Source organism: Kordiimonas lacus (assembly GCF_001550055.1).
GTDB classification, from domain to species: Bacteria; Pseudomonadota; Alphaproteobacteria; order Sphingomonadales; family Kordiimonadaceae; genus Kordiimonas; species Kordiimonas lacus.
Genome location: NZ_LRUA01000003.1, coordinates 403,700 through 515,994, shown reverse-complemented (window position 1 = coordinate 515,994; position 112,295 = coordinate 403,700). Strand labels below are relative to the sequence as shown.

Here is a 112,295-nt window from a genome sequence, read left to right as displayed (position 1 = left end):
CCGAAAGACATATTGGGCTTCACGGACGAAGCAGTGGATGCTGAGTTTATTCCCGATGTGACGCTGGCGTGTGGCGGCGTGGTGGGAGACGACGACTGGCAGATCATGGCCATTCACACGCCGGGACATTTCCCCAATCACCTGTGTTATGCGCTGCCGCACAAAGGCATGCTGTTTTCAGGCGATCACGTGATGGGTTGGTCCACGACTGTGGTGGTGCCGCCCCTGGGGAACCTTTCGGAATATATGGAAAGCCTGGACAAGCTTGAGGCTGGTGGTGCCCGCCTGATGTTGCCAAGCCATGGCCCTGTGGTGGAGGACGCGCCGGCGCGCATTCGGGAAATCCGCGAACACAGGATTGAGCGCCACGAGCAGGTGGCGGCCTGCCTCAGCCGGGGTATCCGCTCTCCTGCCGCAATTGTGGGTGAGATTTATGAAGGCCTGACGCCGGGCCTGATGGACGCAGCGGAAGGCTGTGTGCGCGCACACCTGGAACTGATGGTGCGTGACGGCGAAAAGCTGCTTTCCGAAGCGCGAGAGGGTACGGCTTATCAGGCAATTCACCCGGCCTGATCGGGGCTGGTTATTTCGTGAATTTGAAGATGAAGCGGTTGGTCCGCCCATAGCGCGCCGGGTCATAGGGTGAGCTGAGCGGGTTGTCTTCAGGGTTCGCCAGCAGGTCGCTTTCTGCCGCAAAAATGAAGCCCGCCGCTTCAAGTTGCCCGCGCACCATTTGGGGGTCGACGCGGTGGTATTGGTTGATGTCTTCAGCCGTACTGCGCGGCTTGCCAACATGATCGATAACCAGGAGCGTGCCGCCGGGCTTCAGAGCCTTGTGGAAGGACGCCAGGATCGCGGGAATGTCTTCAGCTTCCTTGCGCGCAGCATGCTTGAACCAATAGTCATGGTAGGCAAGGGCGATCATCACCATGTCAACGCTGGCTTCCGGCAGGTCTACTTCCTCGCGGCCATTATGGATTGGGGTGATGTTCAGAAGCGGGCCACGATAGCGACGCTCTGCCGCGTCCTTGACGAAGCTCCAGTTCACAGCGCCATTATGAGCGTAAACTCGGCCGTCCGGGCCTACCACGCGCGCCATAATTTCGGTGTAGTATCCGCTACCGGAGTTCACATCCAGCACATGCATGCCCGGCTCCAGCCCCGCGAACAACAGAACGTCCAGGGGGCGCCGGAAGGGATCGACGGCCTTGTCGTCTTCCGGGCGTGCGGGATGAACCAGCGCGCGCCGGATGGTGTAGCCCGAATGGTCGGATTGCGCTGAAAGAGGTATGGGGACTGTGATCAGGACCGCACCGCCAACTAGCATCAGGGCAAGCTTTTTCAACATACTTAAACACCCACATCTTTCTCGCCCCACGGGCAGCAGCCTACACGGGCTGCCGCCGTTTGTGCAACAGATACGGCGTCCCCTAGAATGTCAGGGTGAAGCGGGCGCCGCCGCCCTCGCGCTCGTCCAGGCTGACGGACCCGCCGTGGGCGATCATTACCTGGCGCGTCAGCGCAAGCCCAACCCCACTGCCTTCCCGCTTGGTGGTGAAGAATGGCACGAAGATCTTCTTGGCGATATCCGCGGGTACCCCCGGGCCATTATCTGACAGTTCAATCACAATATGACCGCGCCTGTTCAGCCGGGCTGACATCCACACCGTAGCGTCTTCCAAGCCTGTCAGCGCCTGCTCGGCATTCTGCAGCATGTTGATCAGAATCTGTTCGATCATGTCGCGGTCGGCGGTGACATCCAGCTGGGAGGGTTCGACCTCCGTGATGATTTTCAGGCCTTTTTCCTCCCAGGCCTGGGTCGATAGGCTGCAGACGTCCCTGAACAGCGCATCGATGCGGATCAGTGATTTTTCGGGCGGGGGCAGGCGTGTCAAACGCCGGTAGGAGGAAACGAATTGCATCAGCGCGTCTGATCTGCGCGCAACGGTATTGACCGCATCGCGTACGTCGCCCAGTTCATCCACCACATCCGGGTTGTCGGTTACCTTACCGGCCGCGTCCTCCACCAGGTCCACGGCGGTTTTGGCAAGGCTGGCGACCGGAGTGATGGAGTTCATGATCTCGTGCGTCAGCACCCGCACCAAGTCTTGCCAGGCCTGCAGTTGGGCCGTGTCCAGTTCGCTCTGAATGTCCTGCAGGCTGACAAGTTTTTCTGCCCGTCCGCGCACGATGATCTGGGTGGCGGCGACCGCCAGCTTCTGTTCGGTGCCGTCTGCCTTGAAGGAGGTCAGGCGGCGCTGCCCCGCGCCCAGCTCGACGATTTCCTTCTCGAATTCGTCGCCAAATTGCCGGAGGTCTGCGATTTTGCTTACGTGGGTGCTGCCCAAAAGGCGCCTGGCGGCATTGTTCCAGATGGTCACCACCCCGTCGCCATGCAATGACAGCAGCGGTACCGGTACGTGTTCCACCAGCGCCTTCAGGTGCCTCAGCTCCTCTTCCTGGCCTGCCCGCACCGCCTGAAAGCGGCCCAGGATGTCGGTGAAGGTATCCCCCAGTTCGCCGAAGCCTGCGCCAAGGCCGTGCAGGTTGAAGCGCTGGCTGAAGTCAGCATAGCGGGCGGCTTCCAGAAATCGGCTGATTTCAGCGTTCGTTTTGGAAACGAAACGGAAAACTTCATAGGTGAGGAAGGCGACAATCAGCGCCGCCAAAAGGGTGGCAGCATGAAAACCGGGCATGGTGATCAGGTACGTGAGCAGGATCAGCATCAGCATGATCAGGACCAGCCGGCCTGCCAGCAGCAGGCTGAATTTCTTAAAGCCCATGCTTTTCCATCCTTCTGTAGAGCGCCGCGCGGGTCAGGCCCAGGTCCTTGGCTGCGTGGCTGATGTTATAGCGGTGGATTTTCAGGGCTTGCGCAATGGCGTTGCGCTCAAGCCGCTCCAGGTTCAGGTCGTCTGCTGATTCCGCAGGTTCTGCGCTTGGCGCTGGGGCTGTACTGCGTTCCGCCACTGCCCCCGGTTGGTTGGGCTGGGCTTCAAACTGGAAGTCAATACCGGTAAAGGCATCTGCTTCGCTCAGGATCACAGCGCGCTCAAGCGCGTGCCTGAGCGCCCGCACGTTGCCGGGCCAGCTGTAGGCCTTGATGGCTGCCATGGCGTCATCGGTGAATGTTTTTTCCGCCCTTCCGTATTTGCGGCAGTAAAGCCCGGCGTAATATTGGGCTATTTCCGGGATGTCCTCCGGCCGGTCTCTAAGCGGCGGCAGGTGGATTTCCACCGTGTTCAGGCGAAAGAGCAAATCCTGCCGGAACACCTCTTCACTGCGCAACTTATCAGGGGCCACATTGGTCGCGGCAATGACCCGTACGTTGATCGGCACCCGTTTGTCCGACCCCACTGGCGTGACATAGCGCTGCTCCAAGACCGTCAGCAGTTTGGCCTGAAGGTGAAGGGGCAGGTTGCCGATTTCGTCCAGGAACAGGGTTCCCCCTTCGGCGGCCTGCAGCCGTCCGATACGGTCATCGCGGGCGTCCGTGAAGGCGCCTTTCTTGTGGCCGAACAGCTCGCTTTCAAACAAGCTTTCCGTTACCGCACCCAAATCTACAGACATGAAAACCTGGTCTGCCCTGTTTGACTGGCGGTGCAGCTCGCGCGCCACCAGTTCCTTACCGGTTCCATTTTCGCCTAGGATCAACACGTTGGCATCCGTGGGTGCGGCGCGTTCAATCATGGACAGAACATCGCGCATGGGTTTGCTGTCACCCAGGATGGGCTGTTTGGGTTCGCTGACGGCTTTGGCCAGCGTGCGGTTGGTTTTCTTGAGCGCGTCAGCTTCCGAGCGGCTTTGCCTGAGCTTGACGCTGGCCGACAGGGTGGCGACCATCTTTTCATTCTGCCAGGGCTTGGCGACAAAATCGGTGGCGCCCTGTTTCATGGCTTCAACGGCCACACCGACACCGCCATGGGCTGTGATCATCACCACCACGGCCTGTGGGTCAATCTCCAGGATTTTCTTGAGCCAGACAAATCCCTGCGCGCCTGACGATTCCCCCGGCCCGAAATTCATATCCAGCAGAATGGCATCGAAACTGTCGCTTGCCAGCAAATCCGGGATGCACTCAGGGTTATTACAGGTCTCCACCGAAGCATAGTGGCGCTTCAGCAACAATTTGCCTGCAACCAGAATGTCTTCGTCGTCATCGACGATCAGGATTTTCCCTTGTTTTTCACTCATATAACCTCGCCTTGCTCTCTCCGGTCTTTGTTCGGAACCGTACACATAGTGTTCGAATTCGTACAGTCAAAAGTGTTCGAAAGTGAACAGTTTCATTCTGCTTTGGCAGAAAACGGCGGCTTTCCGCGTCTGGCACAATGCTTGCGCATAAGTCATGCCAGAAAGGCGCGAGGCCTTCGAACCGGGCACGACAGCCAACGGGTAGATGGAATAAAAAAATGGGTACAGTGACAGACATGGAACAAAAAAAAGAAACCGCTAAAACCATCTCCATGCAGGGGGGATCAACATCAGGAACACGGGGAGCATCCGGCGCTGTATCTGGTTCCGGCATGGACCGCCGCGTTGAAAAGAAGAAAACACCCTGGAAAACGGTGGGCATCGCCGCTGGCGCGCTTGCCGTTATTGCCATTCTGGGCTCCATGGTGATGGACGCTTCGGGCGGTCGCAGCTTCCGGGTGGATCAGGACCGCATTGTGGTCTCCACCGTCAGCACCGGCACCTTTGAGGATTTCATTCCCGTGCGTGGCCGTGTGACACCGCTCAAGACCGTCTTCCTGGATGCCATCGAAGGCGGCCGGGTTGAGCGCGTTCTGGTGGAAGACGGGGCGATGCTGAAGGCAGGCGATATGATTGTTGAGCTGTCAAACACAGGCCTGCAGCTGGACGTGACGCGCAATGAAGCACTGGTGACAGAGCAGCTCAACAACATGCGGACAATCGAATTGCAGCTCGAGCAGAATCGGCTGGATCATAAGCGCAATATCGTTGAAATGAATTACCAGATCAAACGGCTTGAGCGCCAGGTTGAGCGTGAGCGGGAGTTGATCAAGACCAACGCCATTTCCCAGGCCCAACTGGACCAGACGGAAGATGAGCTTGAATACTATAGGAACCGCCTTGCGATCACGCTTGAGAGCCAGAAGACGGACGCCCAGATGCAGGAAACCCAGTTGGCCTTCCTGAAGGAAAGCGGCGAGCAGCTTGAGGTGAGCCTGAAGCTTGCGCGCAAGAACCTGGACGCCCTGAATGTGCGCGCGCCGGTTGACGGCAAGCTTTCCGGCTTCAACGTTGAGATTGGCCAGAGCATCAACCGTGGTGGCCGTCTGGGCCAGATCGACGACCCGAACCGCTACAAGCTGACCGCCTACATCGATGAGTTCTACCTGGGCCGCGTGGACCTGGGGCAGGAAGCGACGTATGAGCGCGGCAGTGACAGTCACAAAATGACCATCGCCAAGATTTACCCGCAGGTTCAGAACGGCCAGTTCGAGGTGGATTTTGTATTCGAGGGCGAAGAACAGCCTGACGGCATCCGCCGCGGCCAGACCCTGCAGACCAAACTGACATTGGGTGACGCAACCGACGCCATCCTGATCCCGAACGGTGCCTTCTTCCAGGACACGGGCGGCAACTGGGTGTTCGTGGTGTCGCCGGACGGCAGCCAGGCGATCAAACGCACTGTGCGTTTGGGGCGCCGCAACAGCCGCTTCATCGAGGTTCTCGAGGGCCTTGAGGTTGGCGAAAGGGTTGTCACCTCACCTTATACCAGCTTTGTGGATATGGACCGCCTGAAGCTGTCTGGCGAATAAGCCAAAAAAGAACCTGGTCCGAGTTACGACAGTTGAGGAAACGCCCACACATAAGCCTGAAAACAGGCAGGGCGGAAGCAAACGAGGAAAGGATATATAATGCTCAAGCTTCACAATCTTTCTAAGGTTTACCGTACAGACGAGGTGGAAACCGTGGCGCTGAACAGCGTCAATGTGGAAATCGCGTCCGGCGAGTTTGTCGCCATCATGGGCCCGTCGGGCTGCGGTAAATCTACGCTTCTGAACATCATCGGCATGCTCGATAGCCCGTCTTCAGGCGACTATATTTTCATGGAAGAAAATGTGGCCGGCTATAACGAAGCCAAGCTTTCGAACATCCGCAAGCAGAACATCGGCTTCATCTTCCAGAGCTTCAACCTGATCGACGAACTGACAGTTGAAGAGAATATCGAACTTGCGCTTCTGTATCACAACATCCCGGCCTCCGAACGCCGCGAGCGCGTGGCCCATGTAATGGACAAGGTGGGTATCGCACACCGCGCCAAACATATGCCAAGCCAGCTTTCCGGCGGTCAGCAACAGCGTGTTGCTGTGGCCCGTGCGGTTGTGGGTGACCAGGCGATGATCCTCGCGGATGAGCCGACGGGTAACCTTGATAGCGCCCACGGCCAGGAAGTCATGGAAATGCTGCAGCAGCTGAATGAAGAAGGCACCACGATTGTGATGGTAACGCACAGCCCGGCCCATGCCGACTATGCCCGCCGTACCATCAACCTGTTTGACGGTCATGTGGTTACTGAGAACCTGCGCGCTGCTGAATAATAACAATAAGAAAAACAAAAAACGACAGCGGGAGAAAAACAATGTTTCAGAACTATATCAGTGTCGCGCTCAGGAACCTGATCAAACACAAGCTATATAGCGCCATCAACATCGTCGGCCTTGCCGTCGGGTTGGCGGCTTGCGTGCTGATCACCCTTTTTGTACGCGACGAGATGTCCTTCGATACATTTTGGAAGGACGCAGACAAGCTCTACCGGATGAACACGACCTTTAATGTGCCCGGACGTGAGCCATTTGTAACGGTAATGGCCATGGGGCCGGCAAAAGGTGCGATAGAGCGATATTTTGCTGGTGAAGTAGAAGCGGTAACCCGGTTTAACAACGAGTGGCCGGTAATTGAGTATGACAACAAGGTTTTCAGTGAAGAAGTCTATTTCACCGATCCTGAAACGGTGGACATGTTCTCACTGGATGTTGTTGCGGGCGACATCAAGCAGTCGCTTAACGACAACTCTACACTGGTGGTGAACGAAAGCTTTGCCAAGAAGCATTTCGGTGACAAGGACCCGATCGGTGAGGTCATGACATTGACCTATTATGCCACTACGCGGGATTATCGCATCGGAGCCGTATACAAGGACCTGCCGCACAATAGTGTTATGGACTTCCGGGCCTTGATCATGATTGACGAAGCGGATTTCGAAAACTTCCCATGGGAATATGGACACTGGTTTTCGGTCAACAACAACATATTCTTCAAGCTGAAGGATGGTGTTTCGATTGATGCGCTGAATGCTCGCTGGAAGGACTTCACTGATACGATGATGGATGTCCGTGACCAGATTGAACCTGGCACAAACCCATCAGATTTTGTCACATTCTCCAGCCAGCCATTGTTGGATATTCAGCTTTATCCAGCTGGCGATGGTGAAATGAAGCCAACGGGCGACATCAAGACCGTCATGATTTTTTCCGCCATTGCCGGATTGATCCTGTTGATTGCCTGCATCAACTTTATGAACCTGGCGACGGCCAAGTCCACCCAGCGGGCGCGCGAAGTAGCAATCCGGAAAGTGATGGGCGCTCGTCGTGGCCAGTTGATTACCCAATTCCTTGGGGAATCAATCCTGCTGGCGCTGATTGGTCTGGTGCTGGGTATTGTGCTGGTTGAAATGGCACTGCCGGTATACAGCGACTTTCTGGGACGTGAACTTACCTTTGAATATAGCGACGGCACCACCCTTGCGATCCTTCTAGGGCTGATCGCCTTTGTGGGGACACTGGGAGGGTTCTATCCTGCTATCGCTCTGTCCGGGTTCCAGCCATCCAGGGTTCTGAAAGCAAACAAGTCTGCAGAAACTTCTGGCTCAATCATGCTGCGGAACGCTCTTGTCGTGCTGCAGTTTACGATTTCCATTGGGCTGATTGTCTCAACGGCCGTGGTTTATGGCCAGATGGTTTATGGCCAGAATATGGATCCTGGTTATCAGAAGGACAATATGCTGGTGATCCGCAATGTTGGCCGCAGCGGGATGCTGGAACAGCAGGAGGCTTTCAAACAGGAAGTGCTTCGCATGCAAGGTGTCAACAATGCTTCCCTGACCTCGGGGCGCCCGGCTGACGGAAATGAAAGCAATAGCAGTGTTGAAATCCCGGGCAATCCAGAAGCTGGCAGCATCCTTCTTGGCCGCCAAGGCGTCGACCATGACTTTTTCGAAACCTATCAGATTCCCTTCGTGGCTGGTCGGGCATACGACTTGAGCCGAGGCACTGATGGTACGCCTTCAAGCGAGGGGGCCAAAGAAGGTGAGGTGCTGCAAGGAACAGTGGTGGTGAATGAGCGCACTATTCGTCGACTGGGCTTTGGTACACCTGAAGAAGCCATTGGCAAAGTCGTCCGGATGGGGGTTGGTGATGATGTTCAGGCGGATCTGTCCATCATCGGTGTTGTGCCTGACATCAATTTTCAATCGTTGCGCCAGATCATTCGCCCCGAAATGTATGTCATGTCGGACAGCTGGAAAGGGAACCTGACCATTAACTTTAATGGTGATGCACAGGCTCTGCTTTCACAGGTGGAGAATGTATGGAAACGGATGGCACCAACGGTTCCGTTTTCATACGAATATGTAGACCAGGCGCTGGCAGAAGAGTTCGAGGCAGAACAGGCTCTAGCAACCATGCTGGGTGGCTTTTCAATGCTTGCCATCGCGGTCGCATGTCTGGGGCTTTATGGGCTGGCGTCCTTTACTGCGGAGCGACGCACGAAGGAAATTGGTATCCGCAAAGTGTTGGGCGCCAGTGTTATCGACATCGTCCGTCTGCTGATCTGGCAGTTTTCCAAACCGGTGCTTGTTGCCAACCTGATTGCCTGGCCGCTGGCGGTCTGGGGCATGATGAGCTGGCTGGAGACCTTCCCGTACCGGATCGATACATGGCTTCTGATACCGCTGTGCCTATTCGCCGGCTTCATCGCGCTGATGATTGCCTGGGGCACCGTGGGCGGCAATGCAGCCAAAGTGGCGCGCTCCAACCCGATCAAGGCGCTTCGCTACGAGTAGAGCATACGATCAAGACAAGGGGGCGGGCCTGCGCCTATTGGGCCCGCCACCCCAAAAATATAAAGACCGCGAGAGACGGCTTTAACGACAGCATATCGAGGAAACGATGTTTAAGAATTATATGACGACAGCGATCAGGAACCTGCTCAGGTACAAGCAATATACGCTGATCAATGTATTTGGCCTGGCCGTTGGATTGGCCGCCTGCATGATGATCCTGTTGTATGTGAATTTCGAGCTGTCGTACGACCGCTGGATACCGGAAAATGACCGTGTGATGCGGGTTGAAGTTTACACTTATGACCGGGACGGTAACTTCAGCTACAATGACGAATCCATCCCGCCTGTGACGGCGCCCCTGTTCGCGGAGCAGGTTGATGGCATTGAACAGTTTTCACGCCTCCTGGGCGACGGGGTTGCGCTGTCGGTTGACGGCCAAGCCTTTGAACAGGAAATCTCAATCGCGGATCCCGGTATCTTCGACCTGATGGGCATCACGCTCATCGAAGGGGACGTGGCAACCGCGCTGGGTAGCCCCGACGCTATTGTGCTCAGTCAAAGCGATGCCCGGCGGATCTTCGGTGACCAACCGGCGCTTGGGCGCGTGGTCAAGATTGACGGCGAACATACCCTGAAGGTTACCGGCGTGATGCCGGATTGGCCGAAGGCATCCGACATGGAGGTGCATGCCTTCCTGCCCGCCACGACCCAAGTGTTTGACCACATGCCCTGGCGGCTCACAAGCTGGGGGTCGTTCTCGGGCCCCACATATATGCGCCTCAGGGAGGGCGTGAACCCGGATGATGTTGCGAAGGCCATGAACGAGCTGGCGCTGCGCATCGGCCCAGCCAACAGGTTCAAGGACCGGGTGGAAAAGGGTATGAAGCCCCAGTATGAATTTCACCTGACCTACGCAGTGGACGCGCACCTCAAAAGTGATGTGCGTGGAGGCAATGGACGCAGCAGTGTTTCTGCGCTGATCACCGCCGGCGTCATTGCCTTCCTGATCCTGGCGATCGCCGTGATCAATGTGGCAAACCTTGGCACCATGCTGGCGATGAAGCGGGTGCGTGAGATCGCCATTCGCAAGGCGCTGGGCGCCGAGGCGCGACACCTGACAGTTCAAGTTCTGGTGGAATCCGTGGCGCTGACATTCCTGTCGATGCTGATCGGGATTGTTCTGGCGGAAGCCCTGTTGCCCATCTTCAGCGGCCTGATGAATCGCCCGCTTTCCAGTGGTTTGATCTACGAGCCCGGCACGCTTGCAATCCTGCTGGTTGGCACAGTTTTCGTGGGCATTGTCTGTGGCCTGTATCCTGCCATGGTCGCGATCCGCTTTCGTCCGGTTGATTATCTTTCCGGCATCAAGCCAAAGCTTGGCAGCCGCTTCCGGAATGGCCTGATCGTTGCACAGTTCGCGGCCACCATCGGCCTTCTTGCCACCTGCCTCGTGGTGTTCATGCAGGCGGAATTTGCAAAAAGCAAAGACACGGGGTTCGACAGCGCACAGCTCCTGGAGATCAGCGGGATTTCCCGGCCTGTGGTGCTGCAACGTCAGGAGGCGTTCAGGGAAGCGTTGGCACGGCTTGACGGTGTCGAAGGCGTTGCCGCTTCTCATGGCATGCCCGGCCACGACTATAATAACTGGAACGGTGTGCATCTGGCCAACGGCGTGTCGAAGGACATGCGCCGCTTTGCCATGTCTGAGGAATTGTTGCCACTGCTTGGCGTCGAGCCAATCGCGGGTCGTTTGTTCGACAAAAACCGTCCTTCTGATTCCCGTACGAGCACCGACCAGGGCGCTTCGGGGGCCATCATCCTCAATGACATTGCCGCCCGTGAATTGGGTTTCACCAACCCTGAGGACGCGATCGGCAAGGATGTGAGCACTTGGGACGATTTCCACTCCACCATCATCGGGGTGGTTGAAAATCTGCGCACACGGTCTGCCCGGTCCGAACCCAGCGCGACCTATTATTGGATCGGCCCGCACGAATTCCGTCATGTGGTGGTCAAGGTGAAGCGCGAGGGCATGGCTGACACGCTTGCGGCGATCGACCGCGTCTGGCGCGAGTTCTTCCCGGATCTGCCGATCCGGCGGCAGTTTGTCGATGATGCTTTCGCCGAATATTACGACACCGAACGGCGCCAGGGGTGGCTTCTGCTCTTCAGCGCGGGCGTGATGACCGTGATCGCCGTGATGGGTCTCTATGGCCTGGCGGCACTGGCAACCGAGCGCCGCGCCAAGGAGATCGGAATCCGCAAGGTGCTGGGTGCCCGCAGCCGCAATATTGTGAAGCTTCTGGTGTGGCAGTTCTCGCTGCCGGTGCTGGTTGCCAACCTGATTGCCTGGCCGCTGGCATGGTGGGGGCTTAGCCGCTGGTTGGAGAATTTCATCGACCGGATCGGCCTCACGCCTTGGCCGTTCCTGGCAGCGGGCCTGTTGGTGTTGGGTGTCGCCTGGGTGACAATCATTGGCCATACCCTGCGTGTGGCCCGTGGCAGCCCGATCAAGGCGCTGCGGTACGAATAGAGCCATACAGATCAGACCCCGGGCGGGCACAGCAAGATGCCTCCCAAATGGAAAAGACAGCAAGGACAGCGGAGACATTCATGTTTTTCAACTATTTCAAAACGGCGCTCAGAAGTTTGATGCGGCACAAGCTGTTTTCCAGCATCAATATCCTGGGGCTGGCCATGGGATTAGCTGCCTTTATTCTGATTATCCTGTTCGTGCGTAATGAATTCAGCTGGGATAGTCATTGGGACCGAGCCGAAGATATCTACCGGCTGGAAAACACCTATGTTCGGGTAGGGCAACCAGATAGGCCTACGCCAAACGCTGTCGAGCCGCTGAAACAGGTCTTCTTCGACACCTTCCAGGAAGTTGAGGCCATCGCGCGCTATATAGATGGCGGTGTGACGCTGAGGCATGATGGTGAGTTGTTCTCGCAGCAGGTTCATTTCGCAGAACCGGGCTATCTGGATTTTTTCGGGGTCGATGTCCTGAAAGGCGGTTTTGATGCCGCATCTGTAAAACTGTCGGACCTTGCGATCAGTGAACGCACGGCCGAGAAATATTTTGGTGACGCACCGGTACTTGGGCAAAAGCTGACACTGCGGATCGGCGGTGAGTTCCGCGACTTCTATGTCAGTGCCATTATCGCTGACCCCGAGGTGCATTCGGTGGTGCAGCATGACTTTGTCGTTCCGTTCAATCGTGAATATTTTGCTGGAGCCCGCTGGTTCTCTGAAGACTGGCGCTTTGCTTACTGGCAAACCTATGCCCGTTTTGCACCGGGCACCGACATGGCCCTGATACGGGCTGAGCTGCCCGCGATCGTAGACCGCTTTCTGCCCAAGAACCAGCAAGGTCAGGAAAACGGCCGCAACTGGTCAATGACACTTGGGCTGGTGAACATCGGTGATGTGCACCTTTATGGTAATGGCACTAACGCAAAGCCTGATGTGCTCTATGGTTTCACTGGGGTGGCGTTTTTGATCCTGTTGATTGCTGTGGTGAATTTCCTGAATCTTTCGATGGCACGGACGGCCCACCGGGCGCGGGAAGTGGCCGTGCGCAAGGTTTTGGGGGCAAGCCGCCGCCAGGTTGTGCAGCAGTTCCTGGGCGAAAGCATTTTGCTCGCCTTCGGGGCGCTTCTGCTGGCGCTGACGATGGTCGAGATTGCCCTTCCTTATTATAACGAGTTTCTGTCTTCGATCATTGAGATGAATCTCTTGGGCGAGCCAGCCATGCTCGGCGCGCTTGTGCTTCTGGGGGTGGGTGTTGGTGTCAGTGCCGGCAGTTTCCAGGCCACTTATTTCGCCATGCTGAAGCCGCACGATGTGCTGTATAGCAACACGGCATCCGACAATGGCACCTCGAAGCTTCGGCAGGGGCTTGTGGTGGCGCAGTTCAGTATTTCTGTGGCGCTGATGATCATTGCTTTCTTTGTCCATAAGCAGACGGAGTTTGCCCGCCAATTGGATCTGGGCTTTACCGCGGACAATCTGATCGTGCTGTCGGGTACCAATAACGAGCGCTCGAATGAGATCAAACAACGCCTTCTCGAGAGCCCATTCATCGAAGCTGTTGGCCGCTCCTCTGATGTGCCAACGGAAGGCAGCGAAGACAGGCTGCATATTCGCCCGGTCACGGGTGGTGATCCGGTGATGCTGGACGGGCTGCCCACAGGGCCGGACTTCTTCAAGGTATATGAAATTCCGCTGCTGGCTGGCCGGTATCTGACCGACGCAGGCGCTGATGTGCTTCGCGACCGCGTCGAGGATGCTGAATATGCAAGTGCTGCCAATATCGTAGTCAACGAAATGGGTGCGAAGCTTCTTGGCTTTGAGACACCTGACGCGGCCATTGGCCAACAGGTGTCGGCGGACCTTTCCAGCAGCCTGCGGGTGGACGCAACGATTGTTGGCGTGGTGGAAGACTTCCATTTCGACAGCGCCCGCGACGTGATCCGGCCGGGTATCTATTATATCGATTTCATCCGCAATTCCGACATGAGCGTGCGCATCGACGGCAACAACCGCGATGCGGCCATTGCGGCCATCGAACAGGCCTGGCACGCCACCTATCCAGACAGCATACTGCGGTACCGCACCATGGATGAGATGGTTGAACGACAGTATCAAACCGATGACCAGTTGAGCAATATTCTGGCGGCCTTCACCCTGCTGGCTGTCCTGATTTCCTGTATGGGGCTCTATGGCCTGGCGTCCTTCACGGCGGAACGCCGGACGAAGGAAATCGGCATCCGCAAGGTGCTGGGTGCGCGGCTTGCGGATATTGTCGGCCTGATGCTGTGGCAGTTTTCCAAGCCCATCCTGATCGCCAATCTGATTGCCTGGCCTGTTGCCTTCTATTTCCTGAACGATTGGCTGAACGGGTTCGCCTACCGTGTTGAATTGGGTGTTTTGCCGTTTCTGGTGATGGGTGCCGGGGCCCTGTTGATTGGGTGGCTGACTGTGGCAGGTCACGCACTTGCTGTGGCGCGGTCGAACCCGATCAATGCCCTGAAGCACGACTAGGATCATAAAGCCCCACGGGCACGGACCTGTGGGGCGCATGCGAAAGCGAGGAGACGAACATGTTTAGAAATTATCTGCTGACTGCTTGGCGGCATATCATGAAGAACAGGCTGTTTTCGGCCATCAACGTGTTCGGTCTGGCCATCGGTATGATGAGCTGCATTCTCATCCTCCTGTTTGTGCGGGACGAGCTGACCTACGATCAGTGGGTACCTGAAGCGGACAAGGTTGTGCGCATCCATTCGGCTTTCTACCCGCAGGAGCGTCCTCCGTTCCTGACAGTCAGGTCTGCGGGCCGCATCATGGGGGCCTTGAAGGCCTACGCCAGCGCAGAGGTGGCAGAAGGTGTTCGCCTGGTCAACAACACGACCACGATCATCAAGGACAATAATGCCTTTACTGAGCAGGTAACGTTTGCAGATGGCACCTTCTTCGACGTGCTTGACCTGCCGTTTGTCCATGGTGATGCGTCCTCAAGCTTCAGTCGTCCGCTTGACATGCTGCTGACCGAAGAACTGGCGATCAAATATTTCGGGCGTACGGATGTGGTGGGGGAAACCCTGACGGCCTGCTGCCTGCGGGGACAGCCAATGACGTTGCCGATTGCCGGTGTGCTGAAGGACATTCCTGGCAATTCGCACCTGCAGCTTGGCTTCCTGGTGCGCATGGAGCCTTCCATGTTCGATTTCGCGCCCAACATCTTGAACACCTGGACCAGCGTGAATGTCTATACCTATTTCAAGCTGAAGGACGGCGCGACAGCGGCAGACCTGCAGGCGCGCTACGACACATGGCTGGATAATGAAAGCCCTTTCAGCGAGCGTACGGACATGCCGGGCAAAGTGACAGATTTCGTCAAGCCGAATGTCATGCCGCTGCTGGATTTGCACCTGCACGCCCGCCGTGACGCTGGCAACATGGGAGACCTGTCGCCCATGGGTGACATCAATATGGTCTATACCTTCTCGGGCGTGGCGCTTCTGATCCTGTTGATCGCGTCGATCAACTTCATGAACCTGTCGACCGCCAAGGCGTCCAAGCGGGCGCGGGAAGTGGCGCTCAGGAAAGTCATGGGGGCAACCCGGCGCCAGGTGGCGCTGCAGTTCCTGGGTGAAGCCGTGGCGATCGCGACCCTCGGGCTTCTGTTCGCCTTTGTCGGCGTTGAACTGGCCCTGCCACTTTATAATGACGCCATCGACAAGAATCTGGTGTTTGATGTGCTTCAGGACCTGCCGCTTCTGCTCTCCCTCGCGGGTGTTGCCATTGTGGTGGGGCTGCTGTCCGGCAGCTATCCGGCAGCGTTCCTGTCCCGCTTCCTGCCAGCGCGTATCCTGAAAGCCAACAAATCGTCTGATGTGGGGGGTGCTTCCACCTTCCGTTCGGCGCTCGTTGTGTTTCAGTTTGCAATTTCCATTGGCCTTGTGATGTGCACCGCCGTCATCTATGGCCAGACCACCTACGCCAAAAGCATGGACGTGGGCTATGTGCACAGCGGCAAGCTTGCAATTACCAACCTGGGGAACGCCGCGGGTACGCCGCAGGCTGAGACCATTCGTCAGGCTCTCGAGCAGTTGCCCGGTGTCTCGAAGGCGGTGCTGTCATCCGAAGTGCCAAGCCAGGACAATGAAAACAACACCGGCTTCACCGTGCTGGATAACACTGGCGCTGACATGCAAGGTGACCAGGTAGTCGTCAACTATCATTCTGTGGGCTATGACTTCTTCGAAGCTTTCGGCATTAGCCCAATTGCCGGTCGCACCTTCGATGAAGCTTTCGGCACAGATGCCATCAACCCCATCCCCGACGGCGAAGATCGTATCGGGACGGCTTCAGTTGTGCTGAACGAAGCGGCGGTTCGGTCGCTTGGCTTCGCTTCGCCTGCTCAGGCCCTCGGCAAAACATTGCGGGCTGAAGTGTTCCAGTCGGGCCGTCATGATTTCACTATCGTAGGCGTGGTGCCGGATATCTATTTCCGATCGCTCAAGTTCGGTGTGCGGTCGACCGCCTACTGGATCAACCCGCCAGCCCTTGATTCCATCACCCTCACGCTGAATACCGATAATATCCAATCGGTTACAACCGGTATTGCAGGCATCTGGCGTGATCACCTGCCGATGACGCCACTTGGCCATCAGTTTGTGTCGGATATGCTGGCTGCCCAGTATGCCAGTGAGGAAGCGCAGGCAAAACTGTTTGCTGCCTTCTCAGGCCTGGCCATCATCGTGGCGTGCCTGGGGCTCTATGGCCTTGCGGCTTTTTCTGCCGAGCAACGCACCAAGGAAATCGGCATCCGCAAGGTACTTGGCGCCCGGGTTGTGGACATTGTCAAACTGCTCGTGTGGCAGTTCTCGCGCCCTGTGCTGATCGCGAATGTCATTGCCTGGCCCGTGGGCTGGTATGTGATGTCTGGCTGGCTGGAAAGCTTCCAGTACCGGCTGGATAGTACCTTCGTCATCGCCATGGCGTTGGCGGCAGGTACGGTGGCCTTGTTGATTGCCTGGCTCACGGTTGCGGGGCGCGCAGCCCATGTGGCGCAAGCCAACCCGATCCAGGCGCTCAGATACGAATAAAAAGCCGGAAAGTCGGCAGCGAGGAAAAAGATGATTGTAAACTATTTTTTGGTGGCGCTCAGGCGGTTGCTCCGTAACAGGATGCTGTCCGTGATCAACATCGGCGGGTTGGCCATCGGGTTCGCCGCGGTGACGCTGATCGGGCTCTATGTAAATTATGAACTGAGCTACAACCGGTGGCTGCCGAACGTGGATGCGCTCTATAAGGTTGAGTTTACCGAGACCGAGCCGGGGCACGCACCCATCCCGTCTGCCATGACACCAGCCCCCCTTGCGGCGGCTCTCGTGAAGGATTTCTCCGGCATTGAGGATGCGACGCGTCTGAAGACACGGAAATTCACAGTTCGCAGCGGGGCAAACCAGTTCACTGAGGAGCTCTATTTCGCGGACCCGAATTTCTTCGCTCTATTTGATTTGCCTGTGGTTCTGGGCCAGCGGGCCGATATTCTGAAAAACACCGGCAATATCGCGCTGTCCGAGACCGCGGCGAAAAGATTTTTCGGTGACAGAAACCCCATCGGGCAAATCCTGAATATCGGAGGTCGGGAAGACAGAACGGTCGTTGCTGTGCTGAAGGATCTGCCAGCCAATACACATCTGGATATCCAGCTCCTGACGCGCATTTCCGCCGACGAAAACGGATTGCTTGGTTTTCGTGATACTTGGGGGTCGGATCAGGCTCATACCTATATCAAGGTGAATGAAGGCTTTGATCCAATTGTCCTTGAGCAGAACGGGCGGGCATTTGCCGAGCGCAACATCACCCTGACATGGACCAAACTCCCCCCCGCAGACCTGCACCACTATAACGCTGTGCCGGTTGCTGACCTGCACCTTTATTCAGACAAGGATAACCATGAAGGCTCGGTGGGCGATATTGACACGGTCGTCACCTTTGCCCTGATTGCCTCTCTGGTGCTGGCGTTGGCGGTGGTTAACTTCGCCAATCTCTCAACCGCAAACGCGCTTCGGCATGCACGCGAGGTGGCACTCAGGAAAGTACTGGGTGCCTCATCGCGGCAGATCATGGTTCAGTTTTTGGGGGAGGCGGTGCTCACGGCCTTTCTGGCGCTGCTCCTCGGGCTTGTCCTGGCAGAGTTCACCTTGTTCAGCTTCGGTAATTTCCTGGGCAAAGACATCAGCCTTGCGCCGCTTTACAGTATTCCTGCGGCTTCCCTGTTGGGCGGTACGGCGGTGCTTGCCGGGGTATGTGGAGGGTTTTATCCGTCCTTCTTTCTGTCCCGCTTCAGGCCGACAAGCGTGCTTTCGGCAAACAAGTCGACAAGCGATGGCGTTCCCTGGCTTCGCAACAGCCTTGTGGTGCTGCAGTTTTCTGTGTCTGTCGCCCTGATCGCGTCTACCGCTATCATTTACCGGCAGACGGATTATGTCAGAACTGCTGATCTGGGCTTCGACCCCGCCGGCAAGGTTATCGTGCCGATCAGCGAAAGCGAAGTGCGGCCCGTTGCCTTGGCGCTCAAGAACAGCTTTTCCCAGCTTTCGGGTGTGCGCTCCGTTGCCATGACAACCGCGCCCCTGCCTGAGGCGCCGCACGGTCTGGGCGTTTTTGTACCTCAGCATGCCAGCCGAGATGAAGCCCGCAGCATCACACAGGTGTGGGTTGATGCAGACTTCTTCCCCTTGATGGGCCAAAGCCCACTGGCAGGACGGCTGTTTGCGGCTGACCGACAGGCCGACCTGACACACACACCAACAGACCCGGCCTTGCCTCGAACCCGCGGGATCGTCCTGAACCAGTCGGCGGCAACGCTGTTGGGATATGGCAGTGCCGACCAGGCCATCAACCAGCAGATCATCACGCCGACGGGCCGGCAAACTGTTTCCACGGTTGTTGGGGTGGTGCCGGATATTCACCTTGGCAGTCTCTACAAGGAAATCGAACCGATGGCCTTCTTCGTCTCTGATCGGCCGCTCTATTATATGATTGTGGAGCTGCAACAGGGAGCAGAGCGCCAAACCCTGGCTGAACTTGAATCCATTTGGAACAATCTGGTGCCGGGCGTGCCGATGAGTCCAACCTTCCTGGAGCAGGCCTACAGGGGCCTTTACCAGGATGCCGAAAGGCAGGCCCAGCTGTTTGGCGGCTTCAGCGTGTTTGCTGTGCTGGTCGCCTGCCTAGGCCTCTATGGGCTGGCTTCATACGCTGCGGTGCGCCGTATCAAAGAGGTTGGCATTCGCAAGGTGCTGGGGGCCCGGGTTCTGGATATCGTGTTGCTTCTAACATGGCAGTTCAGCCGCTTGGTAGCACTTGCCATTCCGATAGGTGTCCTTGTGTCTGCGTCGGGCATGAGTGCCTGGCTTGACGGATTTGCCTACAGGATATCCCTGTTGGGCAACAGCTGGGTATTCCTGTTGGCTGCCTTGGCTGCTTTCATGATTGCCTGGCTCACCGTTGGCGGGCAGGCGGCTTCCGTCGCGCGGCGTAATCCGATCCAGGCACTCAGGTACGAGTAACGAAATCTCTCGCGTCTCGAAAGCCGCTGGCTTTCGTTCGCAATTTAACTGGGGAGCCGTCTGGCTCCCCTTTTTTTTGACGATATGTGGGCTATGGGGCGCGCAAGGACAGGAGACGAATCGGTATGCGGGATGTCATGGTGGTAGGGCGAAAGCAGCCTCAACCCCGTTAAACGTTGGTGCGAAAGGGCAAAAAATCTTCATCATCAATTGCTTGGGAAGCTTTTGCTTTATTGCCATGTGGATGCTGTTTCAGCCGCAGTAACTGGGTGGTCTTGTGGCCGCACACACATTGTGCCGACCGATGACGACCATACTGGTTTGCCATGGTTGCTTGACTGCCCCGTTGCGGGTTTTGCTGCAGGTTGCATCAAAAACATTATGATTTACAAAGGCTTATGCATTGAAGGCATCAGTCGTTAAAGCATGATGCCCGGTATGGTGTGTCCGGTTCGTGGTCGGTCGCTCACGTGCCAGCACTGGTGCAGAGGTATAGGAAAATCTGACCGGGGAGTTTTCCGGATGAAATCCGCCAAAGCCCTGAAAAATCGATACAATTTTAGCTAACCTTTCCCCATTCGTTGACGAAATTCTCACCCCCATATGACATTGTGACAGGCATCAGGCGTGTGTTGATACCGGTTTTAATCAGGCCCGGTTAACGGATCAGGCAGGATTGGAGCCTCAAGAATGGACTTTAATACCGTGACATTAGTGGATGCAGTGCAGCTCGAGAAAATCGTTCTCGCCAAGCGCGTTGGCCAGTTTCTGGTCAAGGAGCAGGCTGAGGAAGAGCGCGCGACTGTTGAAAATGTGGCGCGTGTGTTGGCTCAGGACGTCTCCCCGCAGGTTCGGGAGGTTTTGGCGTTTGAGCTCAGGAAATGTAAGGTCCTCGCGCACGATCTGGCGGACAAAATTGCCCGCGATGTGGAAATGGTATCCGGCCCGTTTCTGGGCGAAACCAACGTATTTACCGACAAGGAATGGATGCGGCTGATCCCGGCGCTTGAAGAACATGCGCTGATCACGCTGGCCCGCCGGTCGGACCTCTCGGAAACAGTTTCAACAGCCGTTGCGACCTACGGCAAGGAGCGTAGCGTGACCACGCTTGTGCGCAATGACCGGTCGGAAATGCCCGAAAAGGCGTCCGGCAAGGTGGTTGACCGCTTCAGTGACAATGTTCGGATGATGGACCATTTGAGTGCCCGTCACGATCTGCCGCTGAGTGTGGTTGAGCGTATTGTGAATAAGGTGTCGGCCCATTGCCGCGACACGCTGGTGTCCCAATATGCCATTGATTCCGATGTAGCAGGGCAGATTGCGGAAGACAATAAAATCGAGGCCCTGTGGGACCAGCTCAAGACCGCGAGCCCGGCCCAGATACATGCCTTTGTTACAGATCTGAGGAACGACCGCCGCCTGACACACCTGCTGGTGGTGGAAATCGCCGACCGTGGCTGCGCACCCTTCATGGAAAGCTCGCTGGCGCTTGAAGCCGGCCTGCCGGTGGGGCGCATTCGCGAAATTCTGACGCTTGAAGATCCGTCCGCCTTTGTGCGGCTGATGCAGATGGCCAATGTCAGCAAGACCATGGCACCCCGTTTCCTCAAACTGGCGAAACGGTTCAACAGCCAGGCAGCTGAAGATCTTGAAGACGATAGTAATGTCGTTGCCCTTGCAGAAAAGGCAGGCGGCGCGGCAGCATAACCCTGTTCCTGGCAGGGTGGGTAGGCCGTCTGGCTTGCCTGAAATCAGGCAGTGTTTTGAGTGCGTCGAGCCAACAATGGCCGGCGTTAATATAATGTTTACAGGCATCAGGCTAAACTATAGGCGGGTGCCAAACTGGAAGAGCTGAGAAGCAGCGATTCCCAGATGGAGCCGATGTGATGAGTTTGGACCCTGAAAATCTGGCAAAAGCCGATCCTGTCGCGAAGGTGGTTCTCGCCAAGCGCGCATCTCGATTCCTGAATTCCGATAACCGTCCGGACGAAGAGCTGGCAACGGTTGAAAATGTTGCTCGTGCCCTTGCGCAGGACATTTGCCTTGAAGTGCGCGAAACGCTGGCGTTTGAGCTGCGCTACTGCAGCCGACTGCCGTATGATCTGGCAGCGCGCATCGCCACAGATGTGGAAAGCGTATCTGGCCCGTTCGTTGAGGTCACCACCGCTTTCACCGACGCACAGTGGGCCAGCCTGATCCCGCACCTTGAAGAACACGCCCTGATGCGGATTGCGGGCCGTGACGATTTGGGGGATCACGCGACCTATGCACTGGTCAGCTCTGCGCCTATTCGGCCGGCGACTGTCGCCGTCAAGAACGCAGCCATTCGTTTTTCCGAGCGCAGCTGCAACCGAACTGTCGACCGTTTCGCAGACCATCAGTCGGTTATCGATGCACTTGGGCGCCGCAGCGACCTGCCGCTTGGCGTGGTTGAGCGGATCGTGGATATGGTTTCCGAAGAATGCCGCAAGGTGCTGATGAACAAATATGCGGTTTCAGGCGAACAGGCGACCGCGCTAACACAGCAAAGCCAGGAACAGGTGCTGTGGAAGAAGATTTCAAAGGCCGGCCCGGCCCAGGTGCATGGCTATGTCATTGACCTGCGGGCTGAAGGGCGCCTGGATGAAAACCTGGTCATGAAAATGGCCGAAATGGGTAGCTTCCAGTTCCTTGGTAGCGCCCTTGCAGTTGAAGCGGGCGTGACGCTCGGCGAAGTGCGCCGCATTTTCGAATCCGGCGAACTGCGCCAGATGCTGACGCTGGTGCACGCCGCAGGCTTCAGTCAGGAAGCTGCCCAGCGCATTTATCGTTATCTGAAGCGGAATGACCTGAAGTTTGTCCGGACAGGCGAAGAGCGGGCTGTCGTTCACTGATCAAACCCGGTTAAAGCCGTGGTGCGGCGAGGGAGGAAGAACATGGGTGTGTTCTGCCTCCCTTGTTTTTTTTGCGCTAGCCGCTTTTCCGGCCCAGAAGCGCCAGAAGCTCATCCTTGCGTTGGAACATCAGCCACAGCGCGCTCAGGAAGGCGACGACCGCCAGATAGAACAGGGACCCATCTTCCTGCATTTCACCGTTCTCCATCCACTGTACAGTCACGCCCAGCGGACTGAACAGGTGGAAGGTGATCGCACCCGCCATGGTGCCGGCGGTCAGCACGGCGCCGTATGCGCGCATCTTGGGTGTCAGCAGCAGGATGCAGGCAATGGCCTCTACCGTGCCGATGATATAGCCGCCTGTGGTGCGGAAGAACTCAAGTCCCAAAAACTGGCCCACGACGTCGAAGATGTGAGCTGTCTCCGCAGAGCCGCCAAATTTGTATGGCAGGCTGCCCCCCAGGATGATGACAACGACCAGCGCTGGCAGCCATTCGATATGTTTCTTGATAAAGTCCATGTGCAGCTCCTTAACTGGTCGTATCGTCTGAAGATGTCCCACTTTTCCCCAGAATGGCTAGAAGGGTATCTTTGTGACGCAGGACCAGCCATAGTGCGGACGCAAATGCAATTATTGCCATGATGAACAGATCGGGCATCTCCTGCATTTCGCCGTTTTCTTGCCAGCGCACGACCACACCGAGAGGGCTGGCAAGGTGAAAGAAGATCGCACCAGCCATCAGGCCACTGGCAAGCAGGGCTCCGAACGCCCTCAGCTTGGGCACGAGCAGCAAAATGACAGACAGCAGCTCCAGGCTGCCAATGATCTTTGCACCACTCGTCTCGAAAAATCCCAAGCCCAGGAACTGGCCTACTGTCATGAAAATATGATCCGTGACCGGGGCGCCGCCAAACTTCATTGGAAGGGTGGGTAGAAAGATTCCTGCAATAATCAAAACAGGAATCCACTCGATATGCTTCTTGATAAAGTCCATCTGTATCTCCTGTGGTTCAATGCGTGATGGGGTAGTGTTTGGTCAGGCGCTTCTCGCGCCACCAGGCCTTGATGATGTCCCTGAGCCGCGTGGGCTTGTGCCCGAGGCGCCGATTTTTCGCGCCAATGGCGTATAGGTGCCCGAACTGGCGCATCAGTGTGCCGTAGGCCTCAAGGAGCGTGGTGCGTGAATCCCAGATGTGCGTGGCCTCTCCGCCCGCGCCGTTGATCTCGATAATGCGGAAGCCTTCGCCTGCCTGAAAGGCTTCGAAGTCATCAAAACGCACGTCAAACCGGCCCACAAAGAAGCCGTCCATTGTTTGGGCGATGGCGTCGAACCGGTCGGTCATGGCCTCGGTTATTTCATCATTGCCGTTCCGGAAAATGGTACCGCGGCAGTGGTTGCCCGCAAACGCCAGCCGGATGCTTTCGCCTTCTGGGATCACTTCATGCAGGCGTTCTCTGTGGCGCTCCAGATACAGGTGTGCCAGCTTGCCGGCGCGTGCGTCGGCCAGGATCAGCTGCCTGAGTGTTGACTGGCCGTCGCCGGTGACCCGGGGGAAATATTTGAGTGTCAGGCTGATAATGCGGCCCTTCTGTTCGTCCGGGTGACGCACATAAAAGACACCCGCTTCGCCTTCCATATCCACCAGCGCCTGCAAGAGCAGGTTGGCCCCCGCCGGGAACCGCTCGATGTAGGCCTTGAGCTCAGCTTTCGTGTGCACCAGCTGCACGCCGGCGCCGCGCATGCCAATGTCCGGTTTGGCGACAAAGGGGTAGGTGATGCCTGCCTTATGAAGGCCGGTTTCTGCGTCCTCCAGGGTCCGCTCAATGGCGTTCTCACCGCTCCAGCGCAGCACGCGCACGTAGGGTGAGATCCAGTCCTGGGCGGTGTCCCATGCGTGGTTCAATACTTCATATTTGCTTTCGCCCACCAGGCCTGAGTAGGGCAGGGCCGGGTTGCTACCGGTGGGCAACGTGAGGCCAAAGTGCCTCAGCGACAGCCAGCCGCAATAAAGGGCGATGGGCGTGTAGAAGAGATGCGCAGGGGCAAATTCGAACCAGCTGACCTCACCAGCGCTGGCATCCAGCGGCGGCATGCCGGCGTGGGGCTTGTCCTGCATCTTCTGTATCTGTTCAGCTTGCATTCTCTACTCCGGACTGTGTGGCTTGCAGCTGGCCAGCGTAGCGGCTTTTGCGCACAAGGCGGTGGGACAGCATGATCAGACCGACGGCAACAAGCACGCCCGCAGTGATGCCTGCCCAGCCGCCCAGGTGCGCGACGGCCTTCTGGACGTGGCTGACAAACAGGACCATCAGCGTGACCCACACCAGCGAGGCCACGGCCATCACCAGCGTGAAATGCATAAGCGGTAGGCGCAGGAAGCCGAAGGTCAGGTATGTGGGTAGGCGGGTGCCGGGCAGGAAGCGGGAAGCAAACAGCACGGGGGTGCTTTTCCCCTCAAGCCAGCGCCTGAAATCGCGGGTTTTGCGAAGCGGCAGTCGGCGCTTCAACCAGCGGCTTTTCTGGGCCGCTGCGCCAAGGCCATACAGCCCCACATCGCCTGCCGCGATACCAAAGGCGACAGCGGCGATCACAAACGGCGCTGACGCCAGCCCCGCACCGACCATCAGACTGCCGGCAATCAAAGTGCCGTCTTCCGTGACAAGGGTGGCAAGGGCCAGCACGCACGCCAGCATCAGGGGCTGGTTTGCCAGTCCCTCCGCCATGGCCAAAAGTGTGTCTGGCGTGATTGTCATCCTCTCCCCTTACCCCGAATTAGGCAGCTTTGCCGGGCGCGCTGTCAAGCTGGTTTGCGCGTGGGCGCATTTCGCCATTGTCATTAAAATGCCATCCGGCATAGTGTATCAGCCGAAAATAGGGGCAAGGCGCGCGGGCGAGAAGCCCTTACACGCGACTATGACGTAAACGTTAAACGGCTTGAGGGTTTGGTGATGGTGAATGTTCTGGTGTTGTGCACGGGGAATTCTGCGCGGTCAGTGTTAAGTGAAGCGATCATTAACGAGCGAGGCAAGGGCCGCTTCCAGGCCTTCAGTGCAGGCAGCAAGCCAACCGGCAAGGTGAACCCTTTTGCCATCAAGCTCCTTGATGCCAAGGGCTATGACACCAGTGGGTTCCGCTCCAAAAGCTGGGACGAGTTCGCGCGCCCGGATGCCCCAGAGATGGATATCGTCATCACCGTGTGTGACAGCGCGGCGGGGGAGACGTGCCCGATCTGGCCGGGGGCGCCGGTGCAGGTGCATTGGGGCTTTCCTGATCCCGCCTATGTGGAAGGTACAGACGACGAAAAACTTCAGGCATTTTCCGACGTCTATGACATGATCGACCCCTTCATCGAGCAATTGGTGGCCTTGGATGTTGAAAAGAAGGATGCAGGCACGCTAAAAGCAGCGCTGCGCGCGATCGCGGATCGCACTGGCTAGGGCTTAAGGGAAACCGAACATGACCATGACACAGAAACTGGTGGCCGAATTTGTCGGCACGCTGATGCTGCTCGCAACCGTTGTTGGCTCCGGCATCATGGGGGAGACCCTGGCGGCCGGGAATGATGCGGTGGCCCTTTGGGGCAACACGGCGGCCACAGGCGCCATTCTTGTTGTGCTGATCATGATCTTCGGGCCGTTCTCCGGCGCGCATTTCAACCCGGCAGTGACGCTGGTGTTCTTTGCCAAAGGCCAGCTGACACGTACGGAGGCCACAGCCTATATCCTGACCCAGATCGTGGCCGGCGTGGCTGGGGTGATGCTGGCGCACGCCATGTTTGACCAGGCTATCGTGCAGACATCGCTGAATGTGCGGACTGGTACGGGCCAGTGGATCAGTGAAGGCGTGGCCACCTTCGGCCTTCTGGCGGCCATTCTGGGCACGGTGCGCTACCGTCCTGAAATTGTTCCCTATGCCGTTGGGCTTTATATCACAGCGGGCTACTGGTTTACGGCTTCCACCAGCTTCGCCAATCCAGCCGTGACCATCGCGCGGTCTTTCACCAACACATTTTCAGGCATTGCACCCGCCGATGTGCTGGCTTTCATTGCCGCGCAGATTGTTGGCGCCTTTATCGCTCTTTTCTTGTTCAAGATACTGGAAACGAATAAAGTGGACGCCTAATCCACTTTGATACGAGGCTCTTATGAAGGACTTGAAGTCCTATATCCGGACCATTCCGGATTTCCCTTCCGAAGGGATCATGTTTCGGGATATCACCACTCTCCTTGGTAATCCGGCGGCGCTCAAGCACACCATTGATCTTCTGTTCGGTCATTTCAGGAATGACCGTGTGCAGATGGTCGCGGGCGTGGAAGCGCGCGGTTTTGTGCTCGCAGGCGCACTTGCATGCAGGCTGGGGGCCGGTTTCGTGCCGATCCGCAAGGCTGGCAAACTACCGCACCAGACCATCGAGGAAAAATACCAGCTCGAGTACGGCGAGGCCGCGCTTGAAATGCATCTGGATGCTTTCGGTGCCGGTGATCGTGTACTGCTGATCGACGATCTGATCGCCACAGGCGGGACTGCAGGCGCAGCCATGAACCTGATCGACCACCTGGGTGGCGACGTGGTAGGAGCCGGTTTTGTAGTTGAATTGCCCGGCCTGGGCGGTGCTGACAAGCTCCGCGCCCGATGCGACAAGGTGGTCAGCCTTGTATCGTTCGACGGCGATTGACGCAAATTGCAACGACTATCTGACGTAATTTGCAAAAACTTTATCGCAAAATACAACAAATTTGATAGGGCTCGACCATGTGTCGGGCCCTTTCCGCTACGGGAACTGCGGGTTTTTGACAATTACATAAAATTTTATCTATTGGCATGGTTGATGCGGGTGTTGGCTCAATAGCCATCGGATCTTATTTTCCGCATCGTGACCAGGCACATGCTCAAACACATGAAGCGACTGCAGAAACAGGCACCTCTGGATGGCACACAAGATCATTTGGAGATGCATGATGCGGACACTGACTTTTACCCTTGATACCCAAACCGGTGATGACGGTATGGCGCCTGTCACCCTCACGATTGTTGAAGGCGGGGACGGTACGCTTCTGTTCACCCTGTCGAATGATCAGGACACTGATGGTCTGATCGCTGACCTCCGCGGCCTTTTCTTTGATGTGACGGATGACAGCCTGCTGGGCAATCTGACCTTCACAGGCAGCGAAATTACCCAGGTCGTGCAGGACGGCAGCGTGTCAAACCTTGGTGGCGGTGTTTCCACGAACGGTGTTCCGGACAGCCCCTATGAAGTGGGAGTGGAATTCGGCACCCCCGGCATGAGCACCGATGATTATCAAAGCGTGAGCTTCGTGCTAAGCGCTGGCCGCCCGCTGACGCTGGATGATATCGCGCTGGAGCATTTCGCCGTGCGCCAGACATCTGTTTCGTCCGCCGATGGTGGTCGCGAAGACTCTGACAAACTCTATGGCGACGCGCCCTATCCGGTGAATGCCCTTGATGACGCGGCAGAAACATTTGAGGACGAAACCGTCAGCGGCAACCTGTTCGCGAACGACATTGATCTGGATGCAGGCGATGCAGACGGCGACGGCATCCCTGACGGCCTGACGGTGACTGGCATAGACGGCGACGCAGGCAGCGTGGGGACGCCCCTTGAGCTTGCGCCGGGCATTGTCCTGACCGTTGGTGCGGACGGCAGCTACGGCGTTGACGCAACCGATGCGGACTGGATGGCCGAAGGCGAAACCTTCACGGCTGACGTGACATACGGTGTCGATGACGGCAATGGCGGCTTCGACAGCGCGACGCTGACTGTAACGGTCACAGGCGTGAACGACACCCCTGATGCGCTCGACGACAGCGGCAGCACCGACGAAGCTACTGCTGTGGGCGGCAACGTGCTGGCGAACGACAGCGACCCGGACCTGAGCGACGTACTGACAGTGTCTGCTGTGAACGGCGACAGCGCAGCGGTGGGGCAGGAAGTCCTCCTGGACTCCGGCGCGCTTCTCACCTTGGGTGCCGATGGCACTTATAGCTATGACCCGAACGGTGCATTCGATGCTCTGAATGACGGCGAAACCGCGACCGACAGCTTCACCTATCAGGTGTCTGATGGCCATGGCGGGTTTGACACGGCAACGGTGACTCTGACCATCGACGGCATCGGCGGTGACACGGGCCCTGAAGAGGGCGCAGATCATTTCGGTACCTTCTCCAACAAGAAAGGCACGGCAGATCATGATATCTCGAACGTGGTGCTGTATCTGGATGACGGCAGTGGCGACATCCTCAAGGTGAAGATCGACGGCTGGTCAGGCGAGACGGACCTCGACAATGTCGACCTGGACAGCTTCATGGATAATTACGGCTATGACGACTATGAGCTGCTGGCGGTAAGCATCAAGGCTGGCAACAACCACAACAAAGACCTGGGGCCGGGCGAAGGCCAGTTCTTCCTGCTGGACGGCGATGAAGACATTGATTATGTCGCCGGCGGCGATGTGCCGGACGGCTTCACGCTTGCGGTCCTTGGTGCAAAGGCAGGCGAAACCTATCAATATTCCACCGATCTGTTCGAATAGGCCGGTGGCTTTCCCGGAAAGGGCCTTGCCATGTGGCAGGACCCTTTTCTGCTGTCTGTGACCTACTCGTCCTCGGGGCCCCGGCGGCGGATGTCGGTATATTCCGTGCCGTCCTTGCGCGTGTAGGCGAAGCTTTCGCCCTTGCTGACAGCCACAAGGTCGGCCTCTGGATAGTGCGCAATATCGTCGTCCGTGCGCGTGCCCACTTCCAGCACCAGTACGTCGCTCGTGGATTTGTTCACCAGATGGTGGCCGTCTGCGTCGCCCGCCTTGAAACCGGCGGCATCGCCTGCGCACAAGACCTCTTCGCCCGCGTCGGTGATCAGTGTCACCTCGCCCTCAAGCACATAGATGAACTCGTCTTCGCGTGTGTGCCAGTGCCGGAGCGCAGACCAGACACCGGGTTCAAGCCTCAGCAGGTTCACACCGAACTGCGTAAGGCCCGCTGCGTCGCCCAGCTTCTTCTTCGCTCGTGCCTTTACCGGCCCGTAATAGGGGGCTGGATATAGGGTGCCCACAAGTTCAGGCAGTGTGCTGACGTCGATTTTCTTGCTCATTCTCTCATCCTATGTCGCTGTTATTTGGCCAGCATTTCTTTAAAGCGCGCACTGGCTTCCGGACCTGCAACCTCGCTGACGGTTGTCAGAAGCTGCGGCGTTGTCTTGACCGGTTGGGCGAAAAAGCGCTGCACGATCCGCAGGAAACTGTCGCGCCCGATCTGTTTCTCGAATTCAGCGAGCACAAGCGGTGCTTTTCTATAATTGACAAGATAGGGACTGCGTTCGGTGGCGCCTTCTGTCCAGATAGGCGGCAGGTCCTTGCCTTCGATCTGATTGGCGAAGCGTTCCAATTGGCCTTTGAAGGCTTCTTCGCCCAAGATGGTGCGCACACCCACAAAGCCCGTATATTCCGCGAAGGCTTCATTCAGCCAGTTTTCAACGGTTTTGAAGGCAGCGCCCCGTGCCCAATAGTGCCCAAATTCATGGCAGATGAACTGTGTGAGGCGGTCAGGCGGCGTATCACCAATATCTGTCAGCACAATATAGTTTTCGCGCGCATAGCCGCCCGCATTGCGGGACGTGACAACCAGTTTGGCAACCGGCAGCGGCTGGGTTTGGCCGAAGCGGGCATTCAGTTCGGTCATGCAGGCGGCTGCGGTTTTGCCCAGGGCCTCGATGCCCGCGTCGGTCGCGCGCAGGTCAAAGATCTCAAAGCCGCTCGCCTGTGTCAGGCGTGGGGCCTTTGCCAGGGTGAAGGCGATGTCAAGGCGGGGGTCGGTGTTGATGACGCGTATCTTACCCTCTTCAGTCTGGACCTCCCCCGTGGAGAGACCATGCCATGTGCCAGGTACGTCAATCGTCACGTCGGCACTGAGCACTTTTGAAAAACGCTTGTCTATCGGGAACCAGAAGCTATCCACATTCAACTCGATAATCTCGCTTGAGATGGTGTTGATATTGTGGGGCAGGGGTTTACTGATCAGCTCGCCGTCATAGGAAATCTCGATCTGGCGCGCTGCGCCGCCTGACGGCTTGAGGCCGACTTTGATGGCAGTGAAGTCCTCCATGCCTTCAACCTTGCCCAAGCTGGTGGTGGCCACATCATCACCCTGTACCGACACGTTACCCAGGGTGTCGCGAATGAAGAAGGTGATATGGTTGTCTGCCCGGTCGCGGACCTCAATCACCCATGAGGCTTTCAGGAAGCCGCTTTCAGGCGTGATGGCTACATGCCCGCGATAATGATAGTCGGCGTCGCTGGCGGCGGCAGGTGCTGCGGGTAGCAGGCAAGCGAACAGAATCAGGATGAACAAAATCGGATTGCGCATAGATATCTCCCCTCTTGCCAGATGATAGCCGTGGGGGGCGCGCCGTCCAGTTCAAACACACGCGGGCAAAAGAAAAGGGCGGGAACCTGTCCCGCCCTTCCTCAGTGAAATCTTTGCTGCCTAAAGCTCGTCAATCATCCGGTGCAGCGTGTCCATGCAGGCGCGTGCCAGGTGGCGGCAGCGCTCTGGTGACCAGCCATAGTCCGGGTCAGGCAGGTCCGCGTTGTCCTTGAACGGCATCTCAAGCGTCATTGCCAGGCAGCCATGGGCTTCCGCCACATAATTGGTGCACATGGAAAGGTCGGCTTCGCCAGGCTTGTCTTCGTCATAGCCGTGTTCCTGCTGGAAGTCGGGCGACAGCTTCTCAAGGATATTCTGGAACATTTCGATCAATTCCATCTGCCTGTCCTTCAGGCTTGGGATGCCTTCGAAGCCCGCGATAAAGTTATAAGGCAGGCCCTCGTCGCCGTGCACATCCATGTGGAAGTCACAGCCGGTCTCGGCCATCTTTTCGCGCACCAGATAAACCTCGGGGCTGCGGTCCATGGTCGCGATGTTCCATTCGCGGTTCAGGTTGGCGCCGGCGGCGTTGGTGCGCAGGTGGCCGCGCGCTGATCCGTCCGGATTCATGTTGGGCACAATATAGAAATGAGCCTTTTCCAGAAGCTTGCGAGCCACCGGATTGTCCAAATCCAGCAGGTAATCAAGCGCCCCTTCCATCCACCATTCGGCCATGGTTTCGCCCGGGTGCTGGCGGGCCTGAAGCCAGATTTTCTTGCGCCCTTCAGGTCCGTAGCCAAGCTCGATCAGGTCCATGTCCTGGCCGTCAAGCGTGTGGCCAAGCACACTGGTGCGCACCAGGGGTGACTGGGCCGCGTCGGCAACCAGGTCTGCGTGGCGCTCCTGTGAGTAGGGCGCGAAATAGGAGAAATAGATAAAGTCCTGATCGGGCGTGCATTCCCACGACAGGGTCTCGCCGTCGAAGGCGGTGTCGACCCGGAACCAGCTTTCGCGGTCATAGGACGCGCAGACTTTATAGTCCTTCCAGCCGTCAGTATATGCCGCGCCACCCGCATTTTCGATGGTGAGCTTACACGGCGTGTCTTCAACGCCCGATACGCGGAAATGGAACCACTGATAAAAATCAGACTGGTTGTCCTTACGGATTTTGAGGCGGATATCAGACGCCTCAATGGCTTTGACGACTTCGATATTGCCGCTATCAAACTGGCTGGAAATCAGCATGGGGGATGCTCCCTTATTTTTCTATGGAATGCCCTTCTGTGGATTGCCTACAGGGTCGGCGTTGGGCGGTCAATGCTGATTCCTGTCCGCCCATAAGGAAGGGCAGGGCTGCTGCCCTTGATTTTCCATGACAAGATGGTCCCGTTTTGGTATTATCCTTCCACTGACGCACAGGCGTGAGCGGACTATCCCTGATTACTATTAGGGAAAATTTGGAGGCGTCCCACCGGGCATGGGGGGCGCCTCTATTTTTTGTGCGCTGGCCCCGCGGTCCCGATTGGCAAAAAAGCCAGTCAAACCGGAGTCTAAGCTATTGACAGGGGGGGGTCTCATCATTATGTTCCGCCGCCAATGGATTAGCGGAGTGACGGATTCGTCGTTCCCGCCCTGTGTGCCAAGCGCCGGCTGGCCAGGCAGGGAACAAGTTTTTGCCGGTTTGTAGTGAGACGAACGATGAAAATTCGTAATAGCTTGAAATCTTTGAAGAGCCGTCACCGCGATTGCCGCGTGATTCGCCGCAAAGGCCGCATCTACGTGATCAACAAGACTCAGCGTCGCTTCAAAGCGCGTCAGGGCTAAGCCTCTCGCTCAGCCCAGTCTGGTTTGATCCAGTCTGATTGATTTAGCCGTGCGCTCTGATAGAGTCGCGCGGCTTTCTCATTTGGGGGTAACTATCCGTGTCTTCTAAAGCTGTTCTTTTTGATATTGGTAATGTGTTTGTCCACTGGGACCCGCGCCTTCTGTACCAGAAGCTGATCCCCGAATCGGACGCACTTGAAGCGTTTCTGCGCGATGTGGTGACGCTGGAGTGGCATACTGAGCATGATCGTGGCCGCCCGTTCGCCGAAGGCGTGCGAATTCTGAGCGAACAGCACCCCGAGCATGCAGACCTGATCCGCGCGTTCGATGAGCGCTGGGAAGAAACCATCGGTGACCTGATCCATGGCACCATTGATATTCTCGAACGCCTGACGGACGCGGGCGTCCCCTGCTATGGCCTGACCAATTTCTCGCACGAGAAATGGCCGCCTTTCTGTGCGCAGAATGATTTCACGAAGCACTTTAAAGGCGTGGTGGTCTCAGGCGAAGAGAAGCTGGTGAAGCCCGACCCGCGTATCTTCGAGGTGGCCATCAGCCGCTATGGCCTTCAGCCGGACGCCACAGTCTATATCGATGACCGGATCGACAACGTGCGGGCCGCTGAAGACCAGGGCATGCTGGGGCATCATTTCACCGCGCCCGGGCATCTGGAAGCCGACCTCAAGGCCCGCGGGTACCTCTAAATAAAAAAGCCGGGAACTTGCCCCGGCTTTTTTCGTTCTCATGCTCTTTGATCGTCTTCGCTGTTTGCGAAGCTGGCGGTACGCCACCTGACCGGCGAATCCATTCCTAACGCGAAGGCTAGACTCGCCGATCCAGTCGGCGAGTGACGATTTTCAATTAGCCCAGCTCATTCCCGCTGATCCATGCGATATGCAGCACGTTGGTGGCGCCCGGTGTGCCGAAGGGCACGCCTGCGGTCACCACGATGCGGTCACCAGGGACTACGAGCCCAGCCCTGAGCGCCATGCGCTTGGCTTTGCCGACCATTTCCTCGAACGCGCCCACATCCTTGGTTTTCACCGTATGCAGGCCCCACACGATGGCAAGGCGGCGGGCAACCGCCAGCTTAGGTGTCAGTGTCAGGATCGGGGCGTCCGGGCGCTCCCGCGCGGCCCTGAGCGCCGTGGCGCCGGATGACGTGAAGGTCACGATGGCTTTGGCGTTCACTGTGCGCGCAACCTGCCGGGCAGCTGCCGTGATGGCGTCTTCCGTGGTGGCGTTCGGGTTGGTGCGTTCTTCTGACCCGCTGAGGAAATAGGTGGGTTCATGCTCCACGCGCGATGCCACGCGGTCCATCACCTGTACGGCCTCAATTGGGAAGTCACCCACGGCAGATTCGGCCGACAGCATCACAGCGTCAGCGCCATCGAGTACAGCCGTGGCCACGTCTGACACTTCTGCACGCGTCGGCACCGGGGATTTGATCATGCTCTCCAGCATCTGGGTCGCGACCACCACCGGCTTGCCGGCGTGGCGTGCCTTGCGCACGATCTGCTTCTGGATGCCCGGTACGTTCTCAACTGGTTCTTCAACGCCCAAGTCGCCGCGCGCAACCATCACACCGTCCGCCAGCTCGATAATCTCGTCCAGCGCCTCAACGGCGGCAGGTTTTTCGATCTTGGCCATCACGGCCGCCTTCTTGCCCACCAGCTTCTTGGCTTCGGCCACGTCCGCGGCGCGCTGCACGAAGGAAAGCGCGACCCAGTCCACACCGCACTGCAGCGCAAAGGTGAGGTCCTTGCGGTCCTTGGCCGTGAGCGCCGCCAGTGGCAGCACCGCGTTCGGCACATTCACGCCTTTGCGGTCAGACAGTACACCCCCCACGATCACGCGGGTGCGGGCGCGGCTTTCTTCCACGGCTTCCACTTCAAGGCGGATCTTGCCGTCATCCAGAAGGATATTGGTGCCAACATCAAGGGCGGCGAAAATTTCTTTGTGCGGCAGGTATACACGCTCGCTGGTGCCGGGCTGGTCCAGAAGGTCCAGCTTGAAGGGTTGGCCTTCCTTCAGCGTGATCTTGCCGTCCTCAAACAGGCCGATGCGAAGTTTCGGGCCCTGCAGGTCAGCGAGAATAGCGATGGGGTGATTGAGCTCACGCTCAACCGCGCGAATGGTGTGCACCAGCGCTTCTTTGTCTTTGTGTTCGCCGTGGCTCATGTTCAGGCGGAACACGTCAACGCCAGCCAGGAACAGCTGCTTGATGCGTTCATGACTGCTGCTGGCGGGCCCCAGGGTTGCGACAATACGGGTTTTGCGTTGTCGGCGGATGGAGATTTGTTCGGAACTCATTTTGCCTCCCGGGCAGGAGCATCGGGCGTGAAGCTTGGGGCGGCAGCTTGCCGTGCTCGGTGTTTATTGACTTGTATGTTCAGATCGTTACTTTTCGGCGCACATGCTGCTTGATCGCAAGGTCAAGGTCCAGCCTTTTGTCGGGCTGTCCCCGAAAATTCATATGCGAACGTTGGTGTATCTCATGACTGCTTTCCCTGTCCAGCCAGAAATCCTAAACCCCGAGGCCCGGACAGGCCTTATCATTCTGTGTGACCATGCCAGCAATCATGTACCCGAAGGTTTCGACAACCTGGGGCTGGAAGACGAGGTGTTCAGCCAGCATGTGGCTTATGATTTGGGCGCTGCGGTCGTGACCCGCAAGATGTGCGAGCTGATGGGCGGGGCCGCTGTGCTGGCACCTGTTTCGCGCCTGCTGATTGACTGCAACCGCGAGCCCGACAGCGAGACGTTGGTGCCGCGTGTCAGCGACGGTATTATGGTGCCGGCGAACCAGGACGTGACGCCAAGTGCTGTTGAGGCCCGCAAGCGGGACTATTATACGCCGTTCCATGACGCCTGCGCACAGCTTGTTGAGGCGCACCTGGATGCCGGCATTGTGCCGTTGATCGCGGGCATGCACAGCTTCACGCCTGAGATGAACGGCGAGAAACGGCCCTGGCATGCGGGCTTTCTGTGGAACAAGGACCCGCGCCTCGCACAGGCCATGATCGGCCTGATGGAGCGGGAGACTGATCTGGTGGTGGGCGATAACCAGCCTTATTCCGGACAGCATCTTTATTACACTATGCAGCGTCACGGTGCAGACCACGGCCTGCCGCAAACCACCATCGAGATCCGGCAGGATCTGTTGGAAAAACCAAGCATGGTGGACGAATGGGCGGCGCTGATGGCGGACCTTCTAGACGAATGCATGGGCCGGGAAGACCTGACAACACGACAATTCTATCCGTAAGGAGAACAACCATGACAGACGAGAAAACTACCGAGATTGAAGCCGCCGTATTTCGCCGCCTGATCCAGCATTTCCAGGAGCGCACAGATGTGCAGAACATCGACCTGATGGGCTACAGCGGCTTCTGCCGCAACTGCCTGTATAAATGGTACGCTGAAGAAGCGGGCGAGCTGGGTGTGGAGGTTTCCAAGGAAGAAGCGCAGGAACGCATCTACGGCATGCCCTACGCTGACTATAAAGAAAAATATCAGACACCGGCGACGGACGAGCAGCTGCGCCGCATGGAAATCAGCGTTGCCAAAAACAAGCTGGCGAAGGCGAAAGACTAAAACGCAGCCACGCGTAGAAACACGATTGAACGGCAGCACGGCTAAGGCTAAAGTGCGCGCCGAATCCAAGGCCCCGGAAAACGGGCCAGAACAACATTCAGGGAGTTGAGCCACATGGTACAGGCTGGCGGAGTAGCAGGCGAACAATTGCGGTCTTTCATTGAGCGTATCGAACGTCTGGAAGAAGAGAAAAAAGGCATCGCGGAAGACATCAAGGAAGTTTACGCAGGCGCCAAGGCTGTTGGGTTCGACACCAAGGTGATGCGCAAGGTGATCGCGATCCGCAAGATGGACCAGGCCGACCGGCAGGAGCAGGAAGCACTTCTGGACGTTTACCTGCACGCCATCGAAGGCGGGCAGATGCCTGAGGCCGCCCCAGCTGCACCGGGCGACGCCGACGACGAATAGGCCAAGACGGCCGTAGCCGACATTGACCAAAATATAGAAAAGGGCGCTGGTTTCAGCGCCTTTTGTTTTGGGGGTACGCTATTCGGCTGGCGTGGCGGCGACCAGTTCAGCATGCCTTGCCATCACCTTTTGCCAGATGGGGCCAAGGTCCCTGATCTCAAGGCCGAATGTGGTTTCAAGGATGGTGCGATACTCATCCAGGCTATCGATCATGCGTTTACTGCTGCCACCTGCGCGAATGGTCTTGAGGACACGCCCACGCAAGACTTCCAGTCTGTCAGGGAAGTGGCGCTGGCATACGGCGTTTTGTACAAAGACCGACTCTGGCGCACTTTGCAGATAGCGGCATTTTTCGGCCAGCAAGTGCGGGTCTGCCTCTTCTTCCGTGAAATCAAAAGAGGCAGCTGCGCCATCCGGGTGATTGTGCAGCCGCCACCAGCGTTGATCGATCTTCTCAAGCCTGAACCGCCAGTGACGCTGTTGGAACGTGCCTTCCTTTAGCATCGTTGGTTCCACCATGCCGTCCCCGAAGCCCACGTCGGCCAGATAGCGCTCACCTTCAAGGTCCACGAGAAGCGCCAGATGGTTGCCGACCATCTGGTCTCCCATTTCGGCACGCCGGACACCGGCTGCCACGCGTTTCACGGAAAAGCCGATTTCACCCAGCGCCCAGCCCATGAGGCCATTCATTTCATAGCACCAGCCGCCGCGGCGCCCGCCCACAATCTTGTCATAGGCATCTTTCACCTCAATCCCTGTGGGCGTGCCCGCCTGGACATCGAGATTTTCGTAGGCGAGGGTGTCGCTATGCAGGCGGTGGACCGCACGCAGCGTCTCAAGGGTAACGTTGGGTGTTCCGGTAAAGCCGATGCGCTTCAGATAGGCTTCCAGCTGCATTCCAATCGCCCTGTATTGTTGGTCCTTAGGAAAAACTACATAGACAAGGCCTGAAATGAAAGGCAATCTGAAACTCTATTGGGGGGCCAGTTTGAAAGGCGGGTTTCAGTTCCGTGTCTATTCCTCCGTTCCACCAAGATTTCCTGACCTATTATCGTGGCCTGATGGCAGAGGCCGGGGGACAGGTGCCGAAACGGTCAGATGTTCGCCCCAGTGACATGAAAACCATGCTACCTTGGGTGGTGATGGGGGAACGCTCAGGACCTAGGCAGATGATACCGACAGTGATTGGCAGCGCGATAGACGAAGTGCTGCACGCCAGCTTCACCGGCATTAACCTGTTTGACTTCCTGCCGGAAGAGATCGCCGTAAGGCTGGATGCCTATTATTCCAATATCACGGATACGCCCTGTGGCGGCTATGTGGAACGCACGCTGGCAAGCGACAGCGGCCTGCTCAAGGGCTATCAGACGACCCTGTTTCCGCTTGTGGGGGCAGAAGGCAAGGTTGATCGCTTGATCGGCATTGTATCGGTGATGAAAACAGACCCCTTGATGGATCACTTCGGCAAACCGCGGGACGTCCAGACGGTTGCCATCACCAAGGAAGAATATATCGACATTGGTTTCGGGATACCCGCAAGCGTTTGAACGCGGCGGCCTGTCGCGGTAAAATAGCCCATGTTCAATGACCGGACAGAAGCTGGTAGGCAGTTGGCTGAGCGCCTGCAAGCGTTTGCGGGCCAAGACGCCCTTGTGATTGCACTGCCGCGCGGCGGTGTGCCGGTTGCGGTGGAAGTTGCAAAAGCCCTTGAGGCACCGCTCGATATCCTGCAGGTACGAAAGATTGGCGCGCCCGGCCAGCCCGAGCTGGCGGCCGCCGCCATCGCGGAAGGCAACCCGCCCCATATGGTAAGAAACCGCGAGATCATTACTTTTTTCGATGTTTCAGAAGCTTATCTGGAAACCACGGCTGCCGATATGCTCGCCGCTATGGCGGGTCGGCGCGCTGAGATGGGGGCGGGTGATGGCCCCGTGGACCTGCATGGCCGACCAGTGATCCTGGTGGATGACGGAATTGCCACAGGTGCCACGGCCAAAGCAGCAATCACAGCGATCCGAGCAGGCGGCGCGATGCGGATCTGCCTGGCTGTTCCGGTGGCGCCGCCAGAGACCATAATTGACATGCGCCGTCTGGTGGACGATGTCGTATGCTTGGAAACGCCAGAGTATTTCCGTGCGGTAGGGGCCCATTACTGTAACTTCGGTCAGGTCAGCACGGCAGAAGTCGCGGCGATACTGCAGAAAAATAGGGTATCGCCCTCGTCCGGGCGGTAAAGAAAAGGCTAGACACAGCGCGTGGCCCTTGCCATCTTTCGGTTGCTGGGGAAATTTCAACGTGTGGTCGGGTTATGAATTTGAGTGAGCTTTCTCCGGTCCATCAAACCTTGATGGCTTACTACCGCCTGCTGATGGCGGATGAAGGCGGCATCCCATACCGCAGGAAATTCAATCCCATTGAGATCAAGACAATTTTGCCCAAGATGGTGTTGATCGAGCATTCGGCTCCGCGCAAGGCTGTGCCCCGTATTGTTGGCAGCGCCGTCGACGAATTTCTGCAGGCCAGCTACACGGGCCATAACCTATATGATTTGTGGGATGACGCGCACGGTGATGTGATGGAGGCTTTCTATGGCACCATCATGAAACATCCTTGCGGTGGCTGGACCCAGCGGACGGTGAAGACCCATTATGGCATTGTCCATTCCTATGACATTCTGCTGTTACCGTTTCGGAACAGGGATGGAGACATAACCCTGACCATGGGTACTTTCGCCATGCAGGGGGCGGTTAAGACAGAACTTCGCTTTGGCCAGCCCGAGAATGTCGAGCTGCTCACGGTCAATGACCAGAAATATCTTGATATCGGGTTCGGTGTGCCCGAACCGTCAGCCGAAAGGGCCGAAGGCGCGGCTGGTCAAGCGCGGGTGTGATCTTCAAAGTGCCTGAGCTTTTCAGGCAGGTAGGCGTCGGCCATGGTGACATCTTGAGGACGCCCGGTGGTTAACAGCCGGATATGGCCAGAACCACTTTCTTGAAATTCCGCATGCCGCGCCAGATAATCCTTGAGCGATTTTGCAACGATTTCTGGTTGGGACAGAAGTTCGGTTGTGGCCGGTAGCGCCCTGCGGAAATAGTCCCGCACCAGCGGAAAGTGGGTGCAACCCAGAACCGCGGCGTCGGGCGCGGGTACATCCGCCAGCACTTCACCCACAAATCCGTCGATCAGGCCGCGCATGGGCGCGTCGCCCGCACCGCCTTCAATGGCGTCTACAAGGCCGGGGCAGGCTTTCTGCACCAGGGCTACGTGCGGGGCGCGTTTGTTCACTTCATCAAGGTATGAGCCGCTTTCCACCGTCTTCCTTGTGGCAAACAGCAGGATAGACCGGTCCTTGGGCTTGCCGCCGTTCGGGTGTTCCTGGCTCCAGGGTACGCCAGTGAGGGCCTCGACCATGGGCACAAGCACGCCAAGGACACGTTTGTTCGGGTAGGCTTTCGGCAGCCAGTCCTGCTGCAGGGTCCTGAGGGCGATGGCGGCGGCTGTGTTGCAGGCCAGAACCACCAGGTCGCATCCCGCGCCGAACAGGGTTTCAACGCACTGGCGGGTCATATCCACGATCTGTTCGTTTGACCGGTGGCCATAGGGCGCGTTGGCATGGTCACCCAGATACAGGAAATCCTGTTCCGGCATGGCTTCGTGCAATGCTTCCAGGATGGTAAGCCCGCCGGAGCCAGAATCAAAAACGCCAATCATCAGTGCGTGCGCCCTTTACTTAAGTGTCGAGACCATATTCCGCTACTTTTCGATACAGCGTTGACCGGCCAATGCCAAGCCTTCGTGCAACTTCCGCCATCTTGCCGTCGTATCGTTCCAGCGCCTTGCGGATGATGTCGGCTTCCAGTTCGTTAAACTGCCTGATGTGGCCGTCGCTGCTTTCGAGCGCCAACAGCATGCTGTCGCCTAATGGCGTTTGTATGGCGGCAGGGGGGGCTGCGTGAACCGTTGGCTGAACGGGCAGGGTGCCAGCCACAGGCTGCAGGTGCGGGAAGTCTGAGGGCGTCAGCATATCGCCGTCCGACAGGATCACGGCACGGAACAGGGCGTTTTGCAGCTGCCGGATGTTGCCCGGCCAGTCGTAGTTCTCGAGAAGCCTGAGGGCGTCCATCGATACCTGCTTGCGCGCCATGTCTTCCATGGCGGCAATCTGGTCAAGGAAGTGTTCTGTCAGGGCCGGGATGTCGGTTTTGCGGTCCCTCAGCGGCGGCAGGTGAATGGGATAGACATTCAGACGGTAAAACAGGTCTTCCCGGAAGGCACCCGCGGCGACACGTTCCGCCAGGTTTCGATTCGTTGCCGAAATAATCCTGATATCAACCTTGATGGACTGCCGTCCACCGACCGGATCGATCTCCTTTTCCTGAATGGCGCGCAACAGTTTCACCTGTACATCCAGTGGCAGCTCGCCCACTTCATCCAGAAACAGGGTGCCGCCATCGGCCTCCTGAAATTTACCGATGCGTTTCTCGGTCGCACCGGTGAAGGCGCCCTTCTCGTGGCCGAACAGGATGCTTTCCACCAGATTTTCCGGGATGGCGCCACAGTTGACGGCCACGAAGGGCGTGCCAGAGCGGTCGCTGGCGTCATGGATGGCGTTGGCGAAGACTTCCTTGCCCACACCACTTTCGCCTTCGATCAGTACCGGGATAATGGCCTTGGCGGCCTTCTTCGCCAGATCCGTCGCCCGCTGCATGCTTTCGGATGTCCCGACAAGGGACTGGAAGCCGACACCAGTGGCGTGGCCGGCCATCTGGTCGCGCATGGGGCCAATCTCGCCCACCAGCGAGCTGGTCTTCAGTGCCGCCTCGATTGCCGTGCGGATGCGTTCGGCGCTGGCGGGCTTGACGATAAAATCGTTGGCGCCCGCGCGCATGGCGTCCACCACGGTGGTGATGGAACTGTGGGCTGTCAGCATCACAACGGGCAGTGCCGGGAATTTGGGGCGGATGGCATTCAGGACCTCAATGCCGTCCATGCCGGGCATGACAAGGTCGAGGAGCACAACATCTATTTTGGGGGCGGCGCGGTTCATCAGTCGGTCAATGGCTTCCTGGCCGCTCATACATTTTTCGGCGATGAAATCCGCACGCGTCACGATGCCTTCCAGCAAAGTGATCTGGGTGATTTCATCTTCAACAATGAGAACGCGTTCGCTTGCCACTTTATGCCCCTGCCGCCGAATCAAACTGTATCATTTCAGGACACTTGTTAACAAAGTGGTAAACATAAAATTTTAGCGATCCACCGGAAAAGAAGAAATAATGTTGCTCAAAGATGCATTTGCGCTACCCTTCCGTTTCAAGGCTCTGGCAGCTCATAGGGGCAAACCAGAATAATAAGTTGGGGCCGTAAACACATGAACAGCATCAAGCGGCGCCGGACGAGAGCCTGACGCCAGCTAGGAGAAGGTGATGAGAAATAGTGGGCTATTTGAAGAGGCTTCGACGCAGTCTGGCGTCAGGCTCTCGCTGGCCCATAGGGTTGGGCCGAAAAGGCAGGTTTCTGTGGCCAAATTGCTCGCCGATGCTTCTGCATCGACTGTGCTTTTGGCCTTCGAACCCTGTGCTTTTCGTTCCCAACGACGCTGATGCTTTTCATGTGTTTACGGCCTGAGTGCCGAAGTGCCTGTTTTGTTGTCTTTAAAAAGTTCAGGGAGAACTGCTTATGAAACTGGCGGTCCTTCGGGAGCGGCGAGACGCGGAGAAGCGCGTTGCGGCCAGCCCGGAAACAGTCAAGAAACTGATGGGCCTCGGGTTCGAGGTCATCATCGAGGCAGGTGCCGGGGAAGGCGCCTCCATTCCAGATAAACAGTTTGAGGAAGCCGGTGCGACCATCGCCACGGACCTGAAGGCTGCGGTGAAGGATGCCGATATCATCTTTTCCGTGCAGGGGCTTGAAGCGGCAGATGCCAAGCACGCCAAAAAGGGTGCGGCCCAGCTTGCGGTGCTGAACCCCTTCGTTGAGCGTGACCGGATCGACGCATACGCCAGCGCGGGCCTGATGGCCTTCGCCATGGAGTTCGTGCCGCGGATCACGCGGGCGCAGTCGATGGACGTCTTGTCTTCCCAGTCGAACCTCGCGGGCTACAAGGCAGTGCTGGACGGCGCTGCTGAATTTGGCCGGGCCTTTCCCATGATGATGACCGCAGCCGGTACTGTGCCGCCTGCGCGCGTCATGGTGATGGGTGCAGGTGTTGCAGGCCTTCAGGCCATCGCAACGGCCAAGCGCCTTGGTGCGATTGTCAGCGCCACAGACGTACGCCCTGCCGCCAAGGAACAGGTTGAAAGCCTGGGCGGCAAGTTCGTGATGGTGGAAGACGAAGAAACCGCAGCGGCTGAAACCTCAGGCGGCTACGCCAAGGAAATGTCTGACGAATATAAGGCCAAGCAGGCGGCGCTGATTGCCGAAACGCTGGCCAAGCAGGACATGGCCATCACCACAGCCCTGATCCCGGGACGCCCGGCGCCGAAGCTGATCACCGAAGACATGGTGAAAAGCATGAAGCCCGGCAGCGTGATTGTGGATCTGGCTGTCGAGATGGGCGGCAACTGCGAGCTTTCCAAGCCCGGCGAGGTGGTTGAGGTGCATGGCGTCAAGATCGTCGGACACAGGAATGTGCCGTCACGCCTGGCGGCGGATGCCTCCGCGCTTTATGCCCGTAACCTGGTTCATTTCATTACACCCATGGTGAAAGAAGGCGAACTTGCCTTCGACTTCGAGGATGAAGTTATCCGCGAGTCACTCGTCACCAAAGACGGCGCTGTTGTCAACGAGCGCCTCAAGGGGGAGAAATAAGATGCATGACATCATTGTAAATCCGTTTATCCAGCAATTCTCCGTTTTCCTGCTGGCGATCTTCATTGGCTATTATGTGGTGTGGTCGGTGACACCTGCCCTCCATACGCCGCTGATGAGCGTGACCAACGCCATCTCAAGCGTGATCATCGTGGGCGCGCTGATTGCCGCCGGGCCTGAGGGCATGTCCATGTCCAAGATTTTGGGCGCGATCGCCATCGGGCTGGCTGCTGTCAATATCTTTGGCGGTTTCGCGGTCACGGCGCGTATGCTGTCCATGTACAAGAAAAAGAAATAGGGGGCCGGGCATATGACGCAAATGCATGCGGACCTCACAGCCGTTGCCTACCTGGTGGCTGCTGTTCTTTTCATCCTTTCCCTTCGCGGGCTCTCGTCACCTGAGACCAGCCGCAAGGGCAATATTTTCGGTATCATCGGCATGATCATCGCGGTGGTCACCACGGTGATGAACCCGGAGATTGTCTCCTATGACTGGATCATTGGTGCGATTGTTGTGGGCGGGGCCATTGGCTTCGTGATTGCCCGCAAGATCGCCATGACCCAGATGCCGCAGCTTGTGGCGGCGTTCCACAGCCTTGTGGGCCTCGCCGCCGTCTTGGTTGCGGCCAGCGCCTTCCTGCACCCGACATCCTTCGGGATCGCGGACGCCATGGGCCACATCCACACCGCTTCGAAGATTGAGATGAGCCTCGGCATCGCCATTGGCGCCATCACCTTCTCGGGCTCCGTGATCGCGTTTGCGAAGCTGAACGGGAATATGTCCGGTGCGCCGATCATGCTGCCGGCACGGCACGTCATCAACATCCTTCTGGGTGTCGGCATTGTGGGCGGCATCGCCATGTTCGTGGTGGACCAGGACTTTGAGATCGCGGGCGTGCACATCTTCTGGATACTCACGGCCCTCAGCTTCATCATCGGCTTCCTCTTGATCATCCCGATCGGCGGCGCGGACATGCCCGTGGTCGTTTCCATGCTGAACAGCTACTCGGGCTGGGCAGCAGCAGGCATCGGTTTCACACTGGCCAATACGGCGCTGATCGTGACCGGCGCGCTGGTGGGCTCCTCCGGTGCGATCCTTTCCTACATCATGTGTAAAGGCATGAACCGGTCGTTCATCAGTGTGATCCTGGGCGGTTTCGGTGGCGACGGCGGCCCAGCTGCTGTGGGGGCTGCTGAAACGCGGCCTGTCAAACAGGGCAGTGCAGATGATGCAGCCTTCATCATGAAGAATGCCTCCAAGGTGATTATCGTGCCGGGCTACGGCATGGCGGTGGCCCAGGCCCAGCATGCGCTGAAGGAAATGGGCGACATGCTGAAGAAAGAGGGCGTCGAGGTGAAATACGCCATTCACCCGGTCGCGGGCAGGATGCCGGGGCATATGAATGTGCTGCTGGCTGAAGCAAACGTGCCGTATGACGAGGTATTCGAGCTTGAAGACATCAACAGCGAATTCTCGCAGGCTGACGTGGCCTTCGTGATCGGCGCAAACGATGTCACCAACCCGGCCGCCAAGACGGACCCACAAAGCCCGATCTTCGGCATGCCGATCCTGGACGTTGAGAAGGCAGGCACTGTGCTGTTCATCAAACGCTCCATGGGCAGTGGCTACGCCGGCGTGGAAAACGAGCTGTTCTTCCGCGACAACACCATGATGCTCTTCTCGGACGCCAAGAAGATGGTGGAAGAAATCGTCAAGGGCTTCCATTAGACGCCTATGGCAGGTTAAAACAGAAGCCGTCCCCTCAACAGGGGGCGGCTTTTGTCGTTCAGGCGGGGTTCAGTGACGGCACCCTATGATGCACCTGAGGTTGAGAAGAAAGGGTTTAGCATGAGACATCTGATACTTGCGGCAGCATTGGGTGCGGCATTGATGGTGCCAGCGGCAGCAGCACAGGCCGACGTGACGGTCAGTTTCACCGATCGGCTTGAGGCCAAGATGGACCGCATCAACGCCATTGACGGCAGGCGCGAAGAGGCCTTCCGTGAATTCCGTACCGAGGGCACCCGTGGTGGCCTGCCACCGAATGCGCGCCTGAACGCCAGCCTTTTCGCGGGCACAGAATGGGCCAACGAACGCCTGTTCCCCGACATCAAGGATTATAATGTCCCGGCGCTGTTTCAAGCGATGATGGAGCGCGGCATCAAGGCCGCCGACCCGGATTTTGACGGTACGGTGACGGTGAAAATCAAGAAGCTGCAGATTGAGGCCTTCTCGCTTGCCGGGCTTCGGGGCCGGAACACCCAGGCAGCAGGGGATGTGACTGTGCTGGACGCAGATGGCAACATGGTGGCCCAGCATTATATCTGGGCATCCATTGTACCGGCCTATACCGCCAGCCGCAGCTATACAGGGCCGGACTATGCCTATCGCAAGGCCGCAACCACCACGCGGGTAGGGCCCATTGCGGCCGAGTTCACCCAGAAGGCGCTGGGGAAGCTGTACCCGGATTATGACGCGCCGGGCCTGGTGATTGTGGACCGCTAGGCCGACAGAAAACCGACAAGACAAAAAAAGAAAGCCGCTCCGGTTCGGGGCGGCTTTTTTGGCTCGGCCAAAAGGAAATTCAGGAAAGTTAGGGGCGGGCAGCCACAGGAGAAGTTAGGGCCAATCATGGGGCCGCCCGCCAAGGGAATGCGCCGCTGTCAGGGCCGACGCAAAAGGGACGGGGCATCCGGGTCCGTCCCTGTGGGAACCTTATCCCATACATGCAATTAATAATCAATCGCAAAATAACAATTCTTCAAATTATGGAAAATGTTTTGGGTGCTGATGGCGCGAAAGGCTTGTAAATCGTGGAATTCCAGGCTTCGCAAGGGACGGAAGAATCTTTGCAACAGGTCTGAAAATACCACTGACTGGTCGGACGGGCACCCCAATGGGTTGTGTAATGCAAACCTAAACGTTGATATCCATGGCGCGGCTTGTGCGTTATCCTTGCATCCGGGGGCAGAAGGGAAACACCCATGGACGTCCGGCGTTTTGTACGGCCGATCTTTATCGCCATGTTCTTGTGCATGGTGGGGTATTTCGCGCTTGCCGGCTTCCTTGCGTACCAGCAGGACAAAACCTCCATCGCGGCGGAACGCCAGAAAATCCAGTCTATCATGCAGCAGTATCTGCGCCGGCTTGAATTGCTGGCGGAAGACAATGCCTGGTGGGACGCAGCCGTTCAGAATGTGGTGCAGGACTATGACGAGCGCTGGGTGAAGGAATCCATCGCGGACACTACCTATACCTATAGTTTCGTGGTGGGTGTCCTGGTTATGCGGCCCGACGGCACGGCGATTTATAGCCGGGTGACCGAAGGCCTTCCGGGCGCGCCTGCGCTGTTGGATGCGGGGCTCGCGGATGCCATCCGGTCGATGAAGCTGCCGGGCATTGACGAGCCAGAGAGCGTCAGCGGTTATATGGTGGTCGATGGGCGGCTGTTTGCTTATGGCGCCAGCATGGTGACCACGGCGCTTGGCTTGGAATCGGCAGTGACACCAGCCTTTTTTGATGAGCCCCGTCCATCCCTGGTTTTCGTGTCCGAGATCACCCCCGCGATCATCAGCGAGATGGAGAGAGAATATTCCCTGGCTGGTATTGTGTTTCAAACCATACCGCCGGATGGGCAGGAATATATAAGCCTTGAAGCTGTGTCTGGTGGGGCGCCCGCCGGGTATCTGTCGTGGGACGTAACGCGTGCGGGCCGTGATATGCTGATGACCCTGGTGTGGCCGACCCTTCTAATGCTGGTGATCATTGCCTTCTTCATCCGCAGTTTCCTGAAGCGCGTGCGTGTGGTGGTGGAAAAGGTGGAAGCCGCGGACAAGGCCAAGTCAGACTTCCTGGCATCCACCAGCCACGAAATCCGTACGCCCCTGAATGCCATCCTTGGCTTTTCCGAAATGCTGCAGATGGAGATCTTCGGCAAGATCGAAGGTGAAAAGAACAAGCAATATATCCAGTTGATCCGCGACAGCGGTACGCACCTTTTGTCTGTTATCAACGACATATTGGATATGTCGAAGCTGGAGGCTGGCCATTTCGATATCCATCTTGAGAAGCTGGATATCCATGAGCTGGTTGAATCCAGCTGCGAACTCGTTCAGTCACTGGCGCAGGAAAAGCATATCGCCGTCACCTGTGAAGTGCCGGAAACCCCGGTTTATACAGACAGGCGGGTGGCACGGCAGGTGATGCTGAATGTGCTGTCAAATGCGGTGAAATTCTCGCCGGAGGGCAGCGCGGTCGAGCTTTCCGGCAAACCGAATGGCCGCTGGTATGCCGTGACCGTGAAGGATAACGGCGTCGGCATGACCGAAGAGCATCTTGAAAAGGCGCTTGAGCTGTTTGGCCAGGTAAGGGGCGGCGTGCACACTAGGCACGCAGGGACGGGGCTTGGCCTGCCGCTTGTGGTGCGCTTCATGGCGCTGATTGGTGGCGGTTTCGATATCCAGTCCGAAAAGGGCGTGGGTACAGAAATCACGCTAACCTTCCCGATGCAGGATCCTGCGGCTAACGCCTGAGCAAAAAGGCGGCCAAAAGTTTCCTGATTTATAAACCTTTTGGAAAGAGACTGCGCCTAGACTGCCTGCGGGGTGGTTCAGGGCGATCGTGCCTGGACCTATGACGTGACTGGGGAATCTGTGGGCATATTTGGGTCGTTTGCCAGAGCATTTGTGCTGCTTGTAACTGTGTTGCAGGCCCCTTCTGCCGTGGCAGAAGGTGGCAAGCTGACGCTTCTCTATAGTGATCTGGCGCCCTATGTCACGGCATCGTCAAAAGGTGCGCAAGGCTTTCTTGCTGATCACCTGGAAGCCGCAGCGGGTGCCGCAGGTGTTCAATTGGACTGGAGCTATATGCCCTGGGAAAACCAGATGCCACTGCTGAGGCGCGCGCCTGGAAACGTTTGTGCGGCAGCCTTGTTCGATACGCCGGCGAGGCGCGAATTCCTGGTGTTTACCGAAGCCATCGGCAAAGACTATGGTATGGCCGTCGTGGTGCGGAAAACAGATGACAGGATTTCCGGCCACACCTCCCTTGCAAGCTTGCTGGATGACCCGCGCCTGAAGGGTGTGGTGCAGGTGGAAACCTCCTATGGGCCATTTGTGGATCCCCTTCTGGAAGGGCGTGATTTGCTGGTGTCTTCGGGGTCTACCCCGCGCGTGCTCCGTGACCTGGCTGAAGGCACAGGCGACTATCTCGTGGTTTCCGGCCCGACGGTTGAGTTCCTGATTCCACAATATGGGCTTGAGGGCCAGCTTGAGATTCTGACAGACCTTACAGACATGCAGGATGACATTTTCTTCTACATCGGCTGCACCATAACAACGGACGCCAAGGTCCTGACCCGCCTGAATCGTGAACTGCGCCGCATGGGCCCTGTCTGCCCAGACGGGCCTTGCCGGTAAACACCCCGGAAGCCTGTCCCCTGGCGAGCATCAATGAAGCCACACCACCGGGGAACAATCCACAATAGGACAAGGCTGGCGGCGAGGACGCCTCCGCCGGTGATATCGATATTGGTCATCGCTGCTCCCTTAGGATAATTGGACAATGTTGGAAAAACCTTACTGAATCGACCAAAATCTGGAAGATTGTTGGCGCGGGCCGCTGCAACCTGTATAGGAAAACGGGTCAGGGTAAGGATCAGACGTGACAGAACAGGCAACCATTATCGATTTTCTGGGTGCCAGCCTTCGGGGGCTGGAAGCTTCAGGTCGCGCTATTTTGAGCCCCAATGAGCAAAAGCTGGCCGATGAGATCGCCGACGCGCTGGACCGCGAACTTGAAGACATGGTCAGCCAGCTTGAATCTGTCGCTTCCTGCCAGCAGGAAGAAGACCTTGAGGATGATACGCCCGAGGAGGAGCTGCCACCTTTCGCAGCCTTCTGCGCCGGCTTGCGCCGTATTGGCACCACGCTTTTGCCGCACCTTGTGCGCGAATTTGTGAGGTTGTGCGAGGATCGGGATGTCCCAACAGGGCCTTTCCGCTGGATTATCCAGGCGCGGGCGGATGCGTTCGTGGCCTACCTGCTGCAACTGGCACAGGTGCACGGCCTGGCGTTCGACGACAGCCTGACAAAGGTGGGCCGGACAGAACAGATTGCGCTTGCAAACCTGGGGGCGGACCTCCGTGTGGCCATGCAACGCGAACTTGAGGACCTTGACTAAAGTCGTATAAAGCGTTCAGCAATTGTTCAGACACGCCCTGATAGGGTAGCCGTGAAATGAGACGAAAGGTGAGACAGAAAATGAAACAAAAATCCCTGTTCTCAGCGGCAATGGTAGCAGTACTCGCGTTTTCTTTTGGCATGACATCCGCGGATGACGATAGCGGCGACGAAAAAGAAATGACGCGTGGTGAGAAGCGCCTTGAGCGCATTATGGAAAAATATGAGCCCACGGGCGAAACACGTCACTGTGTGCCGCTCCGCTATCTGAGGGATTCGCAGATCATCGATGACCAGACCATCTTTTTCAGCGGTTTGGGCAAGCGGGCCTATATGAACAGGATGCCGCACCGCTGTGGCAGTCTGGCGCGGGAAGAGCGCTTCATGTACAGCACATCGATCTCCCAGCTTTGCAAGTCGGAGATCATCACGGTGCTCGATAGCTTCGGCCGTCAATGGGGCAGCTGTGGCCTTGGCGAATTCGAGGAATGGCAGAAGAAGCCGAAAGACGATAAAGCCGAAAAAGGCGATAATTGATCGAGTCGTAAAACGCATGCTTTAAGCGAAAGTTTAGGAATTCCGGGGGCTCCAGGCCCCCGTTTTTGCGTTTTGTCGCATGCTCATGGCGTCCCGTCGCATTCAAATTCCGCATTATAATATAACGGGTCATACCGTGTCGTAACGAAATAAATGGATACGACGCGAGGAAACCCGATCCATGAAACTCACAGAGAAAAGCCTGAAGAATCCGGCGGCGGTTATTGTAATTGCCGCCATGGCGCTTGTGCTTGGCGCCGTCATGCTGACCAAGCTGCCAGTGCAGCTGTTCCCAGCGATAGAACGCCCCCAATTGGCCGTGCAGGTCTTCTGGCGCGGCGCCAGCCCGTCTGAAATCGAATCGGAAATCATCGAGCCCGTTGAGGAAGTCATGCAGGGCATCCCTGGGCTTGAGGAAATGCGTACATTCTCGAACAATAGCTTCGGTTTTGTGTCGCTGGAGTTCGCGCTTGAATCAGACATGGACCGCACGCTGATTGACGTGATCAGCCGCATCAACCGCTTGCCGCCCCTGCCAGCCGACGCAGACCGGCCGCGCATTCTGATGAACGGTGGCAACCCCACAGGCGAGACACTGATTTACCTGTTCACCCAGTTCCGTGAGGGCAGCGCCCTGCCGCAGGACCAATATGTCAACTTCATCCAGGATGAAGTGGTACCACAGCTTGAAAGCGTTGAAGGTGTGGCGGATATCTCTGTGGAAGCGGGTGCCGGTTTCGGCGAAGAGCTCCGCATTGAGTTTGACGCAATCCGCGCCGCAGAACTGGGCATCGATCTGAATGCGATCGCCCGCCTTGTTGGCCGCACGGTCGACAGCTCAGGCGGGTTCCTTGAAGTCGGTCGCCGCCGTTATATGCTGAATTTCCAGGGCCGTTATGAGCCTGAAGAACTGCGCGCGCAGATCCTGGATTGGCGTGATGGCCGTCCGATCACCCTTGGTGATATCGCCACCGTGGAAGTGGGGCCACCAGACGCCCAGCAGGTTGTGTACCAGAACGGTAACCCGGCAGTGGGCATGCGCGTGATCCGTGAAAGCGGCGCCAATGTACTGGCCACCATCGATCGCCTGACCGAAAAGCTGGACGAGATGAACAGCGGCATGCTGGCCCGCAACGGCATTGCGATTGAAAAATCCTTTGACCCGTCTGTCTTTATCAAGCGGGCGATAAACCTCCTTTCCACCAATCTTGTGATCGGTATCATGCTGGCGGTGGGTGTTCTGTGGTGGTTCCTGCGCCAGATGCGCGCGACGCTGCTGATCGCGCTGACGATCCCTGTGTGCCTGCTGACCACCATCATCGTGTTGGCCATGTTTGGTCGAACCGTGAATGTGATCTCACTTGCGGGCCTCGCGTTCGCGACCGGTATGGTGCTTGATGCTGCCATTGTGGTGCTGGAAAATATCGTGCGGCTCCGGGAACGGGGCGAAAAGCCCCGCGTGGCGTCGCTTCTGGGCGCCGGGCAGGTGTGGGGCGCGCTTCTGGCTTCCACCACCACGACCGTGGCCATCTTTGTGCCGATCCTGTTCCTGAAGGATGTGGAAGGCCAGCTGTTTGCAGACCTGGCGCTGACGATCGCCATCGGTGTCGGCCTGTCGCTCATCGTGGCGATGACCGTGCTGCCGGTGGCGGCGGAAGCCTGGCTCAAGAAACTGCCGGCCAATGAAGCAGCGGGTGAGCGCGCCAAGCGCTTTTCCGGCAAGCTGATGCGTCTCACGGGCACGCCGATGCGCCGAGTGGGTCTGATTGTGGGCCTGATGGCCGGGGCCGTGGGCGTCAGTTACGCCATGCTGCCGAACCTCAATTATCTGCCGCCGGTGAAGCGGGACGCGGTTGACGCATTCGTGTCCTTCCCGTCCGGCGCCAACACCGAAACCATCGACCGCGAGATCGTCAGCGTGATTGTCGAGCGCCTGAAGCCCTATATGTCGGGCGAAAAGGAACCGGCGCTGAAGAACTATTATTTCATCACCTTCCCGAACGGGCAGGGCGGCTCGCTGGGTATTCGCGCCAAGGACCAGGAAAAAGTGAAGGAGCTGGAGAAGCTCGTGAACGAAGAAATCCTGGTGGGCTTCCCGGATGTGTTCGCCTTCGGCCAGCAGGGCAACCTGTTTGGCGGCTTCGGCGGCAACGGGTCTGTGCAGTTGCACCTGCAGTCGCGTGACCTGGATAGCCTGCGCGATGTCACCATGACAGCCATGCAGCTGGTGCAGGAAAACCTGCCCGGCGCCCGCGCGCAGCCAAACCCAGACCCGAACGTGGTATCGCCGGAACTGAAAGTGGTGCCAAACGATCGCCGTCTGGCGGAAGTAGGCTACACCCGCGGTGACGTGGCACGCATCATCCGCGCGCTGGGTGACGGCCTGTGGCTGGGCGAGCATTTCGACGGTGAGCGCCGTGTGGACATGATCCTCAAGTCCCAGGAATGGGCAGAACCGGAAGCGCTTGAAAGCGTGCCTGTGGCCACCCCGCGTGGCGGCACCGTGCTTCTGGGTGATCTGGTCACCATTGAACGCGGCGTGGGCCCAAGCTTTGTCCAGCGCGTAGACCGCAAGCGGACTGTGACGCTCAACATCAACCAGCCGGAAGGCATGGCGCTTGAAGACATGATTGCAGTCCTCAAGGAAAAGGTTGAGCCTGAACTGCGGCCAATGATGCCGGCGGACGGCACCATCAGCTATGGCGGCAGCGCGGACTCGCTCGAGCGCGCGGTCAGCTCGCTCACGCTCAACTTCGTGCTGGCGCTCGGGCTCCTGTTCATGATCCTGGCGGCGCTGTTCCGCTCGGCCAAGGACGCCATCTTTGTGGTCATCACCATCCCGCTGGCGACTGTCGGCGGCGTGCTGGCGCTGAGGCTCCTGAACCTCTTCTCCTTCGCGCCGCTCGATCTCCTGACCATGATCGGCTTCATCATCCTCCTGGGTCTGGTGGTCAACAACGCCATCCTTTTGGTGGCGCAGACCCGGTCGGGTGAAGCTGAAGGCCTGACCCGCGATGAAGCGGTTGAGCGCTCGCTCGCGCTTCGCTTGCGGCCGATCTTCATGAGCACGCTAACCTCCATCATGGGCATGCTGCCGCTGGTGCTGTTCCCCGGTGCGGGCAGCGACATCTACCGCGGCATGGCCACCACCATTGTGGGCGGTATGGCCGTGTCCACCATCTTTACCCTGGTCCTGTTGCCGTGCCTCTTGCGGTTCAAGGAGCTGGGCATGATTGGGGCCCTGTTCGCCCGCCTGCGCGGTCGCACGCTGCACCCAGCTGAATAATATAAAAACGCGAGGAACTGAGAGATGACTTATACAATTGCAAAAACGAAAATCCCCCTCAGGGGAACCCTGGTGGCGGTGCTTGCAGCCGCCAGCCTGTTCACCGGTACCGCAGGCGCCCAGCAGCGCCAGATGCCGCCTGCCCTGGTTGAGGTGGCGGAAGCCAGTGCTGAGATGATGGCGCCGCAGACCTACCTGCCGGGCACCGTGGTCAGCCTGAACGACAGCCGCATTTCGGCCGAAATCGCAGGCCGGGTGGTCTGGATCGCCAGCGAAGGCACTCTGCTGGCGGAAGGCGATGTGATCGCCGAAATTGACGATCGCAACCAGACGCTTGCGCTGGCGCGCAACAAAAGCCAGGCCGCCCGCCTGGAGGCCCGGATCAAATATCTGGAAAGCGACCTGGCACGCCTGCAGGAACTGGCCGCGAACAACAACATCCCCTCGAGCCGACTTGAAGAGGCCGAAAGCACGCTCGCGATGACCCGCGAGGAGCTGAGCCAGGCCCGTGTGGCGGTAGAGCAGGCCAAGATTGACCTGGAGCGCACCAAGGTGCGTGCACCGTTCCCCGGTCGCATTGTTGAACGTCTGGCGCAGATTGGCGAATATTCCTCCCCCGGCCGCCAGATCGTGCGCCTTGTGGATACCGAACACCTGGAAGTGTCCGCCAAAGCACCGGTGACGCTGGCCCGCGTGCTGAACGATGGCCAGCAGGTGGTGATCCGTGAAAATGACGCGGTGGCAGACACCCGTATCCGCGCGCTGGTGCCTGTGGGCGATGCGCTGAGCCGCACCATGGAACTGCGCGTCAGCCTGCCTGCAGGCAGCCAGTATGTGGTGGGGGCAGCCCTTCAGGTGGGTGTGCCCGCAAACACACCGGAACAGGTCGTGGCGGTACCGCGCGATGCGCTGGTGCTGCGTCGCGAAGGCACCTATGTGTTCCGCGTGAAGGAAGACAATACTGCTGAACGCCTGATGGTAACCACTGGGGCGGCCACGGGCCGTGTTGTGGCGGTGACCGGCGGCATCGAAAGTGGTGACCGGGTGGTGATCCGCGGTGGCGAACGCCTGCGCGAAGGTCAGCCAGTTGAACTGCGCGGCGGTGTCAACCTCGCGAGCGGGCGCTAGAGAGCGCCCGCCTGTTCTGAGTAGCCTATATGGACAAAAAGCCAAAAAACAGTGTTGGCGAAGACCCGAACGGGTCCCATAATGCCCCAGCATCATCAAGCGAGTCCCCAAAGACGGGCCCGGTTGATGTGCCGGGGCTTCTTGATTTGGTCCTCGAAGAAGAAAAACGCCGAACGGCAAATCAGGGGGCTGACACCACTATGGACCGTTTCTTTGGGACCAGAGAACGCACATTCTGGACCTTTCAGGCCATGGGCTGGACCGGATATGGGCTGGTGCGGTCATTCACCGCCTTTGCCATCGGGTTTGACCTGCGTTTTTATTCCATCCTGATTTTGGTTGCCATTGTTCTGGGCCTGACCATGACAACAGCGCTGCGGTATCTATACCGCTATGCGCGGGATTGGTCTTTACCTCTGTTGCTGCCCTTGGTGGTCACTGTCTGTGCGGCGCTTGGGCTGCTCTATTCATACATCGAGGTGTCACTGGGCCCGGTCCTGATCCCCAATTTTTCCCAGGCGTCTGGCCTGGGGCTGTTCTCTAACGCCATGTTCGAGGCCACAACGCTGTTTGCCTGGTCAGCCATCTATTTCGGCTACCATTTCTATACCGGCATGCAGGAACAGAAGGAGCAGGCGCTGAAGGCCACGGCCATGGCGCACCAGGCGCAGCTCAAGATGCTCAGGTACCAGTTGAACCCGCATTTCCTGTTCAACACGCTAAACGCCATTTCCACCCTCGTGCTGGAGAAGTCCGAAGAAGACGCCAACAAGATGCTGACGAAGCTCTCCAGCTTCCTGCGCTTCACGCTGGTGAACCAGCCCACCCAGCGCATTCCACTGGATCAGGAACTGCACGCGCTGGGGCTCTATCTGGAGATCGAGAAAGTCCGGTTTTCAGACCGGCTGAATGTGGAATTCGATATCGACGAGCAGGCGCGCACGGCTTTGATTCCAAGCCTGTTGCTGCAGCCGCTCATTGAGAATGCCATCAAATATGCCATCGCGCCTGAAATTGATGGCGGCACCATCAGCGTGGCGGCCACCGTGAAGGATCACCGGCTGACCGTGTCGCTGAAAGACAGCGGCCCGGGCATTGAGGACCTCAATAACATCGTCAGCCAGTCGGGCTCGGGCGTGGGTATTACCAACACCAAGGAACGCCTGCAGCAGATCTACGGCGATGATCACCGCATCACGCTTGAAAATCTTGAGCCGCAAGGTCTTGGCATCTTTATTGAAATTCCTTGCGAACGACAGAAACGACCTTAAAATTCCAAGCGAGCCGAACACCATTGAAGGCAGAGCTCGCAGCAAACTTTGACCGGGGTAAGAACATGGGGAAAATACGCACCATTCTTGTGGACGACGAGCCACTGGCGCTGCGTGGGTTGAAAATCAGGCTCGATAAATTCGACGATGTTGAAATCATCGGCACCTGCTCAAACGGGCGGGAGGCGGTGAAATCCATCAAGGAAATGAAGCCAGACCTGGTGTTTCTGGATATCCAGATGCCGGGCTTTGACGGCTTTTCCGTGCTCCGGTCGCTGGTGGGCGAAGCGGAAATTCCGCTGGTGGTGTTCGTCACAGCCTATGACCAGTATGCGCTCGACGCGTTCGAAGCCCACGCGCTGGATTACCTATTGAAGCCGGTAGACGAGGAGCGTCTTGCCGAAGCGCTTGCGCGGGTGCGTGAAGCCATCAGCCAGCGTGTCGCCATTGAACAGAACGCCAAGCTGGTGGAGTTGATCGAAGGCATGGACGAGCCGTCCAAAGAGGCGCTGACGGCCATTCTCGAGAAGCCCGTTGAAACCCATGACCAGCGCTTTGATCCGCACCTCCGCATCAAGGACCGCGGCCACATCACCATCGTCAGCGTCGCTGACGTCGAATATATCGATGCGGCGGGCGACTATATGTGCATCCATGTGGGCGAGAAAACGCATATCCTCCGGGAAACCATGAAGACCATGGAAAAGCGGCTCGACCCCAAGATTTTCCAGCGCATCCACCGCTCCACCATCGTCAACCTGGATAAGGTGCGTGAAGTGAAGCCCCATTCGAACGGCGAATGTTTCCTGACGCTTGAAGGCGGCACGGAACTGAAGGTCAGCCGCTCCTACAAGGATGTGGTTGGCCGGTTCCTCTAAAATGAAGGAATTCTGATGACCACCATCGCAGAGATATGGCGCTTTCCGGTGAAGGGTCTGGCGGGGCAACCGCTGGAGACCGCCCAGCTTGCGCCGGGGCAGGCGATTGAGGGGGATCGCGCCTTCGCCATTCGCCACGGCAACACCGAGTTTGACCGCGATAACCCCAAGCATCTCTCGAAAACCAAATTCCTGGCGCTGATGACCCACGCGGAACTGGCGGCACTGGAGGTCAGCTTCGATGACACCGGAACGGTGATGACGGTGTCGAAAGACGGCGAGCTGCTGTTCCACGGCAATCTCCAGGACCCGGACGAAGCCCACCGACTGGAAGTGATGATGGGTAGCTATATGGGCGACCGGGCCAAGGGTGCGCCGCGCCTTGAAATGGCGGAAGACCACATGTTTTCAGACGTGCCGGAAAAATGCCTGTCGGTGGTCAATCTGGCCAGTGTTCAGGCGCTTTCGGATCACGTGGGGGAGCCGCTCGACCCGCTGCGGTTCCGCGCCAATATCTATCTGGAGGGTCTGCCCGCCTGGGCGGAGCGCGACTGGGAAAAGGGCAGGCTGTTCACCGCAGGGGATGTGACGCTACGCTTGATGAAACCCATCGTGCGCTGTAACGCCACCAACGTGAACCTGAAGACAGCGGAAGTAGACCAGAACCTGCCAAAGACGCTGCAGAAAGACTTCGGCGCCAACCTGATGGGCGTCTACTGCACGGTCGAAAGCGCCGGCACCATCAAGCGGGGCGATACTTTTTCCTGTTGATCGCGGATTGTCCCTATCGTCACCCTGACTCGTTTGGCGTACCGCCAGCTTCGCAAACAGGGTCCATTCACGAACCTCATATGGCGGTGTTCATGGATGCTGAACCAAGTTCAGCATGACGGGGGAGTATGCTGCTCGCGCCATTCCTCTTTGGTGATTTCCCACACAAGGGACGCGCGGGTTGTGCCGTCTGGCCGGGTGCTGGTGATCTCGCCTTTGCGCACAAAGCCGAGGTGATCCAGCAACTTGGCGGTACGGGTGTTATCAAGGGCTGCGGTTTCGACGATCAGGTCCAGCCCGAGTGTGTCAAACATCCAGGCGAAGCTCATGGCCGCGCCCATCTGCCCACGTCCCTGGCTTTGAAGGTCAGGGTGCACAGCACCCCCCAGTTCCCCGGCCGCCCACTGCGGCCAGATGCAGAAATCGCTGTAGCCCACAACGTGACCCGCCGGGTCCAGGTTCAGGAACAACAGTCCATTGCCGTCTGTCTGCTCCATTTCATGCTGCTTGATGAAGGCCAGGACGCTGTCGGTCGTCAGCGGGCGGGGCAGGGTATAGATGGGGGCATGAACCTTGGGGTCGCTCAGGAACGCGTGGAAGGCTTCAGCGTCTTCAGCTGTGGCCAGCCGGGCATTGCCGTCCGGCGTCGGCAGGCTGCTGGCGGCCTTCACCGCCTGCCGGATCGCCTGCTGCCGCTCGTCTGGCACGCTATGCCGTGTGATGGGGATGCCGCTGTCGGCCATTTTTCCCTCCTGCTTTGCCCCTGTGAAGTGGGGCAAGCGGCGGGTATGTCAACGGAGTACCACCATGACCGAGGGGCTCAATCAGTTGTAGCGCGGTGTGAAATGGATCTCGGCTTTGCAGCGCCTGCCGTTCACCATGCTGTCGAACGTGCCGAAATAGGTGAAAAACTGACCATGAGGTCCGGTGGAAACCGTGCTGGGATAGCCCTGCCCGGCGTTTGCCCACAAAGGACACGACTGAATAGGTGGAATTGGCCGGAAGCGCTGGCCGGCCGGAATGGCGGGCCTTGCACTGTATGACGGATTGCCAGACCCAATGTCTTGATAGTGCCGTATGCGGGCGCGGTTGCGCTCAAGGCATTCGGTGCTCAGGCCGACATACTCGCCGTCAGGGCTATAGACGCTGCACTGTTCATAGTCGCCGCTCGACAGGCTTTGCGCCCCGGCAGGCATGCCCCACAGGGTGCCTGCAACTGCAAAGCCAAGGAGGTAGAACAAACGGGTCATCGTCTGGCTCCTTTCACGCCCCCAAGCGCTTGAGATCATACACTAGGGCACGGAAAGGGCCAAAATGTGGCGGTTAGAGCGTGGGCATATGTTCCATCAGGCGCGGGCCTATGCGAACGGGCTCGATGCGTTTGGCAAGGCCCGTGCGGTCATCGGTTTCCACGAACGTGCCGCACACGGTGGCCTCGCCGCCTGCGGGGCTGAAACGCTCGCGGTTCATACGGGAAATGAAGCGGTTGATCGGCTCGGTCTTATCCATGCCGATCACGCTATTGTAGTCTCCGCACATGCCGGCATCGGTCTGGTAGGCCGTGCCCTTGTCGAAAATCTGGCAGTCAGCCGTTGGGATATGGCTGTGGGTGCCGACAACAAAGCTGACGCGGCCATCCAGATACTGGCCCATGGCCATTTTCTCTGATGTGGCCTCGCCGTGGAAATCCACGATGATGGCATTTACGGTGGCGCCCAGGCGGTATTTCTGCAGCACTTTGTCGATGGCGCGGAATGGGCATTCCAGCGCGTTCATGAACACGCGGCCCATGGCGTTGATCACCAGCACCTTCTTGCCCCGCGGTGCGTCATAGACGGCATAGCCACGGCCGGGCGTGCCCTCGGGGTAATTCACCGGCCTCAGGATGCGGTTGTCGTTATCGATAACGGAAAGGATGTCTTTCTGGTCGAATGTGTGGTTGCCGCCCGACAGCACATCGGCGCCGGCCTGAATAACGGCGCCCGCGATCTTGCCGGTGGTGCCAAAGCCAGAGGCCGCGTTTTCCGCATTCACCACAACAAAATCAAGCTTCAGCTTTTCCCGAAGGTCGGGGAGGGCGTCGATGGCAGCCGTCCGTCCGCTACGGCCCATCAGATCACCAAGGAATAATAGTCGCATACCTATCCTGTTTTTCTTTTTTTGTTTACCGCCTTCAGCGGGATTATACGCTGAGTTTGCGAGGCAGGATCACGCCTTCTTCCGTGATCACACCCTGCAGCGGCCAATCGTGCGCCTCTCGGGGAACATGATCGACGATTTGGGCGCCAAAGGCAAAGCCAAATGCTTTAATCTCGCTGTGGGCCGCCAGCGTGCGGTCATAAAAGCCGCCGCCCCAGCCAAGGCGGTAACAGTCTTCGTCGTAAGCAAGCAGTGGTACGATCAGCGCATTCGGCACCACTTCGGGCGCGTCAACGCATGGATGCATGGTGCCGAAGGTACCGGCCTCCAGCGGGTCGCCCACACCCCACAGGCGGAATGTAAGCGGTGTGTCCTTCGCGCCCACCACGGGCAGTGCCGTGCGGTAACCGGCGCGCGCCAGCGCACTCATCAGAAAGCGCGGGTCCAGCTCATCCCCCATCGGCCAGTAGGCGCCGATGATGGCATGCTTCTCGAAGCTCTGGAACAAGCCCATGCCGTGCTTGGCGGCTTTTTCAGCCGCTTCCACGGCGTACATCTCATGCGCGCCCATGCGGATGCGCTTGGCATCCTCACGCATTGCCTGTTTGTCGTGCTTGAGTGTCATTGGATGGCCTGTTTCAGGAGAGAGAAGGGTGCGGGACCGCCTCTGCCGCGTTGACGTATGTATCCTCCGTAGCCTGATAAATCAGGTGGGTGCCGTGATGGTAAGGACCACGGTCCGAACCAGGGACAGCTCCCTAGGAGAATTTATAGCCCCGGGGATTACTGCATATCGTGCGCACAGCGCAGAACCCGCGCCGCTTATTTAGGCGTTCGCGAGCTTTTCTGCAATAGCTTCCACGTCTGTGGACACTTCATTGAGGACGGCTGCGAGGTCTTCTTCACTGAGCGCGCCCATGATTCCGGCGCCGCCCTGGCCTTCAAGCGCGTCGTGCAGTTCGTCGGCAATCAGGATGGCGGCCATCAAAAGCAGTTTGTTTTCAGCCACATGCCCCAGCTTGCCTGAAAGGTCCTTGGCTTTGCTGTCCACATAACCCGCCAGTTTGCGCAGGCGTTCTTCGCCGCCTTCGCCGCAGGCAAGCGGATAGGATTTTCCGGCAACATCAACATTAATTTGCGGCATCAGGCGTCTCCCACGATCGTTTCAAGCTGGCCGATGGCACCGTCAAGCTCATCGCGAATCCCGTCGCGTTCGGCTTTCAGTGCCATCACCGCCCGTTTAAGCTCGGCGTTTTCTGCGGCCAGTGCGGCGTCAGTGCCGCTGCCCGCGTCACCGCCCTCGGCGGTTGCGGCGGCCTGGGCGGCGAGCCTGTCTTCAAGCGCCTCCATCTCATCCTGCAGCGTGGCATATTGGCGCTTCAGCAGGGCGTAATTCTGTTCAATCGCGCCCTTCTCCTGCTGCATGGTGGCGAGCGCAGCGTCCGCGTCGGCGCCGTTGTCCTGCAGCGACAGGGTGGCGATCTGCTCATGGAGCTTCAGGTTTTCCTGCTCCAGTGACGTCACGCGGCTCTCGAGCGTGGCTTTCTCGGCCCGCAGCTTTTCAGCTGTGATTTTTGCCGCGCGGGCTGTGGCGACTTCCTGTGCCAGATGCGACATGGCGCTTTCGAGTCGCGAGCGTGCGGCCTCAAGGACGTCGTTTTTCTTGCTTTCACTCATTATCGGTAGTCCCCCTGCGACAGTGCCTGGTTGGCAACATGCAAAACACCGGATTCGGCTGGTTTCTGCCAAAGATAGGGGGGATGCCCCCCTGTCGTCAATCGCGCAGAAGGGGGCATTGTGCAATCATTCGGCCATAAGGCCGCATCAAATCGTGCTAGACGGTTGACTAAAGCGGGCTTCCCCGCCATTTTGGCCCCCGATTTTTGGCCCCAACGCAGCACGGGACACGCCGCCAGTCCCGGGCTCAAAATACAAGATGCATTAAAACCATGCCCGATACAGACATTCAGCAAGACGACATTCTCAACCAAAAAATGGCCAACGCGATCCGCGCGCTGTCGATGGACGCAGTCCAGAAAGCCAACTCTGGCCACCCGGGTATGCCAATGGGCATGGCCGATGTGGCGACTGTGCTGTTCTCGAAATTCATGCGCTTCGACCCCAAGTGGCCAACCTGGCCAAACCGCGACCGCTTCGTGTTGTCCGCCGGTCATGGCTCGATGCTGATCTATTCCTTGCTGCACCTGACGGGCTATGAGCGCCCAACCATGGAAGACATCAAGAACTTCCGTCAGCTGCACAGCCCAACCGCCGGCCACCCGGAATTCGGTGAATGCCCCGGTGTTGAAACCACCACTGGTCCGCTCGGGCAGGGCCTTGCGACTTCTGTTGGTATGGCGATCGCTGAGCGCCTGTCGAACGAGGAATATGGCGACGACATCACCGACCACTTCACCTATGTGCTTGCCGGTGACGGCTGCCTGATGGAAGGCGTATCCCAGGAAGCTATTTCGCTTGCGGGCCACCTGAAGCTCTCCAAAATGATTGTGCTGTGGGACGACAACTCCATCTCCATCGACGGCTCGACTGATCTTTCGACCAGCGAAGACCAGGCCATGCGCTTTGAAGCTGCTGGCTGGCACGTCCAGGCGGTTGACGGCCACGATATGGAATCGATTGAAGCGGCGATTGCCGAAGCACAGCGTGCTGACCAGCCTTCCCTGATCGCCTGCCGCACCACCATCGGTTACGGCGCACCAAACAAGCAGGGCACGGCGGCAACGCACGGCGCCCCACTGGGTGACGACGAGATCAAAGCAGCCCGCGAGTTCCTGGGTTGGGACCACGCACCGTTTGAAATTCCTGAAGATGTCCTGGCCGCATGGCGCGCTGTTGGCGAAGCCGGCGCAAGCCTGTCCGCAGACTGGAAAGCCAAGTTCGAGACACTCGACGGTTTCGTGAAAGAAGACTTTGAGCGCCGCCTGAACAAGGACCTGCCAAAGGGCTTTGCGGCTGCAATCAACGACTATAAAGCCAAGCTGGCGGCTGAGCCTGTGAAAGTTGCCACCCGTAAGGCAAGCCAGATGGCGCTTGAAGTGGTGAACGGCGTTGTGCCTGAAACCATCGGCGGCTCCGCTGACCTGACCGGCTCGAACCTGACCAAAACCAGCCAGACCGACGGCATCACGGCGGACGATTTCTCAGGCCGCTATATGTATTACGGTATCCGCGAGTTTGAAATGTGCGCCGCCATGAACGGTATCGCGCTTTATAACCAGCACATCCCGTACGGCGGCACCTTCATGGTGTTCACTGACTATGCCCGTCCGGCGATCCGCCTCGCGGCCCTGATGAAGCAGCGCTCCATCTATGTGATGACGCACGACAGCATCGGCCTTGGCGAAGACGGCCCGACCCACCAGCCGGTTGAGCACCTGCCAGCCCTGCGCGCCATGCCGAACCTGAATGTGTTCCGTCCATGCGACGCCGTTGAAACAGCTGAGTGCTGGGCTCTGGCCCTTGAAGCCAAGGAAACGCCATCTGTTCTGTCGCTGACGCGCCAAAGCACGATCCAGCAGCGCCTTGAGCACACTGATGAGAACCTCTGTGCCAAGGGCGGTTACGTCCTGCATGAGGCATCCACTGGTGCGCCGAAGGTTGTGTTGATCGCGTCCGGTTCGGAAGTTGAGCTGGCGGCAGCAGCGCGCGAAACGCTTGAAGCGGACGGCGTGCCGACCCGCGTTGTGTCCATGCCGTCGACCGAGCTGTTTGACGCACAGGATGCGGCCTACAAGGCGTCTGTTCTGCCGGAAGGAACTGTGCGCGGTTCCATCGAGGCCGCTTCGACTTACGGCTGGGCCAAATACACTGGCCTGGATGGCGTTAACATCGGTATCGACAGCTTTGGTGCATCAGCACCAGCTGAAGACCTGTACAAACATTTTGGCATCACGTCGGACGCGCTGGTTGCAGCGGTACGCGAGAAGCTTTAAACAAAGGCATATTTTAGCCCACCCGATCTTTTGACCCTACTGGAGGACCCCGCGGATGACTGTTCGTGTTTCCATTAATGGCTTTGGCCGCATCGGCCGTAACGTACTGCGCGCTATCTATGAAAGCGGCCGCACCGACATTAAAGTAGTTGCCATCAACGACCTCGGCGACGTTGATATGAACGCCTACCTTCTGAAGCGCGACAGCGTGCACGGCCCATTCCCGGGCGATGTTGCCGTTGACGGCGACAGCATTGTGGTAAACGGCGACCGCATCCGCGTAACTGCCATCCGCAACCCTGAGGAACTGCCATGGGGTGAGCTGGACGTAGACGTGGCCATGGAATGCACTGGCATCTTCACGGCTCGTGAAAAAGCCTCCATGCACCTGACGGCTGGCGCGAAGAAAGTGCTGATTTCCGCCCCAGGCGCAAACGCAGACAAAACCATCGTATATGGTGTGAACGACAAAACGCTGACAGCTGATGACAAGATCGTATCGAACGCATCCTGCACCACCAACTGTCTGTCGCCTGTTGCGAAGGTCCTCAATGACCTCGTGGGCATCGAGCGTGGTTACATGACCACTGTTCACGCCTACACTGGTGACCAGCCTGTTCTGGACACGCTGCACTCTGACCCACGCCGCGCGCGTGCCGCAGCCCTTTCCATGATCCCGACATCCACGGGCGCTGCGAAAGCTGTTGGTCTGGTGCTGCCAGAGCTTGCAGGCAAGCTTGACGGTTCCGCTGTTCGCGTACCAACGCCGAACGTTTCCATGGTTGACCTGAAGTTTGATGCCGGCCGCGCGACCACTGCCGAAGAAATCAACGCTGCGATCAAAGCGGCGGCTGAAGGCGAGCTCAAGGGCGTTCTCGGCTACGAGGACATGCCTGCGGTTTCCATCGACTTCAACCACAACCCGAACAGCTCCACGTTCGATTCGAGCCAGACCAAGGTTATCGACGGCAAGTTCGTCCGTATCCTGACTTGGTATGACAACGAGTGGGGCTTCTCCAACCGCATGTCTGACACTGCGGTTGCGATGGCCAAGCTGGGCTAAGGCCCGCACGGTTGATCAATATAAAGGGCGGCCCTTTCGGTCGCCCTTTTTTGTCTTAAGTGATTTGCATTCGGAGCATTTGAAAATGGCTTTCAAACGTATTTCTGACCTGGGCGACCTGACCGGCAAAACCGCCGTTGTGCGCGTGGACCTCAATGTCCCGATGGCTGATGGCAAGGTGACAGACGACACCCGCCTGCAGGCTGTCAAACCAACTGTGGACGCGATCGCTGCCCAGGGTGGCCGGTCTGTCCTTCTGGCGCACTTTGGCCGCCCCAAGGGGCAAGTGGTGCCTGAGATGTCCCTCAAGCCCGTTGTGCCTGCGCTCGCATCCGTTCTGGGGCGCAGCGTTGGTTTCGCAGAACTGGGCGATGATCTCCCCGCTGACGAAGTGGTGGTGATGGAAAATACCCGCTTCTTCCCGGGCGAAGAAAAGAATGATCCTGAGCTTGCGGCCAAGTTCGCGGCGCTGGGGGACGTTTATGTAAACGACGCTTTCTCGGCGGCGCACCGCGCGCACGCCTCCACGGAAGCTGTGGCGAAGCTGCTGCCGTCGGCGGCAGGCGAGACCATGGGTGCGGAACTCGAGGCGCTTGAAGCGGCCCTTGGTAAGCCTGAGCGTCCTGTTGTGGCCGTTGTGGGCGGTGCCAAGGTGTCATCCAAGCTGGCGGTGCTCGAAAACCTTGTGGCCAAAGTGGATCACCTGATCATCGGCGGCGGCATGGCCAACACCTTTCTGTTCGCGCAAGGCCATGACATTGGCTCCAGCCTGTGTGAGAAAGACCTCAAGGACACCGCGCTGAAGATCCTCGCGAACGCTGACAAGGCGGGCTGTAAGGTGCATCTGCCGACGGACGTTGTTGTGGCGCGTGAGTTCAAGGCCCATGCCGACAACGAAGTGAAACCGGCTGATGCGGTTGTTGAGGGCGAGATGATCCTAGACGCAGGCCCGGCCACGGTTGAGATGCTGGCAGGCGTGCTTGCGGAATCGAAAACGTTGGTGTGGAACGGCCCGATGGGCGCCTTTGAGATGGCACCGTTCGACATGGCGACTGTGGCACTGGCGAAGGCAGCCGGCAAGCTGACGGACGAGGGCAAGCTCCTGACCGTAGCAGGCGGTGGTGACACCGTCGCCGCCCTCGCGCACGCAGGCGTAAAGGAAAGCTTCACGCATATCTCAACGGCGGGCGGTGCCTTCCTGGAGTGGATGGAAGGTAAAGACCTGCCCGGCGTGGTTGCGCTCGGGTAAACCCAAGCCACTCTCGCAATGACCGAATCACCAAAGCCCCTGACCACCGGTCGGGGGCTTTTTTGTGCCCGCCATGCAGTACGAGTCGCGGGGGTCGAAAATTGGCAGCGCTGTCAATTTTGACCCCAGGCCAATCAGGCCCTAAACCCGCACAAAAAGTGGCTTTTTCGGCCCCGATGCGCGTTGCGTGGATAGGCCCATTTGTGTATCAAGGGGCCACTGAATTTGCGCCGACAGACGCGCGAAACTGAGGCCCCAATAAGCTGCGAAACAGGATTAACCATGAAACCAGGTGTTGTATTCGGCGACGACTATGCCGCTCTCGTCCAGAATTGTAAGGATAAGGGTTTTGCCCTCCCTGCTGTGAATGTCACCAGCACGAACACGATCAACGCGGTGATGGAAGCTGCGGCGAAAAACCGCTCTGACGTGATCATCCAATTCTCCAACAGCGGCGCACAATTCTATGCCGGCAAAGGCATGCCTGACGAATTTGGCGCGAAAGTGCTGGGCGCTGTATCGGCTGCCCGCCACGTGCATCTGCTGGCCGAACATTACGGCATCTGTGCCATCCTGCACACAGACCACGCCAACCGCAAGCTGGTGCCTTGGGTTGAGGCGCTGGTGGAAGAAAGCCGCAAGAACCTCAAACGTGAAGGCAAGCCGCTTTACACGAGCCATATGCTGGACCTCTCGGAAGAAGCCATCGACGACAACCTGGAGACCTGCGCGCGCGTGTTGAAGGATATGGCGCCGCTGGGCATGAGCCTGGAGATCGAACTGGGTGTGACCGGCGGTGAAGAAGACGGTGTCGGCTCTGACGTTGATGACGATTTCGAGAACCCTGCGCTCTATACCCAGCCGGAAGACGTGCTGAAGGCCTATGACCTCCTGACGCCGCTGGGGCATTTCTCCGTTGCGGCATCCTTTGGTAACGTGCACGGCGTCTACAAGCCGGGCAACGTCAAGCTGCGCCCGGAAATCCTGAAGCACAGTCAGGATCTGGTGATGGCGGAACGCGGCCTCACAGGCAACCCGCTGAACTTCGTGTTCCATGGCGGGTCGGGGTCCGAGAAAGCCAAGATCGAAGAAGCCGTGGGTTACGGCGTGTTCAAGATGAACATCGACACCGATACCCAGTTCGCCTTCTCCAAAGCCGTAGGCGAATATGTGAACGCCAACCAGGACGCCTTCAAATGGCAGGTGCACCCTGAAACGGGCCAGCCTTACAAGAAGCAGTATGACCCGCGCGCATGGCTCAGGAAATGCGAGCAGTCGATGGTTGAGCGCCTCAATGAGGCCTTCGCTGACCTGGGCGCCCAGGGCAAGACGATGGCTGACAGCTAAGACTGTCGCAAAGACTTCAGAGGAAAGGGGCATCAGCCCCCTTCTTCATTTTTTGAACCCTTTCCCTTTTCGTGCGCGCCAAAATAGGGCATACGCGGGGAAGGGTTTTTTCAATTTTACGAAGGGTGATTGCGGTGTCTGAAACAACGGAAGGCTGCCTCCTTTATCTGATCACGCCGGACCGGATCGACGATCTGGACGATTTCGCCATCAAGTTGGACGAGGCCTTGTCTGCGGGCGAAGTGGCCTGTGTGCAGTTGCGCCTGAAGGGTGTGGATGACGACACGATCATCAAGGCGGCGGAAAAGCTGATGCCGATCGCCCATAGCCATGACGCCGTTTTCCTGATCAATGACCGTGCTGACCTGGCGGCCAAGGTGGACGCAGACGGTGTGCACTTGGGGCAGGAAGACGGCGACGTGCCTTCCGCCCGCACGCTTCTTGGGCACGGCAAGGATATTGGCGTTACCTGCCACGACAGCATGCATCTGGCCTACAAGGCGGGTGACGAGGGCGCGAACTATGTTGCCTTCGGCGCCTTTTTCCCAAGCGACACCAAAGACACGGAATACCGGCCCGAAACCGATATCCTGAGCGTGTGGGATGAGGTAACCGAGCTGCCGTGTGTGGCCATTGGCGGCATCACGCCTGAGAATTGCCGCGAGCTTGCAGACGCGGGCGCTCACTTTGTCGCGGCCTGTTCCAGTGTGTGGAACCACCCGGAAGGGCCCGCCGCTGCCGTACGCGCCTTCAATGAGGCGCTGGCGTAACGCAGAAAAAGGGCCGCTTTTGCGGCCCTTATCAAATCTGACTTAGTATTTGATGCCCAGTTTGGCATCCAGGCTAAAGCGCCCGCCGCCTTTCACCACAAAGCTGGCCGCAAGCAAGGCCCACAGGATCGGGTATTCCCAGCCGCCGTCTGTCCAGAAGAAGCCGGCGCCGAAGTGGAAGGTCGAAGCCACCAGCAGCATCACCGTGATGGCGATGCCGGCAGACCGCGTGAACAGCCCAAGTGCAAGGGCAAGGCCCGCGAAAAATTCAACAGACCCCGCGCCGAGGGCGGCCAGATAGCCGTTCGAGAAGCCAAGCTGTGTCTGGAAGAACTGCCCGGTGGCTTCAAGGCCGTAGCCGCCGAAAGCGCCGAACAGCTTCTGCGCGCCGTGGGGCATAAGGAAGGCGCCTGCTGCCACGCGGACGGCCAGGTCGCCCACGTCTTTGAATTGGCCCACAAGGCCTTCAAGGGTTGGTAGGCCAAACGGGCCCGTATTGTCGGTTGTGTTGATTGCAGTTGTCATTGTTGGTCTCCTGATCATCGTGCTGTGGCCGCGCCGTGCGGCCCCGTGTTTTGCGTTGATCAGAAGGTAGCGTTCGCTGGAGTGTTTGAAAATTTCGTAATTTGGTATCCTGCGTTCGCAATTGTGCAACAATCACGCACAGCATTGCATCGCGCATGCGAACCTGATATACCGCGCGCCAACTTGTTCTTTGACACATTGATAGTTCTTGAAAGAGGTATGCCATGAAGATCGATGGTAACGCGATCCGTCCCGGTAACGTAATTGAACACAAAGGCGGCCTGTGGCGCGCTGTTAAAATTGCCCACACCCAGCCTGGTAAAGGCGGCGCATATCTGCAGGTTGAACTGAAAAACCTGCGCGACGGCACCAAGCTGAACGAGCGTTTCCGCTCCAGCGAGAAAGTGGACCGTGTCAGCCTTGAGCAAAAAGACTATCAATTCCTGTTCGCCGACGGCGACATGTATAATTTCATGAACCAGGAATCCTACGAGCAGATCGCTATCTCCGCTGAAGACATCGGCGATGACGCCGTCTTCCTGCAGGACGGCATGGTTGTTGTGATCGAATTCCATGAAGAGACTCCGCTGGGCGTCAGCCTGCCGGACAAGGTGACCCTCGAAGTGACCGAGACTGAGCCTGTTGTTAAGGGCCAGACGGCATCGTCTTCCTACAAGCCCGCGATCCTTGAAAACGGCCTGAAAGTTGGCGTTCCTCCGTTCGTAAACGCTGGTGACAAGATCATCGTGAACACGGTTGAGCGCGAGTATGCTGGCCGCGCTGACTAAGCCACGCCCGAGTTTCTAAAGAGTATTGAGTAAATCCCGAAAGATTGGAGAGCCCCATGGCCCGTCGTTCGCCCCTGATTAACGTGATGGTTGCCGCTGTCATGAAAGCAGCCCGTAACCTTCGCCGCGATTTTGGTGAAGTGGAACAGCTTCAGGTTTCCAAAAAAGGCCCAGCTGATTTCGTATCCGCCGCTGACCGCCGCGCTGAGCGCACCATCTATGAAGAGCTGAAACACGCTCGCCCCGATTTCGGCTTCCTGCTTGAGGAAAGCGGTGAAATTCCGGGCACCCGCGGTGACATCCGCTTCATTGTTGACCCGCTTGACGGCACCACCAACTTCCTGCACGGCCTGCCGCACTTCGCGCTGACCGTTGCTGTGGAAGAGCGCGGTGAAATCACAGCCGCCGTCACTTACGCACCGCTGACCGATGAGCTGTTCTGGGCTGAAAAGGGCCAGGGCGCTTACCTCAACGACAGCCGCCTGCGCGTTTCGGGCCGTGACAAGATGGAAACCGCGCTTCTGGCAACCGGCATTCCGTTCAAGGGCAAGGAAGGCCACATGGACTTCATGGCCGAGATGGCAGAATTCATGCCGTCTGTTGCCGGCATCCGCCGCTTTGGCGCCGCAACGCTGGATCTGGCCTATGTCGCCGCAGGCCGTTTCGACGGTTTCTGGGAAGCCAACCTGCAGCCTTGGGACATCGCAGCGGGCATCCTCCTGGTGAAGGAAGCCGGCGGCTATGTGACAGACATGAACGGCAAGGCCGACATGCTCAAGACCGGTAGCATCATCGCGGCGAACGACCGCCTACATGCACCGATCGAACGGGTGATCAAGCGGGCGCACCGCAAGCTGGCCCAAAACGCCGGTTAAAAAGCGTTCCAGAACAGATGATTGGCAAGGCCGTGGGGTTTGGTTCCGCGGCCTTTCTTTTTGTGCCGATGAAAGCCTTTCACAAATGTATGGAAGGCATGCAAACTTATTGGACGCAATTCCACAACCGGCCCTTACATATAGGGTCTTCCCACAAGCAGTGAGAAGGGCAAGGCTATGACAGATAAGTTGACCATTATTGGTGCTCCAATCTCCCCTTATGTCAGGAAGGTTCTGGCTATCCTGATTATGAAAGACTTGCCCTTCCGCTGCATTCCTCAGGTTCCATTTCTGGCCGATGACAATTTTACCCGCATCAGCCCGCTTCGGCGTATCCCGGTGCTCAAGCACGGTGATTTCACCCTGCCTGACAGCACAGCCATCATCCAGTATCTGGAGGAGGCCTTCCCCGATACGCCTGCGGCCTATCCCGGTGATGCCAAGGCCCGTGCGCGGGCGCGCTGGTTCGAGGAATATGCCGATGACCATTTTGGCCGGAACGTGATTTTCAACCTGTTTTTCCAGCGCGTGGTACGCCCGCGTGTGCTCAAACAAGAACCGGATCAGGCGCTGATTGACCAGACGCTGGAGAGCACCCTGCCGAACGCGCTCGATTATCTCGAAGGCGAAGTGCCGGCGGACGGCTTCCTGGCAGGCGACATCAGCGTGGGTGACATTACCATCGCGGCCATGATGAAAAACGCCTTTTGGGCCGGGTGGGAGATGGACGAAGATCGCTGGCCCGGCTTTGCTGCGTGGCTCAAGCGCACGTCCGACCATCCGGCACTCATGAAGGTCAACACGCTGGCGGATGAAATGATGGCCGTGCCCCCGACGGAGCATGAGGCCATCATGGAGCGCTTCCACGCCGCCGCCTGAAGCCTTCAGGCAGGCTCAAGCGGGATGTGGATGTACATCTCGGCGCCCTCGGCCCGTGGGTCGCGGTCATTGCTGTAAAGCGTATATTGCGGCCCGTCAGTGCGAACCCGGCCTGATTTCGGCAGCCACGATCCATAGATATAATTCTTGGTGTGCGCCAGCGTCTCCACCGGCCCGATATGGGTGAAGACGGCATAGTCGCCCGCGGGCACTTGGCGCAGGCTGGCGCCTTCGGGTAAGGGTGCGCCGTCACCCGCCACCGTGATCCCCGCCAGATACTCAATCTTGCCGTCCGCCTTGGCCTCGTCAGGCCCCAGGATTACCGATATCCGCCGTGTGCCCGGCCCGGTGGGGAGCGCACTGATGTGGCGCCCCAACGCCTGCCAAAGGCCGGGGATCACCTTCATATTGTCGGTATCCGGGTTCAGAAGCGGCACAACAAGGCCGGCGAAGCCTGCGGCGGTCAGGGCGGGCATATGTTTGATGGTGGGTTCCATGGTCATTCCTTCATATAGATGCGCGAGATACGCTGTCGTGATCCTGGGTTTGCGAGGAATGAGCCTGTCGGCCCTGTGGGTCGTGCGGAACGCCTGCGGATTGGTGCCAAAGGCGCGCCGGAAGGCCCGCGTGAACACTTCGGGCGATGCGAAATCGCAGGCAAGCGCGATATCGATCACCTTCCGGTCGGTGGTCAGTAACTGGCTGGCGGCGTGGGACAGGCGCCGGTGCTGGATATATTCCTTCACCGTGTCGCCCACCATGGCCCGGAACAGGCGCTGGAAATACCATTTCGACAGGCCAGCTTCGCGCGCAATGGCCGCCACCGTCAGCGAGGCAAAAAGATTGTCCTCGATATAGTCAACGGCGCGGTTGATTTGCGTCTGGTAACTCATGCTGTCCCCTGGTCGTCCCTGCTTATTCGCCCTGGCCGGTCCGGCCCGGTTTCCTCGGCGCTGACCATGCCCCGGCGCCTGCATCCGGTCTTGACGATTTGTGCGAAAGTTAGGCCTTAGCACCCCGGGCCGGTCAAGGGGACGGAAAAATCATGTAATTTGACCCATTTACAGCCACAATTCTGTCCTTAAACTAGAAGCACATTCATGCCATAACTGTTTGTGGTTATTTGATTTCCTGATGGGAGAGGCAGGCGAGATGCAGAAACCAACCAAGTTCCTTATGCGCATGACGCTGTTTGTGGTCGTTGTTCTCGCGCTCGGTGTGCTTCTCAAGGACTCGCTCATCGATGCCTTTATGGCCAACGTGGCGCTCAACGGGGTCATCCTGGGCACGCTGGTGATCGGCGCCATCTTTGCCTACCGCCGGGTGTTTGACCTCAAACCCGAAATCGACTGGATCACCGCCTTCAAGCGGAATGAAAGCGCAAGTTCCAGCGTGACGCCGCGCCTGATGGCGCCAGCTGCGTCGCTTCTGTCGGCGCAGGAAGAGGGCGGCATGCGCCTCTCCACGCTGTCGATGCGCTCAGTGCTGGACGGCATCATCTCGCGGCTTGAGGAAAGCCGTGAAATCAGCCGCTATTTCACCGGCCTCCTGATCTTCCTTGGGCTGCTGGGCACCTTTTGGGGGCTTTTGGGCACCATCGGCGCCATCGGCCAGACGATCAAGAGCCTGACGGTGGATGGCGGCGATATGGCCCTGATGTTCGATGAACTCAAGGCCGGGCTTGAGGCACCGCTTTCCGGCATGGGGACGGCCTTTTCAAGCTCGCTCTTCGGCCTTGGCGGCAGTTTGGTGCTCGGCTTCCTGGACCTTCAGGCCAGCCAGGCGCAGACGCGTTTTTACAACAGTGTGGAAGACTGGCTCGCGGGTGTGACGCACCTGTCGCGCAGTGAAATGAGCGAAGGCATGGCCAGCCCGAATGCCTATATGACGGCGCTGATGGAACAGACCGCCGACGGTATCGACCGGCTGCAGCGCACGCTGAAAAACAGCGAAGACGCCCGCGCGCAGGGCCAGCATACCATGACGGCCATTGCGGAATCGCTGGCGACGCTCGCAGACAAATTGGAGGCCTCCGACAAACGCCGCAGTGAAAGCGACAATACGGTCAAGGAACTGGCGGGTGCAATCGAGAAGCTGGCGGCCAGCCACAAGCCTGTGGAAATGCCGCCCATACCGCCCGCGATGGACGACGCCACCAAGGGTCATATCCGCAACCTGGATGTGGGCATCAAGCGGCTTATTGACGAGCAGGCGCGCCAATCCGACAATCTGGTGGATGAACTTCGGTCTGAACTCAAACTGCTGTCGCGTACCATTGCGGCGGCGTTCGACAACAGCAAGACCGGCCCAAGCAGCAGTGCACCCAGCCCGCAGCCCATAACCGCCCGCCGCGACGGTGAAGAGGACGAAGGCTGATGATCGGCTCTCGGCGGCGCATCGGGGGCGGCGGCCAGGACAATAGCTGGCCTGGCTTTGTGGACGCCTTGTCCACGCTGTTGATGGTGATCATCTTCCTTTTGTCCATGTTCGTGCTGGCGCAGTTTTTCCTGGGGCAGGCGCTCTCAGGGCGCGATCAGGCGCTGGCGGAACTCAGGGGGCAGGTGGCCCAGCTGGGCAATCTTCTCAAGATGGAAAAACAGTCCAACCAGGCGCTTAGGGACAGTATGGCGGAATTGTCCGCATCCCTCACGGCCGCCAACAAGGACCGCGATACCTTAAGCGCCGACCTTGAGGCGACAAAGTCGGCGCTTGCGGCCAGCGATGCACGCCTGGCCGAAATGACCGCCGCGCGCGAACGCTTTGAAGCCGATGCCACAGACCTGGCTGAACGCTTCAAGCTGGCTGATGACGCGCTGTCGGAAGAAAGAATCATATCGAAGCGCGCGCAGGAACAGGTCGCACAGCTTCAACGCAACATCACGGCGCTTCAGGAACAGCTGGGCCGGCTTGAGGCCGCGCTGCAGGCCAGTGAAGAGCGCGACCGCCGCAATCAGGCCGTGATCGTGGATATGGGCCGCCGCCTTAACCGCGCGCTGGCATCGAAGGTTGAAGAACTGGCGGGCTACCGGTCTGAGTTCTTCGGGCGGCTCAAGGAAGTGCTGTCGACCCGCCCTGAAATCCGGGTGGAAGGCGACCGTTTCGTGTTCGCAAGCGAACTCTTGTTCGCCTCCGGCAGCGCAGACCTGGGGCCTGAGGGCCGCGCGGAGATGCGCAAGTTCGCCGAAACCCTGATCGCCATCTCACAGGAAATTCCGCAGGAGCTTAACTGGATCTTGCGGGTGGACGGCCACACGGACAAACGCCCCATTTCAAACGCGCAATTCCGCAGTAACTGGGAGCTTTCAGCCGCGCGCGCCATCAGCGTGGTGCGGTTCCTGATTTCCGTGGGTGTGCCAGCTGACCGCCTGGCCGCCACTGGCTTCGGCGAACATCAACCCATCGACCCGGCCGATAACGTCTTCGCCTACTCGCGCAACCGCCGCATCGAAATGCGCCTGACGCAAAGGTAGGGAATAGGCAGCTTTTGGACCACGATAATTTTCTCGAATTTGGATGACAGTCGATGGAAGACCTGAGGGAGACCTATCAAGATTTTTTCTACTATCTTGATACTGTAAAAGTCGAAATTTCATATCTGCCGAAATTCAGGGAATTCCTCGTTAATTGTGTGGACGCGGACTCCGGAATCCTTCTCAAAAACTGTCCATGGTCTGGCAAAGCCTTTCCGTCCTCTCTTCGTGACAAATGGTTTGAGCTTCTTGAGGAAATGAACCTTGAAGCGGGCGAGGATGAAATCCCTGAAGAATTCCTCACCGATGAGTGGTGGAAGAAGCGAGGCTTATAAGGATAGTCGTCCGTGCTTTACTAGAAGCATACTTTCCGTATTGAGGTGCGCTTGGCGCAAAGGTTGATTGATGGATTACTCGTTTGAGACTGACCGCCTGACGGTTACCCATTGGCGCGCGGATCTAGCCGACCCTGAGGCGCGCCGGGCGCTTGAATTGACGCTGCCTGGCATCCTGGCGCCCGAGACAACGGCTTTCCTGCCACCCCATATGCAGCTTGGTGCTGCGGCAGAGGCAGCTACGTGGATCGATGCACGGGCGGCGGAATCGGACGTGTGTCTGGTGAAAACCCACGATGATATGCTGCTCGGGCTACTGATCCTGTTTGTAGCGGATGAGGACGAACGTATGGTGGTGCGCATCGGCTATCTCCTTGACCAGGCCCAGTGGGGCAAGGGGTATGCGTCAGAGCTGCTGGCGGGGCTCGTGGATTGGTGCAGGGGGCAAGTGCAATCCGGCGGCAAACCCATGGAGCTGATCGGCGGCGTCGAGGCCGACAACGGGGCCTCTATCCGCGTTCTGGAAAAGGCGGGATTTGCGCTCGAGGGTGACACCTCAACAGACACAAACAGATATTACCACCTGCAAGTGGAATAACGACCGGGGGATAGTATGCGGAATTTTGTGACGGCTGCCGTGATGGCCTTTGGTTTGGCCGCAGCGGCGCGGGCGGATGTGGTCGATGATATCGCGGCCAGGATGCGGGCGGGCGACTATAAGGGCATCACCGGCATGATGGTCAGCCAGGACGGCATGCTGCACGCGGAAGCCTACGCGCCCGGATATGGGGCTGACAAGCGCCACGATATCCGCTCCGCCACCAAAAGCATCACAGCGCTGCTGGTCGGTGAGTTGATCGAGGACGGGTCGCTCAAGTCCGTCAAAACGAAGCTTTCGAAAATCCTGCCAGACGATTTCAACCACATGCCGAAGGAAGACCCACGCCGCGATATCACGGTGGAGGATGCGCTGACGATGCGCACGGGCCTGGCCTGCAATGACTGGATACCCGCAAGCGTGGGCCAGGAAGACAAAATGTACAAAACCCGCGACTGGGGCGCGTTCCTCTGGGCCCTGCCGATGGCCTATGAGCGCGGTGAGCATTTCAGTTACTGCACCGGTGGCGTCGTGTTCCTGGGGCGCGTGATTGAAAAGCTTTCCGGCAAGTCTGTACCAGCGTATGCCGAAGAACGGCTCTTTGGCCCCATGGGCATTGAAGGCGCCAAGTGGGAAAAGACCCCCAAGGGCCATACCGACACAGGTGGGCACCTACGCCTGACGCTCACGGACCTGCACCGGCTGGGGCAGTTGGTGCAGCATGGCGGCGAGGGGCTCGTGGACCCCAAGTGGCTCAAGGAAGCGACGTCCGAGAAAACCCAGGTTTATGAGCGGAACGAGCGCTACGGCTATCTGTGGTGGCTGAATAGTGGCATTGTCAAGGAACAGCCCATCAGCCTCGTGTACGCCCACGGCAACGGTGGCAATTTCATTTTTGTTGTGCCAGAGCTGAAGCTGGTCGCCGCCTTCACCGGCAAGAACTATGGCGACCGCGCGCAGTTCATCCCCATGCAGCTGCTGACCCGCGAGATCATCCCGAGCCTGATCGAAGAGAAATGATTGCACCAGGGTCACGGACCCTGTAGTCAAGGCTGACTATAAAAAGCCCCGACAGAGGGCACTAAAAGGACAGCGACTATGCAACTTTCTTCTCTTCTTGGTGACAGGTTCACCAAGAGCCGCTTGGCCATTATCATTCTTTTGGCGGGCCTGCTCGTTTTCTACCATATTTCAACGGTCTATGACCTGTATCTGGGGGACGGCATGGCCGATCACCCGCTGATGATCCACATCCAGTCGGCATTGCGGCTTTCGATCGCAGCAAGCTTGATGCTTGTGGTTTTTGGCGTAAGGCGCGCGCTCTACGCCATGTGGCTGACGATTGGTGGGTTGGTGCTGACACAATATATCGTGCATTTTGGCGCGAATCCGCCAGAATTTGCGCTGGAGCGTTCAGCTTTTTCCTATCTGAGGGGGGTTATCTTCCCCGCCATCATCACGTTGCTGTTTCCTTACTGGAAGAGCACCGCAGACATAGCATAGTGCCATAACGGAAGGCCCCACCTCTTTCGGGGCCAACTGGCCACTTGATCTAGATCACATTCCCTTGAAACGAACTCTGTTATCCAGAGGCTGGACCGATTCTGGCTGGATAATATGTATCGCGATACGACACGACAAATGGCGGCGGTGGCCGTGCAGAAAATGGAGTACCTGAAGGCGCATCCCCTCGGGTTTTCCATCTCGACCATGATGGCGGGTGCCTATGTGGGCATTGGCATCATTCTTATCCTGACGCTTGGCAATGACGCCGAGCCCCTGTCGCGCAACCTGATCATGGGCTGCTTCTTTGGCATTACCCTGACGCTGATTGTCTTTGCCGGTGCCGAGCTGTTCTCGGGCCACACCATGTTCATGGCATTCGGGTATCTTTATAAAAGGCTGACAGCCATCCAGGTGATCTGTGACTGGGTGATCTGCTGGGGTGGTAACCTGTTTGGGGCCATGATGCTGGGCGTGCTCTTCACCCTTGGTGGCGGGGGCGGCTGGCTGGATGATCCGGCTAGCCTCGTGCATCAGATATCTGCGACCAAAGTGGAAAGCAGCATCACCGCACTGGTCGCCAGGGCGATCATCTGCAACTGGCTTATCTGCCTGGCCATCTGGATGACGGCCCGCACCATGAGCGATACCGCCAAATGCATCCTTATTTTCTGGTGCCTGTTCGCCTTTGTGGCGGCGGGGTTCGAGCATGGCGTTGCCAATATGACGGTCTTCACCATTTCGCTTCTGGGCACGCATGCTGACAGCGTGACCGTCTGGAGCGCCTGGTACAATCTGATCTGGGTGTCGGTGGGCAACATCATCGGTGGGGCCGGATTCATCGGCGTCGCCTATTATCTTACCGGCAGCCCAACGCAGTTCTCGCAAACAGACAGCGAGGAAGATGTCGAAGGCTCAGGCGCCAACCTTCACTAATGGGGCTGCTCTGCAGGCTTGGTAGACGCGCCTAGGCGGCATATTCGCCGAACTGCAGGTCTGCGAGGCGCTTATAGAGGCCGCCCTTGGCCACCAGTTCGTCGTGCGTGCCTTCGGCGACGATCTTGCCGTCTTCAAGCACGATGATGCGGTCCACCTTTTTGACAGTAGCAAGGCGGTGGGCGATCACCAGCGTGGTGCGGCCTTCCATCAGATGTTCGAGCGCTTCCTGAACCTTGAGTTCCGATTCGGCGTCGAGCGCACTTGTGGCCTCATCAAGAAGCAGGATCGGTGCGTCCCGGAGGATCGCACGGGCAATGGCGATGCGCTGGCGCTGGCCGCCCGACAGGCGCGTGCCGCGTTCGCCCAGGAAGGTATCGAAGCCGTTGGTGGCGCGCTCGACAAACTCGGTTGCCGCCGCAGCCTCAACCGCCTGCCGCACTTCCTCGTCCGTGGCATCCTGACGGCCATAGCGCACATTCTCGGCGATCGTGTCGGCGAAGATGATGGTGTCCTGCGGCACGAAGGCCAGATGCTCGCGGAAGGCTTTCGGGTCTGTCTGGGCGATATCCACGCCGTCCATCTTCACGGCACCCGATTGCGGGTCGTAGAACCTCAGGAGCAGCTGCAGCACAGTGGATTTGCCCGCGCCAGACGGGCCCACAAGTGCGACCGTCTCGCCCGCCTTCACATGCAGGTTGAAGCCTTCAAGGGCTGCCACGTCGGGCTTGGTCGGATAGTGGAACGTTACGTTATCGAAATGAATATCGCCTTCGATTTTAGCCGGCAATGCCCTGGGGTTGTCTGGCGCCTTGATCTTGGCTTCCGACGACAGCAATTCCGCCAGCCGCCCGGCAGCACCCGCTGCGCGCTGCAGCTCGCTGTAGACTTCCGAGAGCGCGCCGAAGGCACCGGCCACGAACACAGCCAGCATGATAAACTCAAGCATCTCGCCGCCGGTCATTGCGCCGGTCATCACATCCTGCGCGCCTTCGAAAAGCACCAGGGCGATGGCGGAAAAGATCATGAAGATCATGATGAAGGTCAGGCCTGCGCGCACCTGAATGCGGCGTTTGGCGGCAACGAAAGCATCATCAACCTGCTCACCGAATCGGCGGGCTTCGGTTTTTTCCTGCGTGAAGGCCTGCACAATATTGAGGGCCGAGAGCGATTCGCCGGCGCGGGCGCCCACATCGGCCACCTTGTCCTGGCTGGTGCGCGACAGGTTCCTTACGCGCCGCCCTACCACAATGATGATGCCGAGGAGGAGCGGGATCACCAGCGCGATATAGCCCATCAGCTTGGGCGACATGATGAACAGGCCAACGGTGCCGGCTACCGCAATCAGGAAGTTTCTGATCCACACAGACACGCTGGAGCCGACAATGGTTTGCACCAGCGTGGTGTCCGCGGTGAGGCGGGAGACGATCTCGCCGGGGCGGTTCTCTTCAAAGAACTCAGGCGACAGGGTGATCAGCCGCTCGTACACCGCTTTGCGGATGTCCGCGACAACCCGTTCGCCAATCCAGGTAACAAAATAAAAGCGGCAGGCCGTGGCCACAGCCATGACCACAACAATGGCTACAAACACCAGGAAATAGTCGTTCACCGCCTGGGCGTTGTCGTTTGAAAAGCCATTATCGACAATGTTGCCAAGAGCCTTTGGGACCACCAGTGTGGTTGCCGCCGCCACCAGCAGGAAGAAGCCGGCCAGTACCAGTTGGAGCTTGTAGGGCTTTACGAAAGTCCAAAGCGTCCTGAGGTTCGCGAGCTTGCCCTTTGGCGGTTCGTGCTCGCGGCGGATGGTACTGTCTGACATGGATGCTCCCTTGGCTTATGTTTGTGCTGATATAGGGAATTGGGCGCCATAATCCAATCAACGATTTTGACTTTGTTATAATGCGCCTGTGCAACATGTGGGAAGGACGCGGCATATTATTTTCACCACTGAGGGCAAAAAGCGTAGAAACAGCCTTGCATTCGTTGAAATATTGACCTATACGGACGCCTCGTTTTCGGAGGTAAGACCATGAAACAAGAAATTCATCCCGACTACCACAACATCAAAGTGGTAATGACTGACGGGACGACTTTTGAGACCCGCTCTACTTGGGGCTCGGAAGGCGACACCATGACGCTTGAGATTGATCCTAAGTCGCACCCAGCTTGGACTGGTGGCGTTCGTCAGGTTCTTGAAGGTGGCCGTGTGGCTAAATTCAACAAGCGCTTCGGTAGCCTGTCGCTCAAGAAGTAAGTCGTTCTCGACATTCGAGTTTTTCGGAAAAGGCGTCCAGTTTGGGCGCCTTTTTCATTTTCTGCTCTTGAAGGCCAAAAACTCCTCCCCACATATGATTTGTCCGGTCGCCGAATTCGGGGCCAGACAGTGAACCGACCCGGCATTTATGCGGGTCACGTAAAATCAGTCGCTTCAATTGGAGGACATGACATGAGAAATTTTGACCTTACCCCCCTTATGCGCAGCACCGTTGGCTTCGATCACCTGAGCCGCTTGCTCGATTCGGCCCTGACATCAGAAGGTGCAGCCGCGTATCCGCCCTACAATATTGAAAAGCTGAGCGAAGATGATTACCGAATCACCATGGCGGTGGCCGGTTTCGCTCCCGATGAACTGAATGTCACCGTTCAGGAAGGCACGCTCTATATCTCCGGCAAGGGCCGTGAAGAGGAAGAAGAGCGCCGTTTCCTGCACAAGGGTATCGCAAAGCGCGCCTTCGAGCGCCGCTTCGAGCTTGCGGAAACCATCCGCGTTGGTGACGCCAAGTTTGAGAATGGCCTTCTCGAGATCGAACTGAAGCGCGTGATCCCTGATCACAAGAAACCGCGTCAGGTCGAGATCCGCTCTACGGACGCGAAGATGAAGACCATTGAGGCAGACGCCGCCTAAGGGCGCGTCAACTCTAGCGCCCTGACCCCTTCCGGGGCGCTAACCTCCCAGTTTCCTCCACGACTCCTCGCTGTCGTGAACCTGACGTGAGGGCCGGGCATTCCTCCCCCCAAAGCTCCTGGCTCTCACGGCTTTTTGCTGCAAATCGGACAAAAGTCCCTCGGCTACGCCTCAGTGTACTTTTGCCCGGGGCTCAATATGAAAAACCGACCCTCGAAGCGGTTCTTCGGGCCTGTTTTGCTCATTGTCTTGAAATCCGCCTCTGGCGGATTTTTCATGTAAAATTTGGAAACAAGGCGAAGAGCCGCCTCGAGGCTTGTTTTCGCCTTGTGGCTACTGAAGGAAAGTACATTGAGCGTTAGCGAAGGACTTTTCTTCAACTCTTAAAGAAGGCCTCAGCCGCTGCCTTGCTTGAACCCTTGGAGTCGAGTTCGCCCTTGGTGCGGGTGATTTCTGCTTCAAGCCGGCTGATGCGTTCCTCAAGTTCATGGGCGCTCAGGGTGGACAGGTCTTCCTTCTCGACCGCCGTCAGCGGACTGTCTTTCTTGATCGGGAGATCGTCAAAATCCATGGCATGTGCCTCCTGCCTTTTTTCACCTTTTAACTTGTATTCCTGCCTATCGCCCACAGATACTTTAGGCAAGCAGGGAGATGACTTTATGAAAGCGATTGAGATTACCACACCGGGCGGGCCTGAGGTCTTGAAACCGTGTGAGCGCGACAACCCGGCGCCGGGTGCGGGTGAATTGCTGATCCGGGTGATGGCGGCAGGCGTGAACCGGCCAGATGTGGTGCAACGGCAGGGCCGCTACCCCGCACCACCGGGTGCCAGCGATATTCCGGGCCTTGAGGCCGCGGGCGAAGTCGTGGCGCTGGGGGACGGTGCTGAAGGCTTCAAGATCGGCGACAAGGTCTGTGCCTTGGTGCCGGGGGGCGGCTACGCCGAGCTGTGCACCGCCAATGCCGCCTCAGTCATGCATGTGCCGAAGGGCTTTTCAATGGTGCAGGCAGCGGCGATCCCCGAAACCTATTTCACTGTATGGTCGAACCTGTTTGACCGGGCCGGTCTGACGGCGGGCGAAACACTTCTGGTGCATGGTGGTTCGTCTGGCATCGGCTCTACGGCCATCCAGCTCGCGAAGGCTTTCGGCGCCAGGGTCATCACCACCGTGGGTAACGCCGAGAAGGCTGAGTTCTGCAAGAAGCTGGGCGCTGACGTGGTGGTGAACTATCGCGAGGGCGACTATGTCGAGGCCGTGAAAGACTTCACGGAAGGCACGGGCGTGAATGTGGTGCTGGATATGGTGGGCGGTGATTATATCGCCAAGAATATCGAGTGTTTGGCGGTTGAAGGCAGGCATGTGTCCATCGCCTTCCTGCAGGGGCCGCAGGTGACCATGAACATGCTACCGGTAATGCTGAAGCGGCTGGTGCTGACGGGCAGTACGCTTCGGGCGCGGGACAATGCCTTCAAGGGCGCGATCGCCGCGAACCTGCAGAAGCATGTCTGGCCACTGATGGAGGCAGGCAAGGTGGCACCTGTGATCGATTCGACCTTCCCGCTGGATCAGGCCGCAGACGCCCATGCCCGCATGGAAACAAGCCTCCATATGGGCAAGATCATGCTTGAGGTGGCCTAAGCGGGGCCAAAGAGCGGAAAAGCGGTCAAATTGAACCAGAAATCTGTTCAGGGCGCCATTATTCGCCATGACAGGGGCTTTTTGACCTGTTACACATGGGGCGGGAGGAATTTCTCTCCCCCCTTTCAGGAAAACATGGATCCAGAGAGGGCAGGTAAGCGGTACCGCTTATCTGGGCGAAGAGGAATTTCCGTAAACAAGGGATAACGGGATGACACAACCTTTGATGCCGATGGCCACCGCTGTATGGCTGGTGGATAACACGGCGCTAACATTCAAGCAGATTGCCGAATTCTGCCAGTTGCACGAACTTGAAGTTCAGGGCATTGCAGACGGCACTGTTGGTACGAATATCGTTGGCCAGGACCCGACTGCGAGCGGCCAGCTGACGTGGGACGAAATCAATCGTTGCCAGGCAGACCCAAAGGGTGCGCTTGTGCTGAGCGAAGACGATGTGAAAGCGGTGCCGCGCACCAAGGGCCCGCGTTATACGCCGGTGTCCAAACGCCAGGACAAGCCAGACGCCATCGCCTGGCTGGTGCGTAATCACCCAGAGCTTTCGGACCTGCAGATCAGCCGCCTGGTGGGCACCACCAAGCCGACGATCTCTGCGATCCGCGAGCGCAGCCACTGGAACATCCAGAACATCAAGCCGCAGGACCCGGTAGGTCTGGGCCTGTGTAAGCAGCTTGAGTTGGACGAAGCCGTGCGTCAGGCCGCAGCCCGCCGCGACAAGGCTGCTGCCAAATCAGGCGAAAAGCCTGCAGAGGCTGCGCCCGTAGAGGCGCCGGTTGAAGCCCCTGTTGTAGAAGCGCCAGCTGAAGAAGCTCCTGCGAAGGAAAAAGAACTGACTGCCGCTGACGTGTTCGGTGAAGAGCCAGCAGCGGACGCTGACGAAGAAGCTGACAAAGAATAAGGCCCACGCTAACTGGGCAAACAAAAAGCGCGAGGACTTGCCTCGCGCTTTTTTTGTTAAGCTTGTCTGCCCTTAGTGTCTGACCAGGCGGGTCATTTCCTCTTTCAGGCGGAGTTTCTGCTTTTTAAGCTGTGCTATTCGTATGGTATCGGGGCACGGCCTGTGTTCTTCCCGGGTGATGATCTCTTCAATTTCAGCATGTTTCGCGTTCAAGGTATTCACATGCGACTGTAGGTTCATTCCCGCACTCCTCTTCATTACGATTTTAAGACAGCATTATGAGACCAAATGAAGGGGCTCTTGTCACGGAAAAGATTTGCGCCCGAGCACTTGTCCTGTATCTTCGGGCACTTAGCAAATCGCGGAAAACCCCCGTTTGAAGGATTGTTGCGCCAAATGGCAGAGACTCGAAAGAAAAGGCTGATTATTGCCATCACGGGCGCTAGTGGTGTGGCTTACGGTGTCCGCGCGCTTGAGCTTCTGAAGGGGCTGGATGTTGAGCGCCATCTGGTGATGTCAAAGGCGGGTGAACGCACGCTTCTGGAGGAAACCGACTATAGCGTGCGTGACGTGCAGGCCATGGCGGATGTGCTCTATCCGGCCAAGGATATCGGCGCCGCGATCGCCAGTGGGTCCTTCCGCACCATGGGCATGCTGATTGCGCCGTGTTCGGTCAAGACCATGGGGGAAATCCGCACCGGGATCACCTCCAGCCTGGTCAGCCGGGCGGCCGATGTGATCCTCAAGGAACGCCGTCGGCTGGTGCTGATGGTCAGGGAGACGCCGCTGCATACCGGACACCTCAGAACCATGACGGCGCTCAGTGAAATGGGGGCGATCATCGCGCCGCCCGTCCCCAGCCTCTATGCCAAGCCCACAAGCATCGATGACATGGTCACCTACACGGCGGCCCGCGCGCTGGACCTGTTTGATCTGGAGGTCGAAGGCCTTAACCGCTGGGGTGAATAACCGCCTTCATGCAGGCCTTCATTCAGGCATATTGGGCGTCTTCAGCTTGGCCCCGCAAATCTGCAGGTAGCTGCTGACACAGGGCCACACGTCCCGCGCGTGGCTGGACTTGAGCGGCGGTTTGGTCAGGCACTTCAGAAGCGCCCGCTGCTCCTGCTGTTCGGCTTCAAGCTCTTCGGCCTTGGCGTCCTCATAGCCGTCCTGGCCCTTGAGGGCGCGCCGTGCCATGCGGAGCGGCGCCAGCTTTTCCTCCTGCCACCAGCTGGCGGCTTCCATCAGCAAATCCCAGTCGTCAGCCACCGGGCGAACACTATTGTCATCCATCCACAGGCACAAAAGCAGCAGGTTTACGTCCGCGCCCAGGCTGTCCTGCGCATCAAGGCAGGCTTCCTGCATCGATGCATGGCTATAGGTACGGCAAGTGAAGTCCCAAAAATCGTCAGGCGAAGGCCAGCGGGTCGATTGCTGTGCTTCTATGTCGGCATTTGTCATGCTATAACCACCGCAATTCTAATGAGTTTTGGGGCCAGTATATGGATGAAGATGCCATCAGGGAGCAAATTTCTGCCCTCATGGAGGAGCACCGCGACCTGGATGATGCCATCACGGCAGTACAACGCGCCGGTACGTTCGATCTTTTGCAAGTGCAGCGCATGAAGAAGCGCAAGCTTCTTCTGAAGGATGAGATTGCGAAACTGCGTAATATGCTGGTGCCTGATATCATCGCTTGAGGCATAGCCCCTTGAGCAGGGAGCCCTTAGCGTGGCTCGCTGTCGCCCTTGAGTTCCCGCTTGTTTTCATACATGGCCTTGTCCGCCTTATCGAGCGCGTCATGCGGCTCGTCGCCCTGGCGGAAGGTATAGGTGCCGAAGGCCATGCTCATCTTGATGGTCTCGCCGCCAATCACCAGCGGCGTGTCGGCAATGGTCTGCGCCAGTGAAGCTGCCTTGTCGTGTCCCACCTGTTCGTCAGCCTGCGCCAGGATCACGCCAAACTCGTCGCCGCCCAGGCGGCCAATCACATCGGTGCCGCGGACATTGTCCACCAGCGTGCGGGCCACATGAAACAGGGCCTTGTCGCCAGCTTCGTGGCCATATTTGTCGTTGATCAGCTTCATGTCATTGAGGTCAATGAACATCAGCGTTGAAGGCGTGCCGTAGCGTTCCGCGAAACTGATCATGCGGTTCAGCTCGCGCACAAACGCCCGCCGGTTCGGGATTGGCAGAAGGGCGTCCGTGTCGGCCACATCTTCCATTTCCCTGAGGCGCCGGTTGGTGGCATCCAGTTCGCGCCTGAGCTTGTCCACCTCTTCCATCAGCGACATGATCGCCTGCTGGACGCGCGGCGTCATTTCCTCAGGGGGAATAGTGGTAACCTGTACGGTGTCATTAATTTCGCGTGGCGCGGACGTTTCAGTCGCGCTGCCGGTCGCCCCCGTTTTGCGCACTGGGCGCGTCGGAGCGGTACGCGTGACGCCGGGTGTATTGGTTATTTTCATACAAGACCCTGTACCGGTTACTTTCGACTGTAGATAATCCATTATGGCGTCTTTGTGAATCGACTTGCAAGTTTCCTGATGAAATTGGCGTGAAATAGGCGGTTTTTGGGGCTTTTCGGCAAAGCTTGCAATAAGGAGGCGCATGCCTATAATGCGCGCTCCGCAGGGATGGCAGATGGGTTGCCCCTATGGCGGCACCTGTCATGGCTTTTAGGATGGAAGCGACCATGAGCACTGAGACGCCCGAAATTGGTATCATTATGGGAAGCCAGTCTGACTGGCCAACAATGAAGCACGCAGCAGATGTGCTTACGGAACTTGGGGTCTCCTTCGAGACCCGCATCGTTTCGGCCCACCGGACGCCAGACCGCCTTTATGACTATGCCAAAACAGCCAAAGACCGTGGCCTGAAATGCATCATCGCCGGTGCAGGCGGTGCCGCGCACCTGCCGGGCATGGCAGCCGCCATGACCCCGCTGCCGGTCTTCGGTGTGCCAGTGCAATCCAGCATGCTTTCCGGCAAGGACAGCCTGCTGTCGATCGTGCAGATGCCAGGCGGTGTGCCAGTGGGCACGTTGGCGATTGGCAAAGCCGGCGCCAAGAACGCGGGCCTCCTGGCCGCGGCTGTAATTGCCCTGATGGATGAAGGCGTTGCCGAACGGCTTGACGCCTGGCGTGCCGCGCAAACCGAAAGCGTGGCCGAAATTCCGGTAGATGACGCTTAAGCGCTAACGGCTCAAAGGCAGGATATCAGCATGACACAGATTAAACCGGGTGGAAAAATCGGCATTTTGGGCGGTGGCCAGCTTGGCCGTATGCTCGCTATGGCCGCTGCGCGCCTTGGCTATCGCTGTCACATTTTTTGCCCGGACGTCCGCAGCCCGGCGTTCCATGTGGCGTGCGATTTCACCATCGCCGAATATGAAAATGAAGACGCGCTGAAGGAGTTCGCCTCCAGCGTTGATGTGGCAACTTACGAGTTCGAAAATGTCCCGGCCCGCACGGCTGAGATTGTCTCGAAGGAAACGCTACTGCGCCCGGGTGCGCGCGCCCTTGAAGTGTCGCAGGACCGGCTGACGGAAAAGAAATTTCTCAATGAATGCGGTGTGAAAACAGCGCCCTTCAAGGCTTTCCAGACACAGGAAGAGCTGGATGAGGCCTACAAGGAAATCGGCCGTCCGTCTGTCGCCAAGACCCGGCGTTTTGGTTATGACGGCAAAGGCCAGTTGATGATCAAGGCGCGCAAGGACGTGGACGACGTCATGGGCGTGACCAAGGGCACCGCCGCCATTCTTGAAGGCTTCGTGACCTTCGACCGCGAGATCAGCGTTGTTGTGGCGCGTTCGGCGTCGGGTGACGTGGCGGCTTTCCCGGTGGCGGAAAATGTGCACACCAACCATATCCTGGATACCAGCACCGTGCCGGCGCAGATCAGTGAAGTGGTGGAGGCCAAAGCCAAGGTAATGGCCACCCGCATCGCCAACGCGCTCGAATATATCGGTGTGATGACCGTCGAGATGTTCGTCAATGACGGCACGGGCGAGATTGTGGTTAATGAAATCGCGCCGCGCGTGCACAACAGTGGCCACTGGACCATCGAAGGCGCTGCCACCAGCCAGTTCGAACAGCATATCCGCGCCATCTGCGACCTGCCACTGGGCGGAACGGATGCCCGCGGCAAGGTGCGGATGAAGAACCTGTTGGGCAAGGACATCCTGGATTTCGAACAGTATCTCACGGACCCAAAGGCCCACTTCCATCACTATGGCAAGCTGGAGCCGCGCGAAGGCCGCAAGATGGGCCATGTGACCTGGGTCGAAGACGCAGACTAAAATCTGAATAAGAACAGGGAGGCCTTCGCCTCCCTTTTTTATTGCCTGCATAAGGCTTTGGGTGATTGGCTTGTCCTGCGGGATGGTTGTAATGATATAACTTTTGGTATAGCCTTTCCCTGTCAGAAGGGGGGCTTATGCAGTTTTTGAAATATTCACTTGTCGCCTTGCTTGTGGTCGGCTGTACGGCAGTGCCGACAACCGGCGACTGGCCGGAGGCGAAGATCGACCGCTCTGAAATCGAGCGCGTGTCGCTGAAGGGCCGGATCGTAATTATTGAACAGGTGCCCCGTTTTCTGCAGTTCGGCAGTGCGCAGGTGGTCAGCCCAAGCCTGGATCATTATCTGTTCTGGGACTTCTGCCGGGGCTCGGGCACCGTGTGGCAGATGGTGGCGCTCAGGCCCGATGAGAGGGCCAGTTCAGGCTGGTCCTATACGCGGACCAGGACCTTCCCTGCCACAAAGAGGCATGAGGCGGAAACGCGGGTAACCGAAGGGTTCCTTGAACGGCGTATCGCCGGATTTGAAGACCTGCGGAAAGCGGGCCTGTCCTTCTTTAAGCCCGGTACCATCAAATGCGACGCCACCTATGGTGACCCGATCTAGCGCCTAGCGCTCGAGAATCCAGGTGGCGTGTTCAGCGCGCACGGTGAAGCCGTATTTATCCGCAAACGCATTGACGATATCGCGCATGGGGAAGCCTTTTGACCGGCTCCAGTGCCAGTCGTCGCCGGTGATCTGGGCGTCAGGCCACAGCTCATGGCACACCTCGAGGTCCACCGCCTGCTTGTTGGCGTCGATATAGACAAGCTCCGGCTCGAAGCCCTTGTCCTTCAAAGCGTATAGCGCGTCGGGCGACAGGCCACGGTAGGGCACGAAGCGGCCCTCGAAGCCGCGCAGGTTCGCAAGCGCGGTGGGGAAGGGGCCCTGGCGCTCCACGTCTGCGGCAAAGCGCTTCTGGTCTTCCATATTGGGGTATTCGCGGGTCAGCTTCGGGCGGCCCACATAGCGCTGGACCTGCTCGATCAGATGGTCGCTCCAGGGGTCCACGCCCACAAGGCGAAGGTCCGGGTCCACCGACAGCCAGCGCTTGGCGCTGGAGCACAGGAAGCAGCCGATTTCCAGCATGTAGTGGGGCCTCGATGTGCGGATGATCTCATCCACCATGTCGCGGCCATAGCCGCCCAGCGTATAGTCCCACGCGTTCACGCCTTCGGTCTCGGGCCAAGGGTTTTCCGCCAGAAGTTTTTCGAATGCCGTGTCCGTCATGCTGTGCTCCGGATACAAAAAGGGCGCGGTGTGTCCGCGCCCTGATCGATTGGTTCTTTAAAGGATCGAGAAGCCAGTGGCTGCCCAGTCCTTGTCGAAGCCCGCGAGGCCATTGGTGGTCAGCGGGTGATTGAACAGCTTCCTGAGCACGTCGATCGGGAAAGTGGCAACATCGGCACCGATGCGCGCGCTCTCCAGGATGTGCGTGGGGTGGCGAACGGAAGCCACCAGAATTTCCGTGTCGAAATTGTAGTTGTCATAGATGTTGCGGATGTCTTCAATCAGCTCCATGCCGTTGAAGCCCACGTCGTCATGACGGCCCACGAACGGGGAAATGAAGCTCGCGCCCGCCTTGGCGGCCAGAAGCGCCTGGTTGGCTGAGAAGCACAGCGTCACATTCACCATGATGCCTTCAGCGCGCAGCGCCTTACAGGTTTTGAGGCCTTCGATGGTCAGTGGAACCTTGACCGCGATATTGTCGGCGATCTTGGCGCACTTGAGGCCTTCCTTCAGCATGGTTTCATGGTCGTGGGCAACGGTTTCAGCCGATACCGGGCCATCCACTTCCTTGGCGATCTCGGTAATCACTTCGAAAAACTCGCGACCAGCTTTCTTGATCAGCGACGGGTTGGTGGTTACGCCGTCAAGAAGGCCCGTGGCGTTTGCTTCACGGATTTCATCGATGTTGGCGGTATCCAGGAAAAATTTCATTGTTAGCTCCTTCGGCACTCCGGGCATGGAGTGGGTCACAGTATCCAGTGGGCGGCTGCAATCTTATATATCGACAAATGATGTGCGATGCACTCACTAAGCACTCAGGTCCGCCTTTTCGCCGCCTGACTACTGGAGATTCATGCTTCGCGCAAGCGCATTGCTTAATTGCCAGCAGCGATACGCTTTTCTATGGTGCGCACAAGGGAGCATGTCACGCGTATGAGCCAGCAGGCACTTAATCTGGGAATCGAAGAGCCGCCGCAGGCGGAGGAGGCTGGCGCGCGCGTGCAGGTGCTGTTGCCGCTGCCGCTGGCTGGTCCCCTGGATTACCGCGTGCCGGACGGTATGGCGAACCAGCTTGAACCTGGCGCAGTGGTGGAAGTGCCGCTTTCAGGCCGCAAGGCGATTGGCGTTGTGTGGCCCAAGAACACGTCTGGTAAGGCCAGCGGTAAAACGCTCCCCCTCAAAAAACTCAAGCCGGTGGAGCGCATCATCGATGTGCCGCCCTTCGGGACGGACCTGACGCGATTCGTCGATTGGGTGTCGGCCTATACGCTGTCCAGCCAGGGGGCGGTCTTGCGCATGTGCCTGTCTGTGCCCGCCGCCTTCGGTGATGTGCCGGTAAAAAGGCACTATGCCTGTGCCTCCGTGCTGCCTGACGGCATCCGCATGACGCCCGCGCGGGAAGCGGTGCTGAAAGTACTGGCGGACGGCAAGCCGCGGATGGCGCCTGAGATCGCGTCGCTCGCAGGTGTGTCTGATGGCGTGGTAAGGGGGCTGGCGGATGCCGGCGCGCTGGTGGCGCTTGATATCTCCGTTGACCAGCCATACCCGCAGCCGGACACCAACCTCAAGGGGCCGAAACTGTCGGGCGAACAGACCGAGGCCGCGGAAGCGATTCGCGGTGCCGTATGGGAAGGCGGCTTCAAGCCCTTCCTGCTGGACGGCATCACGGGGTCGGGCAAAACCGAGGTCTATTTTGAAGGCCTCGCCGAAGCCCTGCAGGAAAAAGGCACGCAGGTTTTGGTGCTGGTGCCCGAGATTGCGCTGACATCCCAGTGGCTGGAACGCTTTGAAGCCCGCTTTGGGGTCACGCCGGTGGTGTGGCATTCGGAAGTGGGGCAGGCCGAGCGCAGGCGCGCCTGGCGCGCAGTGGCAACAGGCGATGCCCGTGTGGTGGTGGGGGCGCGCTCCGCGCTCTTTTTGCCGTTTAAGAAACTGGCCTTTATTACAGTAGACGAAGAACACGACCCGTCCTTCAAGCAGGAAGAGGGGGTGCTGTATCACGCCCGCGACATGGCAGTGGTGCGGGCGATGCAAGCGGGGTGCCCTGTGGTGCTCGCCAGCGCGACACCCAGCCTGGAGACGCAGGTGAATGCGGACGAGGGCAAGTATCAGGTGCTGAAGCTTCGGGAACGTCACGGCGTGGCGGTGCTGCCGGAAATGCGCGCGGTGGACATGCGCGCCGAACCGCCGGAAGCGGGCACCTGGCTGTCGCCCATACTGGTGCGCGAAATTGAAGAGACTTTGGCGGCGGGCGAACAGGTGATGCTGTTCCTCAACCGCCGCGGCTACGCGCCGCTCACGCTCTGCCGCACCTGTGGGCACCGCATTGAATGCCCCAGCTGTTCGGCCTGGCTGGTCGAGCACCGTTTCCGCCAGGAGCTGCAGTGCCATCACTGCGGCCATATGGAGCCGATCCCTGAGGCCTGCCCCACCTGCGAAAGCAAGGAGAGCCTGGTGGCCTGTGGCCCGGGCGTGGAGCGCCTGTTCGAGGAAGTCACCCGCCGTTTTTCGGAGGCGCGCACCAGCGTGATGACCAGCGACACGATGATGAGCCCATCACAGACGGCGGCGGTGGTGAAGGAAATCGCGGGCGGGCATCTGGATATCGTGATCGGCACCCAGATCGTGACCAAAGGCTATCATTTCCCCAACCTGACGCTTGTGGGCGTGGTGGATGCGGATCTGGGACTGCGCGGCGGTGACCTGCGCGCTGGCGAACGCACCTACCAACAACTGGTGCAGGTGGCGGGCCGGGCAGGCCGGGCGGAAAAGCCGGGCAAGGTGCTGCTGCAAAGCTATGAGCCCGAGCACCCGGTGGTGCAGGCGCTACTTACCGGCGACGGCGACGCCTTCATGGCGGCAGAGAAAGCCGCCCGCGCACAATATCATATGCCGCCATACGGCAAGCTGGTGGCGATTATCCTGTCGGGCCCGGAAATGGCGGAGGTGCTGGAGGTGGGCCGCGCGCTTGCGAAGGTGGCGCCTGTTGAACACGGTGTGGATATCGTGGGCCCGGCGCCCGCGCCCATGGTGCGCATCCGCGGCCAGCACCGCTTCAGGATGCTGCTTCATGCCAAGAAGCACATCAAAGTGCAGCAGCTGGTGCGGAATTGGGTTTTGCGGGTGAAGCCGAAATCCAGTGTACGCATCAAGGTGGACATCGACCCCTATAGCTTCATGTAGTAACCCTTCTGAAAAAGGGGAGGTGTTGGCCTCGAAAGGTTACTACTGAATGAGGTTAAGGGCTGGGTTAGCCCTTTTCTTCTGCCTTCAGGGCGTCCATTTCTTGCCTGTGACGCTTCTTCAGGGCTTTCTTCTCGGTCTCATGCTTCTCATAGAGGCTGGCGAGGTCGGCATCAGGGTTGTCCTGCATGCTTTTGATCTCGTTCGCCTGCGCGTCCAGAAGCTCACGCCATTCTTCGTGCTGGCGTTCTTTCAGTTCCTGCACTTTCTGTGCGAATTCGCTATTGCCTGATTGTGCGACTGCTGTCGCAGCCGATTCAGAGGTCATCGTTGCAGCGGCCTGGGGAACAGCTGCGCCTGCGACTGCGGTTGCAGCAGCCAGGGCGATGAAGAGTTTCTTGTGTGTCATTTTATTTACTCCCTTGTTCTAGCCCCACGGCTAAAGTTATGAGAGCCACTCGTGGACGGATTGAGGCGCGAAAGCGGTTAAAATGAGGCAGGTCGGGACCCCGGTTTACACGAACTGGGCCCTGCTTCAGCAGCGGCTGGACGGGTAGGCGATTCGTACCGCCCGGGCGGATTTCGGCTGGTGGTGGCAAGGGGCCGTGGCATATGCCCAATGTAGCCCCGCGACGGGCTGTTTTGGGTCCATATATAGAAGAAGGGACGGCTGAAACGCCCAAGCCGTTGCTGGCCTTCAATTCCGGGCGGTCGTCTCGCCCGGTTCTCACCCCCTGGCATGCCCGCGCGTGGCGGGGGGAATGGGATTTCCCCATAAGATTCCAAAAACGGGTTCAAGGTGGCTTGCGCCCGCCAAATCCTTATGCTAGAGGGAGCACGCATTTCGGCTGGCCTTGGCCGCGGTGGGTCTATCTACAGGTTCGTCAAAACAGGTCAAAAATTGAGCGTGGGCGGTGCTTTCGAGTGGCCGTCTCACAGGTGTGTCAAACAGGTTCAGACCTAACCCAGGGGAACGTCTGACGTGACCTCGCACAAAGCGATAGTATCCGGGATTTCAGGCCGCTATGCGGTAGCGCTTTTTGAACTCGCCCTAGAGTCCAAGGCGCTCGAGGCGGTTGAATCCGATCTCTCAACGCTTAAGGCAATGCTCGACGAAAGCGCCGATCTGCGCGATCTCGTCTCCTCGCCGCTTTACAGCCGGGACCAACAAACTGCAGCCATCGAAGCTGTTGCGAAAGCAGCCAAGCTTGGTGACCTGACAGTGAAGTTCCTGGGCGTGCTTGCAGCGAATCGCCGCCTTGGCGCTCTTGGTTCAACCATTGCAGCATTCGAAAAGCTGATTGCCCATCACCGCGGTGAAGTGCGGGCGTCGGTTGTGAGCGCGCGCAAGCTGACCAAGACCCAGCTTGGGAATCTTGAGAAAAAATTGAAACTGGCTGTCGGCCAGGACATCCTCATCGACGCTAGCGTTGATGAAAGTCTGCTCGGCGGTCTCACGGTTAAGGTTGGTTCGCGTCTTATCGACGACAGCCTCAAAACCAAACTCGACAACCTCGCAATCGCCATGAAAGGGGTTCAGTAATGGATATCCGTGCGGCGGAAATTTCCAAGGTCCTGAAGGACCAGATTGCAAACTTCGGCAATGAAGCCCAAGTTTCTGAAGTAGGCACCGTTCTCTCTGTTGGTGACGGTATTGCTCGCGTTTACGGCCTCGACCAAGTTCAGGCTGGTGAGATGGTTGAATTCCCAGGTGGCGTTAAGGGCATGGCCCTCAACCTGGAAACCGACAACGTGGGTATCGTTATTTTCGGTGACGACCGTGGTATTAAAGAAGGCGACACCGTTAAGCGGACCGGCGCAATCGTGGACGTTCCTGTGGGCAAAGGCCTGCTGGGTCGCGTTGTCGATGGCCTCGGTAACCCGATTGACGGCAAAGGCCCACTCAAAGACGTTGAGCGTACGCGAGTGGAAACCAAGGCGCCTGGCATTATCCCACGTCAGTCCGTATCCGAGCCAATGCAGTCGGGCCTGAAGGCAATCGATGCCCTGGTACCTGTAGGTCGTGGCCAGCGTGAGCTGATCATTGGCGACCGTCAGACCGGTAAAACGGCTGTTGCGATCGACACATTCATCAACCAGAAGCCAATCAACGACGCAGCTAAAGAAGACGGCGACAAGCTGTTCTGTATCTATGTTGCGGTTGGCCAGAAGCGTTCCACGGTTGCACAAATCGTGAAAGCACTCGAAGAAAACGGCGCGCTGGAATATTCCATCGTAGTTGCCGCAACCGCTTCCGAGCCTGCTCCGATGCAGTTCCTGGCACCATACACCGGTACGGCGATGGGTGAGTATTTCCGCGACAACGGTATGCACGCAGTTATCGTTCATGATGACCTGACCAAACAGGCTGTTGCCTACCGTCAGATGTCCCTGCTGCTGCGTCGTCCTCCAGGACGTGAAGCATACCCAGGTGACGTATTCTACCTGCACTCACGTCTTCTCGAGCGTGCAGCGAAGATGTCTGACGAGCGTGGCGGTGGTTCCCTGACGGCTCTGCCAGTAATTGAGACCCAGGCTGGTGACGTATCTGCATACATCCCAACCAACGTGATCTCCATTACCGACGGTCAGATCTTCCTGGAAACTGAGCTGTTCTATAAAGGTATCCGCCCTGCGATTAACGTTGGTCTGTCTGTATCCCGTGTGGGTTCGGCTGCACAGATCAAGGCGATGAAGCAGGTTGCAGGTTCCATTAAGCTTGAGCTGGCTCAGTATCGTGAGATGGAAGCCTTCGCTCAGTTCGGTTCCGACCTTGATGCGTCTACCCAGCAGCTGCTGAACCGTGGTGCCCGCCTGACCGAGCTTCTGAAGCAAGGCCAGTACAGCCCACTGCCAGTAGAAGAGCAGGTAGTATCCATCTTCGCGGGTGTGAATGGTTATCTCGACAAGATCGCGACCACGTCTGTAACGCGCTTCGAAGAGCAGTTCCTCGCTGAGGTTCGCGCGAAGCACGCTGACGTCCTGAAGACGATCCGTACCGAGAAGAAACTGTCCGATGATACGATTTCCAAGCTGAAATCCATCCTCGACGCCTTCGCGAAATCTTTTAGCTAAGAAGCTGGATAGGAGAGGCTGAGCAATGCCAAGCCTTAAGGATCTAAAAATCCGCATCAATTCGGTTAAGTCGACGCAGAAAATTACCAAGGCCATGAAAATGGTTGCTGCGTCGAAACTGAAGCGTGCGCAAGAGGCGGCTGAGGCCGCCCGCCCGTACGCAGAGCGGATGGAAAAAGTACTGACTGGCCTCGGCGCATCCGTCGCTGGCCAGCCGGGTGCTTCTCCGCTTCTGATTGGTACGGGTAAAGACGATGTCGAGCTGGTGATTGTTGCCTCTTCAGAGCGTGGTCTCTGTGGCGGTTTCAATACCAACATTGTCAAAGCCGCCCGTATCCATCTCCGGGAGCTGATTGCAGCCGGCAAGACGGTCAAAATCCTTTGCATCGGCAAAAAGGGCTTCAACGTCCTGCGCCGTGAATTTGGTGATAAAATCATCGACGTGAAAGACATGTCTGGCATCAAGAAGCTCGGCTTCGCGGACGCTCAGACGATCGCCCAGGAAGTCCTGGCGATGTATGAGCGCGGTGAATATGACGTAGCGACGCTGTTCTATGCGAAGTTCCAGTCTGCCCTGGTGCAGCTGACAACCAAGCAACAGCTGATCCCGACGCCTTTGCCCGAAGCAGCCAATGAAAATGAAGCTGCGGACGAGCTTGGCGGTGCTGCCTATGATTACGAGCCGGACGAGACAGCGATCCTTGATGATCTGCTGCCCCGCAACGTGGCTGTGCAAATCTATCGTGGTCTTCTTGAAAATGCTGCATCCGAGCAGGGTGCGCGTATGACCGCAATGGACAACGCAACGCGTAACGCTGGCGACATGATTGATAGCCTGTCCATCACGTACAACCGTACGCGTCAGGCGAACATCACCAAAGAACTGATCGAAATTATTTCTGGCGCTGAAGCGCTTTGAGTTTGATTACACGAAGGAGTGTAAAAAATGGCTAAGAATACTGGCCGCGTAACACAGGTAATCGGTGCTGTTGTCGACGTACAGTTCGACAATGAACTGCCGGCCATCCTGTCAGCGCTGGAAACTGAAAACAACGGTGCCCGCCTCGTTCTCGAAGTGGCATCTCACCTGGGCGAAAACACTGTTCGTACCATCGCAATGGACGCCACCGACGGTCTGGTGCGCGGTCAGGAAGTGACGGACACAGGCGCACCGATCTCCGTTCCTGTTGGTCCTGAGACGCTGGGTCGTATCCTGAACGTGATCGGCGAGCCTATCGACGAGCGCGGTCCTGTTGGTCACAAACAGGTTGCCCCAATTCACGCTGAAGCGCCTTCTTTCGAAGACCAGTCAACAGAAGCCGAGATCCTGGTAACAGGCATCAAGGTAGTTGACCTTCTCGCCCCTTACGCAAAGGGCGGTAAGATTGGTCTGTTCGGTGGTGCCGGTGTGGGCAAGACCGTACTGATCATGGAGCTGATCAACAACATCGCAAAAGGCCACGGTGGTTACTCTGTATTCGCCGGTGTGGGTGAGCGTACGCGTGAAGGTAACGACCTTTACCACGAGATGATCGACTCCAAGGTTATCAACCTCGAAGGCGAATCGAAAGCTGCCCTCGTATACGGTCAGATGAACGAACCTCCAGGAGCCCGTGCACGTGTGGCCCTGACTGGTCTGACGCTCGCGGAATACTTCCGTGACCAGGAAGGCCAGGACGTTCTGTTCTTCGTAGATAACATCTTCCGCTTCACGCAGGCGGGTGCAGAGGTGTCCGCACTTCTGGGCCGTATCCCATCTGCTGTGGGTTACCAGCCAACACTGGCAACTGACATGGGTGCCCTGCAGGAGCGTATTACCTCCACGAAGAAGGGCTCGATCACTTCCGTACAGGCCGTTTACGTACCTGCGGATGACCTGACTGACCCTGCACCAGCAACATCGTTCGCACACCTTGACGCAACAACAGTTCTGTCGCGTCAGATTGCCGAACTTGGTATTTACCCAGCTGTGGATCCACTCGATTCCACAAGCCGTATCCTTGACCCACGCGTTCTCGGTGACGAGCACTATGAAGTTGCGCGTTCGGTTCAGGAAGTACTGCAGAAATACAAATCCCTGCAGGACATCATCGCGATCCTGGGTATGGACGAGCTTTCTGAGGATGACAAACTGGTTGTGGCACGTGCCCGTAAGATCCAGCGTTTCCTCTCCCAGCCGTTCCACGTGGCAGAGATCTTCACCGGCATTAACGGTGAGTTCGTATCCCTCGAAGACACGATCAGTGGCTTCAAGGCGATCGTTGCCGGTGAATACGACCACCTGCCAGAAGCTGCCTTCTACCTCGTAGGCAACATCGAGCAGGCTGTTGCGAAAGCTGAAAAACTGGCTGCTGAAGCCGCATAAAGAAACGGGACAAGGACATCATGACCGATACCCTTCACTATGAAATCGTTTCTCCTGAGCGCCTTCTCAAGGACGCTGAGGCAGCGATGATTGTTGTGCCAGGTGCCGACGGCGACTTCGCCGCGCTGCCAGCGCACGCGCCCATGATGTCCACGATCCGCCCTGGTGTTGTTGAGATTTTCGAGACTGAAGGCGGCACGCCTGAGCGTCTCTTCGTCAAGGGTGGCCTGGCACAAATCAGCCCGGCCGGCCTGACGATCCTCGCCGAAGAGACCCTGTCTCTCGACGATGTGGACCTGGACGATCTCAACAAGAAGATCGCGGATACCCGCGAAGACATCGAAGACGCCAAGGATGATGTGGAACGCGCAGGCTTTGAAAAAGAGCTCGCATGGATGGTCGCCCTCGCGGACATCGTCGCTCACTAAGCCTAGCCAATCGGCGAATGAATAAAGAAGCGCTGCCCAATCGGGCGGCGCTTTTTCTTATGAGGCTGCCAGATTGGCGGCCGACGGGTCTTCCGCTGTGCGCATCCAAGCTTTCATTTCCGGGAATTTGGGGTGGGCCATCGGCCCTTCCACTTCCGGCATGCCCGTCAGGCCCATCCAAGCCAGCAAGGGCACGCCCGGCCAGTGGCCTTCGCGGTAGAGCGACGCCGCATGGGTCCCGCCGCCCTTGTAGCCGTGGTCATGGAACACCACCTCGGGCTCAATACCGCAGGCGATTGCGGCAGCATAGGACCAGGCCTGGGCCGCGATCTCTTCGCCCATCTCTGGTCCGGCGTCGGCAAAGCAAGTCTGGCGCTGGCTGGGCTTCATCACGGCGATATGGCCGGCTTCATGCAGCAGGTCGCCCGGGTAGGTCATGCGCGCGGGGTCATACACCAGACCGCCATGCTCCAGCCGGATGCCGGGCAGGAAGGTATCGTCCGGCAGCGTGCCTTCGCGCACCGGAATGCCGATTCCATTGAGGAAGGCGGTGATTTTCTCGATGATTGTCGTCTTGTCCATGGTCCCAGCATCGCCTTTTCGGGGATTTCCTGAAACCATAAGATGAATTTATTCGCCTTGTCGAGGTTGTATTCAGCCCTTGGCCGCACCGGGGAAATGCAGGTTCAGCATCAGCATGTCGATGTTTTCGCCGTCGCGGGCCAGCGGCAGCGCCAGCACATGATAGGTGGGGTGTTCCTCATGCTGCCACGGGGTAGGGCGGTCCAGCGCCAGATAAGGCTGGGCGCCGTCCAACAGGGCGGTGAAGCGGGCCTGCAGCACGTCACCACCGCGCAAGGACGCCACATCCATGCCTGTGGGGTCGCGGCCCATCATGTGCGCGATGCCGGTGCCGGCCAGCCGTACGGTGAAGCTGGTTGGGTTGCTGATGACATCCACCAGCATGATGGTGGGCAGGACAGAAGCACTCAGGTCCTTGGGCGAAAAATCGTGCCGCCCGGGCAGCTTCTCGTCCCTCAGCTTTGATGCCCACAGCGCATAGGTCCTGCGCCCGCCTTCCCAGGGAATGCAGGTCTCATCGAAGTCCCACCGCATATTGGCAAATGTGTTCGCCGTCATGGCGCTTATCCCAGCAGCTGGTTGACCACCTCAGTATAGACTGCCTGCTTGAAAGGGACAATCTCGGCCACCAGGGCTTCAGGCGTGGTCCATTTCCACTGGCTGAATTCGGGGTGCTCTGTTTCGATATTGATGGCATCGTCGCCGGCCAGCAGTTCCATGAGGAACCAGCACTGCTTCTGGCCGCGATACTTGCCGCCCCAAGCTTTGCCCAGAAGATGCGGGGGCAGGTCATAGGTGACCCAGTCTTTGGTCTGCTTGACGATCTTCACATGCTCTGGCGCGACGCCGATCTCTTCTTCAAGCTCGCGTACGGCGGCCACCTCAGGCGTTTCGCCGTCATCAATGCCGCCCTGCGGCATCTGCCAGGCGCCGGGTGTGTCGATACGCTCGCCGGTGAAAATCTGGCCCTCAGCGTTCACAAGCATGATCCCCACACAGGGGCGGTAGGGCAGGTCCGTCATGACGCTTATCTCGGCAGGGGTTGTTTGTTGGCAACAGCGCTGATTGGCACCAGCACGAAGCCGCGCTCTTCAAGCCCTGCTGCCCAGACCTTGATGGCATCAACCGTCACCGGATATGGCCGTCCCATGCCAACGGCATAATCCAGCGACCGTGCCCGGCTTTCAAGTTCTGCCAACTGTTTGGCAATCTCGCCTGGGTTCACATTCTCGTCGACAAAATTATTGTTGATGGCTGTCGGCAATCCCAGGTCACGCCCCATGGAGGCCGCGCGGCTATATTGCGATGCCCGGCTATCCAGCAGCATCAGGCCGCGTCGGTTCAGTTCCTCAAGCACCGGGCGCAGGCTTTCTGACGCCGCGGTGAAGCGTGACCCCATATGGTTCACCACGCCCACATAGCCCGACATGCGGCCAAGCGATGCCCGCAGCAGGTTGATGTTTTCGCGCGCGGACCGGCTGGTCAGCAGCGTGAACGGCCCCGGGTCATTCTGCGGGTAATTGATCGGCTCCATCGGGATCATCAACAACACTTCGTGCCCCGTGCGGCGGGATTGTTCCCCCCATTCAAACCCATTGGTGGAATAGGGCGAGAAAGCAAAGCTTACGGCAGAGGGCAGCTCGGTGATCACCCGCTGGGTGCTGTTGCGGCGCTGGCCCATGTCGGTGATGACAATGGCAATCTTGTGCAGATGCATGTTCCGAGGCGGGGGGGCGGCATATTCATCAAATGGCCGGCGGCCTTCTGGTGAGACGCGCGGCAGCGGGCCGTTGTTGGTCTGTTCAATCAGGTCCGGGTTCGCATCCACGCGGATGCCGCTGCGGATCTGTGTCTGCGAATTTGGCTGGGTTGCCGGGTTTTCTACCGGCTGGGTCATGCCTGTGGTCATGTCCTGCTGCATGGCAGGCGTGTCGTCCGTTGGCTCGTCACGGGTGGTGGCAGCAAGCTCTGCGGGCTCATCCGCCGTGTCCATCTGTGTGTCGCCGGGGGTAGCGTCAGCGGTGTCCGTGCGTGTCGGTTCAGCGTCTGCCGGTTCCGTCTGTTGCACAGGCGGGGTCGCCGCGCCCGCATCCGCATTGTCAGGCGTGGCCATGGCGGCCAGTTTCTCGTTCGGGTCGTAGGACAGTTCAAAGTAAACCGTACCGCCAACAATGATAATCAGGCTGACGGCCCACGCGATCAGAAGAGCATTAAGACTGGACGGCACGATCGTGAATCCCTCTTGAGTTTTCAGTCATGCCGTCCAAACCGGCGGTGCAGCGGAGGTCCTTAGCGGACTTCGGCCACCTGTGATTTTGGAAGGCCTGACATATTCTTCAATAGCTTAATGGCATACCTGAGCTGTACGTCAACCTGTTCGTCACTCGTTTCGCTGGTTTCGGTGGCTTCGCCAACATTGTCGACCTCGTCGGTCATGGCCTGGGCATCATATTCACCGTCGAATTCGCCGGTGCGGTCGACGTTGTCCTGGTCATTCTCGATGTGGCCCTGCAGGTCTGCCTCGCGGCGTGGATTGCCGCGCTGGCCGGCAGGACGCGGGAACAATACTTCGATATCCGGCTCAACACCGCGTTCCTGGATCGACTTGCCGCTTGGCGTATAGTAGCGCGCGGTCGTCAGCCGGATGGCGCGGTCGCCCGCGCGGCCCAGGCGAATTTCGCTTTGCACGGTGCCCTTGCCGAATGTCTTGTCGCCCAGCACGATGGCGCGGCGGTGATCCTGCAGCGCACCGGCCACAATCTCAGATGCCGAAGCAGAATAGGCGTTCGTCAGCACCACAACGGGCAGGCCGTCCAGCATGTCACCCGAAGTCGCATACCAGCGGTTATTGTTCTGGCGGCGGCGGCCACGGGTGGACACGATCTCGCCGCGGTCCAGGAAGGCATCAGACACGCGGATGGCTTCGTCCAAGAGGCCGCCCGGGTTGTTCCTCAGGTCCAGGATCACGCCGTCAAGGTCCGGCCCCAGTTGGGATTTGATCGCCTCGATGGCCTTCTCCACGCCTTCGCCGGTCTGCATGTTGAAGGTGGTGATACGGATATAGCCGATGGTGTCATCTTCCACGCGGTGACGCACGGATTGGACCATGATCTTTTCGCGCACGATGGTGACGTCGAACGGGCCGTCATAGCCTTCGCGGATAATGGTCACCACAATCGGTGCGCCCACGGCGCCGCGCATTTTCTTAACGGCTTCGGTCAGCGTTTTGCCCTGGATGCTCTCGCCGTCAATGTGGGTGATATAGTCGCCACCCTGAATGCCGGCCTTGTCCGCCGGGGTGTCATCAATGGGGGAGACAACCTTCACCACGCCCTTTTCCATCTGCACCTCGATGCCGAGGCCGCCATATTCGCCTTCCATCTGGACGCGAACCTGCTGATAGATGTCAGGGTTCAGATAGGTGGAATGGGGGTCAAGGGAGCGGAGCATGCCCTGGATGGCCGCTTCAATCACTTCCTTGTCGTCCACTTCGTCAACATACTCGGACCGGACGCGCTCGAAAATCCGCATCAGGAGGTCAAGCTGCTCGTAGAACTCGTCCTGATTCTTGCGCGTGTCTGCCTGGACTGCTGCGGGGGCCGTGAAGGCCACCATCAGGGCCACCATAGTCCCGGTAATAAGTTTCCGCATGTTGACACCTTTCATCGTTATCACTCGTAACCCTGCACGCCTTAACGCGCAGATGCTGTTTGTCTGCTCAGCCACGGGGCCGGATCAACCGATTCCCCATTGTGCCTCAGTTCCAGATAGAGCTCGGCCGTGGCCTTGTTGTCGCTCATGGAACCTACGGGTTCTCCCGCCAGAACCCACTGGCCTACCACTGCCTGCAGCGTCTCAAGCCCTGCCAGAAGGCTATGGTAGCCATCACCGTGCGAGATGATCAAGAGCTGTCCATAGTTCCTGAACGGTCCCGCAAAAACAATCTGGCCGTCATAGGGCGATACCACCTGGGCATTTTCCCGCGTACCGATGCGGATACCCCTGACATGCACAGCGCCGTCCACTTCCCCGAACCGCTTGATAACCGATCCAATCGCCGGGTAGGTCAGCCGACCTTTCATCCGGGTAATCGGCGTCCGCAAGGTCGGCGCGGGCAGGGGAACAACCGGCTTCTGCCTAGGCGTAACAGGAACCGGTGCAATTTCCGCCCGTTTTGCGGCCTGCTGTTCCAGTTTTTCGACCAAATCCCTCAGGCTGGACGCTTTTTCCGCAATATCGGCCAATTCTTTGGCCAGCCCTTCGGCCTGCGCGGTCGCCCTCTCAGCCTCCGCTTTTCGCTTATCTAAGAGTGAACCAAGTTTTAGTTGACGTTGGGTTAACTCGGCCAAGGTATTTTTCAGCGCAAAACGCTCTTCGCTCAAGGCTTCCTGCAGGGAGGCAAGGATACCAAGCTCTTCTCGCAGGGTTTCTGTCTGGCGGTTGATCTCCGGTACCAGGTTGCCCATCAGGGACGCGGTGCGGGCTGTTGTGATGGCCTCACTGGGCTGCACAAGGGTGAAGGCTACCGGACGTTTCGACAGGCGCTGCAGCGCCGACAACAGCTTCAGAAGCTCTCCCCGGCGGGAATCCAATTGGTCTTTCTTCAGCGCCGTCTCGGTCTCAAGGTCCTTGATGCGGTCCTCAAGCCGGATGGCTTCTTCTTCGCTCATGCGGATATCGCGGGCGGCGGCCACAAGGTCTTCGGAAAGCTGGCGGGCTTCTTCGGCGGCCTCTTTCGCGGCCTCCTCAAGCGCCAGCCGTTCCTTTTCCTTGAGTTCCTGCTGGCGTTCCAGCCGCTCAAGGTTGGTTTCTGCCGCATCCTTGCGGTCCTGTGCGGCGGCCTCGGGCGCCACCGCGGCAAGGCTCATCAGCGCCAGCAGGCTGACGCTGAAGCTCCAGTATGCCGCGCCTTTACGCAGTGGCCCGGCCCTCGCTGGCGGCTTGCTGTGTTTCAGTCAGCAAGTTGTGGCCGGTCATCTCGGACGGCTGGTCAAGGCCCAGAAGCGCCAGCATGGTGGGCGCCACATCAGCCAGACGACCGTTCTTCATGCCCTTGTCGCTGCCGATCATCAGCACAGGCACATCAAAGCTGGTGTGCGCCGTGTGGGCCTGGCCGGTGCTTTCGTCCTTCATCATCTCCACGTTGCCGTGGTCTGCAGTCACCAACATGGCGCCGCCAACTTCCATAATGGCTTCCTCAAGCCGGCCGATGCAGCCGTCGATGGTTTCAACCGCCTTGATGGCCGCCGACAGCACGCCGGTGTGGCCCACCATGTCCGGGTTGGCGTAATTGACAACAATCGCGCCATAGGTGCCGGACCGGATGGCTTCCACCAGCTTGTCTGTCACTTCTGGTGCGCTCATCTCGGGCTTCAGGTCATAGGTGGCGACATCAGGGGACGGCACCAGGATACGGTCTTCGCCTTTGAATACGTCCTCGGACCCGCCGTTGAAGAAGAAGGTCACATGGGCGTATTTCTCGGTTTCGGCAATGCGCAACTGGTTGATGCCATTGTCTGCCAGCACCTGGCCGAGCGAATTGTTGATCTCTTCCGACGGGAACAGGACGGGCAGGAATTCGTTCAGCGCTGCGGAAAACTCGACCATGCCGGCAACGGCGGTGAATTTTGGCAAGGTGCCGCGCTCGAACCCGTCAAAGGCCGGGTCGACCATGGCGGTCAGGATCTCACGCGCGCGGTCGGCGCGGAAGTTGGCCATGATGAAGCCGTCGCCGTCTTTCATGCCGTCGTAACTGCCGATGGTGGTGGCGGCGACAAACTCGTCGTTTTCGTCGCGGGCGTAGGATGCTTCCACAGCCGCCTTGGCGCTGTCCGCCTGCTGCTGGCCTTCGCCTGATACCAGGGCGTCATAGGCCTTCTTCACCCGGTCCCAGCGCTTGTCGCGGTCCATGGCCCAATAGCGGCCAGTAACGGTTGAGATGACTGTGTTTGGCGCGTCTGCAATAGCGGCTTCGAATTTGTCGAGAAACTCAAGCGCAGACCGTGGCGGCGTATCCCGCCCGTCCATGAAGGCATGGATGCGCACAGGCACGCCTTCACCTGCGATGATAGTCGCCAGTGCCGCGATATGGTCCTGGTGGCTGTGTACCCCGCCGGGGGACATCAGCCCCATCAGGTGCGCGGTGCCGCCTGAGGTCTTCATCTTTTCAATAAAGGATTGAAGTTCCACATTTTTCGCCAGCGCGCCGGACTTGACCGCGTCATCGATGCGCGGCAGGTCCTGCAGCACCACGCGGCCGCCGCCCAGGTTCATGTGGCCCACTTCACTGTTGCCCATCTGGCCGTCGGGCAGGCCCACAGCCAGGCCACTGGTCGCCAGCCATGCGCGTGGCACGCTGGACCACAGGCGGTCATAATTCGGGGTGTTTGCCAGTTTGATGGCATTGTCGGCCGTTTGATCGCGATAGCCCCAGCCGTCCAGGATACAAAGGACTACGGGTTTTGGTGTGGTGGTCATCTACTTACTCTTTCCGCATACCTGCTATGTTTGATTTCAAGTTTGGCCTTATTTTCTGTCGCTATTGGGGCATTCTAGTCGCGATGATAGGGATGCCCAGCATTAATTGACCACGCGCGGTAAATTTGTTCCGCCAGCATGGCGCGCACCATCATGTGGGGCCAGGTCAGCGTGCCGAACGCCAGCTTAAGGTCGGCTTTTGCGAGCACGCTATGGTCCAGCCCGTCGGCCCCACCGATCACGAAAGCCACGCGGCTGATGCCCGTGGCCTGCCATTCATCTATCTTGCCCGCGAACTGGCGGGACTTGAGCGCCTTGCCGTGTTCATCAAGGGCCACCAGAGCGGCGCCGTCCGGCACAGCGGCCAGGATACGCTCGGCTTCCCGTGCCTTGCGCTCAGCGGCGTTTGCGGCCTGCTTCTTGATGTCGATTTCCGTGATGTCGGCCTTCCACGGCAAGCGCCCCAGATATTGGGTCACAAGATCCATTTCTGGTCCGCGCTGCATGCGGCCAACTGCAATGATTGAAATCAGCAAAATCGCCTCTTCAGGGCCGTGTCTGCCCTGTTACCCTCAAGCCTTTGGCGCCACCACATCCGGCGCCTGACTGGTCATCTGGCACTGGTCACAAGGGGTTTGATGCCCCCAGACCCATGTATCAGACTGAACATCAGGGAACGCGGTTTAGTTAACCGTGTCGCCTTCTTCAATCTCAGTGCCCCACATTTTGTCCAGGTTGTAGAAGCTGCGGACTTCCGGGCGGAAAATATGAACGATCACGTCACCAGCGTCGATCAATACCCAGTCTGCTTGCTCCAGGCCCTGTACCACAATGTCCTTGTGGCCAATCTGTTTCATTCCCTTGATCACATAGTCAGCAAGTGCTGCGACTTGCCGCTGCGAACGGCCGCTTGCGATAACCATATGGTCCGCAATGCTGGATTTGCCTGCCAAATTGATGGAAACAATGTCTTCCGCCTTGTTGTCATCAAGGTTCGAGACGACCGATTTGAGAAGATCCTCGGTTTTCACAACCGGGATAGGATCAGTGACGCTGAGCGTCTCCGATGAAGCTTGCAAGTAATAATCCTTTCTACTGTTCGCTTGTCAGCCAGGTCTCACCCAGTTGCTGACGAAGCTTTGTAGCCGAGGCCGGATGACGCGGTATTGTCAAAAAGGCCCAGGCCGGTGAACCGGACTTGCCAAGCTGTTCCACTGTCGTGCGGAAGCGCCCAAACACGCGGGCAAACTTGGCGTTCTGTCCAGCTATAGAATACCCCGGACGGTCAAAAACCGCAATGGGCAGCGCGTGGGCAATTTTTCGCCAGTCACGCCACTTGTCGAAGGTAGCCAGATTGTCTGCACCCATCACCCAGATGAAGCGGGTGTGGGGCATCTGTTTCTGGAGGCCCAAAATGGTATCGGCGCTGTAGCGCGTGCCCAAACGGGCTTCGATATCCGTCACCATCATGCGCGGGTGGCCCGACACCAGCGCACTGATGCTGCTGAAGCGTTTCTCAAAGTCCGCCATATGCCCGGCGTCCTTCAAGGGGTTGCCGGGGCTCACCAGGAACCAGACGGCATCCACGTGCAGGCGCTTGAGGCACTCGCGCGCCACGCGCCGGTGGCCCTTGTGGGCCGGGTTGAAGCTGCCACCATATAGCGCCACGGTACGGCCACGCCACCGGGCGGCCTCGGGCAAAATTATATTTCGGCTTCGTAACAATCCAGTTATGGCCTTGTTTGGCCGCTGCCGCGAACCTGATATTTGAAGCTGGTGAGCTGCTCCAGCCCCACCGGGCCCCGGGCGTGAATGCGGCCTGTGGCGATGCCGATTTCGGCGCCCATGCCGAACTCGCCGCCGTCGGCGAACTGGGTGGAGGCATTATGCATCACGATGGCGCTGTCGACTTCACGCAGGAACTTTTCGGCCGCATCAACATCTTCGGTGACGATGCTTTCCGTGTGGCCGGATGAATTTTCCGCGATGTGGGCGATGGCGCCCTCAACCCCGTCCACGAATTTGGCGGAGATGATCTTGTCCAGATATTCGGTTTTCCAGTCGGCATCCGTGGCGGGCTTCACCCGGTCATCCAGCGCCTGCATGCCTTCATCGCCGCGCACTTCACAGCCGGCATCAAGCAGGGCGCCAACTGTGAAAATCGCGGTGGCTTCGGCGTCCTTGTCCACCAGCAGGGTTTCGGCGGCCCCGCAAATGCCGGTGCGGCGCATCTTGGCGTTCACGGCAACATCAAGTGCTTTCTGGGGGTCAGCCGCCTTGTCTATATAGACATGGCAGATACCCTCGAGGTGCGCGAACACGGGCACGCGGCTCTCATTCTGCACGCGCTCCACCAACGACCGGCCACCCCGCGGCACGATGATATCAATCAGGCCTGTCATGGTCAGCATCTCGCCCACGGCCGCACGGTCGCGGGTGGTCACCAGCTGGATGGCGTCTGCGGGCAGGCCAGCGGCTTCAAGCCCTTCCTTGAGGCACGCATGGATCGCACCGGAACTGTTCAGGCTGTCGCTGCCACCCCGCAGGATCACCGCGTTGCCGGCCTTCAGGCACAGGGCGCCAGCGTCTGCCGTCACGTTCGGGCGGCTTTCATAGATCACACCAATCACGCCAAGCGGCACCCGCACGCGCGCGATCTTCAGCCCGTTCGGGCGGTCCCATTCGGCCATGGTGTCGCCCACCGGGTCCGGCAGTTTGGCGATGTCCTCAAGGCTCTTGGCGATGGCGATGATGCGGCTGCGGTCCAGCGCCAGCCGGTCCATCATGGCGTCCGAGAGGCCCTTTTCGCGGCCGTACTCCAGGTCTTTTTCATTGGCTTCCAGAATGGCGGGCACGTTCTTCTTCAGCGCGTCTGCGGCCTTCAACAGGGCTTTGTTCTTGGTGTCGGTGGAGGCAAGCGCGAGCGCAGCCGCGGCGGCTTTCGCCTGCTCGCCCATTGTCCGCATCATCGTGGAAATATTCTGAATATCGTCCATCGTCTTCCTCCTTCTAAAGTAAAACCAGGTCGTCGCGGTGTACCAGCGCCGACCGTCCAACATAACCGAGGATATCATAGACATCCTGCATCTTCCGGCCCTGGATTTTTAATGCGTCGATATGGTCGTAGGACACAAGGCCTTGCCCTACCAGATGGCCGTCCGGGCCCATGAAAGCCACCAGGTCGCCGCGGTCAAAGCCGCCGTCCACTTCCGTCACACCAGCCGCCAGGAGGCTCGCGCCCTTCTTGAGCGCCGCCACGGCACCTGCATCAATATGCAGATAGCCCCTGGGCGCCATCAGGCTTCTGATCCACTGTTTGCGGACCGTCAGCGCATCGGTCGTGGCCGGGAACAGGGTGGCGCGTTCGCCTGCCTCAAGCCGCCCAATCGGGTGCGCTTCCTTGCCGTTCATGATGATCATCGAACAGCCGCCGGCCAGCGCGATCTTGGCGGCCATCAGCTTGGTGATCATGCCGCCGGTGCCGGGCGTGGTCCTGGATGGTGGGCCAGCCATGGCTTCCACCTCCGGCGTGATTGCCTCGACCCGGTCAAAGAATTTGGCGTTCGGGTTCGTGGTCGGGTCACTGTCATACAGGCCATCGATGTCCGAGAGCAGCACCAGCGTATCAGCGCCCACCATCTGGGCCACGCGGGCCGCCAGCCGGTCGTTGTCGCCGAAGCGAATCTCAGACGTGGCCACCGTGTCATTCTCGTTGATCACCGGGATCACGCCGCGCTCCAGAAGTGCCTCAACCGTGTTACGGGCATTCAGGTACGCCGGGCGCTGTTCCAGCTCATGGATGGTCAGCAGAATCTGACCGATCACAATGTCATGATGCTCGAACAGGGACTGGTATGCCTGCGCGAGCCGGATCTGCCCCACGCTTGCCGCCGCCTGTGCTTCTTCAAGCTTTTCGGGGCGGCTGGTGAAACCAAGGGGCGCCATGCCCATGGCAATTGCGCCCGATGAGACCAGGATAACCTGTGTGCCACTGGCCCTCAGTGCCGCCACATCATTGGCAAGGGCCGCCAGCCAGTCACGCCTGAGCCCCCGGGTGTCCTTATCAACAAGCAGTGCGGAGCCGATCTTGATAACAAGACGGCGGGCAGTCTTTACCGCTGATAAGGCACTTTCCATGGGGCGCATTCCATTTGCTTAGATGGGAGACCAGCTGCCGCCGGTTGACGTGCTGTCGTCTTCTTCAGACCCATCTTCTTCGATATGGCGCTGGGCGATATCTTCCTTGACCACGTCCCACAGGGCGGACAGCACATCGCGCACGCCTTCCTGCGTGGCGCCCGACAGCACCATGACGGGGCGCGCCGCTGCGTCCTGCAGGGCAACGCGCTTTTCTTCAAGCTCGTCTTCTGGGATGGCGTCGCATTTATTGAGGCCGACAATCATCGGTTTGTCCCGAAGGCCGCCGCCATATTCGGTCAGCTCTTCCATGATGGTCTCATAGGCCGCGACCACATCTTCCTGCGTGCCGTCCACCAGGTGCAACAGCACACCGCAGCGTTCCACATGGCCAAGGAAGCGTGTGCCCAGCCCGTGGCCTTCGTGCGCGCCTTCAATCAGGCCCGGGATGTCCGCCAGGACAAATTCGTTTTCGCCCACGCCCACAACGCCCAGCTGCGGGCTGATGGTGGTGAAGGGATAATCCGCGATCTTCGGCTTGGCGCGCGATACGGCGGAAAGGAAGGTGGATTTGCCGGCGTTCGGCAGGCCCACAAGGCCGGCGTCCGCGATAAGCTTCAGGCGCAGCACCACATACATTTCCTCGCTCTCGCCGCCCGGCGTCGTGCGCCGTGGCGCGCGGTTGGTGGAGGATTTGAAGTGGGTGTTCCCCAAGCCGCCTTCGCCGCCCTTCGCAAGCACGACGCGGTCGCCCACCTTCGAGAGGTCAGCGATCTGGAATTCCATGTCTTCGTCGTAAACCTGGGTACCAACAGGCACCTGCATGATCAGGTCGTCGCCAGACGCGCCGGTCATGTTCTTACCCATGCCGTGCTGGCCCTTTTGCGCCTTATAGTGACGCTTGTAGCGGTAATCGACGAGCGTGTTCAGCCCGGCTACCGCTTCAACAATCACGTCGCCGCCTTTGCCGCCGTCACCCCCGTTGGGGCCGCCGAATTCGATATATTTCTCACGCCGGAAGGAAACACAGCCGTTTCCACCCTTGCCGCTTTGAACAAATACTCTGGTCTGGTCTACGAATTTCATGCGCTGCTTGTATCAGATTGGCGGGCGTCGCGGAAGTCGCAGGGCCCTGGGTTAAGGCAATAATTTATTGCCGGATTATCAACGATTGTGCCGGCATAGCCTGACACGAGAAAAGGCGGACCGATCTGGCCCGCCTCTCCCAAACTTTTCAGCAATGATGCTGGGCCTTAGCCTTCTACAGAAACAAACGCGCGACCGCCTTTGCCTTTGGAGAATTTAACTTGGCCTTCGGTCAGTGCGAACAGGGTGTGATCTTTACCCATGCCTACGTTCTCGCCCGGGTACCATTTGGTGCCGCGCTGACGAACGAGGATGTTACCGGGGATCACGTTTTCACCACCGAATTTTTTTACGCCCAAACGGCGACCTTCAGAGTCACGACCGTTACGGGAACTACCACCAGCTTTTTTATGAGCCATTAGAGTACTCCTTTATCTTTAACGAGGCCGCTTACTCAGCCGCTGCTTCTTCAGTCTTCTTCGCTGCTGCTTTCTTTGCAGCGGCGCCTGCGATCTTCGTCACGCGCAGTACAGTGATCTCCTGACGGTGACCAACCTTACGGCGGTAGTTGTGACGGCGCTTCTTTTTGAAGACCGTGATTTTCTTGTCTTTCTTTTGCTCAAGTACCTCGGCGGTTACTTTGGCGCCTTTAACGAGTGGCTCGCCAACTTTGATGCCCTTGGCATCGCCAACCATCAGAACTTCGTCGAGGGTGATTGATTTGCCTGCTTCGCCATCAAGTTTCTCAACTTTGATAACGTCGCCTTCGGCTACGCGGTACTGTTTACCGCCGGTCTTTACGACTGCGAACATGTATGTTCCTTCTCTATCTTCGCGCCGCAGCAAACCGGATGGGCCTAACCCTTTGAAGCGCCTCATACTTTGGGCGGTTTCCGCTGGCTTTTTTCAAAAGCAAAAGCGGCGGAAGGAATCAGGCTCCTGCCGCCAACTCGCGCGCAATATACGGATGTGGGCCCCAGAGTCAATATTTTAGTGGCTATGGGGCAGGGTGCCACGGGGTATGGATGGTGCCGGGCGGCACAGGGCCGCACGGGGGAGCAGTACCGGGGCGGCACAGGGCCGCCCTGGCTCTGTTTGCAGGTTTGCTACTCGGCCGCTTGTGCCAAACCGCCCAGGCGGGCCTTGGCTGCGAAATACTCATCCGCCAGCCGGTCAACCATCTTGGCGGCCGGGACAATCTCCTTGACCGCGCCAATGCCCTGGCCGCAGCCCCAGATGTCTTTCCAGGCTTTCTTGTCCTGGTTACCGCCCGACCCGAAGCTCATCTTCGATGGGTCGCTTTCCGGCAGGTTCTTGGGGTCCAGCCCCGCAGCTTCAATCGACGGTGCCAGATAGTTGCCGTGCACGCCGGTGAACAGGTTCGAATAAACGATATCGTCGGCATTATAGTCGACAATCGCCTGCTTGTAGCGCTGGTCGGCGTTGGCTTCTTCGGTCGCGATGAAAGCCGAGCCGATATAGCCGAGGTCCGCGCCCATTGCTTCGGACGCCAGCACGGCACCGCCCGTGGCGATGGAGCCCGAAAGCGCCAGTGGGCCATCGAACCATTCGCGGATTTCCTGAATGAGCGCGAAAGGCGACAGCGTGCCCGCGTGGCCGCCCGCACCTGCCGCCACGGCGATCAGGCCGTCAGCGCCTTTTTCAATCGCCTTCTTGGCGAAGCGGTTGTTGATGATGTCATGCAGTACAATGCCGCCATAGCTGTGGATGGCGTCATTCACTTCGGTGCGCGCACCCAGGGACGTGATCACGATCGGCACCTTGTATTTCACGCACATTTCCACGTCATGCATCAGCCGGTCGTTTGACTTGTGCACAATCTGGTTCACGGCAAACGGCGCCGCCGGCTTGTCCGGGTTGGCTTTATTATAGGCGTCCAGCTCGCTGGTGATGCGCTGCAGCCATTCCTCGAGCACGTGAGCCGGCCGGGCATTCAGTGCGGGGAAGGAGCCCACGATGCCGGCCTTGCACTGGGCAATCACCAGGTCGGGATTCGAAATGATAAAGAGCGGAGACCCGATCACCGGGATACGGAGTTTTGATAACTGTGTCGGTAGCGCCATGAATTGTCGTCCTGCTTGCCGATTGAACTGAAGATTTTACGTGAGGGTAGGCCCATCAGCCCGCCCGTCAAATTCCATACGCCAGAAAATAGGATACTGGACCAATTAGTCCAGTAAATAATTCGCATGCGAACTTTATGGTGAAAGTCGGGGCTGAATTGCCTGCGGTTTCCTCGTGCAGAAAATCGCCCTGTTTTCCCCTTGATCGGGGGAGGGCGTTGGAGTAGGGTGCGCGCCGCTGTCGCCCCTTACGGAGCGGCCATGCCCCGATGCGGAGAGTTGCCAGAGCGGTCG

General features: G+C 58.3%; 111 protein-coding genes, 1 tRNA gene and 1 other RNA gene (2 of these 113 running past the window's edge). 66 read left to right on the top strand and 47 right to left on the bottom strand.

Annotated elements, in window-relative coordinates; all coding sequences use genetic code 11:
* Window positions 1-573 carry the 3' portion of an MBL fold metallo-hydrolase gene (locus tag KORLAC_RS05760; protein WP_068304269.1) on the top strand. Its footprint begins 351 nt before the window's first position, so only the last 573 of its 924 coding nucleotides appear in the window; the start codon falls outside the window, past its left edge; its stop codon occupies window positions 571-573.
* A 10-nt stretch (window positions 574-583) separates the two neighbouring features.
* On the opposite strand, the gene KORLAC_RS05755 is transcribed toward KORLAC_RS05760, so the two are convergent.
* The 3 genes from KORLAC_RS05755 to KORLAC_RS05745 all read right to left on the bottom strand — a co-directional run bounded on the left by KORLAC_RS05755 (window position 584) and on the right by KORLAC_RS05745 (window position 4,194).
* Window positions 584-1,348 carry a class I SAM-dependent methyltransferase gene (locus tag KORLAC_RS05755; RefSeq protein ID WP_068304263.1) on the bottom strand — a complete coding sequence of 255 codons (765 nt, stop codon included), beginning with the start codon at window positions 1,346-1,348 and terminating at the stop codon, window positions 584-586.
* Window positions 1,349-1,430: 82 nt separating this feature from the next.
* The gene (locus KORLAC_RS05750; RefSeq protein ID WP_068304261.1) at window positions 1,431-2,783 is read right to left on the bottom strand and encodes a sensor histidine kinase; all 1,353 of its coding nucleotides are present in this window, start codon (window positions 2,781-2,783) and stop codon (window positions 1,431-1,433) included.
* Window positions 2,773-4,194 (bottom strand): sigma-54-dependent transcriptional regulator, encoded by a 1,422-nt coding sequence (locus KORLAC_RS05745; RefSeq protein ID WP_068304258.1) that lies wholly within the window; start codon window positions 4,192-4,194, stop codon window positions 2,773-2,775. The genes KORLAC_RS05750 and KORLAC_RS05745 overlap by 11 nt, the downstream gene beginning before the upstream one ends.
* 218 nt (window positions 4,195-4,412) lie before the next feature.
* On the opposite strand from KORLAC_RS05745, the gene KORLAC_RS05740 reads away from it, so the two are divergent.
* The 9 genes from KORLAC_RS05740 (at window position 4,413) to KORLAC_RS05700 (ending at window position 22,055) form a co-directional block, all read left to right on the top strand.
* Entirely contained in the window at window positions 4,413-5,786 is a 1,374-nt protein-coding gene (locus KORLAC_RS05740; RefSeq protein WP_082714520.1) for an efflux RND transporter periplasmic adaptor subunit, read from the top strand.
* 99 nt (window positions 5,787-5,885) lie between these two features.
* Window positions 5,886-6,569 (top strand): ABC transporter ATP-binding protein, encoded by a 684-nt coding sequence (locus KORLAC_RS05735; RefSeq protein ID WP_068304256.1) that lies wholly within the window; start codon window positions 5,886-5,888, stop codon window positions 6,567-6,569.
* A gap of 41 nt (window positions 6,570-6,610) precedes the next feature.
* Window positions 6,611-9,091, top strand: coding sequence for an ABC transporter permease (locus KORLAC_RS05730; protein ID WP_068304255.1), 2,481 nt, complete (start codon window positions 6,611-6,613; stop codon window positions 9,089-9,091).
* Window positions 9,092-9,197: 106 nt separating this feature from the next.
* Window positions 9,198-11,624 carry an ABC transporter permease gene (locus tag KORLAC_RS05725; RefSeq protein WP_068304254.1) on the top strand — a complete coding sequence of 809 codons (2,427 nt, stop codon included), beginning with the start codon at window positions 9,198-9,200 and terminating at the stop codon, window positions 11,622-11,624.
* Window positions 11,625-11,704: 80 nt separating this feature from the next.
* On the top strand, window positions 11,705-14,137 hold the full coding sequence (locus KORLAC_RS05720; RefSeq protein ID WP_160328601.1) for an ABC transporter permease: 2,433 nt from the start codon (window positions 11,705-11,707) through the stop codon (window positions 14,135-14,137).
* Between the two features lie 59 nt (window positions 14,138-14,196).
* Complete coding sequence (locus tag KORLAC_RS05715) at window positions 14,197-16,707, top strand: ABC transporter permease (RefSeq protein WP_068304250.1); 2,511 nt, start codon at window positions 14,197-14,199, stop codon at window positions 16,705-16,707.
* Window positions 16,708-16,737: 30 nt separating this feature from the next.
* A complete protein-coding gene (locus KORLAC_RS05710) occupies window positions 16,738-19,182 on the top strand; it encodes an ABC transporter permease (protein WP_068304248.1) in 2,445 nt (814 codons plus the stop codon).
* Window positions 19,183-19,872: 690 nt separating this feature from the next.
* Complete coding sequence (locus tag KORLAC_RS05705; RefSeq protein ID WP_068304246.1) at window positions 19,873-20,889, top strand: DUF2336 domain-containing protein; 1,017 nt, start codon at window positions 19,873-19,875, stop codon at window positions 20,887-20,889.
* A 179-nt stretch (window positions 20,890-21,068) separates the two neighbouring features.
* The gene (locus tag KORLAC_RS05700) at window positions 21,069-22,055 is read left to right on the top strand and encodes a DUF2336 domain-containing protein (protein WP_068304242.1); all 987 of its coding nucleotides are present in this window, start codon (window positions 21,069-21,071) and stop codon (window positions 22,053-22,055) included.
* A gap of 76 nt (window positions 22,056-22,131) precedes the next feature.
* Here the strand turns inward: KORLAC_RS05700 and KORLAC_RS05695 are convergent, their stop codons facing one another.
* Genes KORLAC_RS05695 through KORLAC_RS05680 form a run of 4 tightly spaced genes read right to left on the bottom strand, consistent with a single transcriptional unit; the run spans window position 22,132 to window position 24,810 of the window.
* On the bottom strand, window positions 22,132-22,575 hold the full coding sequence (locus KORLAC_RS05695; RefSeq protein WP_068304239.1) for a DoxX family protein: 444 nt from the start codon (window positions 22,573-22,575) through the stop codon (window positions 22,132-22,134).
* A gap of 10 nt (window positions 22,576-22,585) precedes the next feature.
* Complete coding sequence (locus tag KORLAC_RS05690; protein WP_068304236.1) at window positions 22,586-23,050, bottom strand: DoxX family protein; 465 nt, start codon at window positions 23,048-23,050, stop codon at window positions 22,586-22,588.
* A gap of 16 nt (window positions 23,051-23,066) precedes the next feature.
* Window positions 23,067-24,197: a hypothetical protein gene (locus KORLAC_RS05685; protein ID WP_068304235.1), complete on the bottom strand. Its 1,131-nt coding sequence runs from the start codon at window positions 24,195-24,197 to the stop codon at window positions 23,067-23,069.
* Window positions 24,187-24,810, bottom strand: coding sequence for a DedA family protein (locus tag KORLAC_RS05680; protein WP_082714519.1), 624 nt, complete (start codon window positions 24,808-24,810; stop codon window positions 24,187-24,189). Before KORLAC_RS05680 ends, KORLAC_RS05685 begins: the two co-directional genes overlap by 11 nt.
* A gap of 195 nt (window positions 24,811-25,005) precedes the next feature.
* On the opposite strand from KORLAC_RS05680, the gene KORLAC_RS05670 reads away from it, so the two are divergent.
* The 4 genes from KORLAC_RS05670 (at window position 25,006) to KORLAC_RS05655 (ending at window position 28,608) form a co-directional block, all read left to right on the top strand.
* Window positions 25,006-25,494 (top strand): arsenate reductase ArsC, encoded by a 489-nt coding sequence (locus KORLAC_RS05670; RefSeq protein WP_068304230.1) that lies wholly within the window; start codon window positions 25,006-25,008, stop codon window positions 25,492-25,494.
* A gap of 19 nt (window positions 25,495-25,513) precedes the next feature.
* Window positions 25,514-26,179: an aquaporin gene (locus KORLAC_RS05665; RefSeq protein WP_068304228.1), complete on the top strand. Its 666-nt coding sequence runs from the start codon at window positions 25,514-25,516 to the stop codon at window positions 26,177-26,179.
* A gap of 22 nt (window positions 26,180-26,201) precedes the next feature.
* Window positions 26,202-26,732, top strand: a complete 531-nt coding sequence (locus KORLAC_RS05660; protein ID WP_068304225.1) for an adenine phosphoribosyltransferase — start codon at window positions 26,202-26,204, stop codon at window positions 26,730-26,732.
* A 283-nt stretch (window positions 26,733-27,015) separates the two neighbouring features.
* A complete protein-coding gene (locus KORLAC_RS05655; RefSeq protein WP_068304221.1) occupies window positions 27,016-28,608 on the top strand; it encodes an Ig-like domain-containing protein in 1,593 nt (530 codons plus the stop codon).
* A gap of 62 nt (window positions 28,609-28,670) precedes the next feature.
* Here KORLAC_RS05655 and KORLAC_RS05650 read toward each other — a convergent pair whose 3' ends face one another.
* The 3 genes from KORLAC_RS05650 to KORLAC_RS05640 form a co-directional block, all read right to left on the bottom strand.
* Complete coding sequence (locus KORLAC_RS05650) at window positions 28,671-29,165, bottom strand: cupin domain-containing protein (protein ID WP_068304219.1); 495 nt, start codon at window positions 29,163-29,165, stop codon at window positions 28,671-28,673.
* Between the two features lie 20 nt (window positions 29,166-29,185).
* Entirely contained in the window at window positions 29,186-30,436 is a 1,251-nt protein-coding gene (locus tag KORLAC_RS05645) for a gluzincin family metallopeptidase (RefSeq protein WP_068304217.1), read from the bottom strand.
* A 120-nt stretch (window positions 30,437-30,556) separates the two neighbouring features.
* Window positions 30,557-31,681: a M14 family metallopeptidase gene (locus KORLAC_RS05640; RefSeq protein WP_068304215.1), complete on the bottom strand. Its 1,125-nt coding sequence runs from the start codon at window positions 31,679-31,681 to the stop codon at window positions 30,557-30,559.
* A gap of 453 nt (window positions 31,682-32,134) precedes the next feature.
* Between KORLAC_RS05640 and ykgO the strand changes: the two genes are divergently transcribed.
* Both ykgO and KORLAC_RS05630 read left to right on the top strand, forming a co-directional pair.
* Window positions 32,135-32,260, top strand: coding sequence for a type B 50S ribosomal protein L36 (gene ykgO, locus KORLAC_RS05635; protein WP_020401326.1), 126 nt, complete (start codon window positions 32,135-32,137; stop codon window positions 32,258-32,260).
* A 98-nt stretch (window positions 32,261-32,358) separates the two neighbouring features.
* Window positions 32,359-32,964 (top strand): HAD family hydrolase, encoded by a 606-nt coding sequence (locus tag KORLAC_RS05630; protein WP_068304213.1) that lies wholly within the window; start codon window positions 32,359-32,361, stop codon window positions 32,962-32,964.
* Between the two features lie 157 nt (window positions 32,965-33,121).
* Here KORLAC_RS05630 and pyk read toward each other — a convergent pair whose 3' ends face one another.
* Complete coding sequence (pyk, locus tag KORLAC_RS05625; RefSeq protein WP_068304211.1) at window positions 33,122-34,573, bottom strand: pyruvate kinase; 1,452 nt, start codon at window positions 34,571-34,573, stop codon at window positions 33,122-33,124.
* Window positions 34,574-34,757: 184 nt separating this feature from the next.
* Here pyk and KORLAC_RS05620 point away from each other — a divergent pair, with 184 nt between their 5' ends.
* The 3 genes from KORLAC_RS05620 (at window position 34,758) to KORLAC_RS05610 (ending at window position 36,265) form a co-directional block, all read left to right on the top strand.
* Window positions 34,758-35,528, top strand: coding sequence for an N-formylglutamate amidohydrolase (locus tag KORLAC_RS05620; protein ID WP_074519404.1), 771 nt, complete (start codon window positions 34,758-34,760; stop codon window positions 35,526-35,528).
* A gap of 11 nt (window positions 35,529-35,539) precedes the next feature.
* On the top strand, window positions 35,540-35,857 hold the full coding sequence (locus tag KORLAC_RS05615; RefSeq protein ID WP_068304206.1) for a DUF1244 domain-containing protein: 318 nt from the start codon (window positions 35,540-35,542) through the stop codon (window positions 35,855-35,857).
* Window positions 35,858-35,971: 114 nt separating this feature from the next.
* Window positions 35,972-36,265, top strand: a complete 294-nt coding sequence (locus KORLAC_RS05610) for a DUF2312 domain-containing protein (protein ID WP_068304204.1) — start codon at window positions 35,972-35,974, stop codon at window positions 36,263-36,265.
* A gap of 78 nt (window positions 36,266-36,343) precedes the next feature.
* Here the strand turns inward: KORLAC_RS05610 and KORLAC_RS05605 are convergent, their stop codons facing one another.
* Window positions 36,344-37,162 (bottom strand): arylamine N-acetyltransferase family protein, encoded by an 819-nt coding sequence (locus KORLAC_RS05605; RefSeq protein ID WP_068304202.1) that lies wholly within the window; start codon window positions 37,160-37,162, stop codon window positions 36,344-36,346.
* A 113-nt stretch (window positions 37,163-37,275) separates the two neighbouring features.
* Here KORLAC_RS05605 and KORLAC_RS05600 point away from each other — a divergent pair, with 113 nt between their 5' ends.
* The 3 genes from KORLAC_RS05600 to KORLAC_RS05590 all read left to right on the top strand — a co-directional run bounded on the left by KORLAC_RS05600 (window position 37,276) and on the right by KORLAC_RS05590 (window position 39,155).
* Window positions 37,276-37,812, top strand: coding sequence for a PAS domain-containing protein (locus KORLAC_RS05600; protein ID WP_074519393.1), 537 nt, complete (start codon window positions 37,276-37,278; stop codon window positions 37,810-37,812).
* A gap of 30 nt (window positions 37,813-37,842) precedes the next feature.
* The gene (locus KORLAC_RS05595; protein WP_068304198.1) at window positions 37,843-38,499 is read left to right on the top strand and encodes a phosphoribosyltransferase; all 657 of its coding nucleotides are present in this window, start codon (window positions 37,843-37,845) and stop codon (window positions 38,497-38,499) included.
* Window positions 38,500-38,579: 80 nt separating this feature from the next.
* Window positions 38,580-39,155 carry a PAS domain-containing protein gene (locus KORLAC_RS05590; protein WP_160328600.1) on the top strand — a complete coding sequence of 192 codons (576 nt, stop codon included), beginning with the start codon at window positions 38,580-38,582 and terminating at the stop codon, window positions 39,153-39,155.
* On the opposite strand, the gene KORLAC_RS05585 is transcribed toward KORLAC_RS05590, so the two are convergent.
* Together KORLAC_RS05585 and KORLAC_RS05580 are read right to left on the bottom strand one after the other, a co-directional pair.
* Window positions 39,140-39,976 carry a glutamate racemase gene (locus KORLAC_RS05585; RefSeq protein ID WP_068304194.1) on the bottom strand — a complete coding sequence of 279 codons (837 nt, stop codon included), beginning with the start codon at window positions 39,974-39,976 and terminating at the stop codon, window positions 39,140-39,142. The two genes, KORLAC_RS05590 and KORLAC_RS05585, sit on opposite strands and share 16 nt — an antisense overlap.
* 19 nt (window positions 39,977-39,995) lie before the next feature.
* On the bottom strand, window positions 39,996-41,441 hold the full coding sequence (locus tag KORLAC_RS05580; protein ID WP_068304192.1) for a sigma-54-dependent transcriptional regulator: 1,446 nt from the start codon (window positions 41,439-41,441) through the stop codon (window positions 39,996-39,998).
* A gap of 503 nt (window positions 41,442-41,944) precedes the next feature.
* Between KORLAC_RS05580 and KORLAC_RS05575 the strand changes: the two genes are divergently transcribed.
* The 13 genes from KORLAC_RS05575 to KORLAC_RS05515 all read left to right on the top strand — a co-directional run bounded on the left by KORLAC_RS05575 (window position 41,945) and on the right by KORLAC_RS05515 (window position 57,126).
* Window positions 41,945-43,075: a Re/Si-specific NAD(P)(+) transhydrogenase subunit alpha gene (locus KORLAC_RS05575; protein WP_068304190.1), complete on the top strand. Its 1,131-nt coding sequence runs from the start codon at window positions 41,945-41,947 to the stop codon at window positions 43,073-43,075.
* A gap of 1 nt (window position 43,076) precedes the next feature.
* Entirely contained in the window at window positions 43,077-43,373 is a 297-nt protein-coding gene (locus KORLAC_RS05570) for an NAD(P) transhydrogenase subunit alpha part 2 (RefSeq protein ID WP_068304188.1), read from the top strand.
* Window positions 43,374-43,394: 21 nt separating this feature from the next.
* On the top strand, window positions 43,395-44,804 hold the full coding sequence (locus KORLAC_RS05565; protein WP_139167593.1) for an NAD(P)(+) transhydrogenase (Re/Si-specific) subunit beta: 1,410 nt from the start codon (window positions 43,395-43,397) through the stop codon (window positions 44,802-44,804).
* 120 nt (window positions 44,805-44,924) lie between these two features.
* A complete protein-coding gene (locus tag KORLAC_RS05560; RefSeq protein WP_139167560.1) occupies window positions 44,925-45,581 on the top strand; it encodes a hypothetical protein in 657 nt (218 codons plus the stop codon).
* Window positions 45,582-46,060: 479 nt separating this feature from the next.
* Window positions 46,061-47,608, top strand: a complete 1,548-nt coding sequence (locus tag KORLAC_RS05555; RefSeq protein ID WP_068304182.1) for a sensor histidine kinase — start codon at window positions 46,061-46,063, stop codon at window positions 47,606-47,608.
* Between the two features lie 105 nt (window positions 47,609-47,713).
* Window positions 47,714-48,493 carry a substrate-binding periplasmic protein gene (locus tag KORLAC_RS05550; protein ID WP_160328599.1) on the top strand — a complete coding sequence of 260 codons (780 nt, stop codon included), beginning with the start codon at window positions 47,714-47,716 and terminating at the stop codon, window positions 48,491-48,493.
* A 244-nt stretch (window positions 48,494-48,737) separates the two neighbouring features.
* Window positions 48,738-49,256 (top strand): hypothetical protein, encoded by a 519-nt coding sequence (locus tag KORLAC_RS05545; RefSeq protein ID WP_068304178.1) that lies wholly within the window; start codon window positions 48,738-48,740, stop codon window positions 49,254-49,256.
* A gap of 80 nt (window positions 49,257-49,336) precedes the next feature.
* Complete coding sequence (locus KORLAC_RS05540) at window positions 49,337-49,792, top strand: hypothetical protein (protein WP_068304176.1); 456 nt, start codon at window positions 49,337-49,339, stop codon at window positions 49,790-49,792.
* 181 nt (window positions 49,793-49,973) lie between these two features.
* Window positions 49,974-53,078 carry an efflux RND transporter permease subunit gene (locus tag KORLAC_RS05535; protein ID WP_068304173.1) on the top strand — a complete coding sequence of 1,035 codons (3,105 nt, stop codon included), beginning with the start codon at window positions 49,974-49,976 and terminating at the stop codon, window positions 53,076-53,078.
* Window positions 53,079-53,102: 24 nt separating this feature from the next.
* On the top strand, window positions 53,103-54,206 hold the full coding sequence (locus KORLAC_RS05530) for an efflux RND transporter periplasmic adaptor subunit (protein WP_068304171.1): 1,104 nt from the start codon (window positions 53,103-53,105) through the stop codon (window positions 54,204-54,206).
* Between the two features lie 29 nt (window positions 54,207-54,235).
* Window positions 54,236-55,477 carry a sensor histidine kinase gene (locus KORLAC_RS05525; protein WP_068304169.1) on the top strand — a complete coding sequence of 414 codons (1,242 nt, stop codon included), beginning with the start codon at window positions 54,236-54,238 and terminating at the stop codon, window positions 55,475-55,477.
* A 65-nt stretch (window positions 55,478-55,542) separates the two neighbouring features.
* The gene (locus KORLAC_RS05520) at window positions 55,543-56,355 is read left to right on the top strand and encodes a LytR/AlgR family response regulator transcription factor (RefSeq protein ID WP_068304167.1); all 813 of its coding nucleotides are present in this window, start codon (window positions 55,543-55,545) and stop codon (window positions 56,353-56,355) included.
* Between the two features lie 15 nt (window positions 56,356-56,370).
* Window positions 56,371-57,126 (top strand): MOSC domain-containing protein, encoded by a 756-nt coding sequence (locus KORLAC_RS05515; RefSeq protein WP_068304165.1) that lies wholly within the window; start codon window positions 56,371-56,373, stop codon window positions 57,124-57,126.
* Between the two features lie 110 nt (window positions 57,127-57,236).
* Here KORLAC_RS05515 and KORLAC_RS05510 read toward each other — a convergent pair whose 3' ends face one another.
* The 7 genes from KORLAC_RS05510 to KORLAC_RS05485 all read right to left on the bottom strand — a co-directional run bounded on the left by KORLAC_RS05510 (window position 57,237) and on the right by KORLAC_RS05485 (window position 60,942).
* Window positions 57,237-57,869, bottom strand: a complete 633-nt coding sequence (locus tag KORLAC_RS05510; protein ID WP_068304161.1) for a GNAT family N-acetyltransferase — start codon at window positions 57,867-57,869, stop codon at window positions 57,237-57,239.
* 81 nt (window positions 57,870-57,950) lie between these two features.
* Window positions 57,951-58,376 carry a hypothetical protein gene (locus KORLAC_RS05505; RefSeq protein ID WP_068304159.1) on the bottom strand — a complete coding sequence of 142 codons (426 nt, stop codon included), beginning with the start codon at window positions 58,374-58,376 and terminating at the stop codon, window positions 57,951-57,953.
* 73 nt (window positions 58,377-58,449) lie between these two features.
* Window positions 58,450-59,265 (bottom strand): TIGR00282 family metallophosphoesterase, encoded by an 816-nt coding sequence (locus KORLAC_RS05500; RefSeq protein WP_068304158.1) that lies wholly within the window; start codon window positions 59,263-59,265, stop codon window positions 58,450-58,452.
* Between the two features lie 43 nt (window positions 59,266-59,308).
* On the bottom strand, window positions 59,309-59,890 hold the full coding sequence (locus KORLAC_RS05495; RefSeq protein ID WP_068304156.1) for a 5-formyltetrahydrofolate cyclo-ligase: 582 nt from the start codon (window positions 59,888-59,890) through the stop codon (window positions 59,309-59,311).
* Between the two features lie 29 nt (window positions 59,891-59,919).
* Window positions 59,920-60,081, bottom strand: a non-coding RNA gene (gene ssrS, locus KORLAC_RS19250) — 6S RNA.
* A 10-nt stretch (window positions 60,082-60,091) separates the two neighbouring features.
* Window positions 60,092-60,409 (bottom strand): cell division protein ZapA, encoded by a 318-nt coding sequence (locus tag KORLAC_RS05490; protein ID WP_068304155.1) that lies wholly within the window; start codon window positions 60,407-60,409, stop codon window positions 60,092-60,094.
* Window positions 60,409-60,942, bottom strand: coding sequence for a hypothetical protein (locus KORLAC_RS05485; protein WP_068304151.1), 534 nt, complete (start codon window positions 60,940-60,942; stop codon window positions 60,409-60,411). Before KORLAC_RS05485 ends, KORLAC_RS05490 begins: the two co-directional genes overlap by 1 nt.
* 272 nt (window positions 60,943-61,214) lie before the next feature.
* On the opposite strand from KORLAC_RS05485, the gene tkt reads away from it, so the two are divergent.
* The 5 genes from tkt (at window position 61,215) to thiE (ending at window position 67,647) form a co-directional block, all read left to right on the top strand.
* On the top strand, window positions 61,215-63,218 hold the full coding sequence (gene tkt / locus KORLAC_RS05480) for a transketolase (protein WP_068304149.1): 2,004 nt from the start codon (window positions 61,215-61,217) through the stop codon (window positions 63,216-63,218).
* 55 nt (window positions 63,219-63,273) lie between these two features.
* The gene (gene gap / locus KORLAC_RS05475) at window positions 63,274-64,281 is read left to right on the top strand and encodes a type I glyceraldehyde-3-phosphate dehydrogenase (RefSeq protein ID WP_068304147.1); all 1,008 of its coding nucleotides are present in this window, start codon (window positions 63,274-63,276) and stop codon (window positions 64,279-64,281) included.
* Window positions 64,282-64,366: 85 nt separating this feature from the next.
* The gene (locus KORLAC_RS05470) at window positions 64,367-65,530 is read left to right on the top strand and encodes a phosphoglycerate kinase (protein WP_068304143.1); all 1,164 of its coding nucleotides are present in this window, start codon (window positions 64,367-64,369) and stop codon (window positions 65,528-65,530) included.
* A 282-nt stretch (window positions 65,531-65,812) separates the two neighbouring features.
* Window positions 65,813-66,877: a class II fructose-bisphosphate aldolase gene (fbaA, locus tag KORLAC_RS05465; protein ID WP_068304141.1), complete on the top strand. Its 1,065-nt coding sequence runs from the start codon at window positions 65,813-65,815 to the stop codon at window positions 66,875-66,877.
* A 134-nt stretch (window positions 66,878-67,011) separates the two neighbouring features.
* On the top strand, window positions 67,012-67,647 hold the full coding sequence (gene thiE, locus KORLAC_RS05460) for a thiamine phosphate synthase (RefSeq protein ID WP_068304669.1): 636 nt from the start codon (window positions 67,012-67,014) through the stop codon (window positions 67,645-67,647).
* Window positions 67,648-67,689: 42 nt separating this feature from the next.
* On the opposite strand, the gene KORLAC_RS05455 is transcribed toward thiE, so the two are convergent.
* Window positions 67,690-68,172, bottom strand: coding sequence for a DoxX family protein (locus tag KORLAC_RS05455; protein ID WP_068304139.1), 483 nt, complete (start codon window positions 68,170-68,172; stop codon window positions 67,690-67,692).
* A 224-nt stretch (window positions 68,173-68,396) separates the two neighbouring features.
* Here KORLAC_RS05455 and efp point away from each other — a divergent pair, with 224 nt between their 5' ends.
* The 3 genes from efp (at window position 68,397) to KORLAC_RS05440 (ending at window position 70,714) form a co-directional block, all read left to right on the top strand.
* On the top strand, window positions 68,397-68,960 hold the full coding sequence (gene efp / locus KORLAC_RS05450) for an elongation factor P (protein WP_068304137.1): 564 nt from the start codon (window positions 68,397-68,399) through the stop codon (window positions 68,958-68,960).
* A gap of 56 nt (window positions 68,961-69,016) precedes the next feature.
* Window positions 69,017-69,835: an inositol monophosphatase family protein gene (locus KORLAC_RS05445; protein WP_068304135.1), complete on the top strand. Its 819-nt coding sequence runs from the start codon at window positions 69,017-69,019 to the stop codon at window positions 69,833-69,835.
* Window positions 69,836-70,012: 177 nt separating this feature from the next.
* Complete coding sequence (locus KORLAC_RS05440) at window positions 70,013-70,714, top strand: glutathione S-transferase family protein (RefSeq protein WP_068304130.1); 702 nt, start codon at window positions 70,013-70,015, stop codon at window positions 70,712-70,714.
* Window positions 70,715-70,719: 5 nt separating this feature from the next.
* Here KORLAC_RS05440 and KORLAC_RS05435 read toward each other — a convergent pair whose 3' ends face one another.
* Window positions 70,720-71,607 carry an AraC family transcriptional regulator gene (locus tag KORLAC_RS05435; RefSeq protein WP_068304129.1) on the bottom strand — a complete coding sequence of 296 codons (888 nt, stop codon included), beginning with the start codon at window positions 71,605-71,607 and terminating at the stop codon, window positions 70,720-70,722.
* A gap of 259 nt (window positions 71,608-71,866) precedes the next feature.
* Between KORLAC_RS05435 and KORLAC_RS05430 the strand changes: the two genes are divergently transcribed.
* The 7 genes from KORLAC_RS05430 (at window position 71,867) to KORLAC_RS05400 (ending at window position 77,556) form a co-directional block, all read left to right on the top strand.
* A complete protein-coding gene (locus KORLAC_RS05430; protein WP_068304128.1) occupies window positions 71,867-73,090 on the top strand; it encodes a hypothetical protein in 1,224 nt (407 codons plus the stop codon).
* The gene (locus tag KORLAC_RS05425) at window positions 73,090-74,184 is read left to right on the top strand and encodes a peptidoglycan -binding protein (RefSeq protein ID WP_068304125.1); all 1,095 of its coding nucleotides are present in this window, start codon (window positions 73,090-73,092) and stop codon (window positions 74,182-74,184) included. The genes KORLAC_RS05430 and KORLAC_RS05425 overlap by 1 nt, the downstream gene beginning before the upstream one ends.
* A 53-nt stretch (window positions 74,185-74,237) precedes the next feature.
* Window positions 74,238-74,519: a DUF6980 family protein gene (locus KORLAC_RS05420; RefSeq protein ID WP_068304123.1), complete on the top strand. Its 282-nt coding sequence runs from the start codon at window positions 74,238-74,240 to the stop codon at window positions 74,517-74,519.
* A 70-nt stretch (window positions 74,520-74,589) separates the two neighbouring features.
* Complete coding sequence (locus KORLAC_RS05415) at window positions 74,590-75,117, top strand: GNAT family N-acetyltransferase (RefSeq protein WP_068304121.1); 528 nt, start codon at window positions 74,590-74,592, stop codon at window positions 75,115-75,117.
* A gap of 15 nt (window positions 75,118-75,132) precedes the next feature.
* Window positions 75,133-76,137 carry a serine hydrolase domain-containing protein gene (locus KORLAC_RS05410; protein WP_068304119.1) on the top strand — a complete coding sequence of 335 codons (1,005 nt, stop codon included), beginning with the start codon at window positions 75,133-75,135 and terminating at the stop codon, window positions 76,135-76,137.
* Window positions 76,138-76,215: 78 nt separating this feature from the next.
* On the top strand, window positions 76,216-76,620 hold the full coding sequence (locus KORLAC_RS05405) for a hypothetical protein (protein ID WP_068304117.1): 405 nt from the start codon (window positions 76,216-76,218) through the stop codon (window positions 76,618-76,620).
* Window positions 76,621-76,734: 114 nt separating this feature from the next.
* Window positions 76,735-77,556 (top strand): formate/nitrite transporter family protein, encoded by an 822-nt coding sequence (locus KORLAC_RS05400; RefSeq protein WP_068304115.1) that lies wholly within the window; start codon window positions 76,735-76,737, stop codon window positions 77,554-77,556.
* Window positions 77,557-77,587: 31 nt separating this feature from the next.
* Here KORLAC_RS05400 and KORLAC_RS05395 read toward each other — a convergent pair whose 3' ends face one another.
* The gene (locus KORLAC_RS05395; protein ID WP_068304113.1) at window positions 77,588-79,375 is read right to left on the bottom strand and encodes an ABC transporter transmembrane domain-containing protein; all 1,788 of its coding nucleotides are present in this window, start codon (window positions 79,373-79,375) and stop codon (window positions 77,588-77,590) included.
* Between the two features lie 210 nt (window positions 79,376-79,585).
* Between KORLAC_RS05395 and rpmE the strand changes: the two genes are divergently transcribed.
* A complete protein-coding gene (gene rpmE, locus KORLAC_RS05390; protein WP_068304112.1) occupies window positions 79,586-79,810 on the top strand; it encodes a 50S ribosomal protein L31 in 225 nt (74 codons plus the stop codon).
* Between the two features lie 192 nt (window positions 79,811-80,002).
* Complete coding sequence (locus KORLAC_RS05385; RefSeq protein WP_068304110.1) at window positions 80,003-80,461, top strand: Hsp20 family protein; 459 nt, start codon at window positions 80,003-80,005, stop codon at window positions 80,459-80,461.
* 376 nt (window positions 80,462-80,837) lie between these two features.
* Here the strand turns inward: KORLAC_RS05385 and KORLAC_RS05375 are convergent, their stop codons facing one another.
* Window positions 80,838-81,032 carry a DUF1192 domain-containing protein gene (locus KORLAC_RS05375; protein WP_068304106.1) on the bottom strand — a complete coding sequence of 65 codons (195 nt, stop codon included), beginning with the start codon at window positions 81,030-81,032 and terminating at the stop codon, window positions 80,838-80,840.
* An 88-nt stretch (window positions 81,033-81,120) separates the two neighbouring features.
* Here KORLAC_RS05375 and KORLAC_RS05370 point away from each other — a divergent pair, with 88 nt between their 5' ends.
* The gene (locus tag KORLAC_RS05370; protein WP_068304104.1) at window positions 81,121-82,101 is read left to right on the top strand and encodes an NAD(P)H-quinone oxidoreductase; all 981 of its coding nucleotides are present in this window, start codon (window positions 81,121-81,123) and stop codon (window positions 82,099-82,101) included.
* A gap of 211 nt (window positions 82,102-82,312) precedes the next feature.
* Window positions 82,313-83,017, top strand: a complete 705-nt coding sequence (locus KORLAC_RS05365; RefSeq protein ID WP_068304100.1) for a DUF1013 domain-containing protein — start codon at window positions 82,313-82,315, stop codon at window positions 83,015-83,017.
* A gap of 72 nt (window positions 83,018-83,089) precedes the next feature.
* Here KORLAC_RS05365 and KORLAC_RS18640 read toward each other — a convergent pair whose 3' ends face one another.
* On the bottom strand, window positions 83,090-83,257 hold the full coding sequence (locus tag KORLAC_RS18640) for a YdcH family protein (protein WP_074519394.1): 168 nt from the start codon (window positions 83,255-83,257) through the stop codon (window positions 83,090-83,092).
* A gap of 156 nt (window positions 83,258-83,413) precedes the next feature.
* Here KORLAC_RS18640 and KORLAC_RS05360 point away from each other — a divergent pair, with 156 nt between their 5' ends.
* Entirely contained in the window at window positions 83,414-83,986 is a 573-nt protein-coding gene (locus tag KORLAC_RS05360) for a UbiX family flavin prenyltransferase (protein ID WP_068304095.1), read from the top strand.
* Between the two features lie 18 nt (window positions 83,987-84,004).
* Here KORLAC_RS05360 and KORLAC_RS05355 read toward each other — a convergent pair whose 3' ends face one another.
* A complete protein-coding gene (locus KORLAC_RS05355; RefSeq protein WP_074519395.1) occupies window positions 84,005-84,478 on the bottom strand; it encodes a TIGR02444 family protein in 474 nt (157 codons plus the stop codon).
* A gap of 41 nt (window positions 84,479-84,519) precedes the next feature.
* Here KORLAC_RS05355 and KORLAC_RS05350 point away from each other — a divergent pair, with 41 nt between their 5' ends.
* Window positions 84,520-84,717: a YdcH family protein gene (locus KORLAC_RS05350; RefSeq protein ID WP_068304091.1), complete on the top strand. Its 198-nt coding sequence runs from the start codon at window positions 84,520-84,522 to the stop codon at window positions 84,715-84,717.
* A gap of 26 nt (window positions 84,718-84,743) precedes the next feature.
* Here KORLAC_RS05350 and KORLAC_RS05345 read toward each other — a convergent pair whose 3' ends face one another.
* Complete coding sequence (locus KORLAC_RS05345) at window positions 84,744-85,484, bottom strand: GGDEF domain-containing protein (RefSeq protein ID WP_068304089.1); 741 nt, start codon at window positions 85,482-85,484, stop codon at window positions 84,744-84,746.
* Between the two features lie 227 nt (window positions 85,485-85,711).
* On the opposite strand from KORLAC_RS05345, the gene purE reads away from it, so the two are divergent.
* The 3 genes from purE (at window position 85,712) to KORLAC_RS05330 (ending at window position 87,921) form a co-directional block, all read left to right on the top strand.
* Window positions 85,712-86,209 carry a 5-(carboxyamino)imidazole ribonucleotide mutase gene (gene purE / locus KORLAC_RS05340; protein ID WP_068304665.1) on the top strand — a complete coding sequence of 166 codons (498 nt, stop codon included), beginning with the start codon at window positions 85,712-85,714 and terminating at the stop codon, window positions 86,207-86,209.
* Between the two features lie 30 nt (window positions 86,210-86,239).
* The gene (locus tag KORLAC_RS05335; protein WP_068304087.1) at window positions 86,240-87,316 is read left to right on the top strand and encodes a 5-(carboxyamino)imidazole ribonucleotide synthase; all 1,077 of its coding nucleotides are present in this window, start codon (window positions 86,240-86,242) and stop codon (window positions 87,314-87,316) included.
* A 137-nt stretch (window positions 87,317-87,453) separates the two neighbouring features.
* Window positions 87,454-87,921 carry a hypothetical protein gene (locus KORLAC_RS05330; RefSeq protein ID WP_068304084.1) on the top strand — a complete coding sequence of 156 codons (468 nt, stop codon included), beginning with the start codon at window positions 87,454-87,456 and terminating at the stop codon, window positions 87,919-87,921.
* 3 nt (window positions 87,922-87,924) lie between these two features.
* On the opposite strand, the gene KORLAC_RS05325 is transcribed toward KORLAC_RS05330, so the two are convergent.
* Window positions 87,925-88,584 carry a hypothetical protein gene (locus KORLAC_RS05325; protein ID WP_068304082.1) on the bottom strand — a complete coding sequence of 220 codons (660 nt, stop codon included), beginning with the start codon at window positions 88,582-88,584 and terminating at the stop codon, window positions 87,925-87,927.
* A gap of 57 nt (window positions 88,585-88,641) precedes the next feature.
* Window positions 88,642-89,295, bottom strand: a complete 654-nt coding sequence (gene fsa, locus KORLAC_RS05320) for a fructose-6-phosphate aldolase (RefSeq protein WP_068146888.1) — start codon at window positions 89,293-89,295, stop codon at window positions 88,642-88,644.
* A gap of 222 nt (window positions 89,296-89,517) precedes the next feature.
* Here fsa and KORLAC_RS05315 point away from each other — a divergent pair, with 222 nt between their 5' ends.
* Window positions 89,518-91,767, top strand: a complete 2,250-nt coding sequence (locus tag KORLAC_RS05315) for a primosomal protein N' (protein WP_082714517.1) — start codon at window positions 89,518-89,520, stop codon at window positions 91,765-91,767.
* Window positions 91,768-91,834: 67 nt separating this feature from the next.
* Here KORLAC_RS05315 and KORLAC_RS05310 read toward each other — a convergent pair whose 3' ends face one another.
* Window positions 91,835-92,176: a hypothetical protein gene (locus tag KORLAC_RS05310; RefSeq protein ID WP_068304080.1), complete on the bottom strand. Its 342-nt coding sequence runs from the start codon at window positions 92,174-92,176 to the stop codon at window positions 91,835-91,837.
* A gap of 573 nt (window positions 92,177-92,749) precedes the next feature.
* Between KORLAC_RS05310 and KORLAC_RS05305 the strand changes: the two genes are divergently transcribed.
* The 5 genes from KORLAC_RS05305 to KORLAC_RS05285 are packed head-to-tail and all read left to right on the top strand — an operon-like array spanning window position 92,750 to window position 97,635.
* A complete protein-coding gene (locus tag KORLAC_RS05305; protein ID WP_068304076.1) occupies window positions 92,750-93,310 on the top strand; it encodes a F0F1 ATP synthase subunit delta in 561 nt (186 codons plus the stop codon).
* Window positions 93,310-94,842: a F0F1 ATP synthase subunit alpha gene (atpA, locus tag KORLAC_RS05300; protein WP_068304073.1), complete on the top strand. Its 1,533-nt coding sequence runs from the start codon at window positions 93,310-93,312 to the stop codon at window positions 94,840-94,842. Before KORLAC_RS05305 ends, atpA begins: the two co-directional genes overlap by 1 nt.
* Window positions 94,843-94,867: 25 nt before the next feature.
* The gene (locus KORLAC_RS05295) at window positions 94,868-95,761 is read left to right on the top strand and encodes a F0F1 ATP synthase subunit gamma (protein ID WP_068304071.1); all 894 of its coding nucleotides are present in this window, start codon (window positions 94,868-94,870) and stop codon (window positions 95,759-95,761) included.
* 27 nt (window positions 95,762-95,788) lie between these two features.
* Entirely contained in the window at window positions 95,789-97,207 is a 1,419-nt protein-coding gene (gene atpD / locus KORLAC_RS05290) for a F0F1 ATP synthase subunit beta (RefSeq protein ID WP_068304069.1), read from the top strand.
* 20 nt (window positions 97,208-97,227) lie between these two features.
* Entirely contained in the window at window positions 97,228-97,635 is a 408-nt protein-coding gene (locus tag KORLAC_RS05285; protein WP_068304066.1) for a F0F1 ATP synthase subunit epsilon, read from the top strand.
* A 57-nt stretch (window positions 97,636-97,692) separates the two neighbouring features.
* Here KORLAC_RS05285 and KORLAC_RS05280 read toward each other — a convergent pair whose 3' ends face one another.
* The 16 genes from KORLAC_RS05280 to KORLAC_RS05205 all read right to left on the bottom strand — a co-directional run bounded on the left by KORLAC_RS05280 (window position 97,693) and on the right by KORLAC_RS05205 (window position 112,001).
* Window positions 97,693-98,217, bottom strand: coding sequence for a hypothetical protein (locus KORLAC_RS05280; protein ID WP_068304063.1), 525 nt, complete (start codon window positions 98,215-98,217; stop codon window positions 97,693-97,695).
* A gap of 72 nt (window positions 98,218-98,289) precedes the next feature.
* Window positions 98,290-98,775 (bottom strand): PAS domain-containing protein, encoded by a 486-nt coding sequence (locus tag KORLAC_RS05275; protein WP_068304061.1) that lies wholly within the window; start codon window positions 98,773-98,775, stop codon window positions 98,290-98,292.
* A 5-nt stretch (window positions 98,776-98,780) separates the two neighbouring features.
* Window positions 98,781-99,239 carry an RNA pyrophosphohydrolase gene (locus tag KORLAC_RS05270; RefSeq protein ID WP_068304060.1) on the bottom strand — a complete coding sequence of 153 codons (459 nt, stop codon included), beginning with the start codon at window positions 99,237-99,239 and terminating at the stop codon, window positions 98,781-98,783.
* A 5-nt stretch (window positions 99,240-99,244) separates the two neighbouring features.
* The gene (locus tag KORLAC_RS05265; protein ID WP_068304058.1) at window positions 99,245-100,444 is read right to left on the bottom strand and encodes a divergent polysaccharide deacetylase family protein; all 1,200 of its coding nucleotides are present in this window, start codon (window positions 100,442-100,444) and stop codon (window positions 99,245-99,247) included.
* A gap of 62 nt (window positions 100,445-100,506) precedes the next feature.
* Window positions 100,507-101,868 carry a S41 family peptidase gene (locus KORLAC_RS05260; protein WP_139167561.1) on the bottom strand — a complete coding sequence of 454 codons (1,362 nt, stop codon included), beginning with the start codon at window positions 101,866-101,868 and terminating at the stop codon, window positions 100,507-100,509.
* Window positions 101,869-101,909: 41 nt separating this feature from the next.
* Window positions 101,910-103,085 carry a murein hydrolase activator EnvC family protein gene (locus KORLAC_RS05255; RefSeq protein WP_068304052.1) on the bottom strand — a complete coding sequence of 392 codons (1,176 nt, stop codon included), beginning with the start codon at window positions 103,083-103,085 and terminating at the stop codon, window positions 101,910-101,912.
* A 43-nt stretch (window positions 103,086-103,128) separates the two neighbouring features.
* Window positions 103,129-104,694, bottom strand: a complete 1,566-nt coding sequence (gpmI, locus tag KORLAC_RS05250; RefSeq protein ID WP_068304051.1) for a 2,3-bisphosphoglycerate-independent phosphoglycerate mutase — start codon at window positions 104,692-104,694, stop codon at window positions 103,129-103,131.
* 74 nt (window positions 104,695-104,768) lie between these two features.
* The gene (gene rlmH, locus KORLAC_RS05245; protein ID WP_068304049.1) at window positions 104,769-105,230 is read right to left on the bottom strand and encodes a 23S rRNA (pseudouridine(1915)-N(3))-methyltransferase RlmH; all 462 of its coding nucleotides are present in this window, start codon (window positions 105,228-105,230) and stop codon (window positions 104,769-104,771) included.
* 147 nt (window positions 105,231-105,377) lie between these two features.
* A complete protein-coding gene (gene rsfS, locus KORLAC_RS05240) occupies window positions 105,378-105,773 on the bottom strand; it encodes a ribosome silencing factor (RefSeq protein ID WP_068304047.1) in 396 nt (131 codons plus the stop codon).
* Between the two features lie 13 nt (window positions 105,774-105,786).
* Window positions 105,787-106,395 carry a nicotinate (nicotinamide) nucleotide adenylyltransferase gene (gene nadD, locus KORLAC_RS05235; RefSeq protein ID WP_068304042.1) on the bottom strand — a complete coding sequence of 203 codons (609 nt, stop codon included), beginning with the start codon at window positions 106,393-106,395 and terminating at the stop codon, window positions 105,787-105,789.
* 29 nt (window positions 106,396-106,424) lie between these two features.
* Complete coding sequence (locus KORLAC_RS05230; protein ID WP_068304038.1) at window positions 106,425-107,690, bottom strand: glutamate-5-semialdehyde dehydrogenase; 1,266 nt, start codon at window positions 107,688-107,690, stop codon at window positions 106,425-106,427.
* Window positions 107,691-107,703: 13 nt separating this feature from the next.
* Window positions 107,704-108,831, bottom strand: a complete 1,128-nt coding sequence (gene proB / locus KORLAC_RS05225; protein ID WP_068304033.1) for a glutamate 5-kinase — start codon at window positions 108,829-108,831, stop codon at window positions 107,704-107,706.
* Between the two features lie 18 nt (window positions 108,832-108,849).
* Window positions 108,850-109,917: a GTPase ObgE gene (obgE, locus tag KORLAC_RS05220; protein ID WP_068304032.1), complete on the bottom strand. Its 1,068-nt coding sequence runs from the start codon at window positions 109,915-109,917 to the stop codon at window positions 108,850-108,852.
* 167 nt (window positions 109,918-110,084) lie between these two features.
* Window positions 110,085-110,336, bottom strand: coding sequence for a 50S ribosomal protein L27 (gene rpmA / locus KORLAC_RS05215; protein ID WP_068146943.1), 252 nt, complete (start codon window positions 110,334-110,336; stop codon window positions 110,085-110,087).
* A 31-nt stretch (window positions 110,337-110,367) separates the two neighbouring features.
* Complete coding sequence (rplU, locus tag KORLAC_RS05210; RefSeq protein ID WP_068146946.1) at window positions 110,368-110,730, bottom strand: 50S ribosomal protein L21; 363 nt, start codon at window positions 110,728-110,730, stop codon at window positions 110,368-110,370.
* A 293-nt stretch (window positions 110,731-111,023) separates the two neighbouring features.
* The gene (locus KORLAC_RS05205; protein ID WP_068304031.1) at window positions 111,024-112,001 is read right to left on the bottom strand and encodes an NAD(P)H-dependent flavin oxidoreductase; all 978 of its coding nucleotides are present in this window, start codon (window positions 111,999-112,001) and stop codon (window positions 111,024-111,026) included.
* Between the two features lie 273 nt (window positions 112,002-112,274).
* On the opposite strand from KORLAC_RS05205, the gene KORLAC_RS05200 reads away from it, so the two are divergent.
* Window positions 112,275-112,295, top strand: a tRNA-Ser gene (locus tag KORLAC_RS05200); it runs 69 nt beyond the window's last position.

Bases quoted from the DNA above. Each gene is read 5' to 3' on its own strand.
- KORLAC_RS05285 (WP_068304066.1), top strand. From the start codon at position 97,228: ATGACCGATACCCTTCACTATGAAATCGTTTCTCCTGAGCGCCTTCTC.
- KORLAC_RS05255 (WP_068304052.1), bottom strand. From the start codon at position 103,085: ATGAGCCTTGCCGCGGTGGCGCCCGAGGCCGCCGCACAGGACCGCAAG.
- KORLAC_RS05370 (WP_068304104.1), top strand. From the start codon at position 81,121: ATGAAAGCGATTGAGATTACCACACCGGGCGGGCCTGAGGTCTTGAAA.
- KORLAC_RS05695 (WP_068304239.1), bottom strand. From the start codon at position 22,575: ATGGACTTTATCAAGAAACATATCGAATGGCTGCCAGCGCTGGTCGTT.
- obgE (WP_068304032.1), bottom strand. From the start codon at position 109,917: ATGAAATTCGTAGACCAGACCAGAGTATTTGTTCAAAGCGGCAAGGGT.
- KORLAC_RS18640 (WP_074519394.1), bottom strand. From the start codon at position 83,257: ATGAACCTACAGTCGCATGTGAATACCTTGAACGCGAAACATGCTGAA.
- KORLAC_RS05515 (WP_068304165.1), top strand. From the start codon at position 56,371: ATGACCACCATCGCAGAGATATGGCGCTTTCCGGTGAAGGGTCTGGCG.
- KORLAC_RS05655 (WP_068304221.1), top strand. From the start codon at position 27,016: ATGCGGACACTGACTTTTACCCTTGATACCCAAACCGGTGATGACGGT.
- proB (WP_068304033.1), bottom strand. From the start codon at position 108,831: ATGGAAAGTGCCTTATCAGCGGTAAAGACTGCCCGCCGTCTTGTTATC.
- rpmA (WP_068146943.1), bottom strand. From the start codon at position 110,336: ATGGCTCATAAAAAAGCTGGTGGTAGTTCCCGTAACGGTCGTGACTCT.
- KORLAC_RS05710 (WP_068304248.1), top strand. From the start codon at position 16,738: ATGATTGTAAACTATTTTTTGGTGGCGCTCAGGCGGTTGCTCCGTAAC.
- KORLAC_RS05400 (WP_068304115.1), top strand. From the start codon at position 76,735: ATGTATCGCGATACGACACGACAAATGGCGGCGGTGGCCGTGCAGAAA.
- KORLAC_RS05660 (WP_068304225.1), top strand. From the start codon at position 26,202: ATGAAGGACTTGAAGTCCTATATCCGGACCATTCCGGATTTCCCTTCC.
- KORLAC_RS05690 (WP_068304236.1), bottom strand. From the start codon at position 23,050: ATGGACTTTATCAAGAAGCATATCGAGTGGATTCCTGTTTTGATTATT.
- KORLAC_RS05350 (WP_068304091.1), top strand. From the start codon at position 84,520: ATGGATGAAGATGCCATCAGGGAGCAAATTTCTGCCCTCATGGAGGAG.
- KORLAC_RS05585 (WP_068304194.1), bottom strand. From the start codon at position 39,976: ATGATTGGCGTTTTTGATTCTGGCTCCGGCGGGCTTACCATCCTGGAA.
- efp (WP_068304137.1), top strand. From the start codon at position 68,397: ATGAAGATCGATGGTAACGCGATCCGTCCCGGTAACGTAATTGAACAC.
- KORLAC_RS05525 (WP_068304169.1), top strand. From the start codon at position 54,236: ATGGACAAAAAGCCAAAAAACAGTGTTGGCGAAGACCCGAACGGGTCC.
- atpD (WP_068304069.1), top strand. From the start codon at position 95,789: ATGGCTAAGAATACTGGCCGCGTAACACAGGTAATCGGTGCTGTTGTC.
- rplU (WP_068146946.1), bottom strand. From the start codon at position 110,730: ATGTTCGCAGTCGTAAAGACCGGCGGTAAACAGTACCGCGTAGCCGAA.
- KORLAC_RS05500 (WP_068304158.1), bottom strand. From the start codon at position 59,265: ATGCGACTATTATTCCTTGGTGATCTGATGGGCCGTAGCGGACGGACG.
- KORLAC_RS05730 (WP_068304255.1), top strand. From the start codon at position 6,611: ATGTTTCAGAACTATATCAGTGTCGCGCTCAGGAACCTGATCAAACAC.
- KORLAC_RS05520 (WP_068304167.1), top strand. From the start codon at position 55,543: ATGGGGAAAATACGCACCATTCTTGTGGACGACGAGCCACTGGCGCTG.
- tkt (WP_068304149.1), top strand. From the start codon at position 61,215: ATGCCCGATACAGACATTCAGCAAGACGACATTCTCAACCAAAAAATG.
- KORLAC_RS05295 (WP_068304071.1), top strand. From the start codon at position 94,868: ATGCCAAGCCTTAAGGATCTAAAAATCCGCATCAATTCGGTTAAGTCG.
- KORLAC_RS05410 (WP_068304119.1), top strand. From the start codon at position 75,133: ATGCGGAATTTTGTGACGGCTGCCGTGATGGCCTTTGGTTTGGCCGCA.
- KORLAC_RS05575 (WP_068304190.1), top strand. From the start codon at position 41,945: ATGAAACTGGCGGTCCTTCGGGAGCGGCGAGACGCGGAGAAGCGCGTT.
- KORLAC_RS05385 (WP_068304110.1), top strand. From the start codon at position 80,003: ATGAGAAATTTTGACCTTACCCCCCTTATGCGCAGCACCGTTGGCTTC.
- KORLAC_RS05490 (WP_068304155.1), bottom strand. From the start codon at position 60,409: ATGCCGCAAATTAATGTTGATGTTGCCGGAAAATCCTATCCGCTTGCC.
- KORLAC_RS05365 (WP_068304100.1), top strand. From the start codon at position 82,313: ATGACACAACCTTTGATGCCGATGGCCACCGCTGTATGGCTGGTGGAT.
- KORLAC_RS05455 (WP_068304139.1), bottom strand. From the start codon at position 68,172: ATGACAACTGCAATCAACACAACCGACAATACGGGCCCGTTTGGCCTA.
- KORLAC_RS05275 (WP_068304061.1), bottom strand. From the start codon at position 98,775: ATGACGGCGAACACATTTGCCAATATGCGGTGGGACTTCGATGAGACC.
- KORLAC_RS05565 (WP_139167593.1), top strand. From the start codon at position 43,395: ATGCATGCGGACCTCACAGCCGTTGCCTACCTGGTGGCTGCTGTTCTT.
- purE (WP_068304665.1), top strand. From the start codon at position 85,712: ATGAGCACTGAGACGCCCGAAATTGGTATCATTATGGGAAGCCAGTCT.
- fsa (WP_068146888.1), bottom strand. From the start codon at position 89,295: ATGAAATTTTTCCTGGATACCGCCAACATCGATGAAATCCGTGAAGCA.
- KORLAC_RS05430 (WP_068304128.1), top strand. From the start codon at position 71,867: ATGCAGAAACCAACCAAGTTCCTTATGCGCATGACGCTGTTTGTGGTC.
- fbaA (WP_068304141.1), top strand. From the start codon at position 65,813: ATGAAACCAGGTGTTGTATTCGGCGACGACTATGCCGCTCTCGTCCAG.
- KORLAC_RS05495 (WP_068304156.1), bottom strand. From the start codon at position 59,890: ATGACACTCAAGCACGACAAACAGGCAATGCGTGAGGATGCCAAGCGC.
- KORLAC_RS05345 (WP_068304089.1), bottom strand. From the start codon at position 85,484: ATGAAAATAACCAATACACCCGGCGTCACGCGTACCGCTCCGACGCGC.
- KORLAC_RS05640 (WP_068304215.1), bottom strand. From the start codon at position 31,681: ATGCTGATTTCCAGCCAGTTTGATAGCGGCAATATCGAAGTCGTCAAA.
- atpA (WP_068304073.1), top strand. From the start codon at position 93,310: ATGGATATCCGTGCGGCGGAAATTTCCAAGGTCCTGAAGGACCAGATT.
- gpmI (WP_068304051.1), bottom strand. From the start codon at position 104,694: ATGACCACCACACCAAAACCCGTAGTCCTTTGTATCCTGGACGGCTGG.
- KORLAC_RS05595 (WP_068304198.1), top strand. From the start codon at position 37,843: ATGTTCAATGACCGGACAGAAGCTGGTAGGCAGTTGGCTGAGCGCCTG.
- KORLAC_RS05375 (WP_068304106.1), bottom strand. From the start codon at position 81,032: ATGGATTTTGACGATCTCCCGATCAAGAAAGACAGTCCGCTGACGGCG.
- KORLAC_RS05610 (WP_068304204.1), top strand. From the start codon at position 35,972: ATGGTACAGGCTGGCGGAGTAGCAGGCGAACAATTGCGGTCTTTCATT.
- KORLAC_RS05615 (WP_068304206.1), top strand. From the start codon at position 35,540: ATGACAGACGAGAAAACTACCGAGATTGAAGCCGCCGTATTTCGCCGC.
- KORLAC_RS05745 (WP_068304258.1), bottom strand. From the start codon at position 4,194: ATGAGTGAAAAACAAGGGAAAATCCTGATCGTCGATGACGACGAAGAC.
- KORLAC_RS05685 (WP_068304235.1), bottom strand. From the start codon at position 24,197: ATGCAAGCTGAACAGATACAGAAGATGCAGGACAAGCCCCACGCCGGC.
- KORLAC_RS05315 (WP_082714517.1), top strand. From the start codon at position 89,518: ATGAGCCAGCAGGCACTTAATCTGGGAATCGAAGAGCCGCCGCAGGCG.
- KORLAC_RS05680 (WP_082714519.1), bottom strand. From the start codon at position 24,810: ATGACAATCACGCCAGACACACTTTTGGCCATGGCGGAGGGACTGGCA.
- KORLAC_RS05420 (WP_068304123.1), top strand. From the start codon at position 74,238: ATGGAAGACCTGAGGGAGACCTATCAAGATTTTTTCTACTATCTTGAT.
- KORLAC_RS05260 (WP_139167561.1), bottom strand. From the start codon at position 101,868: ATGCGGAAACTTATTACCGGGACTATGGTGGCCCTGATGGTGGCCTTC.
- rpmE (WP_068304112.1), top strand. From the start codon at position 79,586: ATGAAACAAGAAATTCATCCCGACTACCACAACATCAAAGTGGTAATG.
- KORLAC_RS05530 (WP_068304171.1), top strand. From the start codon at position 53,103: ATGACTTATACAATTGCAAAAACGAAAATCCCCCTCAGGGGAACCCTG.
- KORLAC_RS05425 (WP_068304125.1), top strand. From the start codon at position 73,090: ATGATCGGCTCTCGGCGGCGCATCGGGGGCGGCGGCCAGGACAATAGC.
- KORLAC_RS05755 (WP_068304263.1), bottom strand. From the start codon at position 1,348: ATGTTGAAAAAGCTTGCCCTGATGCTAGTTGGCGGTGCGGTCCTGATC.
- KORLAC_RS05605 (WP_068304202.1), bottom strand. From the start codon at position 37,162: ATGCAGCTGGAAGCCTATCTGAAGCGCATCGGCTTTACCGGAACACCC.
- KORLAC_RS05555 (WP_068304182.1), top strand. From the start codon at position 46,061: ATGGACGTCCGGCGTTTTGTACGGCCGATCTTTATCGCCATGTTCTTG.
- KORLAC_RS05230 (WP_068304038.1), bottom strand. From the start codon at position 107,690: ATGGACGATATTCAGAATATTTCCACGATGATGCGGACAATGGGCGAG.
- KORLAC_RS05415 (WP_068304121.1), top strand. From the start codon at position 74,590: ATGGATTACTCGTTTGAGACTGACCGCCTGACGGTTACCCATTGGCGC.
- KORLAC_RS05355 (WP_074519395.1), bottom strand. From the start codon at position 84,478: ATGACAAATGCCGACATAGAAGCACAGCAATCGACCCGCTGGCCTTCG.
- KORLAC_RS05570 (WP_068304188.1), top strand. From the start codon at position 43,077: ATGCATGACATCATTGTAAATCCGTTTATCCAGCAATTCTCCGTTTTC.
- KORLAC_RS05510 (WP_068304161.1), bottom strand. From the start codon at position 57,869: ATGGCCGACAGCGGCATCCCCATCACACGGCATAGCGTGCCAGACGAG.
- KORLAC_RS05665 (WP_068304228.1), top strand. From the start codon at position 25,514: ATGACCATGACACAGAAACTGGTGGCCGAATTTGTCGGCACGCTGATG.
- KORLAC_RS05330 (WP_068304084.1), top strand. From the start codon at position 87,454: ATGCAGTTTTTGAAATATTCACTTGTCGCCTTGCTTGTGGTCGGCTGT.
- KORLAC_RS05335 (WP_068304087.1), top strand. From the start codon at position 86,240: ATGACACAGATTAAACCGGGTGGAAAAATCGGCATTTTGGGCGGTGGC.
- KORLAC_RS05440 (WP_068304130.1), top strand. From the start codon at position 70,013: ATGACAGATAAGTTGACCATTATTGGTGCTCCAATCTCCCCTTATGTC.
- KORLAC_RS05650 (WP_068304219.1), bottom strand. From the start codon at position 29,165: ATGAGCAAGAAAATCGACGTCAGCACACTGCCTGAACTTGTGGGCACC.
- KORLAC_RS05700 (WP_068304242.1), top strand. From the start codon at position 21,069: ATGAGTTTGGACCCTGAAAATCTGGCAAAAGCCGATCCTGTCGCGAAG.
- pyk (WP_068304211.1), bottom strand. From the start codon at position 34,573: ATGAGTTCCGAACAAATCTCCATCCGCCGACAACGCAAAACCCGTATT.
- ykgO (WP_020401326.1), top strand. From the start codon at position 32,135: ATGAAAATTCGTAATAGCTTGAAATCTTTGAAGAGCCGTCACCGCGAT.
- KORLAC_RS05535 (WP_068304173.1), top strand. From the start codon at position 49,974: ATGAAACTCACAGAGAAAAGCCTGAAGAATCCGGCGGCGGTTATTGTA.
- KORLAC_RS05715 (WP_068304250.1), top strand. From the start codon at position 14,197: ATGTTTAGAAATTATCTGCTGACTGCTTGGCGGCATATCATGAAGAAC.
- KORLAC_RS05670 (WP_068304230.1), top strand. From the start codon at position 25,006: ATGGTGAATGTTCTGGTGTTGTGCACGGGGAATTCTGCGCGGTCAGTG.
- KORLAC_RS05310 (WP_068304080.1), bottom strand. From the start codon at position 92,176: ATGACACACAAGAAACTCTTCATCGCCCTGGCTGCTGCAACCGCAGTC.
- gap (WP_068304147.1), top strand. From the start codon at position 63,274: ATGACTGTTCGTGTTTCCATTAATGGCTTTGGCCGCATCGGCCGTAAC.
- KORLAC_RS05280 (WP_068304063.1), bottom strand. From the start codon at position 98,217: ATGGACAAGACGACAATCATCGAGAAAATCACCGCCTTCCTCAATGGA.
- KORLAC_RS05705 (WP_068304246.1), top strand. From the start codon at position 19,873: ATGGACTTTAATACCGTGACATTAGTGGATGCAGTGCAGCTCGAGAAA.
- KORLAC_RS05740 (WP_082714520.1), top strand. From the start codon at position 4,413: ATGGGTACAGTGACAGACATGGAACAAAAAAAAGAAACCGCTAAAACC.
- KORLAC_RS05505 (WP_068304159.1), bottom strand. From the start codon at position 58,376: ATGACCCGTTTGTTCTACCTCCTTGGCTTTGCAGTTGCAGGCACCCTG.
- KORLAC_RS05720 (WP_160328601.1), top strand. From the start codon at position 11,705: ATGTTTTTCAACTATTTCAAAACGGCGCTCAGAAGTTTGATGCGGCAC.
- KORLAC_RS05735 (WP_068304256.1), top strand. From the start codon at position 5,886: ATGCTCAAGCTTCACAATCTTTCTAAGGTTTACCGTACAGACGAGGTG.
- KORLAC_RS05360 (WP_068304095.1), top strand. From the start codon at position 83,414: ATGGCAGAGACTCGAAAGAAAAGGCTGATTATTGCCATCACGGGCGCT.
- KORLAC_RS05725 (WP_068304254.1), top strand. From the start codon at position 9,198: ATGTTTAAGAATTATATGACGACAGCGATCAGGAACCTGCTCAGGTAC.
- KORLAC_RS05435 (WP_068304129.1), bottom strand. From the start codon at position 71,607: ATGAGTTACCAGACGCAAATCAACCGCGCCGTTGACTATATCGAGGAC.
- KORLAC_RS05485 (WP_068304151.1), bottom strand. From the start codon at position 60,942: ATGAGTGAAAGCAAGAAAAACGACGTCCTTGAGGCCGCACGCTCGCGA.
- KORLAC_RS05445 (WP_068304135.1), top strand. From the start codon at position 69,017: ATGGCCCGTCGTTCGCCCCTGATTAACGTGATGGTTGCCGCTGTCATG.
- KORLAC_RS05620 (WP_074519404.1), top strand. From the start codon at position 34,758: ATGACTGCTTTCCCTGTCCAGCCAGAAATCCTAAACCCCGAGGCCCGG.
- KORLAC_RS05405 (WP_068304117.1), top strand. From the start codon at position 76,216: ATGCAACTTTCTTCTCTTCTTGGTGACAGGTTCACCAAGAGCCGCTTG.
- KORLAC_RS05750 (WP_068304261.1), bottom strand. From the start codon at position 2,783: ATGGGCTTTAAGAAATTCAGCCTGCTGCTGGCAGGCCGGCTGGTCCTG.
- KORLAC_RS05205 (WP_068304031.1), bottom strand. From the start codon at position 112,001: ATGGCGCTACCGACACAGTTATCAAAACTCCGTATCCCGGTGATCGGG.
- KORLAC_RS05325 (WP_068304082.1), bottom strand. From the start codon at position 88,584: ATGACGGACACGGCATTCGAAAAACTTCTGGCGGAAAACCCTTGGCCC.
- KORLAC_RS05395 (WP_068304113.1), bottom strand. From the start codon at position 79,375: ATGTCAGACAGTACCATCCGCCGCGAGCACGAACCGCCAAAGGGCAAG.
- KORLAC_RS05540 (WP_068304176.1), top strand. From the start codon at position 49,337: ATGAAACAAAAATCCCTGTTCTCAGCGGCAATGGTAGCAGTACTCGCG.
- KORLAC_RS05645 (WP_068304217.1), bottom strand. From the start codon at position 30,436: ATGCGCAATCCGATTTTGTTCATCCTGATTCTGTTCGCTTGCCTGCTA.
- KORLAC_RS05560 (WP_139167560.1), top strand. From the start codon at position 44,925: ATGAGACATCTGATACTTGCGGCAGCATTGGGTGCGGCATTGATGGTG.
- KORLAC_RS05270 (WP_068304060.1), bottom strand. From the start codon at position 99,239: ATGACGGACCTGCCCTACCGCCCCTGTGTGGGGATCATGCTTGTGAAC.
- KORLAC_RS05470 (WP_068304143.1), top strand. From the start codon at position 64,367: ATGGCTTTCAAACGTATTTCTGACCTGGGCGACCTGACCGGCAAAACC.